This window comes from Halalkalibacter oceani, from assembly GCF_040544555.1.
GTDB classification, from domain to species: domain Bacteria; phylum Bacillota; class Bacilli; order Bacillales; family Bacillaceae_D; genus Halalkalibacter; species Halalkalibacter oceani.
In genome coordinates this window covers 57672-171607 of the sequence record NZ_JBEPKD010000002.1, presented here as the reverse complement: position 1 = coordinate 171607, position 113936 = coordinate 57672, and the positions used below count along the sequence as shown (strand labels likewise).

General features: G+C 48.2%; 117 protein-coding genes, 5 tRNA genes, 1 other RNA gene, 2 pseudogenes and 2 riboswitches (2 of these 127 cut by a window edge). Of the genes and pseudogenes, 89 read left to right on the top strand and 36 right to left on the bottom strand.

The annotated features are described in order from the left end of the window. Together ABMB67_RS04335 and ABMB67_RS04330 are read left to right on the top strand one after the other, a co-directional pair. Positions 1-233, top strand: partial view of a DEAD/DEAH box helicase gene (locus tag ABMB67_RS04335; RefSeq protein ID WP_251221702.1) — the end only. It extends 1123 nt beyond the left edge of the window; the window shows 233 of its 1356 coding nt (coding positions 1124-1356); the start codon falls outside the window, past its left edge; its stop codon occupies positions 231-233. Between the two features lie 24 nt (positions 234-257). Then, complete coding sequence (locus tag ABMB67_RS04330; RefSeq protein WP_251221703.1) at positions 258-1169, top strand: deoxyribonuclease IV; 912 nt, start codon at positions 258-260, stop codon at positions 1167-1169. Between the two features lie 242 nt (positions 1170-1411). Here the strand turns inward: ABMB67_RS04330 and ABMB67_RS04325 are convergent, their stop codons facing one another. After that, positions 1412-1675 (bottom strand): DUF2624 domain-containing protein, encoded by a 264-nt coding sequence (locus ABMB67_RS04325; protein WP_251221704.1) that lies wholly within the window; start codon positions 1673-1675, stop codon positions 1412-1414. A gap of 213 nt (positions 1676-1888) precedes the next feature. Between ABMB67_RS04325 and ABMB67_RS04320 the strand changes: the two genes are divergently transcribed. Beyond that, the gene (locus ABMB67_RS04320) at positions 1889-2944 is read left to right on the top strand and encodes a two-component system sensor histidine kinase NtrB (RefSeq protein ID WP_354571224.1); all 1056 of its coding nucleotides are present in this window, start codon (positions 1889-1891) and stop codon (positions 2942-2944) included. 325 nt (positions 2945-3269) lie between these two features. Then, positions 3270-3971 (top strand): lytic transglycosylase domain-containing protein, encoded by a 702-nt coding sequence (locus ABMB67_RS04315; protein WP_354571223.1) that lies wholly within the window; start codon positions 3270-3272, stop codon positions 3969-3971. A gap of 87 nt (positions 3972-4058) precedes the next feature. Here ABMB67_RS04315 and ABMB67_RS04310 read toward each other — a convergent pair whose 3' ends face one another. Together ABMB67_RS04310 and ppx are read right to left on the bottom strand one after the other, a co-directional pair. Further along, positions 4059-6179 carry an RNA degradosome polyphosphate kinase gene (locus ABMB67_RS04310; protein WP_354571222.1) on the bottom strand — a complete coding sequence of 707 codons (2121 nt, stop codon included), beginning with the start codon at positions 6177-6179 and terminating at the stop codon, positions 4059-4061. Between the two features lie 122 nt (positions 6180-6301). Further along, positions 6302-7861: an exopolyphosphatase gene (gene ppx, locus ABMB67_RS04305; RefSeq protein ID WP_354571221.1), complete on the bottom strand. Its 1560-nt coding sequence runs from the start codon at positions 7859-7861 to the stop codon at positions 6302-6304. 210 nt (positions 7862-8071) lie between these two features. Here ppx and ABMB67_RS04300 point away from each other — a divergent pair, with 210 nt between their 5' ends. The 4 genes from ABMB67_RS04300 (at position 8072) to ABMB67_RS04285 (ending at position 10418) form a co-directional block, all read left to right on the top strand. Further along, complete coding sequence (locus ABMB67_RS04300) at positions 8072-8833, top strand: metal ABC transporter ATP-binding protein (protein WP_251221709.1); 762 nt, start codon at positions 8072-8074, stop codon at positions 8831-8833. A gap of 3 nt (positions 8834-8836) precedes the next feature. Further along, entirely contained in the window at positions 8837-9694 is an 858-nt protein-coding gene (locus tag ABMB67_RS04295; RefSeq protein ID WP_251221710.1) for a metal ABC transporter permease, read from the top strand. A gap of 12 nt (positions 9695-9706) precedes the next feature. Continuing rightward, positions 9707-10120 carry a Fur family transcriptional regulator gene (locus ABMB67_RS04290; RefSeq protein ID WP_354571220.1) on the top strand — a complete coding sequence of 138 codons (414 nt, stop codon included), beginning with the start codon at positions 9707-9709 and terminating at the stop codon, positions 10118-10120. A 73-nt stretch (positions 10121-10193) separates the two neighbouring features. Next, positions 10194-10418: a DUF1540 domain-containing protein gene (locus ABMB67_RS04285; protein ID WP_349775597.1), complete on the top strand. Its 225-nt coding sequence runs from the start codon at positions 10194-10196 to the stop codon at positions 10416-10418. Positions 10419-10558: 140 nt separating this feature from the next. Here ABMB67_RS04285 and ABMB67_RS04280 read toward each other — a convergent pair whose 3' ends face one another. Further along, positions 10559-11131: a hypothetical protein gene (locus ABMB67_RS04280; protein WP_354571219.1), complete on the bottom strand. Its 573-nt coding sequence runs from the start codon at positions 11129-11131 to the stop codon at positions 10559-10561. 248 nt (positions 11132-11379) lie between these two features. Between ABMB67_RS04280 and ABMB67_RS04275 the strand changes: the two genes are divergently transcribed. Beyond that, positions 11380-11886 (top strand): DUF4190 domain-containing protein, encoded by a 507-nt coding sequence (locus tag ABMB67_RS04275; protein WP_251221713.1) that lies wholly within the window; start codon positions 11380-11382, stop codon positions 11884-11886. A gap of 73 nt (positions 11887-11959) precedes the next feature. On the opposite strand, the gene ispG is transcribed toward ABMB67_RS04275, so the two are convergent. Then, a complete protein-coding gene (gene ispG / locus ABMB67_RS04270; RefSeq protein WP_251221714.1) occupies positions 11960-13069 on the bottom strand; it encodes a flavodoxin-dependent (E)-4-hydroxy-3-methylbut-2-enyl-diphosphate synthase in 1110 nt (369 codons plus the stop codon). A 108-nt stretch (positions 13070-13177) separates the two neighbouring features. Further along, the gene (locus tag ABMB67_RS04265) at positions 13178-13537 is read right to left on the bottom strand and encodes a hypothetical protein (RefSeq protein WP_251221715.1); all 360 of its coding nucleotides are present in this window, start codon (positions 13535-13537) and stop codon (positions 13178-13180) included. A gap of 136 nt (positions 13538-13673) precedes the next feature. Here ABMB67_RS04265 and ABMB67_RS04260 point away from each other — a divergent pair, with 136 nt between their 5' ends. The 6 genes from ABMB67_RS04260 (at position 13674) to ABMB67_RS04235 (ending at position 20068) form a co-directional block, all read left to right on the top strand. Continuing rightward, positions 13674-14897 carry an MFS transporter gene (locus ABMB67_RS04260; protein ID WP_354571218.1) on the top strand — a complete coding sequence of 408 codons (1224 nt, stop codon included), beginning with the start codon at positions 13674-13676 and terminating at the stop codon, positions 14895-14897. Between the two features lie 135 nt (positions 14898-15032). Then, positions 15033-15908, top strand: coding sequence for a DUF1002 domain-containing protein (locus ABMB67_RS04255; RefSeq protein WP_354571217.1), 876 nt, complete (start codon positions 15033-15035; stop codon positions 15906-15908). 124 nt (positions 15909-16032) lie between these two features. Continuing rightward, positions 16033-16680 carry an NfeD family protein gene (locus ABMB67_RS04250; RefSeq protein ID WP_251221718.1) on the top strand — a complete coding sequence of 216 codons (648 nt, stop codon included), beginning with the start codon at positions 16033-16035 and terminating at the stop codon, positions 16678-16680. Between the two features lie 364 nt (positions 16681-17044). Further along, complete coding sequence (locus tag ABMB67_RS04245) at positions 17045-18037, top strand: FecCD family ABC transporter permease (RefSeq protein WP_354571216.1); 993 nt, start codon at positions 17045-17047, stop codon at positions 18035-18037. Between the two features lie 3 nt (positions 18038-18040). Next, positions 18041-19075: a FecCD family ABC transporter permease gene (locus ABMB67_RS04240; protein ID WP_354571215.1), complete on the top strand. Its 1035-nt coding sequence runs from the start codon at positions 18041-18043 to the stop codon at positions 19073-19075. Positions 19076-19090: 15 nt separating this feature from the next. Continuing rightward, positions 19091-20068: an ABC transporter substrate-binding protein gene (locus ABMB67_RS04235; RefSeq protein ID WP_354571214.1), complete on the top strand. Its 978-nt coding sequence runs from the start codon at positions 19091-19093 to the stop codon at positions 20066-20068. 21 nt (positions 20069-20089) lie between these two features. Here ABMB67_RS04235 and ABMB67_RS04230 read toward each other — a convergent pair whose 3' ends face one another. Then, complete coding sequence (locus tag ABMB67_RS04230) at positions 20090-20866, bottom strand: DUF1189 domain-containing protein (protein WP_251221721.1); 777 nt, start codon at positions 20864-20866, stop codon at positions 20090-20092. Between the two features lie 235 nt (positions 20867-21101). On the opposite strand from ABMB67_RS04230, the gene ABMB67_RS04225 reads away from it, so the two are divergent. The 7 genes from ABMB67_RS04225 to ABMB67_RS04195 all read left to right on the top strand — a co-directional run bounded on the left by ABMB67_RS04225 (position 21102) and on the right by ABMB67_RS04195 (position 24420). Further along, positions 21102-22727: a Na/Pi cotransporter family protein gene (locus ABMB67_RS04225; RefSeq protein ID WP_354571213.1), complete on the top strand. Its 1626-nt coding sequence runs from the start codon at positions 21102-21104 to the stop codon at positions 22725-22727. A 567-nt stretch (positions 22728-23294) separates the two neighbouring features. Next, positions 23295-23369, top strand: a tRNA-Asn gene (locus ABMB67_RS04220). 4 nt (positions 23370-23373) lie between these two features. After that, positions 23374-23447 (top strand) — tRNA-Met (locus ABMB67_RS04215). A 31-nt stretch (positions 23448-23478) separates the two neighbouring features. Next, positions 23479-23554: transfer RNA gene (locus ABMB67_RS04210), tRNA-His, on the top strand. A 5-nt stretch (positions 23555-23559) separates the two neighbouring features. Next, a tRNA-Ile gene (locus tag ABMB67_RS04205) sits at positions 23560-23636 on the top strand. 13 nt (positions 23637-23649) lie between these two features. Beyond that, a tRNA-Ser gene (locus ABMB67_RS04200) sits at positions 23650-23742 on the top strand. Between the two features lie 105 nt (positions 23743-23847). Continuing rightward, on the top strand, positions 23848-24420 hold the full coding sequence (locus tag ABMB67_RS04195) for a hypothetical protein (protein WP_354571212.1): 573 nt from the start codon (positions 23848-23850) through the stop codon (positions 24418-24420). Positions 24421-24457: 37 nt separating this feature from the next. Here ABMB67_RS04195 and ABMB67_RS04190 read toward each other — a convergent pair whose 3' ends face one another. The 3 genes from ABMB67_RS04190 to ABMB67_RS04180 all read right to left on the bottom strand — a co-directional run bounded on the left by ABMB67_RS04190 (position 24458) and on the right by ABMB67_RS04180 (position 27042). Beyond that, complete coding sequence (locus ABMB67_RS04190) at positions 24458-25210, bottom strand: ABC transporter permease (protein ID WP_354571211.1); 753 nt, start codon at positions 25208-25210, stop codon at positions 24458-24460. After that, positions 25207-25983 (bottom strand): ABC transporter ATP-binding protein, encoded by a 777-nt coding sequence (locus tag ABMB67_RS04185; protein WP_251221725.1) that lies wholly within the window; start codon positions 25981-25983, stop codon positions 25207-25209. The genes ABMB67_RS04190 and ABMB67_RS04185 overlap by 4 nt, the downstream gene beginning before the upstream one ends. Positions 25984-26072: 89 nt before the next feature. Continuing rightward, a riboswitch (TPP riboswitch) is annotated at positions 26073-26174 on the bottom strand. A gap of 58 nt (positions 26175-26232) precedes the next feature. Continuing rightward, entirely contained in the window at positions 26233-27042 is an 810-nt protein-coding gene (locus tag ABMB67_RS04180) for an undecaprenyl-diphosphate phosphatase (protein ID WP_354571210.1), read from the bottom strand. Positions 27043-27278: 236 nt separating this feature from the next. Here ABMB67_RS04180 and ABMB67_RS04175 point away from each other — a divergent pair, with 236 nt between their 5' ends. The 4 genes from ABMB67_RS04175 (at position 27279) to ABMB67_RS04160 (ending at position 31768) form a co-directional block, all read left to right on the top strand. Then, positions 27279-27887 (top strand): superoxide dismutase, encoded by a 609-nt coding sequence (locus ABMB67_RS04175; RefSeq protein ID WP_251221727.1) that lies wholly within the window; start codon positions 27279-27281, stop codon positions 27885-27887. Positions 27888-28051: 164 nt separating this feature from the next. Further along, complete coding sequence (locus ABMB67_RS04170) at positions 28052-29344, top strand: MFS transporter (protein ID WP_354571209.1); 1293 nt, start codon at positions 28052-28054, stop codon at positions 29342-29344. A gap of 63 nt (positions 29345-29407) precedes the next feature. Further along, positions 29408-29589, top strand: a non-coding RNA gene (gene ssrS / locus ABMB67_RS04165) — 6S RNA. 88 nt (positions 29590-29677) lie between these two features. Then, complete coding sequence (locus ABMB67_RS04160; protein WP_251221729.1) at positions 29678-31768, top strand: peptidoglycan D,D-transpeptidase FtsI family protein; 2091 nt, start codon at positions 29678-29680, stop codon at positions 31766-31768. Positions 31769-31920: 152 nt separating this feature from the next. Here the strand turns inward: ABMB67_RS04160 and ABMB67_RS04155 are convergent, their stop codons facing one another. Next, positions 31921-32382: a hypothetical protein gene (locus ABMB67_RS04155; RefSeq protein ID WP_251221730.1), complete on the bottom strand. Its 462-nt coding sequence runs from the start codon at positions 32380-32382 to the stop codon at positions 31921-31923. Continuing rightward, positions 32382-32744 (bottom strand): hypothetical protein, encoded by a 363-nt coding sequence (locus tag ABMB67_RS04150; RefSeq protein ID WP_354571208.1) that lies wholly within the window; start codon positions 32742-32744, stop codon positions 32382-32384. The genes ABMB67_RS04155 and ABMB67_RS04150 overlap by 1 nt, the downstream gene beginning before the upstream one ends. A gap of 284 nt (positions 32745-33028) precedes the next feature. Between ABMB67_RS04150 and ABMB67_RS04145 the strand changes: the two genes are divergently transcribed. The 11 genes from ABMB67_RS04145 (at position 33029) to ABMB67_RS04095 (ending at position 44705) form a co-directional block, all read left to right on the top strand. Further along, entirely contained in the window at positions 33029-33640 is a 612-nt protein-coding gene (locus tag ABMB67_RS04145; protein ID WP_354571207.1) for a DUF4912 domain-containing protein, read from the top strand. Between the two features lie 10 nt (positions 33641-33650). After that, positions 33651-36446 carry a 1,4-alpha-glucan branching protein domain-containing protein gene (locus tag ABMB67_RS04140; protein ID WP_354571206.1) on the top strand — a complete coding sequence of 932 codons (2796 nt, stop codon included), beginning with the start codon at positions 33651-33653 and terminating at the stop codon, positions 36444-36446. Between the two features lie 3 nt (positions 36447-36449). Continuing rightward, entirely contained in the window at positions 36450-38603 is a 2154-nt protein-coding gene (locus ABMB67_RS04135; protein WP_354571205.1) for a sugar phosphate nucleotidyltransferase, read from the top strand. Positions 38604-38645: 42 nt separating this feature from the next. Beyond that, entirely contained in the window at positions 38646-39368 is a 723-nt protein-coding gene (locus tag ABMB67_RS04130) for a hypothetical protein (RefSeq protein WP_354571204.1), read from the top strand. Positions 39369-39425: 57 nt separating this feature from the next. Beyond that, on the top strand, positions 39426-39575 hold the full coding sequence (gene rpmG / locus ABMB67_RS04125; RefSeq protein WP_003323811.1) for a 50S ribosomal protein L33: 150 nt from the start codon (positions 39426-39428) through the stop codon (positions 39573-39575). Between the two features lie 84 nt (positions 39576-39659). Further along, entirely contained in the window at positions 39660-40220 is a 561-nt protein-coding gene (locus ABMB67_RS04120) for a 5-formyltetrahydrofolate cyclo-ligase (protein ID WP_251221736.1), read from the top strand. Beyond that, entirely contained in the window at positions 40217-41011 is a 795-nt protein-coding gene (locus tag ABMB67_RS04115) for a DUF92 domain-containing protein (protein ID WP_354571203.1), read from the top strand. Before ABMB67_RS04120 ends, ABMB67_RS04115 begins: the two co-directional genes overlap by 4 nt. 51 nt (positions 41012-41062) lie before the next feature. Continuing rightward, complete coding sequence (locus ABMB67_RS04110; protein ID WP_251221738.1) at positions 41063-42082, top strand: ThiF family adenylyltransferase; 1020 nt, start codon at positions 41063-41065, stop codon at positions 42080-42082. Positions 42083-42107: 25 nt separating this feature from the next. Then, the gene (locus ABMB67_RS04105; RefSeq protein WP_354571202.1) at positions 42108-42749 is read left to right on the top strand and encodes a hypothetical protein; all 642 of its coding nucleotides are present in this window, start codon (positions 42108-42110) and stop codon (positions 42747-42749) included. A gap of 41 nt (positions 42750-42790) precedes the next feature. Beyond that, entirely contained in the window at positions 42791-42991 is a 201-nt protein-coding gene (gene yqgO, locus ABMB67_RS04100; RefSeq protein ID WP_251221740.1) for a protein YqgO, read from the top strand. A gap of 178 nt (positions 42992-43169) precedes the next feature. Next, positions 43170-44705, top strand: coding sequence for a rhomboid family intramembrane serine protease (locus ABMB67_RS04095; RefSeq protein WP_354571201.1), 1536 nt, complete (start codon positions 43170-43172; stop codon positions 44703-44705). On the opposite strand, the gene ABMB67_RS04090 is transcribed toward ABMB67_RS04095, so the two are convergent. Beyond that, positions 44686-45573 carry a hypothetical protein gene (locus ABMB67_RS04090; protein ID WP_354571200.1) on the bottom strand — a complete coding sequence of 296 codons (888 nt, stop codon included), beginning with the start codon at positions 45571-45573 and terminating at the stop codon, positions 44686-44688. The two genes, ABMB67_RS04095 and ABMB67_RS04090, sit on opposite strands and share 20 nt — an antisense overlap. Positions 45574-45715: 142 nt before the next feature. Here ABMB67_RS04090 and ABMB67_RS04085 point away from each other — a divergent pair, with 142 nt between their 5' ends. Then, positions 45716-47179, top strand: a complete 1464-nt coding sequence (locus ABMB67_RS04085; protein WP_354571199.1) for a spore germination protein — start codon at positions 45716-45718, stop codon at positions 47177-47179. Positions 47180-47288: 109 nt separating this feature from the next. On the opposite strand, the gene ABMB67_RS04080 is transcribed toward ABMB67_RS04085, so the two are convergent. After that, positions 47289-47702, bottom strand: a complete 414-nt coding sequence (locus tag ABMB67_RS04080) for a YueI family protein (protein WP_354571198.1) — start codon at positions 47700-47702, stop codon at positions 47289-47291. A gap of 136 nt (positions 47703-47838) precedes the next feature. Between ABMB67_RS04080 and ABMB67_RS04075 the strand changes: the two genes are divergently transcribed. From ABMB67_RS04075 to ABMB67_RS04005, 15 genes and pseudogenes are all read left to right on the top strand, one after another. Next, the gene (locus tag ABMB67_RS04075; protein ID WP_251221745.1) at positions 47839-48351 is read left to right on the top strand and encodes a hypothetical protein; all 513 of its coding nucleotides are present in this window, start codon (positions 47839-47841) and stop codon (positions 48349-48351) included. 28 nt (positions 48352-48379) lie between these two features. Further along, a complete protein-coding gene (locus tag ABMB67_RS04070; protein WP_285890116.1) occupies positions 48380-48565 on the top strand; it encodes a YqgQ family protein in 186 nt (61 codons plus the stop codon). A 12-nt stretch (positions 48566-48577) separates the two neighbouring features. After that, positions 48578-49546 carry an ROK family glucokinase gene (locus ABMB67_RS04065; protein ID WP_251221747.1) on the top strand — a complete coding sequence of 323 codons (969 nt, stop codon included), beginning with the start codon at positions 48578-48580 and terminating at the stop codon, positions 49544-49546. 58 nt (positions 49547-49604) lie between these two features. Then, positions 49605-51020 carry an aspartate ammonia-lyase gene (aspA, locus tag ABMB67_RS04060; RefSeq protein ID WP_251221748.1) on the top strand — a complete coding sequence of 472 codons (1416 nt, stop codon included), beginning with the start codon at positions 49605-49607 and terminating at the stop codon, positions 51018-51020. Positions 51021-51192: 172 nt separating this feature from the next. Further along, positions 51193-52305: a YqgU-like beta propeller domain-containing protein gene (locus ABMB67_RS04055; protein ID WP_354571197.1), complete on the top strand. Its 1113-nt coding sequence runs from the start codon at positions 51193-51195 to the stop codon at positions 52303-52305. A gap of 245 nt (positions 52306-52550) precedes the next feature. After that, positions 52551-52658: riboswitch (TPP riboswitch) on the top strand. A 79-nt stretch (positions 52659-52737) separates the two neighbouring features. Next, positions 52738-53373, top strand: a complete 636-nt coding sequence (gene thiE, locus ABMB67_RS04050; protein WP_354571196.1) for a thiamine phosphate synthase — start codon at positions 52738-52740, stop codon at positions 53371-53373. Beyond that, positions 53373-53570, top strand: coding sequence for a sulfur carrier protein ThiS (thiS, locus tag ABMB67_RS04045; protein ID WP_251221751.1), 198 nt, complete (start codon positions 53373-53375; stop codon positions 53568-53570). Before thiE ends, thiS begins: the two co-directional genes overlap by 1 nt. Before the next feature lie 4 nt (positions 53571-53574). Then, positions 53575-54354, top strand: coding sequence for a thiazole synthase (locus ABMB67_RS04040; protein ID WP_251194356.1), 780 nt, complete (start codon positions 53575-53577; stop codon positions 54352-54354). A gap of 24 nt (positions 54355-54378) precedes the next feature. Next, positions 54379-55491: a glycine oxidase ThiO gene (thiO, locus tag ABMB67_RS04035; protein ID WP_251221752.1), complete on the top strand. Its 1113-nt coding sequence runs from the start codon at positions 54379-54381 to the stop codon at positions 55489-55491. A gap of 18 nt (positions 55492-55509) precedes the next feature. Continuing rightward, positions 55510-56319, top strand: a complete 810-nt coding sequence (thiD, locus tag ABMB67_RS04030; RefSeq protein ID WP_354571195.1) for a bifunctional hydroxymethylpyrimidine kinase/phosphomethylpyrimidine kinase — start codon at positions 55510-55512, stop codon at positions 56317-56319. 238 nt (positions 56320-56557) lie between these two features. Further along, on the top strand, positions 56558-57268 hold the full coding sequence (locus ABMB67_RS04025; RefSeq protein WP_251221754.1) for an ABC transporter ATP-binding protein: 711 nt from the start codon (positions 56558-56560) through the stop codon (positions 57266-57268). Continuing rightward, positions 57268-58038, top strand: a complete 771-nt coding sequence (locus ABMB67_RS04020) for an ABC transporter permease (protein ID WP_354571194.1) — start codon at positions 57268-57270, stop codon at positions 58036-58038. The genes ABMB67_RS04025 and ABMB67_RS04020 overlap by 1 nt, the downstream gene beginning before the upstream one ends. Positions 58039-58062: 24 nt before the next feature. Next, entirely contained in the window at positions 58063-58647 is a 585-nt protein-coding gene (locus tag ABMB67_RS04015; protein WP_354571193.1) for a hypothetical protein, read from the top strand. Between the two features lie 23 nt (positions 58648-58670). Then, a pseudogene (locus ABMB67_RS04010) lies at positions 58671-59348 on the top strand (DUF1385 domain-containing protein); the annotation flags it as partial. A gap of 78 nt (positions 59349-59426) precedes the next feature. Next, complete coding sequence (locus tag ABMB67_RS04005) at positions 59427-59798, top strand: MTH1187 family thiamine-binding protein (RefSeq protein WP_354571322.1); 372 nt, start codon at positions 59427-59429, stop codon at positions 59796-59798. Positions 59799-59965: 167 nt separating this feature from the next. Here ABMB67_RS04005 and ABMB67_RS04000 read toward each other — a convergent pair whose 3' ends face one another. Then, complete coding sequence (locus tag ABMB67_RS04000) at positions 59966-60811, bottom strand: AraC family transcriptional regulator (RefSeq protein ID WP_354571192.1); 846 nt, start codon at positions 60809-60811, stop codon at positions 59966-59968. 297 nt (positions 60812-61108) lie between these two features. Here ABMB67_RS04000 and ABMB67_RS03995 point away from each other — a divergent pair, with 297 nt between their 5' ends. The 4 genes from ABMB67_RS03995 to ABMB67_RS03980 all read left to right on the top strand — a co-directional run bounded on the left by ABMB67_RS03995 (position 61109) and on the right by ABMB67_RS03980 (position 67580). Beyond that, positions 61109-61492 (top strand): BlaI/MecI/CopY family transcriptional regulator, encoded by a 384-nt coding sequence (locus ABMB67_RS03995; protein ID WP_251221759.1) that lies wholly within the window; start codon positions 61109-61111, stop codon positions 61490-61492. Between the two features lies 1 nt (position 61493). Beyond that, entirely contained in the window at positions 61494-63299 is a 1806-nt protein-coding gene (locus tag ABMB67_RS03990; RefSeq protein ID WP_354571191.1) for a BlaR1 family beta-lactam sensor/signal transducer, read from the top strand. A gap of 246 nt (positions 63300-63545) precedes the next feature. After that, positions 63546-65549 carry a penicillin-binding transpeptidase domain-containing protein gene (locus tag ABMB67_RS03985; RefSeq protein ID WP_354571190.1) on the top strand — a complete coding sequence of 668 codons (2004 nt, stop codon included), beginning with the start codon at positions 63546-63548 and terminating at the stop codon, positions 65547-65549. A 24-nt stretch (positions 65550-65573) separates the two neighbouring features. After that, the gene (locus ABMB67_RS03980) at positions 65574-67580 is read left to right on the top strand and encodes a peptidoglycan D,D-transpeptidase FtsI family protein (RefSeq protein WP_354571189.1); all 2007 of its coding nucleotides are present in this window, start codon (positions 65574-65576) and stop codon (positions 67578-67580) included. 214 nt (positions 67581-67794) lie between these two features. Here ABMB67_RS03980 and ABMB67_RS03975 read toward each other — a convergent pair whose 3' ends face one another. Continuing rightward, complete coding sequence (locus ABMB67_RS03975; RefSeq protein WP_354571188.1) at positions 67795-68616, bottom strand: cupin domain-containing protein; 822 nt, start codon at positions 68614-68616, stop codon at positions 67795-67797. A gap of 242 nt (positions 68617-68858) precedes the next feature. Here ABMB67_RS03975 and urtA point away from each other — a divergent pair. Then, a pseudogene (gene urtA / locus ABMB67_RS03970) lies at positions 68859-69965 on the top strand (urea ABC transporter substrate-binding protein); the annotation flags it as partial. Between the two features lie 36 nt (positions 69966-70001). Next, on the top strand, positions 70002-71588 hold the full coding sequence (locus ABMB67_RS03965) for a methyl-accepting chemotaxis protein (RefSeq protein WP_354571321.1): 1587 nt from the start codon (positions 70002-70004) through the stop codon (positions 71586-71588). Positions 71589-71753: 165 nt separating this feature from the next. Here ABMB67_RS03965 and ABMB67_RS03960 read toward each other — a convergent pair whose 3' ends face one another. Both ABMB67_RS03960 and ABMB67_RS03955 read right to left on the bottom strand, forming a co-directional pair. Further along, entirely contained in the window at positions 71754-72176 is a 423-nt protein-coding gene (locus tag ABMB67_RS03960) for a GNAT family N-acetyltransferase (protein ID WP_354571187.1), read from the bottom strand. Between the two features lie 42 nt (positions 72177-72218). Continuing rightward, positions 72219-72953 (bottom strand): alpha/beta hydrolase, encoded by a 735-nt coding sequence (locus ABMB67_RS03955; protein ID WP_251221765.1) that lies wholly within the window; start codon positions 72951-72953, stop codon positions 72219-72221. A gap of 264 nt (positions 72954-73217) precedes the next feature. Between ABMB67_RS03955 and ABMB67_RS03950 the strand changes: the two genes are divergently transcribed. Both ABMB67_RS03950 and mobB read left to right on the top strand, forming a co-directional pair. Continuing rightward, a complete protein-coding gene (locus tag ABMB67_RS03950) occupies positions 73218-74498 on the top strand; it encodes a molybdopterin molybdotransferase MoeA (RefSeq protein ID WP_354571320.1) in 1281 nt (426 codons plus the stop codon). Further along, on the top strand, positions 74462-74983 hold the full coding sequence (gene mobB, locus ABMB67_RS03945) for a molybdopterin-guanine dinucleotide biosynthesis protein B (RefSeq protein WP_354571186.1): 522 nt from the start codon (positions 74462-74464) through the stop codon (positions 74981-74983). The genes ABMB67_RS03950 and mobB overlap by 37 nt, the downstream gene beginning before the upstream one ends. A 104-nt stretch (positions 74984-75087) precedes the next feature. Here mobB and ABMB67_RS03940 read toward each other — a convergent pair whose 3' ends face one another. After that, on the bottom strand, positions 75088-75315 hold the full coding sequence (locus tag ABMB67_RS03940) for a hypothetical protein (protein ID WP_354571185.1): 228 nt from the start codon (positions 75313-75315) through the stop codon (positions 75088-75090). 227 nt (positions 75316-75542) lie between these two features. Further along, on the bottom strand, positions 75543-76331 hold the full coding sequence (gene fdhD / locus ABMB67_RS03935) for a formate dehydrogenase accessory sulfurtransferase FdhD (RefSeq protein ID WP_390189873.1): 789 nt from the start codon (positions 76329-76331) through the stop codon (positions 75543-75545). 439 nt (positions 76332-76770) lie between these two features. Between fdhD and ABMB67_RS03930 the strand changes: the two genes are divergently transcribed. The 8 genes from ABMB67_RS03930 to ABMB67_RS03895 all read left to right on the top strand — a co-directional run bounded on the left by ABMB67_RS03930 (position 76771) and on the right by ABMB67_RS03895 (position 85445). Next, on the top strand, positions 76771-78030 hold the full coding sequence (locus ABMB67_RS03930) for an L-lactate MFS transporter (protein WP_251194338.1): 1260 nt from the start codon (positions 76771-76773) through the stop codon (positions 78028-78030). Positions 78031-78097: 67 nt separating this feature from the next. After that, positions 78098-78460, top strand: coding sequence for a Na-translocating system protein MpsC family protein (locus tag ABMB67_RS03925; RefSeq protein ID WP_251194337.1), 363 nt, complete (start codon positions 78098-78100; stop codon positions 78458-78460). A 128-nt stretch (positions 78461-78588) separates the two neighbouring features. After that, a complete protein-coding gene (locus ABMB67_RS03920) occupies positions 78589-80949 on the top strand; it encodes an FdhF/YdeP family oxidoreductase (protein WP_354571184.1) in 2361 nt (786 codons plus the stop codon). 232 nt (positions 80950-81181) lie between these two features. Next, positions 81182-81733, top strand: coding sequence for a phosphatidylglycerophosphatase A family protein (locus ABMB67_RS03915; protein ID WP_354571183.1), 552 nt, complete (start codon positions 81182-81184; stop codon positions 81731-81733). 314 nt (positions 81734-82047) lie between these two features. Further along, entirely contained in the window at positions 82048-82233 is a 186-nt protein-coding gene (locus ABMB67_RS03910) for a hypothetical protein (protein ID WP_251194334.1), read from the top strand. A gap of 266 nt (positions 82234-82499) precedes the next feature. After that, complete coding sequence (locus tag ABMB67_RS03905; RefSeq protein ID WP_354571182.1) at positions 82500-83567, top strand: C4-dicarboxylate TRAP transporter substrate-binding protein; 1068 nt, start codon at positions 82500-82502, stop codon at positions 83565-83567. Positions 83568-83680: 113 nt separating this feature from the next. Further along, on the top strand, positions 83681-84160 hold the full coding sequence (locus tag ABMB67_RS03900; protein ID WP_354571181.1) for a TRAP transporter small permease: 480 nt from the start codon (positions 83681-83683) through the stop codon (positions 84158-84160). A gap of 1 nt (position 84161) precedes the next feature. Then, positions 84162-85445, top strand: a complete 1284-nt coding sequence (locus tag ABMB67_RS03895) for a TRAP transporter large permease (RefSeq protein WP_354571180.1) — start codon at positions 84162-84164, stop codon at positions 85443-85445. Positions 85446-85596: 151 nt separating this feature from the next. On the opposite strand, the gene ABMB67_RS03890 is transcribed toward ABMB67_RS03895, so the two are convergent. Continuing rightward, positions 85597-85917, bottom strand: a complete 321-nt coding sequence (locus tag ABMB67_RS03890; RefSeq protein ID WP_354571179.1) for a helix-turn-helix domain-containing protein — start codon at positions 85915-85917, stop codon at positions 85597-85599. A 163-nt stretch (positions 85918-86080) separates the two neighbouring features. Between ABMB67_RS03890 and ABMB67_RS03885 the strand changes: the two genes are divergently transcribed. Then, complete coding sequence (locus ABMB67_RS03885; RefSeq protein ID WP_251221773.1) at positions 86081-86290, top strand: helix-turn-helix domain-containing protein; 210 nt, start codon at positions 86081-86083, stop codon at positions 86288-86290. A gap of 149 nt (positions 86291-86439) precedes the next feature. Here ABMB67_RS03885 and fumC read toward each other — a convergent pair whose 3' ends face one another. Beyond that, positions 86440-87831 carry a class II fumarate hydratase gene (gene fumC, locus ABMB67_RS03880; RefSeq protein ID WP_354571178.1) on the bottom strand — a complete coding sequence of 464 codons (1392 nt, stop codon included), beginning with the start codon at positions 87829-87831 and terminating at the stop codon, positions 86440-86442. Positions 87832-88270: 439 nt separating this feature from the next. Here fumC and ABMB67_RS03875 point away from each other — a divergent pair, with 439 nt between their 5' ends. The 4 genes from ABMB67_RS03875 (at position 88271) to ABMB67_RS03860 (ending at position 91962) form a co-directional block, all read left to right on the top strand. Beyond that, positions 88271-89491, top strand: a complete 1221-nt coding sequence (locus ABMB67_RS03875) for a NupC/NupG family nucleoside CNT transporter (RefSeq protein WP_354571177.1) — start codon at positions 88271-88273, stop codon at positions 89489-89491. Between the two features lie 216 nt (positions 89492-89707). Further along, positions 89708-90103, top strand: coding sequence for a GntR family transcriptional regulator (locus ABMB67_RS03870; protein ID WP_354571176.1), 396 nt, complete (start codon positions 89708-89710; stop codon positions 90101-90103). Beyond that, complete coding sequence (locus tag ABMB67_RS03865) at positions 90093-90968, top strand: ABC transporter ATP-binding protein (RefSeq protein ID WP_354571175.1); 876 nt, start codon at positions 90093-90095, stop codon at positions 90966-90968. Before ABMB67_RS03870 ends, ABMB67_RS03865 begins: the two co-directional genes overlap by 11 nt. After that, the gene (locus ABMB67_RS03860) at positions 90958-91962 is read left to right on the top strand and encodes an ABC transporter permease (RefSeq protein WP_354571174.1); all 1005 of its coding nucleotides are present in this window, start codon (positions 90958-90960) and stop codon (positions 91960-91962) included. The genes ABMB67_RS03865 and ABMB67_RS03860 overlap by 11 nt, the downstream gene beginning before the upstream one ends. Positions 91963-91998: 36 nt before the next feature. Here the strand turns inward: ABMB67_RS03860 and ABMB67_RS03855 are convergent, their stop codons facing one another. After that, positions 91999-92910, bottom strand: coding sequence for a DMT family transporter (locus ABMB67_RS03855; protein WP_354571173.1), 912 nt, complete (start codon positions 92908-92910; stop codon positions 91999-92001). A gap of 110 nt (positions 92911-93020) precedes the next feature. Between ABMB67_RS03855 and ABMB67_RS03850 the strand changes: the two genes are divergently transcribed. After that, positions 93021-93590: a TetR/AcrR family transcriptional regulator gene (locus tag ABMB67_RS03850; RefSeq protein ID WP_251221780.1), complete on the top strand. Its 570-nt coding sequence runs from the start codon at positions 93021-93023 to the stop codon at positions 93588-93590. Positions 93591-93648: 58 nt separating this feature from the next. After that, a complete protein-coding gene (locus ABMB67_RS03845) occupies positions 93649-94593 on the top strand; it encodes an SDR family NAD(P)-dependent oxidoreductase (RefSeq protein ID WP_251221781.1) in 945 nt (314 codons plus the stop codon). Between the two features lie 259 nt (positions 94594-94852). Here ABMB67_RS03845 and msrB read toward each other — a convergent pair whose 3' ends face one another. Both msrB and msrA read right to left on the bottom strand, forming a co-directional pair. Then, positions 94853-95287, bottom strand: a complete 435-nt coding sequence (gene msrB, locus ABMB67_RS03840) for a peptide-methionine (R)-S-oxide reductase MsrB (protein WP_354571172.1) — start codon at positions 95285-95287, stop codon at positions 94853-94855. Beyond that, a complete protein-coding gene (msrA, locus tag ABMB67_RS03835; protein WP_251221783.1) occupies positions 95280-95822 on the bottom strand; it encodes a peptide-methionine (S)-S-oxide reductase MsrA in 543 nt (180 codons plus the stop codon). The genes msrB and msrA overlap by 8 nt, the downstream gene beginning before the upstream one ends. 141 nt (positions 95823-95963) lie before the next feature. Here msrA and ABMB67_RS03830 point away from each other — a divergent pair, with 141 nt between their 5' ends. Continuing rightward, entirely contained in the window at positions 95964-96140 is a 177-nt protein-coding gene (locus ABMB67_RS03830) for a hypothetical protein (protein WP_251221784.1), read from the top strand. A gap of 59 nt (positions 96141-96199) precedes the next feature. Here the strand turns inward: ABMB67_RS03830 and ABMB67_RS03825 are convergent, their stop codons facing one another. From ABMB67_RS03825 to ABMB67_RS03790, 8 genes are all read right to left on the bottom strand, one after another. After that, complete coding sequence (locus ABMB67_RS03825) at positions 96200-97276, bottom strand: Ger(x)C family spore germination protein (RefSeq protein ID WP_251221785.1); 1077 nt, start codon at positions 97274-97276, stop codon at positions 96200-96202. Then, complete coding sequence (locus ABMB67_RS03820) at positions 97273-98358, bottom strand: GerAB/ArcD/ProY family transporter (protein WP_251221786.1); 1086 nt, start codon at positions 98356-98358, stop codon at positions 97273-97275. Before ABMB67_RS03820 ends, ABMB67_RS03825 begins: the two co-directional genes overlap by 4 nt. A gap of 62 nt (positions 98359-98420) precedes the next feature. Continuing rightward, complete coding sequence (locus tag ABMB67_RS03815; protein ID WP_354571171.1) at positions 98421-99935, bottom strand: spore germination protein; 1515 nt, start codon at positions 99933-99935, stop codon at positions 98421-98423. Positions 99936-100027: 92 nt separating this feature from the next. Continuing rightward, positions 100028-100498, bottom strand: a complete 471-nt coding sequence (locus ABMB67_RS03810; protein ID WP_354571170.1) for a hypothetical protein — start codon at positions 100496-100498, stop codon at positions 100028-100030. A 3-nt stretch (positions 100499-100501) separates the two neighbouring features. Next, entirely contained in the window at positions 100502-101497 is a 996-nt protein-coding gene (locus ABMB67_RS03805) for a DUF3231 family protein (protein WP_354571169.1), read from the bottom strand. A 190-nt stretch (positions 101498-101687) separates the two neighbouring features. Next, positions 101688-101840 (bottom strand): YvrJ family protein, encoded by a 153-nt coding sequence (locus tag ABMB67_RS03800; protein ID WP_251221790.1) that lies wholly within the window; start codon positions 101838-101840, stop codon positions 101688-101690. After that, complete coding sequence (locus ABMB67_RS03795; protein WP_251194311.1) at positions 101837-102058, bottom strand: DUF2922 domain-containing protein; 222 nt, start codon at positions 102056-102058, stop codon at positions 101837-101839. Before ABMB67_RS03795 ends, ABMB67_RS03800 begins: the two co-directional genes overlap by 4 nt. 41 nt (positions 102059-102099) lie before the next feature. Continuing rightward, positions 102100-102309 carry a DUF1659 domain-containing protein gene (locus tag ABMB67_RS03790; RefSeq protein WP_251194310.1) on the bottom strand — a complete coding sequence of 70 codons (210 nt, stop codon included), beginning with the start codon at positions 102307-102309 and terminating at the stop codon, positions 102100-102102. Between the two features lie 178 nt (positions 102310-102487). Here ABMB67_RS03790 and ABMB67_RS03785 point away from each other — a divergent pair, with 178 nt between their 5' ends. From ABMB67_RS03785 to ABMB67_RS03775, 3 genes are all read left to right on the top strand, one after another. After that, positions 102488-104215 carry a BCCT family transporter gene (locus tag ABMB67_RS03785; protein ID WP_390189778.1) on the top strand — a complete coding sequence of 576 codons (1728 nt, stop codon included), beginning with the start codon at positions 102488-102490 and terminating at the stop codon, positions 104213-104215. A 221-nt stretch (positions 104216-104436) separates the two neighbouring features. Beyond that, a complete protein-coding gene (locus tag ABMB67_RS03780; RefSeq protein WP_354571168.1) occupies positions 104437-104754 on the top strand; it encodes a hypothetical protein in 318 nt (105 codons plus the stop codon). Positions 104755-104848: 94 nt separating this feature from the next. Then, positions 104849-105322, top strand: coding sequence for a spore coat protein (locus ABMB67_RS03775; protein WP_251221792.1), 474 nt, complete (start codon positions 104849-104851; stop codon positions 105320-105322). A gap of 61 nt (positions 105323-105383) precedes the next feature. On the opposite strand, the gene ABMB67_RS03770 is transcribed toward ABMB67_RS03775, so the two are convergent. Continuing rightward, the gene (locus ABMB67_RS03770) at positions 105384-106250 is read right to left on the bottom strand and encodes a sulfite exporter TauE/SafE family protein (RefSeq protein WP_354571167.1); all 867 of its coding nucleotides are present in this window, start codon (positions 106248-106250) and stop codon (positions 105384-105386) included. A gap of 331 nt (positions 106251-106581) precedes the next feature. Here ABMB67_RS03770 and ABMB67_RS03765 point away from each other — a divergent pair, with 331 nt between their 5' ends. From ABMB67_RS03765 to ABMB67_RS03740, 6 genes are all read left to right on the top strand, one after another. Next, entirely contained in the window at positions 106582-106734 is a 153-nt protein-coding gene (locus ABMB67_RS03765) for a hypothetical protein (protein WP_251223704.1), read from the top strand. Between the two features lie 220 nt (positions 106735-106954). After that, positions 106955-107827 (top strand): transporter substrate-binding domain-containing protein, encoded by an 873-nt coding sequence (locus ABMB67_RS03760; protein ID WP_251223703.1) that lies wholly within the window; start codon positions 106955-106957, stop codon positions 107825-107827. A gap of 106 nt (positions 107828-107933) precedes the next feature. After that, positions 107934-108587: an amino acid ABC transporter permease gene (locus ABMB67_RS03755; protein WP_354571166.1), complete on the top strand. Its 654-nt coding sequence runs from the start codon at positions 107934-107936 to the stop codon at positions 108585-108587. Next, positions 108580-109302, top strand: a complete 723-nt coding sequence (locus ABMB67_RS03750; protein WP_354571165.1) for an amino acid ABC transporter ATP-binding protein — start codon at positions 108580-108582, stop codon at positions 109300-109302. Before ABMB67_RS03755 ends, ABMB67_RS03750 begins: the two co-directional genes overlap by 8 nt. A 148-nt stretch (positions 109303-109450) precedes the next feature. Continuing rightward, positions 109451-110419 carry an aromatic acid exporter family protein gene (locus tag ABMB67_RS03745; protein ID WP_354571164.1) on the top strand — a complete coding sequence of 323 codons (969 nt, stop codon included), beginning with the start codon at positions 109451-109453 and terminating at the stop codon, positions 110417-110419. A 37-nt stretch (positions 110420-110456) separates the two neighbouring features. Further along, complete coding sequence (locus tag ABMB67_RS03740) at positions 110457-110966, top strand: L,D-transpeptidase (protein WP_251223699.1); 510 nt, start codon at positions 110457-110459, stop codon at positions 110964-110966. 81 nt (positions 110967-111047) lie between these two features. On the opposite strand, the gene prli42 is transcribed toward ABMB67_RS03740, so the two are convergent. After that, positions 111048-111137: a stressosome-associated protein Prli42 gene (gene prli42 / locus ABMB67_RS03735; RefSeq protein WP_251194300.1), complete on the bottom strand. Its 90-nt coding sequence runs from the start codon at positions 111135-111137 to the stop codon at positions 111048-111050. Between the two features lie 149 nt (positions 111138-111286). Between prli42 and mce the strand changes: the two genes are divergently transcribed. Further along, positions 111287-111721 carry a methylmalonyl-CoA epimerase gene (gene mce, locus ABMB67_RS03730; protein ID WP_251223698.1) on the top strand — a complete coding sequence of 145 codons (435 nt, stop codon included), beginning with the start codon at positions 111287-111289 and terminating at the stop codon, positions 111719-111721. Positions 111722-111825: 104 nt separating this feature from the next. Next, positions 111826-112950 carry a M20/M25/M40 family metallo-hydrolase gene (locus tag ABMB67_RS03725; protein ID WP_354571163.1) on the top strand — a complete coding sequence of 375 codons (1125 nt, stop codon included), beginning with the start codon at positions 111826-111828 and terminating at the stop codon, positions 112948-112950. Positions 112951-113106: 156 nt separating this feature from the next. Here ABMB67_RS03725 and ABMB67_RS03720 read toward each other — a convergent pair whose 3' ends face one another. Continuing rightward, on the bottom strand, positions 113107-113316 hold the full coding sequence (locus tag ABMB67_RS03720; RefSeq protein WP_251223696.1) for a hypothetical protein: 210 nt from the start codon (positions 113314-113316) through the stop codon (positions 113107-113109). Positions 113317-113608: 292 nt separating this feature from the next. On the opposite strand from ABMB67_RS03720, the gene ABMB67_RS03715 reads away from it, so the two are divergent. Continuing rightward, positions 113609-113936: the start of a DNA polymerase IV gene (locus tag ABMB67_RS03715; protein ID WP_354571162.1), read on the top strand. The gene runs 863 nt beyond the window's last position; the window shows 328 of its 1191 coding nt (coding positions 1-328); its start codon is at positions 113609-113611; its stop codon lies beyond the right edge, outside the window.

Genomic DNA, 113936 nt, shown 5'->3' with positions numbered 1-113936 from the left:
AATGGACGAAGCTTGATAAAGCGCCGCTTGGAGTGCCGGGACAGCGCAAGCCGCGCCGCAATAAAGGAGAAGCACCAGCGGAAAGCGGTGTGAAGCCTGCGCAAAAGCGGACCGGAGGCAAGGCTGTCGCCAAAGCGAAGAAAGTAAAGCCGGCTTATAAAAAGAAAGCTCGTTTCAAGCAGGAGAAGGAAGCGAAAAGGCAACGACGCAGCGCGGCGAAGAATAAGAAGTAACGATAAATAAGGGAGAGAGGAAAAATGGATTTAAAAATAGGTTCTCATGTGTCAATGAATGGGAAAAAAATGCTGCTCGGAGCTAGTGAAGAAGCGGCGTCGTACGGATCGAACACGTTTATGATTTACACCGGTGCGCCGCAAAACACGCGACGTAAGGCGATAGAGGAATTGAATATTGAAGCAGGTCTCGCTCATATGGCCGAAAACGGAATTGCCGATATCGTCGTCCACGCGCCTTATATTATTAACATTGCTAACACGACTAAGCCGGAAACGTTTGAATTAGGCGTTCGTTTCTTACGCTCGGAAATCGAACGGACGGAAGCACTCGGTGCAAAGCAAATCGTTTTGCACCCGGGGGCCCACGTCGGCGCGGGGGCTGAAGCTGGAATTAAGAAGATCATCGAAGGCCTGAACCTCGTTTTTGAAGAAAAACGGGATGTGCAAATCGCCCTTGAAACGATGGCCGGAAAAGGCTCTGAATGCGGGCGGACATTTGAAGAGCTGGCAGCGATCATCGAAGGGGTGACGCATAACGAGCGTCTTTCTGTCTGCTTTGATACGTGCCATACTCATGACGCCGGCTATAATCTGATCGAAGATTTCGACGGGGTGCTCGACAGTTTTGACCGGATAATCGGCCTTGATCGCCTGAAGGTCGTTCACTTGAATGACAGTAAAAATGAACGTGGCGCAGCGAAAGACCGTCACCAGAATATCGGCTTCGGTCATCTTGGCTTTGATACGCTTCATGCGATCGCCCATCATCCGCAGCTAACGAACATTCCAAAGATATTGGAAACGCCGTTCGTCGGTGAAGACAAAAAGAACAAAAAGCCGCCGTATAAGCATGAGATCGCCATGCTTCGCAGCGGACAATTCGACCCGGAATTAGTGGACAAAATAGCATCGCACGAAAGCAGCATCAACTAAAATAGCCGCCTCTGCCCGCCTGTCGGGAGAACATTTCTCGTAACGAGGCGCCGCAGGGGCGTGCCATCAGGTTGCGCCGGCCAGTAGGAAAGTGCGCTTTCCTTACTGGCTTTTTTTTAAAGGTCTGATTTGAGGAAGGCGCCGTCATCCGGCGGAAAGCGGAGTTTCCTCTCAGGAGCCGGCAACTGATTTTTCATTTGTTCGGCTCTTCATGCAGGCAAACATACGTTAGACTCATCCTCTTAAAGATAATGGCTGAATTGCTGGAGCAGCTGTTGAATGACGCCGGAAACATGACTGTCAACTTCTGTCTGCAGGCGGTGAATCATCCGGCTGACCTGGGCTTGATTTGCCACATCAATATCTTCAGAGCGAAGGACGGCAATCACCTTGTCTGCTTGTTCCGATGTTAGAGGGATCTGATATTGCTTAGCGAGTTGGAGAAGCTCTGATGGTGTCAGTGAATTCACCTTATTATTGACTAATTGCTGCATGATGACATTCATGGAAGCACCCCTTTTTCCAAAGTGAGATGCTGACAGTATATGAACGCAGGAAGAAAATGTGCAGAAAAAAAGGAAATCCTTCATTTCTTATCGAAATAAGGTTCACAGGTGAGATAATATGCAGAAAAGGCAGTTTAACAAAAGGAGTGGGGCGCATTGAGAGAGAAGGATATAAATAGACAAACAGCCCCAAGCCCCAAAGGGAGAAATTCGATGGATACAGTTTATCAATCACAAATAAATTATCAAACCTCGAAGCAGGAGGACCTGGCTGAACAGTTTTTTTTAATAGAAGAATTAGGGATACCCTACTTGAAAGTTGATGAGGAGCTACATATACAAAAGTGGAACCATGCCTTTCTTGAAGCAACGAAGATACAGGAGGCTGATTTAACTTATACACTTGATCAGTTGGCGGAGCGGGAACCTTTCTTCGCTTTTTGTCTTGATTTACTTGAAGAGACGATCCAGACGAAAAAGCGGCAGGAAGATGACTACGAGGATGAGGAAGCGAATTATCGAATACGGGTCGCCCCTTATGTCGCAGAGGAAAGCCTTTATATCATCCTCGAAGACCGGTCGCTGCAGAAGCAATTTGAGCATTTATTAACCTTTCATCATCAAATGGAAGCCGTTTCCCATATTGCTGCCGGAGTAGCGCATGAATTACGAAACCCTTTATCTGTTATAAAGGGATTTTTACAACTGGCTAAATTAACGAATGAATTTGAAAAATACTATGATACGATATTATCCGAGCTGAATCGAATGAACGGCATCATCGAGGATTTTCTTTCCGTTTCGCGGAAGAAGATTGACCGGAAAAGGCAATCCCCGGTTCAGATTATGGAATCGCTAATTGAAATTATTAAAGCGGAATGCTTGCTTCATGATGTTGAACTGAATATCGAATTAACGGAAACGACAAGGCTCGTTCATGTCAATGAATCAATGGTGAAGCAGGTGATGCTCAATCTTTTGCGCAATTCGATTGAAGCTTACGGGGAAGCCAATAAGAACCGCACGCTCTGGATCGGTACGAGAATGGAAAATGATCATTATGTTGTCTACGTCAAAGATAATGGAAAAGGAATGCCAGAGTCGGTATTGAAGCAAATCGGCAAGCCCTTTTTCACGACGAAAGAGAGCGGGACAGGTATTGGCATTCCGCTCTGTAAGAAGATTATTGAAGATCATGGAGGAAGTTTTAAAATTGAAAGTACATATAATGTCGGAACAACCGTGACGGTCACGCTTCCCCTTCATTGAAAAGCAGCTTCTCAATCCTTTGAGAGGGTGCTTTTTTTCTTGTGACGTATCCATTTAGGGCGGAGATCAAAATGGTGATAAGTGGCAGAGAAAGGGATAATCTTACCTATGCTTGAAATTTGCTTCCATTTCATTTTTCGTAATTGAGAGGAAAAGGGAGAAAAGCAGGCGGAATGGTAAGAAGAATCAGGGGTCAGTTCTTTCAAAATCCGCTAAACACGGTAAATGTCGAAATTTATCGATTGGTCCCGGTTGTGTTCGACTTTTGATTTCGGTACGATAGTTCTCGTTGAAATTGCAAGGGTAACAAAAGGAGGAATGAGAGATGAAACGCATCTTTCTGACTAGTCTTATTGTGATACTAACGATCACGGCTGGCTTTTTTTATGTCGAAAACCGCCAGCTTCATCATACAATATCAGAAAACGAGCTTGCTTACGAAGAGCTTCGTACCGTTCAGGAAATGGAACAGATCCAGCTCTATTATTTGCAGCAGCCTAGAACAGAAGTGCCGCCGGCCAATTATGACACATGGCTTCGGTCAAAAGAGGTTGCCGATCAGCTTTATCAGGACAGTGAAGGGAAATTCAAAAAAGAATGGGGCGTCTTTCTTGGAGAGATCGCCCAACAGCGTGATATCGATCCATTTCTTGTCTATGAGCTGTTGCGAACCGAAACAGGCGGGACATTTGATCCGACGCTTGTCGGACCGGAAACGCGTTACGGACATGCCTACGGAATGGCGCAGTTTATGAAAAATACAGCACCGTGGATTGCGGAAATGGCGGGGCTGCCGTATGAGGATGAGCTATTATTTGATCCTTTGTATTCAATTGAATTATCAGTTGAATATTTGAGCTTTCTTTATCATGAATACGAGGATTGGGACCACGCTTTAACGGCCTATCATCGCGGGATGTACGGCCTGGAAAAGTATTTGAGCGAAAACGGCCATGCCGAAAGCTGGTATGCGGTTGAAATTCAGGAAAAGGCCGATAAGTTCAATTGGGTCGCGTATGTGAATTAAGGAAGGCAACGGCTTTTATAAAATCAGGCGCGCACTTCGCACACTGCTTAGAGAGGGTGACCTAAAAGATCTTAGGTCACCCTCTTTTCAGTCGTCTTCTCCTTCGCTGAAGCGGGCGGCCTGTTCGTAGAAGTAAAGCTGGCTCTGGATCGGCTGTTCATGTGGGAGCCGCTTGATGTATTGATAGGTGCCATCCTTCATTTGTTCGCGCGCTTTCGTATTATCCTGCAAGGTGACTTTAAAGATTTCTTTGATGCGCTTTTTGCTTTGTTCATTGAGGACCGGAAACAAAATTTCAATCCGCTTTTCCATATTGCGCGTCATCCAGTCGGCCGATGAGAGGAAAATCCGTTCCTCTCCACCGTGGTGGAAATAAAAGATCCGGCTATGCTCAAGAAAGCGGTCAACGATGCTGCGGACGCGGATGTTTTCACTGACACCGGGGATTCCCGGACGGAGGCAGCATATACCGCGGACAATCAAGTCAATTTGGACACCGGCCTGGGAGGCTTCATAGAGCTTCAAAATAATCGGCTTATCGGTCAGTGAATTCATTTTCGCCATAATCCTTCCCTGGCCACGCTCCTGATGCACTTCAATTTCCCGGTCAATCAATTCGAGAAATTTTTCCCTGATTTCAAAAGGAGCGGTCGATAAATGGTACCAGGCGGGTTTTTCACTATATCCGCTTAAATAATTAAAAAAGTTTGTCGCATCAATGCCGAACTGCTCATCAGCGGTAAAAATCCCCATGTCGGTATAGAGCTTGGCTGTTGAATCATTGTAATTACCTGTGCCAAGATGGACAAAGCGCTGAATCCGGTCGTTCTCATGGCGGACGACAAGCGTGATCTTGCTGTGGGTCTTGAGCGAGGTGATGCCGTAGATGACATGAACGCCTGATTTTTCAAGCTTCTTCGCCCATTGAATATTATTTTCCTCATCGAAGCGCGCCTTCAGCTCGACGAGCACCGTCACCTGCTTGCCATTTTCGGCGGCAAGCGCCAGGGCATGAATGATTGGCGAGTCGCCGCTGACACGGTAAAGCGTCTGCTTAATCGCCAGCACCTGCGGATCTTTAGCCGCAAGGGAGATAAAGTCAACGACAGGCTGGAACGATTCATATGGATGATGTAAAAAAATATCCTTCTTCAAAATAGCCTGGAAAATATTTTCTTCCCCAATTAAATCCTCCGGTGTTTGCGGAATCAGGTTTTCATTGGCGAGATGCTCATGCCAGGCGGCGAGCTTTTGGTAAAGCTTAAACAAGAACGTCAAATCGATCGGCCCTTTAAAGGAATAGACGTCGTCCTTATGAATTTCAAGCACATCAAGCAGCAGGTTAAGGACATTGGGGTCCATCATCCCTTCCTGCATTTCAAGGCGGACGGCCGCTCCCCATTTCCGCTTCTTCAATTCCTTTTCTATTTCCAGCAGCAAGTCCCGTGAGCTTTCCTCATGAATCGTTAAGTCGGCATTTCTTGTGATCCGGAATGAAGAAACGGATTTTACATGAAAGCCGGTAAAAAGCTCACCGATAAAATGGCTGATCACATTTTCCAGTAAAATAAGCTGTTCAACACCTTCCGCTGACGGCAGTTGAATAAAACGGTTTAAGACAGCAGGGACTTGGACAATCGCCAGCTGGTTCTTTTCCTGACGTTTGCTATCCTCTGATTTACTAAGGACAACGGCGAGATTGAGACTTTTATTTAACAGCATTGGGAAAGGGCGGTACGCGTCAATCGCCATCGGCGTAAGCACGGGAAAGATATAATGATGAAAACGATCGCGCAGGAATTCAATCTGTTCCGGCGTGCATTCGTCAATCGAGAGGAACTGAAAGCCGGCATGATACAGCATCGGCACAATCGTTTCCGTATAGACAGAATCCTGCAGACGGACAAGCTCATGATTCTTTTCAGAGATCTTCTTCAGCTGCTGCTTCGGTGTGAGGCCTGCTTTATTTTCAGGGCGGTTGAAGCCGGCTTTAACCTGATCCTTCAGGCCGGCGACCCGTACCATAAAAAATTCATCGAGATTTGAACTGAAAATGGCCAGAAATTTCAGCCGTTCCAAGAGAGGATTACGTTCATCAATCGCTTCTTCAAGCACGCGCTCATTAAAGGCGAGCCAGCTTAATTCACGATTGTTGTAATAATTGGGGTTGTTGAGGTCAATCGGGTTTTGGTTTGTTTGCTCTGTCATTCGCATTCAACCTCTCTACTCTCTAAATTCATCTTTGCCAGTAAGGGAAGACAAGTCCAGTGATTGACGTACGGGACTATTGTCTTACCCTTTCATTTTAACAGTTGATTGTAAATTTTATGTTAAGATTCGGCTTTCAATGCATCACTAGAGAGATACGTTAACGTTAATGGTCGGCGAATTGCTTTTTCGAGATGTTTTTTATGTTTCTGCGCTTGAAGCTGTTCAAAATGGGCATCCTCCTGGTAGAAGAGGGGAAGGGCCAGCTGCCCGTCTTCATCGGCGCGCCGGCCGACTTCGACAATCGTTTTTCTTCTTGTACGATCGAGGCAAAAAGCGAGCTTCATAATCGCTCCTAAAAACTCATACAGCTTCAGCCGCTTTTTATCGAGCAGATTTTTGAACGGCTTGGCGTATTTCAACAGCTGCGACTTTGATTTGAAGGACGAAATAAAGGCAATCGCCAGCCGCTCCTGATGGGACAGACCTTCAATTGTCATATTTGTTAATAAGTAAAACGTATTTTGACTGCTTGCTTCGCTGTTGATAAATTCTCCAATATACAGCACGCGCGCGCTTTGACGCAGGAGCTGCAGCGCTTCGTTGCGCTGGTGACTCACCTGACATTGATCCGCAAGCTCGGCGTACAGCCTTGTTGCCAAATAAGAAATATGGTTGGCATGGTCAAGATTAACCTCATAGCTATGGGACAATTGATAAAAGCTTTCCTCGGCGACGTTCGGAAAACAGGCCGTATCCATCGTCCGCAGCAGTTCTTCATAAAAGATTCCGTCACGCAGCCCTTTCCGGCTCATGACAAATGTTTTTGCCTGAACGAGCTCGACGAGCGAAGCAATGACTTCAGCCGCCGGGACGATAATATCAGCGCGGTCTTTCGAGAGGCCATCGATCGTCAGCCTTTCCTGATACGAAAGGGTAGCGAGTGCGTCCGTTAGTTGGCGCAGTTCCTTCGTCGGCAGCTCATATTGGTGCAGGCCGGCTAGCGGGTACTCTTTTTGCCGTTGATGGATCAACGACAAGTTCCGGGCGCTGCCGCCAATCCCGATCACTGGATAGTCGGGGTATTCGTGCAGCCAGGAGAGGCTGGAAAGCTGGGAGCGGATATACGCCTTGATCGTTTGCAGCTCTTCTTCCGTCGCTTCACAGCCGGAAATGAACTGCTGCTTTAACGTGACCGCCCCGAACGGGAAGCTGTGATAGTGGCGCAGTTCACGGTCTTGAAACAAGGTGATTTCTGTACTTCCGCCGCCGATGTCAATCGTGATGCCGTCGGTAATGTTTGTGGAGTTGACGACGGCTAAGTAGCCGTAAAAGGCTTCCTCATATTCTGACAGAATGCGGATTTCGAAGCCGAGCCGTTCGTAGACAAGCTCGGTGATTTCTTTCCGGTTGGTCGCTTTTCTCATGGCGGCCGTCGCGACTGCCGTGACTTTCTGGACCTGGTGAAAGAGCAGAACTTCCTTGAAGCGGGTTAAGGTTTCAAGCAGAATCCCGGTTCCTTCCGTCGTAAATGCTCCTTTTTCATCCATATGGGCACTTAGACGGGCAACGGTTTTGTAGTTATGTAATTCCTTATAGCAGCCGTTATGATCGATTTGGTTAATTACGAGCCGAATCGAGTTCGAGCCGATATCAATAACGGCAAAATCATTTTCAATCACACCATTTCATCTCCTAACTGAGATCACGTTACAAAGAGCAATGTGTTCCATTAATAAAAGAGGTAACTTCTTCTCTCATTATAACAAAAACAGCAATTCATGTGCGGCTGACTGGACAGAACGAGAAATTCGATTATAATGAGAAAAGATATTCGTTTAAATCGTAATGATTCTTATGAGAATCAGAATGGAAATAAAGAGGGTGGTACTATGGAGGAAGTCGTAGCGATTCACGATGTTTCCTTTCATTATGGAAATCGGAATGTGCTGGAAAACATTTCGTTAACGGTTGAGAAAGGGGCTTTTTTAGGCCTTGTCGGACCGAATGGATCGGGAAAGTCGACGCTGATCAAACTGATGCTTGGTTTGCTTGAGCCGCAACAAGGTGAACTGCGCCTGTTTGGCAAGCGTGTCGATAAATTTAAGCATTGGGATAAGATCGGCTTTGTCTCACAAAAAGCGAACAGCTTCAATTCCGGTTTTCCGGCAACCGTTTATGAGGTTGTTTCGATGGGGTTATATGGAAAGGTCGGCTTGTTTCGTTTTTTGAATAAGCATCATAAGGAAAAAGTGTACGAAGCCGTCGAGCAGGTCGGCATGACAGAGTACCTTCATCAAAATATTGGCGAGCTTTCAGGCGGGCAGCAGCAGCGTGTGTTTATCGCGCGTGCTTTGGTGAGCGATCCGGAGCTGCTTATTTTAGACGAGCCCACTGTCGGTGTCGATGTGTCGAATGTCCGCCAGTTTTACGGGTTGCTTGAGGAATTAAACAGGGCTAGAGGCATGACGCTGATTATGGTTACCCATGATATTGGCGCGATGACTGATCATGTGACGGATGTAGCCTGCTTGAACAAGCATTTGCATTTTCACGGGAATACAGCTGAATTCACTGCAAACCAGGATTTGTCCTCCTTTTACGGCCATGATGTCCATCTGCTCTCCCACAATCATAGTCATGGAGGTCATTAACAAATGCTTGATGCGTTTTTACGATATGAATTTCTTCAGAATGCGCTATTTACAGGAATGATGATCGGCCTTCTTGCGCCGATGCTCGGTGTTTTTCTGATGGTCAGACGGCTGGCTCTGATCGCTGATGCATTGTCGCATATTACGCTTTCGGGCATCGCTGCAAGCCTTTTGCTCGGCAAGCATGTTGCTTTTTTTCAAGGGATGAATCCATTGTATATGGGGATGGTTTTTTCAGTCGGCGGTTCTCTCTTGATTGAGCAGCTGCGGAGCGTGTACAAGTACTACAAGGAAATCGCGATCCCGATTATTTTGTCGGCGGGTATCGGACTTGGCGTCGTGTTCATTTCTCTGGCCGACGGCTTTAATAATGATTTATTCAATTATTTATTTGGCAGCGTGATTGCTGTCAGCCGTTCAGACCTTTGGACGATCAGTGTTATTACAGTTATCGTTCTGATTGTGCTACTATTGTTTTATAAAGAGCTGTTCTTTCTGTCATTCGATGAGGAGCAGGCGGTGGTCGCCGGCTTGAACCGAAGACTGATTCATTTTATTTTTATTGTGATGGTCGCGCTTGTGATCGCGGCTTCGATGAGAATTGTCGGCATCTTACTTGTTTCGTCATTAATTACGTTACCTGTGGCCGCGGCGATGCGCCTCGCGAAAGGGTTTAAGCAAATGTTTATCTATTCGGTCATTTTTGGCGAGATCGCAGTCATTGGTGGTCTGATTTCGGCTTTTCAGCTGGACGTTGCTCCCGGAGGAATGATCGTCATGATCGCGGTGATCATTCTGCTGGTGACCATTTATGCGCAAAAGGCCTGGAGAAAGCTCAGCAGCCATTTGTACAGCTCGTAGGGAGGTTTGGACATGAATGTGAATGAAGCAATGGAACGTTTGAAGGAAAAAGGATACAAGCATACAGGGAAGCGCGAGGATATGCTGAAGCTGTTTGCTGATGAGAAGCGGTATTTATCGGCAAAAGAAGTGCTGGAGTCGATGCAGGGAGATTACCCGGGGATGAGCTTTGATACGATTTATCGTAATTTATCGCTGTTTACAGAAATGGAAATTCTCGAAGCGACTGAACTCGAAGGGGAGAAACGGTTCCGGTTCAGTTGTTCGACCGACGAGCATCATCATCATTTAATCTGCCTCGATTGTGGTGCGACGAAGCATATTCACAATTGTCCGATGGATATGCTAAAGGCGACATTTCCTGATTTCGAGGTGACGGGCCATAAGTTTGAAATCTATGGAAGATGTGAACAGTGTCAAGAATAGCTTCTTAAAATCCCAAGTGTTGGCTCGGGTAGGCGGTGGCGAATTCATCCATCCTAACAGTAGGAGGGGATGAATGATGGCAAAACCACTTGTGAAATGTAATGTGGCAAACTGTACCTTTTGGGGAGAAGGAAACAAATGTCAAGCCGAAGCGATCCTTGTTGAGATTGACGCCAATTCAACGGCTGATTTCAACATGGAGGCGGGAGCTGAACCTTACGGCGAGGCGGAATACCATCATGAAGCAACACAGAAAAAAGAAACATGCTGCCATACCTTCCGGCCAAAGGATGAATAAGCTTGAGACAAAACTAGCTTTTAACCTATTGGCAATGGCTTTACACGCCACAAGCCCGTTGTGAGAAATCCACTCACAACGGGCTTTAAAAAGATCGTGGAGGCTGGCAAAAGGTAAAAAAACAACCTTTTGTCCCAGCCTCATTCCGCAAGCCATTTGTCGACCCATGCTTTTGCTTCAAGCCAGTTTGTAGCGCGAATCACATTGCCAGGTACGGGCAGGCGATTATATGGTGTGTCCATCAGAATAACCGGAATTTTAAATTCTTCGGCAATCGCCACGGCGTTGTCATGCTTGTCCTCAAAAAAGATATCAAGCCGGTGGCTGCGAATCGCCTCGATTTTGTCGTGTTTTCCGACTAATTCAATATGGTCAAACGGCAACGACCTGCTCGTGAACCACTTTTTCGTAACGGAAGCCAAGTGTTCCCTTCTGGCCGTAATGTAAATCAGATCATGCTTCTCCGTCCATTCATGTAACGTCTGTTCGGCATATTCGGCCAGGCGCGCCTGTTCGTAAATGATACCTTCATGCTTCCCCATCCATTCCCAAAACTGCTGCTCACTTATCTCCAAAATATTGGTCAGGTCATATTCAACAATATCATCTAAAGTCAGTGATTTATTGAAATGCTTGTTTAAGTAAGGAATAAAAGTATCCGGAGCGGTAATCGTACCATCGATATCCAGTCCGATTCTTTTTTTTGTTGTCATTCAAATCACCTCAAAATTAAAACAAAACTTATCTTATTACCATACACGAAATTAGAATATCGGTCTAGTCAAGACATTGAAAAAAGTTCTTCCGATAACGTGAGGCTGCTGCAAAAGGGAACGCCATCTTTTTTCAGCAGTCTGGTCAACGTCAGTTTTCCTGATGAAGAAATGATTGTCACCTATAATTCAAAGCGGAAGCGTCATACTAGTACTGTTCCCCGAAATAAAGAAAGTGAGGGATTCATATGGCAGATGAACAAAAACCAAAAGATGAACCCATCAGGTTATTGGATGAAGACGATCGTTCTTTGACGCTTGTCAATAACCACGTTGAGGGGCGAGATGATGATCGCAACCTCGGATTAAGAGGAGAAGCAGAAGCTGAGGGAATGCCGTCGAACCAGCCAACCGTTGATACACCTCCATCAAATTTCCAAGAGGAAAGCGCAGCAGAATATGCACCTGTTCAAGGAATGGCAGGAGTCCGCGGTCTTGGTGGAGCGCGCGATGCTGAAAGCGAAGAGACGGCGGAGATGAACGAAGATGACGTGACAGCAGGTCGCGGCGTCGGCACATTCGCCATCGTTCTTTCCATACTCTCACTGTTTTTCCTCCCGGTATTGCTTGGAGCAGCCGGGATCGTAGTTGGCTTTGTATCACGTCGTAACGGCGCCACTTCGCTCGGGAACTGGGCGATTGGGATCGGGGCCGTTTCGATTCTCATGACCGTCTTCTTCTCGCCGTTTTTTTAACGGGGAGGGCGGGGAACAAAAAAGGGCTGGGCAAAAGTTTACCTTTTGTCCAGCCCCTTCCTCTTTTAAAAAATCAAGCCTTTGATGCAAGCTCAGCCTGTTGCTTGGCGAAATATTCTTCGGCGATCTGGTCAATTTCTTTTTTGAGTTCTTCGACCATGATCTCTTCCGGAACTTTGCGGACAATTTCTCCTTTGCGGAACAGCAGTCCTTCACCGCGGGCGCCGGCAATGCCGATATCGGCTTCACGCGCTTCGCCTGGTCCGTTGACGGCACAGCCGAGGACGGCCACCTTGATCGGTGCTTTGATCTTGGCGATGTAATCCTCGACTTCATTGGCGATGCTGATCAAATCAATTTCAATCCGGCCGCATGTCGGGCAGGAAATAAGCGTCGCCGCATTGGCTGCCAGGCCGAAAGACTTCAGCAGCTCGCGCGCAACCTTTACTTCCTCAACCGGGTCGGCGCTCAAAGAAATCCGCAACGTGTTGCCGATGCCCATATTTAAAATGGCTCCAAGTCCGGCCGCACTTTTGATCGTTCCGGCGAACAGTGTGCCTGATTCGGTAATCCCGAGGTGAAGCGGATAATCAAAGGCACGAGATGCTTTGTCATAAGCTTCGATCGCCAAATTGACATCGGACGCCTTCATCGAAACGATAATATCGTGAAAGTCCAGTTCCTCAAGTATGCTGATATGATGGAGGGCGCTTTCGACCATCCCGTCAGCGGTCGGATAGCCATATTTTTCTAATATCCGCTTTTCAAGCGAGCCGGCATTAACACCGATCCGGATCGGAATGCCTTTTTCTTTCGCCGCTTTGACGACAGCCTCCACTTTATGACGCTTGCCGATATTCCCCGGGTTGATCCGGATTTTATCAGCGCCGCCTTCGATCGCTTTTAAAGCCAGCTTATAATCAAAATGGATATCAACAACAAGCGGAATCGAGATTTGCGCTTTAATATCCGCAATTGCTTCCGCGGCGCGCATATCGGGACATGCCACCCGCACGATTTGACATCCTGCCTCTTCTAATCGTTTTATTTCTGCAACGGTAGCTTCAACATCATGTGTTTTCGTTGTTGTCATACTTTGCACGACAACCTCATTGTTTCCCCCAATCGTCAAATTACCTACCTTAACCGGCCGGGTTTTTGTACGATGTGTTCGTTCGGTCATTGACCTCGCTCCTTTATATCGAAGAGACAGTCTCTTCTTCTAATCTCAGATTAGACAATCGTCTTCATTCTATCAATGACCTTTACGGTTTGGCAAGGATAAACTCACTTAATGCGAATGATAAAGCGGGAATCGGTAAACCTTGCCAATTTGCATATCCTCCGGCTCAAGTCCTTGATTCAGCTCTTTGAAATCATAGACAATTTCCTGGATCGAAGCCGGGATTGGACCTTCATGAAGATGTTCAACAATCGACAAAACGGTATGGCCCGGTTCAACGATGACCTCCTGATAAGGCGCTTGCGCTAAAGGAGGGGGCAAAGGTTGTTCGGCTTCTCGCTGGATCTGTGCCTCCTGCTCGGCTTCAGCCGCCTTCGTTAACCCATTGGGTAAAGTTCCAATCGAAAGATCATAATAAGTGCAGTATAAAATCATCAACACTATCGCGATCGTCACGAGTCGTTTCATTAGCTTGTCCTCCTTTTAGCGCCTGCCTGTAATGGAAGACGCCATCTGCCGTTTTACCGTTTCTACTATTATCCAGTATATGTGGACAAGGAATAATTATGACAACTTTGCTTGAACGTTGAGGAGGTTTTTTCGGATGAATGAGCGCCAGCCTGTCTATTTGATTGTTTTTATCGGGTTGCTCCCTTTTATTATGGTGATTGGGAATTCGATGTTTATTCCCCTTCTGCCGATGATGCAGACAGACTTAATGATTACCACGTTCCAGGGCGGGATGCTGCTGACAAGCTTTTCGATTCCCGCTGCTTTGTTTGTCCCTTTAGGCGGTGTTCTTTCCGACCGCTATGGCCGGAAGCAGGTCGCATTGACCGCACTTCCCTTTATTATGGGAGGAGCGCTGCTTGCGTCATTGGCGACGAGCAGTGCGCTAACTTCCTTTGCTTTACTGCTTGTCGCCAGAGTGCTGCAAGGAATCGGAGCGGGAAGCATCACGCCGCTGGCAATGGCTCTCGTCAGTGACTTGTATCAGGGGCCGCAGCGCAACCAGGCGTTTGGGTTAATTGAAGTATTTAATGGCGCGGGGAAGGTCGTCAGCCCGATTATCGGGGCGTTGCTTTTGCTCTATTCATGGTCGCTCAGCTTCGTTGTGCTGTTTGCATTTGCCCTGCTGGCGTTTGTCGGGATCGCCTTCTTTTTACCGGGTAAGAAAAATCAGGCCCGCGGCCAAGAGGCGATTTGGGTTAAATTTCGGCGTTTACGGTCTTTGTTCCAAAGGGAGTGGCGCTGGCTTCTGCCAATTTTTACGGCTGGTGCATTCGGGATGTTCATGCTGTTTGGTTTTTTGTTTTATTTGTCCTTTCGGTTAGAAGAACAGCAATGGGTATCGCCGATCTGGGCCGGGCTTTTTCTGGCGATCCCGCTGCTTGCTTTGACGCTGTCTTCCTATACGACCGGAAAGAAGCTGCACGGCAGGGAGGACAGCTATAAAAGAGGGATGCTGTCTGGCGCGGCCTTGATGATTCTCAGCATTTTCGGTATGATTTTTTCAACAGAGCTATCCGTTGTACTCGCCGGTCTTCTCCTATTTGGAGCGGGCTTTGGGATTGTTCTTCCTTCCGCTAATGCAGCGCTCGCTTCCATTGTCTCGGAGCAGGAAAGGGGGACGGTCTTTGCTTTTTATGCGATGCTGCGCTTTTTAGGTGTGGCTTTTGGCCCGGTGTTATATGCTCAATGGGTTGCCGATGTTGAGCAAATGATGTATACTTCATTTTTTTGTGTAACATTGGTCGGTCTTCTGTTTATGAGCAGCTGGTCTTGTTTGCCAATTGGGAAAAGCTGTCGCCCATTTCCTTTAAGCTGATCGGTAAATGAGACAAAAGGCCCTTTTCTTTTATTCAATAAATGTGTTTCCTTGTGTATAGAACACTCGTTACATAGAGTGTTGACAGAGCGCTTAGAGAAATCAAAGAAAGCTCGTCAAAAAAAGGAGTCGATTATGATGAAAAATGTAAAAAGAAGCTGGGTGCTTTTACTTGTTTTTAGTTTGTTCATGCCGATGCTTGTTTTCGCTGACGCAGCTCCAGGTGACGTGATCGTGACCCTTGGAGATTCTCTTTCCGCGGAACAGCGGCAGGCACTGCTAAATGAAATGGGAGCAACGGAGAATGATCCGATTGTATATGTGACAAATGAAGAAGAGCATCAATATTTAGGAGACTATATTAGTGCGAGTCAAATTGGGACACGCGCTCTTTCCTCCTCGAAAATTACGTTGCAGGAAAGTGGAGCGGGAATTAATGTAGAAACGCATAATATAAAATGGGTGTCGGAAGCGATGTATGCCAATGCGCTGATTACAGCCGGCGTGGAGGATGCCGATATTTATGTGACGGCGCCGGTCGAAGTATCGGGAACGGCGGCATTAACCGGTCTGATCAAGGCGTATGAAATTGCAACAGAGATTGAAATTCCTGAAGAACAGAAGCAAATCGCCAATGAAGAAATGGTGACGACTGCCGAACTGAGTGAGTCAATTGGTATAGAGCAGGCGACGGAATTAATGAACCGGGTCAAGGAAGAAATTGCGAACAACCCTGTGGAGACAGAGGATGATCTGCGTGAATTGATTCGTCGGATTGCAGAGGAGCTTGGCATTACGTTGACTGATGAAGAACTGAATGGACTTGTCTCATTGTTTATGCGAATGAAGGACTTAAACATTGACTGGAATCAGGTGCAGGAACAAATTACAAATGTGCGCGACAATCTTGGCGAATTTTTAAATCGGGAAGAGACGCAAGGCTTTATTCGCAGCTTCCTTGAGTTTATTAACAGCCTGATTGATTCACTGCGCGGTGTTTTCAGTTCATAACCGGACCTGATTCGTGCACGCTGGCGCCGGCAAAACGGATAAAAGTGAATTTTATGCTTTTTTCCGTTTTGCTGAAACCAAGTGATGGGGGTTAGCCGTATGTATAGGAAAGGGGGACGGGGTTATGGAATGGTTAGATTCAGCTAGTATCGGATTTTTAGTTGTGTTTCTCGGAACGTTATTTTTAATTGGCGAACTGCTCGTACGGGCGAAGGGCCTTTTTGCACTATTAGGGATCGCGATTATGGCGATGTATTTCTCCTATCATTTGTCAGGGGAAGTCGGTTTTTGGGTTGTCATTCTTTATGTAGTAGGGCTTGCTTTGATTATCATTGATGGCAAGGTGATTACGGATGGTACCGTCGCTTTACTCGGAATTATCCTGATGATTATTGGCTTGGCCGTACCTGCACCAACGTTTCTTTACGGAGTGTTTGTCTCAATGGGCTTCCTCTTGGGAGGGTTTGGTTCCGCCCTTTTCCTGAAGGTGTTTCCATCGCGTAATTTGTGGGCGAAAATGACCTTGAAGGATCGTTTAACGGGAGATCTCGGCTATAATTCGATCAATGAGAGCTACACATCATTAGTCGGCAAGGAAGGCAAAACGTTAACGCCATTCCGCCCGACTGGCTCGATTGAGATTGACGGGGCCCAGTACAGCGCGACAAGCGGTGGTCAATGGATTGAAGCGGGCGCGCCGATTGAAGTTGTTTCCGTTGACGGAACGCGGATTGTCGTTAAGAAGCGCGAAGAAAACAAGGAAAGCGAGTAATGTATGAGGGCTGGGAAGAAGGTTGTTTTTTTACCTTTTGCCCAGCCCTTAAGCATGAGCGGAATCGCTACAATCTGCGATCGCCAATAGCTCAAAGCTAGTTTTATCTGACCTTTTCATTCTTGTCGGGATTGCTCGGTCCAGTCCGAGGTATGAAAATTGACAGGCGTACATAGTTTTGTTAATATTGATAATCATTATCAGTGGTTGTTTGGATAATGAGCAATTTCCACTGGAAAAAGGAGGAGGTTTTGGCCTCTTGTTTGCTAGGGGGCAAAGGGGAAGCGGTCATGCAGCTTTTTTTTCGATTTTTAGTGAGAATGATGATCATTATTAATGGGTTGGGAAGGAAGTAGACATCGTCATGGCTGGATCGAAGCGGTTGATTACAATAGTATGGTTTGTTGCGGCCCTGACTGGATTGGCGCTAACCCTTTTTATCAGCGTCTCCTATGGAGCTAAGGATGTCACACTGGAGACGGTGTGGGCTGCAGTCTTCCACTATGATGAACAATGGACGACCCACCAGGTCGTCCATGATATCCGCCTTCCGCGAGTACTTGGAGCGGCTGTTACGGGGATGGCCTTTGCCATTGCGGGAGCGATTATGCAAGGGATAACGCGTAATCCGATGGCGGACACCGGGATATTGGGGGTGAACGCGGGAGCGGCCTTTGTTGTTGCGCTCAGCTTTGCATTTATCCCATCGGTCTCATACAGCACGTTAATTGTACTTGCTTTTTTCGGAGCGGGGCTGACGACTATCTTTATTATGCTGCTCGGTTCCGTTCACTCGCCATTGAGGCTGACGATCGCCGGGGCCGTTGTGGCGGCGATTTTGCAGTCGTTGAGCACAGGAATCGCCATCTATTTTCAACTGAGTCAGGATCTGGCGTTTTGGTATGCGGGGGGAGTAGGCGGAATTGGCTGGGAGCATTTGCGGCTCCTCGCGCCGATTGTCTTCATCGTCGCGGTTTGGGCGGTCATGCTGGGGCGCCCGATTACCTTTTTGTCTCTTGGTGATGATTCAGCGGTAAGCTTGGGCGTTTCCCTTAATGCCGTCAGGCTGCAAGGGATGACGGCCGCCGTTCTATTGGCAGGCTCAGCGGTCGCAGTCGCCGGCTCGATCGGGTTTGTCGGTCTTGTTGCCCCCCATATTGCCCGCTGGCTTGTCGGGATCGATTACCGGAAGCGAATTTTGATGTCGGCCCTACTTGGGGCGATTTTACTCGTCTGGGCTGATTTTGCTTCGAGGATGGTCAATCCGCCAAGGGAATTTGCGATCGGGGCGATGGTTGCTCTCGTCGGTGTTCCTTTCTTTCTTTACATCGCGCGCAAGGAAAGGAGGGAGCTGTAGCAGATGAAGCTGGAGGAAATCATCAGGAGCAGGAGAAAACGTCTCCTTGGCGTTTCGCTTGTTTTTGTCTTGATTGTTCTGCTTATCATTCTCGTTGGCTTACATACTGGCTCGATGCCGATTTCTCCACTCGGGGTTTGGAAAACGCTGTTCGGTTATGGCACCCCGTACGAGACGATGGCCCTGTACGAATTTCGGCTGCCGCGCATACTCGTTACGATGCTTGCAGGAGCAGGTCTTGGGGTGACAGGGATGGTTTTTCAGGGCGTTTCGCGCAACTCGCTTGCCGACCCCGGCATCCTTGGTGTGAATACTGGAGCGGCGTTTGGCTTAATCGTCTACATTAGCTTTTTTTTAGAAATGAACGGACCGATGTCACTAATGATTCCACTGTTTGCCTTTGCCGGTGGCTTGCTTGTGGCCTTTATTGTTTTCCTGCTTTCCTATGATCGCTATCGCGGTCTTCTGCCAATCCGGCTAATTCTCGTCGGCATTGCGGTGGCGGCTGGATTCAGCGCTTTAACGCTGCTGCTGTCGCTCAGGCTCGATGACACGACCTATGCGTTTGCCGCACGCTGGCTGGCCGGTAATGTCTGGGGAAGAGAGTGGGTGCATGTTTGGGCGCTTTTGCCGTGGGTAGTGCTCTGCTTTCCGCTAATCTATATGCAATCGCGAAAGCTTGATTTATTCAGTCTCGGCGACGAGATCGCCACAGGGCTCGGCAATTCACCGACAAAAAACAGATTTCTGTTGCTGCTGCTCGCGGTCGCCTTGTCCTGCGCAAGCGTTTCAGTCGCCGGAGGGATTAGCTTTATCGGTCTGGCTGCTCCCCATATTGCGCGTCGCCTTGTCGGACCAAAGCATAGCGGCTCTTTGCTCATAACGGCATTGATCGGCATGGCGGTTCTCGTGATGGCCGATACAGCCGGCCGTTCGCTTTTTCGCCCTAATGAAATTCCTGCCGGTGTCATTGTCGCTGCTTTAGGTGGTCCTTATTTTCTTTATTTGCTGCTGCGAAAAAATAAATTTGAATCATGAAAGGATAATGAACCAATGAAATTTATTATCAAACCTTTATTGCTGCTTCTTTTCATCATGCTGCTTGTCGCTTGCGGACAAACAGGGGAAACGACAGCTGACGTCGAGACATCGTCTGCCGGCGAGGACGCAGCTGTGACGGAAAATGGCAACGAAACGGAGGCGGACGGAGGTGAGCCGATGGTTGATCCGGATTCGGTCATCGCCTCGATGTCGATTCATATGACGAATAATCTGCTGGCGCTCGGGATTAAGCCGGCAGGTTCGGCAATTGGTGGGGGCGTAGGTGATTTTCTACCGCATGTCGCGGATTTGCTTGAGGGCAGCGCAAAGCTGGGCGTTGTGACAAGTCCTGATATGGAAGCCATCTTGGCGCTGGAGCCGGATTACATTTTTACGGATGCGCATTTCGGCGCGGAGTCGCTCGACACATTGGAAAAAATCGCCCCGGTCATCAGCACGGATATCGATGAAGGGACATGGCGCGATCATTTGCTGGAGACGGCTTCTTATGTCGGACGCGAGCAGGTCGCAGAACAGTTTATCGAAGCATACGAAGAAAAGGCAGAGCGGGTGAAGTCGTTCATCCACGATGAACTTGGTGAAGAGGCGAAAGTGATGGCGATCCGCGTCTCGGCCAAGGAAATGAGGGTAATGAGCATGAACCGTCCGATGGGGCCGATTATGTTCGATGACCTCGGGTTAACGCCGATTGATGGATTGGAAGAGATGACGGGGGACGAGCCATTTGCCGTTATTTCAAAAGAAGTGCTGCCTGATTTGGGGGCAGATGCGATCTTTTTGATCGTCAACAATGATGATGATGCGAAGAGAAGTTTTGACGAGCTGGCGAAAAATCCAGTCTGGAATAATCTCGAAGCGGTAAAGAACAATCATGTCTACACGCTCGACGGCCAAACATGGCTTGATTATTCCGCACTCGGACAGGACATGGCATTGGATGATGCGGAGAAGCTCTTTACGGAGCAATAACATTATCTTGGGAAGCGAGCGCTAAGGAGCGACTCGCTTCTTTTGTTTTGGCAGCGGAATTGATTTCATTGCCAGCAATAAATAGACAAAAGTCGCTAGTACAAAAGCAGTGAATGGAACTTTCCATAAAAATGTGTCGATCCAAAATAGCACAATTGCCGGATACGTGAAAGCATGAGCGGTCATCAGCCATAAGTGACGGTAAGTAAGAAAACGCTGCTTTTGACGAAAGGCCAGGCCGATGAAAGCGAGGGCCGTAATGCCGAGAAAGGCTGTTCCTGCTAATGCCGCATACATCAGGATGCTCACGACTCCGAGCAAAATTGGCAAAAAGCCGGCCAGGTCATCAATCCGAGCTTTGAGCTGATCACCAGAGAGCTGCTGGCCGCCAAGAAGAAGATAAGGGACTGTTTGGAGATGACCTTCGTCGATCATAATCAGTTCCTGTTTTTGCAGGACGACCCCATTGTGAAGTGCCGGCAATTCCTCCTTTGGATAGGTGAGATTTGGATCAATCACAAAAAGATAATCATTTGTATGTTCAGCGATATAGACTTCTTCATGTTCCATGCTTAATTCCCCGTTAACAAGCTGGAAATCGGGAAGATCGGCTTGTAACGTCTCTTGCAGATGTTCAACATTAGCGACTGCGCTTATCATTGTCGAAAGGACAAATGGAAAGCTGGCCAAAAGCATGACAAAAAGAACATGCCAAATTGTCGAAGTAATAGGGCGGAGCCGGCTATAGGCGACTACCTTCCGATCATAACATTTTGTAAACCATTTCCAGAAACTCATGACTGCCTCCTTTTTCCCTTCCCTATTTTAACGAATGTCGCTAGAAAATACTATGAGTATGATCCATGTATTTCAGGGAAGAATCACTAAAAGAAAGAGCGTATATGAAAAAATACGAAATACATATTTACAAACCGTTCATAAATGAATAATAATAGACAGGGTGTCGATGTTGAGCTTTGTCGAATTTGACAAAAGTTTACGATGACTTATGAAAATGAAGGGATGAGGATTTGTGGATTTACAATCACTCTTGTTCATGTTTTTTGGGGGTCTGGGGATTTTCCTGTTCGGAATTAAATTCATGGGGGATGGATTACAGAAGGTTGCCGGGGAGCGCCTGCGGGATCTTCTCGATAAATTTACGACCAACCCGTTAATGGGGGTGATAGCTGGTCTGTTTGTAACGGTGCTTTTGCAAACGAGTTCCGGCACAACCGTATTAACAATTGGATTAGTAAATGCCGGCTTTATGACATTAAAGCAGGCGATCGGTGTCATTATGGGAGCGAATATCGGAACGACGGTAACAGCGTTTATTATCGGGATCGATATATCTGCCTATTCTTTACCGATTATTGCCCTCGGAGCTGCCTTGATTTTCTTTTTGAAAAATAAGAAATTCAACAATTATGGACAAGTTATTTTTGGCTTCGGTGCTCTTTTTTATGGACTAGAGCTAATGGGAGAAGGAATGAAACCATTACGTGAACTTGAAGCCTTTACAGAATTAACACTTAGCATGAGTGAAACGCCTTTGCTTGGGGTGCTGATTGGTACGGTATTTACCGTGCTCGTGCAAAGTTCCAGTGCGGCGATTGCGCTTTTACAGCAGCTTTATGAGCAAGGGGCTATGGGACTTGACTCAGCACTGCCGGTGTTGTTCGGTGACAACATCGGGACGACGATCACAGCGGTGCTGGCGGCGATTGGAGCCTCAATTGCGGCAAAGCGTGCAGCGTTGACCCATGTCATTTTCAACTTGATTGGGACCGTGCTCGTTCTGATTGTTTTTCCACTCTTTTTGAATTTGATCGAGTTTTTGGCGGTACAGATAAACTTGAATCGGCCAATGACGATTGCGTTTGCTCACGGGATCTTCAACGTTTCGAATACGCTGATTCAGCTGCCGTTCATTGCGGTGCTGGCGGCCATTGTAACCAAACTCGTCCCTGGTGAGGAATACAGCATTGAATATAAGACAAAGCATTTAGATCCACGATTTATCGGCAGTTCGCCGGCAATCGCGCTTGGACAGGCGAAGCAGGAAGTATTACGAATGGCTGATTTCTCGGAAAAAGGGCTTTTTGAGGTCAGTCAATATCTTCGTAACGGCACGAAGCGCCATGCTGAAATGGCCGTGCAGTTTGAAGAGGCGATTAATAATTTAGATCGCAAAATTACAGACTATTTGATTTTAATTTCGTCGCGTTCGTTGTCAGGGCCGGATTCAAAAATGCACTCGATGCTGATGGATACGGTTCGAGATATTGAAAGAATCGGCGACCATATCGAAAACATTGTTGAATTGAAGGATTATCAAAAAGCGAACAAGGTTAATTTATCGGAGACCGCGATGTCCGATTTGCAAGAGATGTTTGATTTAACGATTTCCACTTTAAAAGAAGCTGTTCTCTCCCTGGATAAAGTCGATGGCGACATGGCGCGTTCCGTGATCGAGAAAGAAGAAATGATTGACCGGATGGAACGAAAGCTGAGAAAGCAGCATATTCAGCGCGTCAACGAAGGCCAATGCTCCGGTTCTGCCGGCATCGTCTTTGTCGACATTGTCAGCAATTTGGAAAGAATTGGTGACCATGCTGTTAATATTGCGGAAGCGGTCATTAGCGAAGACCATTGATTTTATAAAAGAAAGTTAAGATTAGAGAAAAGCCCATGCCGAATTCATTTCGGCATGGGCTTTTAAAACGAGGAACAGGCTTGCTGCCCCCCTAGTCCTAAGCCCCCGCTATTAACAGAAAATGGCTTGTCTAATAGAGCTAAATATGATAAGTTGGGAAAGCAGTGCTTGCTTAGTGGCTGAGGGAAAGTATATATTGACACGAAGGTGAAGAAATGTTATTATCATTCTTGTCTTTAGCGATTTATGGGGTTGCTGCAAGTGAACGAATAAAGAATTTCATTGAATATTCCATAGTAGCTCAGTGACGAGGACAGTCATCGTCGAACAAGCAACGAGTTGACTCGACGCAGCCGGCAACGGAGCGAAGCTAGTAAGAGGAAGAGCCAGGTACCACAAGCGTACGAATGAACAACTTCAATGATATTCCACAGTAGCTCAGTGACGAGGCCAGTCATCGTCGAACAAGCAACGAGTTGACTCGACGCAGCCGGCAACGGAGCGAAGCTAGTAAGAGGAAGAGCCAGGTACCACAAGCGTACGAATGAAACAAACAACAATGAATATTCCACAGTAGCTCAGTGGTAGAGCAATCGGCTGTTAACCGATCGGTCGTAGGTTCGAGTCCTACCTGTGGAGCCAATATGGCGGTGTAGCTCAGCTGGCTAGAGCGTACGGTTCATACCCGTGAGGTCGTGGGTTCGATTCCCTCCGCCGCTATCTTTTTTTACATATTCGTGGCAATCTTGTGGCGGTTGTGGCGAAGTGGTTAACGCATCGGATTGTGGTTCCGACATTCGTGGGTTCGATTCCCATCAGCCGCCCCATGTAAGGACCCTTAGCTCAGTTGGTCAGAGCAGTCGGCTCATAACCGATCGGTCGTAGGTTCGAGTCCTACAGGGTCCACCAACTGTCATTTGATGGAGGAATACCCAAGTCCGGCTGAAGGGATCGGTCTTGAAAACCGACAGGCGGGTTAAACCGCGCGGGGGTTCGAATCCCTCTTCCTCCGCCATATAACGAAATTCACACTACCAGGCATGGTAGTGTTTTTTGTGTTACAGTGGTATTAGGAAAATAAAGGGACTGATCCGGAGAAAACGAATCAGGGGGAAGACGCATGGAAAAAGGGGTTATCAGTGTTGTGATGGCATGTAGTCTGGTGCTATTAGCTGGATGCATGTATGGTGAGGGCGAGAGGGAAACTCTAGAGGAGGGTGATAGCGGCTATCAGATTGACAGCTACCAAACGGATGTAAAAACAGCGGTAACACTCGCCTTGGATCAATTTGCTGAGCTTTCTTCATCCAAAAGTATTGAGGTGTTATATGAGTATAAGCCAATTCATGAAGAAAAAATGCTATTCCGATCGCTGATTAATAATCACTTATTCGGTACGAACCGTCCAACGGCTGAAATAATCAAAGCAAGAAATGAACGGAAGCGGGAGTTTGAAAAACTGCTAGCGGAAGCACAGGATGAATACGACATAACTGTTACGGAAGAAGAGGTCACGGCTTATATTGAAGAGATGGTTGACCCTCATTATTTTGAAGAGCAGGAGGAATATGCGGCAGCATTAGGGATTACCGTTACTGAATTAAATCATCAATTTGACCGTGATTTATATTATTTTGATGTCTTAGCAGATAAGCTGTTATTTGCCCGGGCAGCGGCAGGCCAATTCGAGTGAAAACGAAAAATGAGTTAGCCAAAAGTATTCGGCTAACTCATTTCGTCCGCCGCCATTTTAGCAGCGAAGCTTCCAGCAGGCGGATCAGCAGAAAGAGCGCGATGCCGATCAGCGACAGCCAGACAATCGGGGCAAACACACCGGCACCGTCAAATTGCGTCATCATTCTCCGGCTGAAATAGCCTAAGCCAGCTTGGGCGCCGAGCCATTCACCGATCGCCGCGCCAATCACGCTCAGCGTCACGGCGACCTTCATGCCTGAGAGGAAAGAAGGGAGAGCGGATGGCACCTCGACCTTGCAAAATAGCTGCCATTTGCTCGCTCCCATCGTTTTCATCAACTCAAGATAGTCTTTCTTCGTCGTACGAAAGCCATCGAACGTGCTGACGGTAATTGGAAAGAAGGTAATCAACACGGTGACGACGACCTTGCTCGTTAGCCCGTAGCCGAACCAAAGGACGAACAATGGAGCCAGGGCGATAATCGGAATTGTTTGAGAAGCGATTAAAACCGGATAAAAAGCCCGTTCGACGAGCGGCAGCTTGTACATCGCAATCGCAAGCACGACGCCGAGCACGAAGGAAATGGAAAGCCCTGTTACAATAATCGCGAGCGTGGCCGGCAAATGAGTAAAAAGCAGCGCTTCATTCAGCTCAACCATTTTCGCCAGTACTTGTGTCGGTGCCGGAAAAAGAAACGGCTGCCCGACTGCGATGGCGCTTATTTGCCAGACAAGCAGCAGCACACAAAGCAAAAGCCATGGATAGAGCCAATTGGTGATCCGTTTCATGACGGCGTCACCTCCTTCGTAAGATGACGAAGAATCTCTCTTTTTAAGGAAGCCCCCTCGGCTTCTAGAAGCTGCTCATGTGAACGCGGCCGGGAAAAAGGGACGGTGAAAAGGGTATAGTTCGATAATGGAGAGCCTGAAAAGACAGCGATCCGATCCGATAAATAGAGCGCTTCATCGACATCATGACTAATAAAGAGCAGCGTCGGCCGCTCTGTCGCCTCTTCCCATTGTCTGAGCAGCCAGGACTGCATCGACAGACGGGTCATCGCATCAAGCGAGCTGAATGGCTCATCAAGTAAGAGCAGTCTTTCACCGGAAAGCGTTGCCCGCAGGAAATTGGCCCGTTGCCGCATCCCGCCCGAGAGCTGATGAGGGTAGGACTGCTCTGTTCCGGCAAGGCCAAACGTCTTCATTCGTTCCCTTGCCCGCTCATAGCGCTCTTTCCGCCCGATTCCTTGTAGTTCGAGCGGGAGAGCCACATTATCCAAAATGGTACGCCATTCAAATAAAAGATCCTGCTGCGGCATGTAGCCAATCTCACGCCGGGCTGAGCCTTCCTGCAACAGCTCAATCGAGCCGGAAGTTGGCTCGGCCAGTCCGGTAATCAATTTGAACAGCGTGCTTTTCCCCGTTCCGCTTGGGGCCATAACAGTGAGGATTTCCCCGCTGTCAATCGATAAAGTTAACTGTTTGATGACAGGAGCCAAATCGTCGGAATAGTGAAAGGTCAGCTCCTTCAAACGCAATAGTTCCTGTGAAACCTTGGTCATGGAATGTGTCTCCGAATTTACGCCGCAAAAGAAAAAACGCCACCATTCGGCAGAAAGGTGGCGCCATGACAGGTTACGATCCTCATCATTTGTCAGAACAGCCACTTTCCTCCGCTAGCATTACCTAGGTCAGGTCAAGTAAGGGTTGAGGTGGAACCTCTCTCAGCTACAAAGCGCCCCTAGTGGTGTTTTCGATTCAATTGCTTTTGGTTTACGATAGCATACTCTCCAAGTAAGATCAATGATTTCCTATGCGAGAAAAATCCATGAAAACAGGCCGAGACCGATACAATAGCAGGCGAAGTATGTTAATTTGCTGTTCTGTACCATCGCAATCAGCCATTTAATGCTGAGTAAGGCAAAGAAAAATGCTGAAAGAAAGGCAAGCATCAAGGAAGGCCATTGATCGCTGTACGATCCTTGAGCGAGCTCCGGCAGCTTAATGATACTGATTCCGAGAATAATCGGAATCGAGAGAAGAAAAGAATAGCGGAGGGCGACCTCCTTGCTGAGTCCGCACCAAAGAGCGGCAATTAATGTGCTGCCGGAACGGGAGATGCCGGGGATGACGGCGAGGGCTTGCCCGAGACCGATCAGAACGCCATCCCGCCAGGTCAGCTCCTTTCGCATGCCTCTGTCGACACCATGCTCAATCAGTACGAGAAAAATCCCGGTAATAATCAAAGAGGCGCCAATCAAGGCAATTGTCGTCAGCTGCTCACCAAGAACATACTCAAGCCCTTTTCCTGCGCCCATCGTGACAAAGGTCGACAGGAGCAACAAGCAGCCGAAACGGTAATGGTTGTAATGTTTCTGCTGTTTATTTGTGAGATAGAGGATAAAGTCCTTTACAATCCGCAGCAGGTCACGCGAAAAATAAAGAATGACCGCCAGCAGGGAGGCGGCATGTAAAAAAACTTCAAGCACAAGCTCGGTGTCAGCCTGCGTCTCAAAAGCGAAAATCTGCCTGGCAAGCAGCAGATGAGCAGTACTGGAAATCGGCAAAAATTCAGAAATTCCCTGGATAAAGCCAATAAGCAATGCTTCCCACCAGTTCATTTTGTCCCTCCTTTGATGGTTTGTACATATGTATGGAAAAAAAGGAATCAATATGCCGAAGAAGAGGTTTGAATAGCGGGTAGGAAGGGTACATTAAATTTTGGAGCCCGACGTAAAAAAGAACAAGCTTCTTTATTGCAACCTCGAGTAAATTTTGGTAATGTAGGTATTGGCGGACTTACTAAACATTTCTGTTGGTAAAGTCGCTGGCAATTCAAATTAGGAGGAGATTGAAGATGGCATACGAATTACCGCAATTACCTTACGCAGCAAACGCACTAGAACCTCATATTGACGAGCAAACAATGAATATTCACCATGGTAAACATCACAACACGTATGTGACAAAGCTGAATGCAGCTCTTGAAGGCCATGATGAGCTAGCAAGTAAGAGCATTGAAGATCTTGTTTCTAATTTAGACGCTGTTCCTGAGAACATTCGTGGCGCGGTTCGCAACAATGGTGGTGGACATGCTAACCATACTTTGTTCTGGCAAATTCTTAGCCCGAACGGCGGCGGAACGCCAACAGGAGAATTAGCGGACAAGATTAACGAAGCATTCGGCAGCTTCGACAAGTTCAAGGAAGAATTTGCAAATGCCGCAGCTAACCGCTTTGGTTCAGGCTGGGCTTGGCTTATCGTTGATGGCGGCAAGCTGGCGATCACAAGCACTCCAAATCAAGATACTCCTTTAATGGAAGGCAAGACGCCAATTCTTGGCCTTGACGTTTGGGAGCATGCTTATTACTTAAATTACCAAAACCGTCGTCCTGATTACATCAACGCATTCTGGAATGTAGTCAATTGGGATGAAGTGACAAAGCGTTACGATGCAGCAAAATAAGAACTGAGGAAAAGAGTGGCAAAAGGAGCGAGTTTTCTTTGCCGCTCTTTTTTATTTTGCCTTCGGACAGCAAGCGGAGCTGTTCCGTTCTGCAAGCATGATGCGAATTAATTTGAATAACGATATTTTCAAGAGACACACTACTGATGAGGGTGGTGGAGTCGGTGAAAAAATCGCTTATTTCAAAAGTCATTGGAGATGTGGAATTAACAAGAGATTTGACAATCTTATTATTGATCGGCGGTCTCTATGCGTTGAGTGTCGCCTTATCAAATACATTTGTAAATGTTTACCTTTGGAAGCAATCGGGTCAATTTATTGATCTGGCTCTCTACAATTTGGCTGCGGTTATTTTGCAGCCAATTACTTTTATTCTTGCCGGAAGATGGGCGAAACGGATTGATCGCGTGATCGTGCTAAGGCTCGGTGTCATTTCTCTATCCAGCTTTTACTGTACGGTGCTGCTTTTGGGAGATAATGCAAACCGCTTTCTGCTCGTGCTGGGCGCCATTTTGGGCATCGGCTTTGGCTGTTACTGGCTGGCGTTTAATGTGCTGACCTTTGAAATTACAGAGCCGGACACGAGAGATTTCTTTAACGGTTTCCTCGGATTGCTAACGTCCTTTGCCGGGATGATCGGGCCGATTGTATCCGGACTCGTGATCACCAGAATGGAAAAGTTCGCCGGTTACACGGTGATGTTCTCGATTTCACTTTCGCTCTTTGTCGTCGCCGTGCTGCTCAGCTTCATGCTACAGCGAAGATCGGCGGAGGGGAGGTTCTATTTTCGCCGCATTCTCGAGGAACGAAAAAGCAATATTAACTGGCGGCGCGTTCTTCATGCCCACTTTTTTCAGGGGCTGCGTGAAGGGACGTTTGTTTTTGTGATCGTTGTCTGGGTATACATAGCAACAGGCAGTGAGCTGGCGATTGGAACATACGGGCTCGTCGCCTCTGCTGTCCAGTTTGTCGGCTATTATACGGTGACACGATTGGTGAAATCCCATTTTCGCAAAACCTCGATTCTGATTGGCGGAACGATTTTATATGCCGCTATTTTCTTAATTGTGTTCGACCTTTCGTTTGCCAAGTTAATCATGTATGGGATTGTCATTTCCATTGCCTATCCGATGCTGCTCGTGCCGTATGTTTCTTTAACTTATGATGTCATCGGCAAAAGCTGGCGGGCGGCGGAGATGCGAATTGAATATATCGTCGTCCGTGAATTGTTTTTAAATAGCGGGCGTATTCTTTCGGTGCTGACGTTTATTTTCACGATTACGTTCTTTCCCGAAGATAAAGCGATTCCAATTCTTCTGATGCTGCTTGGAGGCGGCCACTTTCTGATTTATTTTTTCGTCAGGGGAATCCGTTTTCAAGAAGAAAAAGGAGGGGAAAGCTACAGCTTTGCCAGACAGGAAAAAGGGGAAGGCGACACAGGCGAGACATCCGTCTAAGCGAAAAAGGTTCGCTTTGACAAAGAGCGCTGATATGATATAATAAGCTTACAAATAAACGAAGCTTGCCTGCCGTGTTAGTCAGCTTCTCCTTGTTTCGAACCTTGCATTTTTTCAGGGAGTTCTACATTGAGTCTCTGCCAACATGCCAGCATTGTTCTGGACGTTGAACGGGAATCTGCGAACACCCACCTACGAGAGTAGGTTCATGAAACAACTGAAGCAACGGCATACGCGGGTTATGAATGCGAATGTTTCTAGGCACCTCTTGTAGGTGCCTATTCTAATGTATTTTACATAGAAACGTTAGGTGAACAGGGAGGAGGAGAGGCTGTGAGCAAAGCGCGACCAAAGAAGAAGCATCATTTACCGGCGCGGCTGAATGTGCTGTTTTTCGCCGTTTTCATTCTTTTTTCGGCCTTGATTTTAAGGCTTGGGATGGTGCAGATTGTCCAGGGAGAAGAATTCGTGAAGGAGCTTGAGCGGACAAGCAATACGACGGCGCGAATTGACGCCCCGAGAGGGTTGATGTATGACCGTTACGGAAATGTCGTCGTCGATAATGAGCTTGAATTATCCGTTACCTATACGAATCCGTCCAGAGCGACAAGCAGCACCCATATGCTTGAAGTCGCCACTGAGCTTGAAAAGTTAATTGATGTCGAGACGGACAGTGTTACAGATCGTGATAAGCAGGACTATATTCTTCTGACTATGACGGAGGAAGAACGCTATGAGCTTATGTCGAAGGAAGAGCGGGCTCAATTCGATGATCCTTCCGAGGAATACCGGGCCGAGGTGGATCGGGTGCCGGAGTCGGCGATTAACAGCCTTTCTGAGCAGGATTTGCGAATTTTGGCGATTTATCGTGAAATGGCTCGCGGATATGCCAACTCTCCGCAGCGAATTAAGCGCGGTATAACCGAGGAAGAGGCGCACCGCCTCAGTGAAAATCTTGACCGTCTACCCGGAGTCGACATTTTGCGTGACTCACGGCGGTCCTATGTCTACGGTGATTCGTTCCGCAGTCTTTTTGGCTCAACAGGCCCGATCCCGCGGGAGCATTTGGACTATTATTTGTCGCGCGGATACGAGCGCTCGGATTATGTCGGCACGAGCTTTTTAGAAGAGCAATATGAGGATGTACTCCGTGGACAAAAGGCGGTGATGGAAAGCATCACGACCTCGCACGGAAGCCAGACCGTTGAACGTTCGGTTAATGAAAAGCTCGGTCAGCGTGGAAATGACCTTGTGCTCGCACTCGATATGGAGCTCCAGCAAAAGGTCGAGGAAAGCATTGAAGAGGAAATGCGCCTTGCCGGAAATTCCTTTATTCTTGACCGTTCGGCCTACGCCGTTATGATGGATCCACGCACGGGCGATATTCTGGCCATGGCCGGTTTTAATGATCCTGCCGGACAGGACAGCGGCAATTATTCCGACCATATCGGCAATGTCACTAAGGCTTTTGCAATGGGTTCAGCTGTTAAGGCAGCCTCGGTTTTAACCGGGTTTCAAACCGGCGTTACTTGGCCGGGAAATTCGTTCTATGATCGGCCGATCGATCTTCCGGGAACGCCGATCAAGAGATCATACGTCCCGGGCGGCTTCGGCTGGGTCGATGACAGAAAAGCGCTGGAGGTGTCCTCAAACGTTTATATGTTTGAAATCGCGATGCTGATGGCCGGCTGTCATTACCCGAATAATTGTAACTGGAACAGAAATTCGATTAATGCCGCGTATGATGAGGCCCGCTTTAATTTCAGCCAGTTCGGGCTAGGAACAGAGACAGGCATTGATCTGCCTTCGACCGCGCTCGGAGTGGACGGAGGCTATCAGGCGGGGGGAAACCTGCTTGACTTGATGATCGGCCAGTTTGATACGTATACACCATTGCAGCTTGCTCAATATATTTCGACGATTGCCAACGACGGCTACCGGATGAAGCCGAGACTCGTCAGAGAAATTCGCGAGCCTGTCTCCGATAAGGATGAACAGGGGGCGGTCGTCCAAAAATTTGAGCCGACCGTCCTGAACCGGATTGATATGAGCGATGCCCATATTCAGCGTGTCCAGCAAGGCTTGCGTGATGTCGTAACCGGAACACGAGGAACGGCGCGTTCACGCTTTATTGACCGGCCATATCAGCTTGCTGCTAAGACAGGGACAGCTCAGGTAACGGTGAACGAAGTCGAGGGAAATAACCAGACGTTCGTCGGCTATGCTCCATTTGACAATCCGGAGGTGGCATTTGCCGTTGTCGTTCCTAACGTCAAGCTTGAGTCACGAGGGGGAAGACAAGGTATGGCGCAAAATATTGCCCAGCGGATGCTCGATGCATATTTTGATATGAAGGAAGAGCGAAATGGTCCGGAAATGGTCGACAGCCCTGTACTCGAAGATCCGGATACGGAAGAAAACTAAGAATAGTGCGGATTGGTGTTAAAGGTGAGCGCAGAAGGGTGTCTTTCTTCCTGCTTAACGAAATCTGCTCAAGGCAAAAGGCCTGTCTCCAGGAAAACGATCCTTGCGAGACCGGCCTTTTTTATGCGCTGGAAGCAGCCAGGCTTTTTCAATTACGTAATCACTGCGATGATTTCTTCCACCGTCATCTCACTGCTCAGAAGAAATTGCCCGGTGCGAATCGACTGGGTCAGTCCATTGCTCTGGAGGTATTCAAGAAAAGGCTCGACTTCCTCGATAATTTGACCGGCTGCGAGCTGTTCGGCTACTTGATGACTCGTCATTCCGGATGAAATCGTCAGCACCATTTGATAGATGATTTGCTGTTCTTCTTGCCCATCTTCCGGCTGTTCAGTGGCGGAGGCTGCTTCGTCCCGCACAGCCTCAAGTTCAGCCTCTGTCAGCACCGCATAGCCTGCAGCCGTCAGTCGCGTCATCATTTCTTCTGTCGACAGCTCGATCATCTCAGGCGATGATTCTTCAGCCGTATGATGTGAATAGTAATAGGTTCCGCCGAGGATCGCCGTAGCCAAAAATAACCCGCCCGCAAAGCTTTGAAGCCCTTTGTGGCCCATCACTGTCCACCTTCCTTCTCCGCCTGCAAATAAGGGATGAGAAGCCGTTCGACTTCATCAGCGGTCAGTCCGGTCGCTGTGGCGATCTCTTCACTTGACATTTCTTGCTCATAAAGGGCAATGACCTCCTGCATCAGCTGATGAGAGCGGGATTTTTTCTGAAATGGTGAGCGCTGCTGGCTGATCAGCAATTCGTCTTCGAGCACGGCGAGCCGTTTTTTGATCTGATACATGTCCTGCAGGTGGGTAAGCGATAACGTCTCAAGCTCCTGTTCTAGCTTCTTGCTGCTGTCTTTTCGAAAAAACGACAGTAAAAATAAAACAATCGCCAGTGAAAATAAAATGATAATGGCAGTCTCCATAAGCAACCCTCTCTTTCGACAAAACTCATGCTTTTCATTATACCTCCACTTCCGACTTCTTTACTAGACTTTTCAGCAAGGAAGCTTGTGCGATGCCGATCTTCAACGTTCGACAGCATCGTAACGACAAGAAAGCTTAGCGAAAAAAGACGAACGATTTTTTTCAGCGAATAAAAAGAGCAGTGACGCAACTTTGACAAAAAGAGACAAAAACGTCTGCTTGTTCCAAATGTTGGCTGAATGTATGATAAAACCAAAGCGAATCGGCAGGGAGGGAATGGAAGATGAAGTCAGAGATCGTCATGCTGCGCCGCAGAGGTCACTCTTTTCAAAGAATTGCGAGAGAACTGAGTACGACCGTCGGCCAGGTTCGATCGTGTTGGCAAAACGCGCAGGATCAATGTACTGGTTCGGCGGTACCCGCTATCCCGACAGAGGAAGAGAGAGATGAAATCACACTCCTTGCTGAAGGGCCGCATGTCATCTATGCCTACTGGGAAATAAGTGAAATGCTAAGAAATATGAGCGAACAGCATATAAGGCAGCCATGGGCGAAGCAGCAGAAGTATTTACGGATATATGATTGTACCGACGTGCTTTTTGATGGACATAATGCCCATTACGAACAGGATATACCGCTGCCGGAAATGACGAATAACTGGTTTATTCGCGGGATGAAAGAAAACCGTTCCTATATTGTCGATTTCGGCATCTGGACGAGGGAAGGGACATTTTTCACCTTGCTTCGTTCCAATGCGATCGGTACAGCGCGCTGTCAGCCGCCCGATGCCGGCCAATATTCGGAAGCTGTCGAGCAATGGAAGAACGGCAGCGCCGAAGAGCCGAGCTGGCTTGAACAGTTTTGTGCGTATTCTTATTACGAGGTTATTCGATAGGAGGGAGTTTGTGAAAGAAGGGTATTTCTCACTCGTTTTACACGCTCACTTGCCTTATGTGCGCCACCGGGAGCCTGATCGTCTGGAAGAGCGCTGGCTGTTTGAAGCGTTGACAGAATCGTACATTCCCATGCTTTGGGAGCTTGAAGCTGCACAGGTTCAAGAAGCGCTGACGATTTCCATCTCACCTCCCGTGATGGAAATGCTCGCCGATCCGTTGCTGCAAACCCGCTATGAGCAATACCTTGCGCGAACGGAAGAGCTTCTCGTTAAGGAAGCGAAGCGGACGTCCGCCACGAAGGAAGAACACGATCTCACGTCTTTCTATCAGAAGCGATTTCAGAAGATTACGAGTTTTTATCTCCGCTGGGATAAAAACGTTCTGAACGGTTTTCGCGCCCTGCAGGATCAGAACATGATCCGTTGCATCACGAGCGCGGCAACGCATGCGTTCCTGCCATATGTCAAAACAAAAGCCGCCGTCCGCTCGCAAATTGTTGAGGCGCTCTCCTGCTTTGAGCGCCACTTCGGCCATCGGCCAACCGGTTTCTGGCTGCCGGAATGCGCCTTTGCACCGGGGATTGATCGGATCCTTGTCGAGGAAGGTGTGCGCTATACATTCGTTGATGAGCATGCCCTGCTCTATGCTGATCCGCAGCCGGGTAAAGGCAGCGGGGCGCCGGTCTATTCGCCGCACGGCCTTGTGCTTTTTCCGCGACATACGCGACTGTCGGGCAAAGTATGGAGCTCAACGCTCGGTTATCCCGGAGATGCTGATTATCGTGAGTTTTATCGCGATATTGCCTACGAGCGGGACGAAAGCTATATTCTGCCCTACATCCATCCGGAAGGAATTCGCATCGATACAGGCATTAAGCATAGGCGGATTACCGGACAGCAGGAAGAGAAGGCCACCTATGTACGTGAATGGGCCGAAGGAAAGGTTCACCGCCATGCCGCCGACTTTGTCGAAGCGATTCAGTCGGAGGTCGCGCAACATGGCGGCCAGTCCGATCCTCCTTATATGATGGTAACGCCGTTTGATGCCGAATTATTTGGTCATTGGTGGTTTGAAGGGCCGGAATGGCTTGGAGCGGTGCTGCAGGCAGAACAAGCCGGCTACAGATTACTGACAGCTGAAACGTATGTCCATCGCCATTATCGCGATTTGGAAACCGTTCATGTTTCGTTTTCGACATGGGGGAGAGAAGGCTACGGCTCGGTCTGGTTAAATGAAAAAAATGAAATGCTGTATCGCGCTCATCACCGGATGGAACGCGATCTTGCCTCAGTCAGCGCGCTTTACCGAAAGCAGGGCGCCCTTGAAGAAAGAGCGCGTAAACAGCTTGTGCGTGAATGGATGCTGGCGGTGAGCAGTGATTGGGCCTTTATCCTTGACGGTGAAACGGCTTCACAATACGCCGAAGAGCGCTTCCTGACCCATTTGCGGCGCTTCGATGAAATTAAGGAGAGACTTCAGCAGCAGACCGTAGAGGAGACATGGCTGACGAAAATTGAGGAGGACTTTCCATTTCTTGCTGATGTAAATGCTGATTTGTTCTATTCTCCTCATGATGCTTATATCGAAGAGCAGTACGGAAACCAGCAACGACAGGGGAAGCAGACGATTATGATGCTCAGCTGGGAATTTCCGCCGCTGATTGTCGGCGGACTTGCCAGGCATGTGTTTGACCTTTCGAGAATGCTGCAGCAGGCGGGGAATGACGTTCATGTGATTACCGCTGATCTTCCCGGCTATCCTGCTTATGAGGTCAATCAGGGTGTCCATGTCCACCGGGTGAAGGGAGCTCAACCAAGAGCCGAAAGCTTCTACGACTGGGTCGGCAGCTTAAATATCGCCATGTACGAGTACGCGCGAAAGCTCGCCCGCAACCATCCCTTTACGCTGATTCATGCTCATGATTGGCTTGTCGGTCTATGCGCAACTGCGTTAAAAGTCCGTCTCTCTCTTCCGCTGCTGGCGACGATTCATGCGACCGAGCATGGGCGCAACAACGGCATTCATACTGATTTGCAAAAGCGGATTAACGAGCAGGAACAAGAGCTGACCGCGGCCGCCGACCGCGTGATCGTCTGCAGTGAATTTATGAAGCAGGAGCTTCAAACGATTTTCAGTCTGCCGGCGGAAAAATTGACCGTCATCCCAAATGGGGTCGATCAGACGCTGATTCGGACGGAAACCGAAAATGTCCTTGCCGGCGGGCAGCCGTTTACGGTTTTCTCGATCGGGCGGATGGTGAAGGAAAAAGGATTTCACACCCTGCTTGAAGCAGCGGCGCTCGTGAAAGAACGACAGCTCGATATCCGGTTTGTGATCGCCGGGAAAGGGCCACTGCTGCATGAGTATGAACAGCAGGTATTGGCGAATAACCTGGAGGAGTATATCCGCTTTCTCGGTTTCATTTGTGATGAGGAACGGAATGAGTGGTTGCAGCGCTGTGATGCGGCGGTATTCCCAAGCTTGTATGAGCCATTTGGCATCGTCGCACTTGAGGCAATGGCAGCAGGCGTCGCGACAATTGTTGCTGAGACCGGGGGTCTGGCGACAATCATAGCCGATCAGATAAATGGGTTAACGTTTCGTCCAGGAGACGCCGAAGGCCTGTTGACAGAAGTTCTTGATCTATACAGCAATCCCGGAAAAAGAAAGAGGCTGGCTGCGCAAGCAAGACAGGATGTGCAAACGACGTACAGCTGGCCGGCGATCGCCAGGCAAACGGAAGAGGAATATTCACGATGCTATACGGAAAAGGATGACGGACTGAAGATCGAAAAGGAGGCTTGATCGATGAAAGCAGTGATTATCGCAGGCGGAAAAGGGACGAGGCTTCAGCCTTTAACGGCGCAGAGGCCAAAAGCGATGGCCCCACTGGCGGAAAAACCGGTGATGCAATACGGCATTGAACTGCTGAAGAAACATGGCATTACGGAGATAGCGGTGACGGTCGGGTACATGGCGGAAAAAATTGAAGCGTATTTCGGTGACGGGAGCGGCCTCGGTGTCAGTTTGACTTATTTTAAAGAAAGCAATCCGCTTGGCACGGCTGGAAGTGTAAAGGAGGCTGAAGCTTTTTTAGATGAACCTTTTCTCGTGATGAGCGGCGATGTGTTGAGCGATTTTCATTTGCGAGAAGGCATCGCGGCCCATGAAAGGATGGGTGGGCTTGCAACGATCTTTGTGAAAGAGGTCGAGTCTCCGCTTGACTTCGCTGTTGTGCAAATGAATGACGCGGGGCAGATAACGCGCTTTCTCGAAAAACCGAAAGAAGAAGAAATCTTTAGTCAGACGGTGAGCAGCGGGATTTATCTGATGGAACCGGAGATCTTGGCTTCTATCGAGAAAGGCGAGAAGGCGGATTTTGGCCGCGACATTTTCCCGCAGCTGCTCCGGCTCGGTAAGCAGTTGAATGGCTATCCGGCAGAGGGCTATTGGGCCGATATTGGCACGCTGCCACGCTATTATCAGGCACAGCTGGATTTGCTCCACGGCCATGTGAGCGCGGAAATAAGCGGCACCGAGGTTGCGCCTGGCATCTGGGTCGGGGAAGATGTGATGATCGAAGCCGGTGTCAGCTTGAAAGCCCCTGTCGTCATCGGCTCTGGAACAGTGGTACAGCGTGGTGCTTCGATCGGCCCGGGAGCGGTTGTTGGTGCCGCTTCTACCGTAGCCGGACGGGCGTCAGTCGAAGGCACGGTTGCCTGGCCGCGGGCGGTGCTTCAGCAGGGGAGTACATTAAAAGGGGCGGTGCTGGCAGACGGGGTTATCGTCAAAGAACGAATGACGATTCAGGAGCCGCTTGTGATTGGCAGCGGAACTGTTGTGGAAGAAGTGGTTCTTTCTTCGCCTCGGGCGGCTGCAGCCGGCCAAAGGATTGGACAACCAGTTGAGTGGGGTCCTGCCTTGAAAGGACACCGCGCCAGACTTTCGGCTGCCTTTGCGAACGCGGAGGAGCAGACCGCCGCTCTTGCCTCGGCGTATGGAAGCTTACTCCGGCACGGGCAGGTTGTTTATCTGTCCAGTGACCATCAGCCCCGCTCGATCGCGCTGAAGAAAATTGCGCTTCGATGCTTACGGGCGACGGGAGTGAATGTCGTGGAAATCGAGTCAACTTTGCTGCCGGTTTTCCGCTTCAGCCTCGAAAGGAATGAGCCGGCCGGCGGTTTGTACATCCGCCAGTCGGAGCGTAATGGCAAGAAGAAGCTGATAATCGAGCTGTTTGATGAGCGCGGGATGCCGGTAAATAAAGAATGGCAGCAGCGGCTGCAGCAGTATCTGGCCATGCGCTGCCGGCGCTTTGTTCCAGATGGGCAGAGCGGCATGCACCGGACAAGGAGCGATCAAGAATCATCTTATCTCTCTGAGCTTCTTGCCCGGATTGATGTGGCAGCGATTCGTCAGCGGAAATGGAAGATTGCGCTTTATGATGAAACACAGGGACAGTTTCCGGTGATTTCCTTTCTCTTTGATTATTTGCAGTGTGAATGGATGGAGGTTCGCGATCTACAGGATATTGAACAGATGGAGAGCTTTGTCCGCAATCAGCAGGCCGACCTCGGCATCTTAATCGGGGAAAGTGGAGAATTTGTCAGCTGGATGACGGAAGAGGGGTTCCTTCTTTCAGATGAAGAGCAGCTGCTCCAGACAGCACAAGTGCAGCTGGCGTTAAAACAAAATCCGAAGCTCGCCGCTCCTTTATTCGGCGGGGCCCAGCTGGAGATGCTTGCCGCCCGTTTTGGCGGGACGATTGTGCGGACGAAGCCGTCGACAAGGGCGATGATGGAAGCGGAAGGCACGGTGCAGGTTATGGCCTACGATGCGCCGTTTGCCATCCTTTCGACGCTCTATTATTTAAGCACATCCGGTTATTCTCTGACTGATTTAACAGAGACGCTGCAGGCGGAGCTGGTCTATCCGCCGACAGTCGGAAAATCCGTTATGTAACTGAATGCTTCATAAAAACAAGACAATCATGAAGGAGGCGTAATGCCAGTGTATTCAATCACCAATCAACAGCCTGGCAGTAAAAAAGGAGGACAGCGCATGTTTGCTGAACAAGCATCGCAAAAACGTCAAAGTGAGCAGACAAAAGGCTTATTGCTGGGCTTGCCATATCGCTTTGCTATTTGGAAGGAGGGGGAGTGCATCTGGCTTCATGAAGAGGAATGGGAGGTATTTATGTTGCCGTGTGAAGCGCTTAAGTCTCTTCATATTATGGCGTACCACCCAAGATGGGAGCTGCAGATTACTCTGCTCTATTCGGAGGAGTCCGCCGCGCTTTCGACGATTTCACTGAAAAATCAATCGCATGAAATAAGGGAGCTGCGTTTTCTGATTCACTTGCCGGATCAAGCCGGCGCACCACCAGAGCTCAGTTTCGTTTCTCCGTCCCAGCATGTGATTTTGCAATATAGCAAGGAAGCGGTAAGTTTAGTTGGAGCCCGCTTTTTTCAACAGGCGGCGCCGCAGGTTTCCGTCGGAGTCAAGGATGATATTTGGGAAGGGGAAAGCGGGAAGCTGGCGATTTCTCCGCTCTCAAAGACGAGCGGAGAATGTATGATGCTGATGCCGCTTGTCATGACCGGATATGAGGAAGCATGCGGTCAGCTTTGGAACCTGGAAGCGAAGTCGGAAGAGGATGTCTGGGCATCGTACCAGCGCCAAATTCTTGCCAATTCATACTGTAAAGAAAAAACACTTGATCACTGAGGGAAGATTTGCTATCATAATCAAGTATGAAGAAAGCACAGTTTGGAGGGATAACGAATGCGCGTACAAGTCACTCTTGCTTGCACTGAGACAGGCGACCGTAACTATATTACAACAAAAAACAAGCGCACAAATCCTGAGCGTATTGAATTAAAGAAATACAGCCCAAGATTGAAGCGTCACACGCTTCACCGCGAAACAAAGTAAGCAGCTGGATTTTTCCACTGCTTCTTTTTTCTTTGACAGATGGCCATGACACATCCGGGGCGTTCGGGGAAGGGAGAGAGTGTTGTGAATCAGAAGAATTTTATTCGAGCAAAGACGAAAGAAGCGCTGGAAGCGATGTCCGATCAGGACTATATTCGGGATTCCCGGCAAATTGCAGAACATCTTGTCAACTCCTCTTATTGGCAGGCTTCACAACTGATTGCCTTGACGATTTCACGCCATAGAGAGGTCGATACATATCAACTTATTAATCAGGCATGGAAGGAAAAAAAGAGAGTAGCCGTGCCGCGGACGAATGTAAATGAGAAATCAATGCGTTTTTACGAACTGAGCAGTTTCAGCCAGCTTGAAAAGAGATATAGTGATTTAATGGAGCCGTTGCCCGAAGCATGCACGCCGGTTGCGGAGGAACAGCTTGATTTGATCATCGTTCCGGGGCTGGCTTTCGACCAGAGCGGCGCGCGTCTCGGATTTGGCGGCGGCTTTTATGATCGGCTGCTGGCCCGCGTTGGGACGAAAACGGTGGCCCTCGCTTTTTCGTGTCAGCTCTATCCACGGCTGCTGACAGAAGCTCACGATCAGCTAGTTGACCATATTGTGACAACGGATGGGTTTGTTCGATGATCGCCGTGCTGTTAATCGGGGTCGTGCTGATCGCCTTCTTTGCGGTAAAGGCAAGGGCGCTGACTGTTTCTGGAGGGGTGGCGGCTGTCGGCGTCGGCGGCTTTATTGCGCTCGGCTTTGGGCTGCAAGGTCTGCTGCTATTGTCGTTGTTCTTTTTCAGCTCAACATTATTAGGGAAATTCAAGCAAAAGCAGGGACGAGAGGACGATCAGATTGTCGAAAAAGGCGACTGTCGCGACGCGATGCAAGTGATCGCCAATGGCGGCGTTCCGGCGCTATTGGCCGTGACCTACCTTTTCGTTCCTAGTGAATTGCTGCTTTGCGGTTTTGTAGCCAGCATTGCTGCGGCAACTGCAGACACATGGGCGACGGAAATCGGCTCGCTCAGTAAGCAGCATCCGTTTCATGTTGTCAAGTGGAAGCGCGTTGACCCAGGAACCTCCGGCGCGGTGACGCTGCTCGGCTTGGCGGCGGCCTTTGCCGGGAGTTTTCTCATCGTCGTGCTGGCGATTTTCTTATGGTGGGGCAGTTATTATAACAGCCATCTGCTTCTTTTTGCCCTGATTGTCTCAGGGTTTGTCGGCAACTTTTTTGATACGTTAATGGGGGCGAGCTGTCAGGTTGTTTACCATTGTCCGCAATGCGGCAGGGAAACCGAACGGACGATTCATTGCGACAGGCCGACAGAGCATAAATATGGCGTGAAATGGCTCGATAATGATAGTGTTAATATAATCTGTACCTTTACAGGGGCTATCCTCGGTCTTATTTCCGGCTTGCTGCTTCTTTAAGCTGGAAGTGAGCCGCGGATGGATTTAAAATAGGTTTGAAGGTGGATCGAGATGGAGAAACATTCAATAGAACGCTATTCAAGACAGATGCGCTTCGCTCCGATAGGAGAAGAGGGGCAGAGGACGCTGGCCGAAAAAGTCGCGCTCATTGTCGGCGTCGGAGCGCTTGGAACCGTGCTGGCCAACCACTTAGTGCGGGCCGGAGTCGGCAAAGTGAAGATTGTGGATCGCGATTATGTCGAGATGAGCAATTTGCAAAGACAGATGCTTTTTGATGAAAGCGATGTCAATGAAAGTCTTCCGAAGGCGATCGCCGCTGAACGAAAGCTGCGGGCAATTAATTCCGCTGTGCAAATTGAGGCGACGGTTGCCGATGTGACGGCTTCAACCTTGCCGGCCCTCATGGAAGATGTTGATATTGTTCTTGATGGAACCGATAATTTTCGGACCAGGTTTCTATTAAACGATATGTGTTTTCAAAAAGGAATTCCGTTTGCCTACGGCGGAGCGGTGAGTGCGCGGGGGATGTCGGCACTGTTTATCCCGGGGAAAACCCCGTGTCTCCGTTGTTTAATCAACGAGGGGAGCGGCAGTGGAGAAACATGTGATACCGTTGGTGTGATCAGTCCGGTTGTCGATATTGTGGCCTCTTATCAGGTTGTCGAGGTGATGAAATATTTAGTCGGGCAAACTGGGGCGTTACGTGGGACGTTACGCAGCTTTGATCTGTGGGGCAACCATCAATTTGATTTGAAAATGGAAAAAGCGAAGGCCGATTGTCCGACCTGTCAGCAGCGCCGCTTCCCGGCTTTAACGGCCGATGAAACGGAAGTGACGACGCTCTGTGGCCGGGAAACGGTGCAGATCAACAGACAAAAGCCGTTTGATCTGGCGCTTTGGGAGAAGAGGCTGATCGGAAGCGCCCAAGTGAAGGCAACGCCGTTTCTTTTACGAATTGAGCTTGAAGAAGGAGAGCGGATCGTCTTATTCCCTGACGGAAGAGCGCTCGTGCAGGGAACGGAGGATTTGACGAGAGCAAGGACGCTTTACAGCAAATATATTGGAGATTAATCGGTAAAGGGAGGGACAACGATCTTTGTTTAGGGGAAAGAAGCGATTATTTATTGGCTTGTCAGGCATAGTCATAGTAGTAGCGCTAATTGGATTCGCAGAAATTCAACCACCCGAGCAAGGAATACAAGTGGCAGAAGCGGAGAGGGAGGCGAAAGAAGCAGCAACCGAACCGGAAGAAGCTGCTGTGAACGAGAAGCCGCCCGAGCAGGCCGCCGAACGGGAGCTCCCTGATTTTGAAGAACTATTTGCAGAAGAATCGTTACATGAATTAAGAGAAAAAATGAAAGCGAGCATCCGGGAGCAGCGTACATACCTGGAGACAATGGTGGAGCAGGCGGACAGCGATCAATGGATCGAACTATTGGAAACGAAAGAATGGCGCTTGTTTCAAAAGTCTGTTAATGAGCTTTTTTACGGGAAACAGGTGCCGTATGAACTGATGAATGATGTGCAAAAAATGGTTGTGCTCAGCCGTATCACTTATGTGTTTCAGGAAAAAACAGCGCTAACGTATTTGTATCAGCTCGTTCACGATTTGGATGTCCATGTTAACCGGCTGACCGAGCGGCCTTACGGGGTAACGGAAGCCTATGGAAGCAAACGGAAGTACATGGAGATTGATCAATACTTGCAAGTATTGGCAAGATCAGATTCATTCGGATAAATTCTTTTCACTGACGTATAGTAAGAAAAAGGAGGGATACGATGTTACAGCGTTTCGTTACGATGGTATCGTTCGTTTTTTCTTGCTACTTGTTGTATAAGTACCGTTATCGGGTCATTAACGCTTTTTTAGGAAAGCGTTGGCTGAGAAAAGTTGCGATCAGCATGGCGATGCAGATTCCGGCAATCCGTGATAAAGTATTGGGATCTGTCTTATCAAGCCGTCAGCCGCAACATCAATAGGCGCAGTGATAAGAGGCCACTGAGAAACTTCCTTTTTCGTAACTTGAAGAAGTGAAAATCGTACTTTTTCAGCAGCTTCAGTGATAAGAGGAGTCTGGCCAGGCCAAAAACGGGTCTTGTTTTTACTGGTTCAGGCTTCTTCTTATAAGAAAAAGCGCCTGCTGGAGGGAGGGGTATCGTGGAAGCGGAACAGCACGATGCGTATTACTGGAAGGTGATCCACCATTTGATTGTTAATCGAGGCTATCGCCTGCTTCAGCAGCAGGAAAACGAGGCATGGCTGGAGGACGAGGAGTCGAAGCCGAGGCGAATTTTGCGAATTGTTAGAGCGGATGTCGATTGGGCGAACTGGTTAAAACGCGATATTGTAGCGTCTGTAAGCCGGTTCGAGCTGTTGCGGCGTCAGCTCCGCCTTAATGAGCTGATCGGCGAAAATCTCTACATAAGTGTTTACCCGCCGGTTGATTCCTGGGAGGAGCTGCAAAAGCCTTTTGTAGCGAATAAACAAAAGAAAACAACCGTTTATACATCACTTGTCACTAGAGAAGCGGCTGCCGGCGGCGAGGTGGCTGTCCGTGAACTGGTGCTGCCGGCAGCGACGGCTATGAATTCGGTTGAGGAAATCGAATTGACCGTCAAGCAGCTGCGGCAGGAAGTGGTCGAAAGGGCGCAGAGCCGCGAGCGCGAGGAGCGGCAGCTTTTTTTATTTGGAAAGCCGCGGATGATCTATGTGCTGCTCGCTTTGATCGCTGTGATGTACTGGCTGGTGGAACAGAACGGCGGCAGTACGTCCGTCTTAACATTAATTGAATTCGGCGCAAAGTATAATCCGTTAATTATCCAAGGGGAATGGTGGCGTCTCGTCTCGGCGATGTTCCTCCATATCGGCTTTCTGCATCTTTTCATGAATTCACTTGCTTTGTTTTACTTAGGCGGCGCTGTAGAGCGGATGTACGGCACTGGCCGCTTTCTAGTGATCTACTTTATCGCCGGAGTGTTTGGCTCAGCCGCCAGCTTTGCCTTTAATGAACAGGTCGCGGCCGGGGCGTCAGGGGCGATTTTTGGCTGTTTTGGCGCTCTCCTCTATTTTGGCACGATTCACAAAAAATTATTTTTCCGGACTATGGGGAAAAGCGTGCTGTTTGTTCTCGGACTGAATTTGATTTTTGGTCTGACGGTGCCGATGATCGACAATGGCGCCCATGTCGGCGGACTGATCGGCGGCTTTTTCGCTTCTGCCATCGTTCACTTGCCAAAGCACGCGAAGTCGGCCAGACAGCTGGGCGCTTTTGTCCTAACCGTTATTAGTATTGGAGGGCTGCTCTGGTACGGAATGATTAATGAGCAAAAGGCCCCGTCCGCCCTGCTTTCCTTGCAAATCGGGCAGGAATATTTGCAGCAGGAGGAGCTTGTGAAAGCCTATCCTTTCTTGCAGCAGGCGGTCGAAAATGGAGCTGACATGCCGGAGGCCCCATTCCTGCTTGCTTATGCAGAAGCGATGTTCGGCAATTATGAAGAGGCGAAACAGCTTCTGCTTGAGGTGATTCAACAGCGGGCTGATTTTCATCAGGCTCATTACAATCTGGCGCTCATCTACCTGGAGTTGGGAGAGACAGAGGAAGCGAGAGCCTCAGTAGAGCGCGCCATTCAATTAGAGCCGAATGAACCGATGTACGAAGATTTGTACGAGCAAATTACTGATCCTCCAACGTAATCGTTTGCAGAAGCTGAACAGGCTTGCCATCGGCGGTGCGGAATAAAATAAAGAAATGATCACCGGTATGCGGAATCAGAATGAGCGGCACGGTACTACCAATCGGTGACAGGGGCGCTCCGTCCTGGCGGGCGATGCCCAATACATAATGCTTATAAAGTCCTTCCCAGAGACCTCCGAGAAAACGGCTGGTCTCTTCTTCTGTCAGATGGGGCAAAGGTTCATGCTCATATTTGGCGAGGTCTGTCAGCGCGATCAGACTGTAGTTTTCTTTTGCCAGCTGGTAATGCTCAAGCAAGGACTCCCATTCATACAGCTGCTGCTGTGACAAAATATAGTCAAGAATGCGTTTGCTTTCAGCGTCCTCCTCCGTCGCCGGAATCGTAAACGAGTGCAGCGGATGCAAGGGAGAATCAATGACATAAAGCTCATCGACGCTCAATGTTTGCGCACTTTTAATCACATCATCGGGATAATGAAGCTCTGCGTGATGAAAGGTTATCACCTGATAATGCCCGCTATCATCAGAGCGAACCTCTTTTTCCAGCTGCAGCGTGTCAGTGTTTTCCCGCCAGGCTGAAAGCATATCCTTCAAATAACCGTCTTCAAATAATAGCGAAACATCCTGGCGCAAATAAGCCTGTTGATTTAAAAGGGAGCTGACTGACCAGTTGAGTATGTATTCGTCCTCGTCTTCAATTTTTTGAAATTCAATATTCGAGCTTGCTTCAGAAAACGATGCTGTCGGATCAAGTGGAAAAAAGATCAGCGCATCGCGAAATGGTTCAGGCTTAATTTGAAAAACGAGAAAAAGTCCAACACAAAATGAGCCGACAAGCAGGGCGAGCGCTAGCTTCCATGTTCTCATCCGTCCTTCCCTCCTTTCCGTGGACAACCGTTGCTTGATCATATGCAGCCGGCCCTGATCTTATGCTTGGCGAATGCATGGAAATCGAGCGGCAGGCGAATACTTGAAAGGAATCAACGGATTGTGAAATGGAGGTCATTTCATGCAGGAGAAGTCAAGAAAGCACCCTGTCTCGGGCGATTTTGAGAAGAACATCGCTTTTTTAAAAGACGAGCTCGGAGTTGATGCGAGCTTTGACTTAATTCATTTGGAACTAAAGCATGGCGGCCGGCGGATGGGGCTCTTTCTTGTCGATGGCTTCGGCAAGGATGCGGCATTAACGCAAATTCAGCGTGAGCTGAACCGGCTGCCTGAGGACGGATTAAAGGAAAATCCGCTTGATACGTTGATGCAGCATCAAATTCCCTATGTCGAGATCGCGAAAAGTGACGATTTGGATGAGGTGATTGATGAGGTGCTTGCCGGACCGGCGGCTTTGGTCGTTGAAGGGATTGACCAGGTCATCCTCTTAGATACAAGGGAATATCCCGTTCGGGGGCCGGAGGAGCCGGATACGGAACAGGTAATCAGAGGTTCAAAAGATGGCTTCGTCGAGACGCTTGTAATGAATGCGGCGCTGATCCGTCGCCGGGTCCGTGACCGCAGTATGCGCGTCGAATATAACAAAGTCGGACGGCGCTCGAAATCGGATCTGGCGCTTGTTTATCTCGCTGATATTGCCGATCAGGAATATGTCGAGGCAATGAAGGAAGCCCTTGATCAAATTGATACGGACGGCTTGCCAATGGCGGATAAAAGCATTGAAGAGTTCATTTTCGGCCATCATTATCAGCCTTATCCGTTAATTCGTTATACGGAACGGCCCGATGTGGCCGCGACTCATCTGTTTGAAGGGCATATTTTGCTGCTTGTCGACGGTTCGCCGAGTGCGATGATTGTGCCGACTACGTTCTGGCACCATCTTCAGCATGCGGAGGAATACAGGCAAAAGCCGGTCGTCGGGGCAAGCCTGCGGATCGTGCGCTTCGGCGCGGTGTGGGCGTCATTATTTTTACTGCCGCTTTGGTACTTGCTCGCGACGAATGAACAGTTTGTTCCAGAGGTACTGTCCTTTATCGGTGCAGAAAAAGAAGGGGCTGTACCGCTGTTCGCCCAGTTTCTCGTGGCTGAAGCGGGGATCGAAATGCTGCGGATGGCGGCGATCCATACGCCGAACCCGCTTGCGACCGCGCTGGGGCTCGTCTCCGCGCTGTTAATCGGCGAGGTGGCGATTAATGTCGGGCTGTTCTCGGCGGAGGTGGTGTTATACTTGGCGGTGGCCGTCGTCGGGACATTTGCGACGCCGAGCTATGAGTTAAGTCTCGCCAATCGGCTGATCCGTGTCGCCCTCCTGTTGTCGACCGCATTGTTCGGTCTCGCCGGCTTCGTCGGCGGCATTACGGTCTGGCTGTTAATGCTCGTTCGTCTTCAAGTACTTGGCACACCCTATATGTGGCCGTTTTTGCCCTTTAACGGACGCGCGTTGCGGGATGTCATTTTCCGCGCGCCAATGCCACTAAAAAACCGCCGTCCGGTCGCGATTCATCCGAACGATCCGGATCGCTAGCGGGGAAGCAAAGCGGGGCTGGGAGCAAAGGTTGTTTTGTTCTACCTTTTGCCAAGCCCCCAGGCAAAGCTAGTTTTGTCTCAAGCACTTTATGCACAGCACTGTGCTCTTACGATAAGAAATCGGCGCCGCTTTCCTCCATATCAAGCTCAAACAGTTCATCCTTAATGAAAAGCTGCTTCGTTTCAATGGCCTCAGTCTGATTGGCGACGATCAGACCGAATGGGGTCAGCTTTTTCGGCGTGACAAACGTAAAGCTGACGCCATGCGCTCCAGCTTCTTTAATATAGTTGGAAAAATGATTATAGCCGAGGTTGCCGTTTAAATAAAGATGCAGGTTGCGCTTCGTTTTCATCAGCTCAACGGCTTCTTTGTACATTCCTTTATTAATCACCTGCTTTTTTGTAAGGGCGAGGTGGATCCGTTCCAATAAAGTGGAGAGAAAAAGATTCCGCTCCTCCGGTTTGATTTCCGGCGCCCCGTACAACGCCCGGTCAATGACTTCTTTCATTTTTTGTTCCATGCTCAGTCTCCTTTTGTGCCATCGGCTGCTGATCCGGCTCTTCTTAATTTGTCCATTCGTACATATCATACCATAAGAATCTGTTGACAAGGCTGAGACAGAAGAAATTAAAGTATAAAGAGAGGTGGAGATCAGCATGTGGTTTATTCTCACCATTTTGATCTTTATCGTCACAATCGGAGTTACGATTGGCGGATTACTCGTTGCGCCGAAGGAACAGGTGCGGCCGGTTCAACTCGTTTTGCTGACGGTCTGTTTTACTTTTTTATGCTATCTCGGTATGATTACGGGGATGTTTTTAACGGGATGGATTAGCTTATGGCTACTGGATTATCTCGTTGCTGTCGTCGCGCTCCTGTTTATCGTCGCAAGCATGAGGCGCTTTCATCCGACGCTCGGCTTTTTTCATCCGGAGGACCGGATTGTCGTCTCGCTGCTCGCGTTGCTGTTTTTTCTGATGGGGGTCGAGTGGGGATTAATAGAGCTTAGGACGTTTTTTACACTGTTTGTCAGCGCTCTGTTTGCAGCTGCTCTTATTCTCGGAGTTTTCATACAAATTCAAATTCGGCAGATTCTCTGGCGCTATTCGTATATTGCCTTCACTCCTTTAGTTTGGCTCCTTTTCGTAACCGTTATGAAGCTGTTATAATGAGGGTGAGGTGAGGATCGTGAGAACAATGTTTGATGTCATGCAGCTCCTGAAAAAACACGGTACGATCATTTATACAAAAGATCGCGGCCTCGATCTTTCGTTGATGGAAGACGAGCTTCGGGAGCTTTATGAATGGAAAATGATTGATCAGACAGTATTTCAACAAGCGTTGCTCATCTTGCGGCAGGAAGCGTCAGGACGAAAGGAATAGAAGGTGACGACAATGGAAGAGTGGTATGTAGGTATCGACGTTGGTGGTACAACGATTAAAATGGCTTTTATCACAGCAACGGGTCAAATTGTGACGAAATGGGAGATACCTACAAACAAACAGGAGGAAGGCAAGTATATTACGACGGACATTGCGAATGAGATCGCGCAAAAATGGCAAAAACACAAACAACAGGATGTCAGGCTCACAAGCCTTGGCCTCGGTGCTCCGTGTTTTTTTGAAATGGAGACGGGATTTGTTTATCAGGCGGTGAACATCGGCTGGCGTAATTTTCCCTTGAAAGATGAGCTCGAACAAAAGACAGGCTTACCTGTCACAGTAGACAATGATGCGAATATGGCGGCGCTCGGTGAAATGTGGCGCGGTGCTGGCGAAGGGGCGGCAAATCTGCTTTGTGTGACCCTCGGTACTGGTGTTGGCGGCGGAATTATCGCGAATGGCCGCATTCTTCACGGTGTCAATGGCATGGCCGGTGAAATTGGTCATATTACCGCTGTACCTGAAGGGGGAGCGCCTTGCAACTGCGGGAAAACAGGCTGCCTCGAGACGATTGCTTCAGCGACCGGTATTGCCAGACTGGCTATTGAACAAGTCGCTTCAGCACCTGATAGCGTGCTCCATCGTCATTTGCAAGAAACGGGTAAGCTTACGGCAAAGCAAGTATTTAAGGCGTATGCCGAAGCGGATGAAGCCGCGGAGAAAGTTGTGAAAGAGGTCGGCTTTCATCTCGGATTGGCGCTTGCCAACCTGGCCAACGCGCTCAATCCTGAAATCATCGTGATCGGCGGTGGTGTTTCCCGAGCGGGAGAGCCTTTGCTTGCAGTGATCGAACATTATTTTTCATGTTACGCGTTAAAGCGGGTAAAGGAAGGCGTTCGTTTTAAAATAGCGACGCTTGGAAACGATGCCGGAGTGATTGGCGGGGCTTGGCTGGCACGAGAGAGCCGTCAACAGATATAATGGATTCACATATGATAATGCAAGGACAATCATTGATATAGATGAAGGAGCTAAGATGATGTCAACATATCGAACGGAACGAGATTTGATTGGTGAGAAGGAAGTACCAAAGGATGCCTATTACGGCATTCAGACGATGCGGGCGCGAGAGAATTTTCCGATTACGGGATATCCACCCCATCCCGAACTGATTCGGGCATTTGGCTATGTCAAGAAGGCGGCGGCGATGGCCAACCGTGATGTTGGGGTGCTGCCGACTAATATTGCCGACGCGATTATGGCCGCGGCGGATGAGATCATTGACGGAAAGCTGCAGGATCAATTCATTGTCGACGCGATTCAAGGAGGCGCCGGAACGTCTTTCAATATGAACGCCAACGAGGTCATTGCCAATCGCGCGATCGAGATTCTCGGCGGGGAAAAAGGAGAGTATATGCGCGTCAGCCCAAATACGCATGTCAATATGGCGCAATCAACGAATGATGCCTTCCCGACAGCGATTCATATTGCCTGCCTTTCACTGGCTAAAGGGCTTCGTGAAGAACTGGAGCGTTTAATTCAGGCGATGAAGGATAAGGAAATCGAATTTGATGATGTGCTAAAAATGGGGCGGACGCATTTGCAGGACGCCGTGCCGATTCGGATGGGCCAGGAGTTTGGCGCCTATCGCCGCGTGCTGACCCGCGATCTGCGCCGGATCAGCCGCTCTGTCGATCATCTCTATGAAATCAACATGGGAGCGACGGCGGTTGGAACCGGACTGAATGCGAAGCCGGAATACATTGAAAAAGTAGCGACGTATTTAGCCGACCTGACAGGGTATCCGTTTAAGACGGCGGAGGATTTGGTCGATGCGACGCAAAATACCGATGCCTATACAGAGGTTTCAAGCGCATTGAAGATCATGGCGATCAATCTTTCGAAAATGGCGAATGACTTGCGTCTGATGAGTTCGGGACCGCGAACCGGTTTAAATGAAATTAATTTGCCGGCGCGCCAGCCGGGTTCGTCAATCATGCCGGGAAAAGTCAACCCGGTTATGTGCGAAGTGGTCAACCAGATTTCCTTCCAGGTCATCGGCAACGACCATACGATCAGCATTGCTTCAGAGGCGGGCCAGCTTGAGCTGAATGTGATGGAGCCTGTCCTCGTGTTTAATCTGCTTCAGTCTTTATCGATTCTCAAAAACGGGATCGATGTTTTCCGGAAATACGCGATTGAAGGAATTACGGCTAATATTGAGCATTGCCGCCATGTTGTCGAGCACAGCGTCGGGATCATTACGGCGATTAATCCGCATGTTGGCTACGAGGTCGCCACTAGAATTGCCAAAGAAGCAATTCAAACGGGGCGCCCGGTTCGGGAAATTTGCCTGGAAAGAGGAATTTTATCAGAAGAGGAGCTTAATGAAATTCTCGACCCTAAGGAGATGACGAATCCAGGGATAGCGGGAGCCCGTTTTATTTACGGATAATGTTTTGCTTATCAGGGGTGGGTCAAAAGAAGGGAATCCTTTTGGCTCACCCCCTCTCCCTTAGTGAATCGCTTCACTAAAATTTTTCTTGAGAAAGGTGAAACATTTTTCCAGTTGGAACGTCTTATAGAGAGAGCGTTTTATGATGATGAGTGGAAAGGGGGAGAGCCGCTTGAAAAGAATATGCTTGTGTCTTATGATGCTCTTGATGATGTCAGCCTGTACGTCCGGGCAGCTGGAAAGTCATCCTTCACCGGAGCGCTTGACAGAGCTGCCCGAAAAACGCGACGTTCCTAATTCTTTTTTCACCGGCTCCCCTGTTGTACCCCTTTCAGAGACGGAAATAACAGAGGTGACAGGCTGGTATAGGGAAGACGCGGTTTTTTACTTGCAGGAAGATGGCGAGCATTCCAGCGTACATACGTATAATCTGCTTACCGGGGAGTCTGCTGATTTTTTTCAACGTGACGGCTGGGTTGTCAATATCGCCCCCAACGTTGATTACACGCTCTTTGCTGTTCAGCTGGTCACACCGGAGCATGAGGCGGAAGTAGTGATTGTCGACGCAGCAGGCGAGCCGCAGATGACGATCGAGGGGCTTGGCGATGATTATTCGGTTTTCTGGAATCCATACGTGCAGAACCGTTTGCTTGCTGTCGCGTTTTTACCTGATTGGGAGTATGCCGGCTACCTTGTCGATGTAGGGACGAATGAGGTGAAGCCGGTGGAACTGGAGCAGCCTTACGTTCAATGGCTGTCGGAAACAGAGGTTGCTTATCTGTTATGGGATGAATTGGAACCGAATTATCAGGCGCCTTTATACATTGCCAATCTTGAGGACGGCAAAAAGAAGCTTTGGCGGGAGAACGTGATTTCTTTCATGAGCTTTCCCGGACGGCTGTCGCTGATGGTTACGGTTGACAGCGTCTATGATCTGTATTCGAAGTACAGTTTTTTTCGGGAACGCGAGCTGGAGCAGCAGATTGAAATGCCGATTTTGAACACATATTCGGAGCAGTGGTGGATTCCGTTTTACAGCTATGATGCAGCAGGGGAGATTTTTTATTATGCCCGGCCCAAATACAGCGGAGACTTCTTAAGCTATACTGACGGCTTTGAATTAATCGCATATGATGTCGGGACGAATGCCGAGAATAAGCTGGCTGAATTAGAAAGCCACGAGCCAATGCAAATTGCGCCGGATGGCAACTATTTGTTACTTGGCAGCCGCTATGAATCGGTTTTTGACATAGAGCAGGAAGTGCTTGTCCAGCTTTTTGAATAAGTAGCTATGCCATAAGGTCGATTTTTACCTTTTGGCATAGCTACTAAGCACAAAAGTCACGGGGGAGTTCAAGGGGGCAGCGGCTTCGCACGTTACGCGGCTGTCTGAATGAACCCCGTTTTCAGACAGCCTTAAATGATTGTAACGGCTCCGCACGCTGCTTCTAAAAAAACCACACAGCGGTTTTTTTAATTGATTTTTTAAGTGGATCTGTCATAATGAAAGTAGTGAAAAGAGAATCAGCATGTTTAGACTAGGGGTGTCTGCGTAAAGCGGGCTGAGAAAAAGGTGTTCCTTTTACCCTTGTACCTGATCTGGCTCATACCAGCGTAGGGAAGTCGATGCAATTCATCATCTATATTGCAGCCGTATTCCACGTTCGTTGGGATACGGCTTTTCTGCAGACTAAGCAAGGAAGAAAGGTGAGGTTGAATGAAAGACTTTCAGCTATATGCGATTACAGGAGAAGCGTTTCACCCGGGCCGTGATCTTATTGAGGTCATGGAGGAAGCGATTCGCGGCGGAGTTGATATTGTCCAGCTTCGCGATAAAACGAGCAGCAAGCGCGACGTTTTGCAGAAAGCGAAAGCACTGCGCGAACTGACGAAGAAATATGGTGTCCCGTTTATCGTCAATGATCATATCGATGTGGCGCTGGCGGTAGATGCTGATGGGATTCATCTCGGACAGGATGATCTTCCACTCGCTGAGGCGCGTAAGATTGTCGGACCGGATAAAATCATCGGTATTTCCACTCATCAGATCGAGGAGGCGCGTGCTGCGCAAGCGGAAGGGGCCGATTATATCGGCGTCGGGCCGATTTTTGAAACGAAAAGCAAGGTTGATGTCGTTGATCCGGTGACCACTGCCTATATTCAGCAGGTGGCCGCTGAAATTACGATTCCGTTTGTCGCGATCGGCGGGATCAAGCTCCATAACGTCGAGCAGGTGCTGGCGGCCGGGGCGAGCCGGATTTGCATGATTAGTGAAATTGTCGGCGCCGCGGATGTAAAAGCTGTCTGCGAGCAGTTTACGGCGATTCTTGAACGGCATAAGGAGGAAGTCTGATGAAGCTGATCATTAATGGAGAACAACATGAGCTGGCGGCAACGACGCTTGCCGATGTCGTTCAGCATTTTCAATTAGAGCCGCAGCTTGTCGTGACAGAGCTGGACGGTCAGATCATTGACCGGGCTGATTGGGAGACGACCACGCTTGAAGCCGGGATGAAAATTGAGCTTGTACAATTTGTCGGAGGGGGATGAGAAGATGAAGGAGAGTCGATTAACGATTGCCGGCAAGGAGCTGTCCTCGCGCTTTTTTCTTGGGACGGGCCGCTACCCGAACCCGTTTGTCCAAAATGAAGCGATTCGCGCTTCGGAGGCGGAAGTGCTGACTTTCGCGATTCGCCGCGTTAATTTGGAGGCGCCAAATGAGGATGCGATTTTGCAGCATCTTGACGGGATGAGCTTTACGTACCTGCCGAACACGTCGGGGGCGAAAACGGCAGAGGAGGCGATCAGGATTGCCCGTCTGGCCCGGGCGTCAGGCTTAAGCGACTGGATTAAGGTCGAAATCAGCGTTGACGAAAAAACATTGCTGCCTGATCCGATTGAAACGTTAAAAGCAACGGAAGTGCTGGCCGCTGAAGGCTTTGTCGTTCTCCCTTATACGTCGGACGATCCGGTGCTTTGCAAAAAGCTTGAGAATGCCGGAGCGGCGGCCGTGATGCCGGGCGGGGCGCCGATCGGAACGGGGCTCGGCATTTTGAATCCGTACAATTTACAGCTGATTGTCGAGCAGGCGACCGTGCCGATTATCGTCGATGCCGGGCTCGGCTCGGCGATGGATGTCACCCAGGCGATGGAGCTCGGTGCTGATGGAGTGCTGATGAATACTCCTGTCGCCAAGGCGAAGGATCCGGTGAAAATGGCACTGGCGATGAAGCATGCGATCACTGCCGGAAGACTTTCCTATGAAGCCGGGCGCATTCCGAAAAAGAAATATGCGACGGCAAGCAGCGGTTTGACATCCTTGATTTCAAACTAGCAAAGACAACGAGGGGGAATCAATGTGAAGGAGCAAATCCTCATTCTTGGGGGAGGGGTAATCGGGCTTGCGACGGCCTTTGAGCTGAGCCGCCGCGAGTATGACGTAACCGTAGTTGAGAAAGCGTCATGCGGTGGGCAAGCATCTGGAGCAGCAGCCGGGATGCTTGCTCCTTTTTCCGAAATTGGCGAGGACCCGGATGACTTTTTTCAGCTTTGTCTTGACAGCCTGCGCCTTTATCCACGCTGGCAGAGAGACGTGAAGGAAGCAAGCGGGCTGGATTTCGAGTATTCGGAAAGTGGAAGTCTGCACGCGGTCTATCACGAGGCTGAGCTGCTCGGCCTGGAGACACGGCAGGCGTGGCAGCGCCAGTTCGGAGTAGAGGCGGAGATCATTACGGGAGATCGTCTGCGTCAGCTTGAGCCGGATTTATCGGAGCAGATGATCGCCGCGATGCATTACCCGGAGGAAAGCCATTTGTTTGCCCCCGATTATGTCAAAGCGCTTGAGTCAGCCTGTTTGCGCCAGGGCGTGACGATTGCCGAGCAGCTTGAAGAAGTCACGGTCGAACGGTGGCGGGAAGAGATCGTTCTCCGCTCAAAGGCAGGCCGGACCTTTCAGGGGGACAGGCTGATCGTCTGTTCGGGGGCGTGGGCGCAGGAGCTTGAGAATGTTTTTGATCTCCGGATTCCTGTTTATCCGATTCGCGGCCAAATCTGCGCCTATGATCTGCCGGTTGGCCGGATTAACCATATTGTGTACACGAGCCAGGGCTACGTCGTGCCTAAGGCGAATGGAACGCTCGTCAACGGTGCTTCAGAGGATATTGCCGGCTTTCAAACAGAGGTGACGAAAAAAGGAATTGACCGCCTGACAAATTGGAATAAAAACATCTTCCCTTTTTTGCAGGAGATGACGCCATTTCATACATGGGCGGGGTTGCGGCCGGCAACGCAGGACGGCTTTCCTTTACTGGGAGCGCTGCTTGAAGCACCGCATGTCATCTTTGCGACAGGTCATTACCGCAACGGTATTTTGCTCAGCCCGGTGACAGCTAAAGCTGTCGCTGATATTCTTGATGGCAAGCAGAATTATGCGCCGCTCGTTTCATGCAGACCGGAACGCTTTAGTTACTAGGAATTGGAGGAATGGAAGATGACGCTTGCAAAAGCATTGACGATTGCCGGCTCGGACAGCGGGGGCGGAGCCGGCATTCAGGCCGATTTAAAAACATTTCAAGAACTTGATACATTCGGGACGAGCGTCATTACGGCGCTAACGGCCCAAAATACACTCGGTGTTCACGGCGTTTTTCCGCAAACGCTCGAAGCGGTCGAAGCGCAGCTCGATGCCGTCCTGTCTGATATTGGCACAGACGCCGCGAAGACGGGGATGCTGTTTTCAGCGGAGATTATTACCCTTGTCGCCCGAAAGCTGCGGCAGTATGAAGTAAAGCGCCTCGTCGTTGATCCGGTAATGATTGCCAAAGGCGGCGCTTCCCTTCTGCAGGAGGAAGCGGTACAAGCGCTGATTAAAGAGCTGCTGCCGCAGGCGATGGTTATCACCCCGAATTTGCCGGAGGCGGCCAAGATTCTCGGCTGCGAGGAACCGCAGACGCTCGCCGAGATGAAGGAGGCGGCTGTTAAGCTCCATCAGCTCGGGCCGGCCTACATTGTGCTGAAAGGCGGTCATTTGCCGTCCGGCCCGGCGATCGATCTCGTCTATGATGGTCATGAGCTTCACGAGCTGGAGACAGAACGGATTGCGACAAAGCATACGCACGGTACCGGTTGTACATTTGCCGCGGCGATTGCTGCCGAGCTTGCGAAAGAAGCTGCCCCGCTTGAAGCGATTCAAACGGCGAAGGCTTTTATTACAGCGGCGATTACTCATTCACTTGCTATCGGCGGCGGCATCGGCCCGACGAATCACGCGGCCTACCGCCGACTGGCGGGAGAAGCGTAACACAGTGGACTTGGGACGAAGCCGGCTTTGACATTTTTGCAATGGCTTCACGCGCCATAATCTCATTATGAGAAACCCCACTCGTAGCAAGCCTTTCAAAATCAGGCAACGGCTACGCTTATTACTTAGAGGCGGGGATAAAGGGAAAAACAGCCTTTTATCCCCGCCTCTTCATTTCGTTCACGGGGCGAATCCTGTATAATAAAAAAACAGGAGCAAGAGCTAAAGGGGTGGCAATTTGGACATACGGTGGGAGAACGTCGGAAGCGACCGGGTGACGGATATGACCTTTTCAATTGAAGGGGGCCAGCTTGTTACGATCATCGGTCCTTCCGGGGCGGGGAAAAGCAGCCTGCTAAAGCTGATGAACCGTCTGGAAGAACGAAAGAGCGGAATGATTTATTATCGGGACAAGCCAATCACCGACTATGCGATCAAGGATTTGCGCAAACGGATCGGCATGGCGTTTCAAAGCCCGGCTTTGTTTGAAGGAACGGTCGAGGACAATATTTTATACGGACCGCGCTTACATAATCTCAACTGGTCTAAAGCCAGGCTGCTTGATTTGCTTGAAGCGGTTCACCTGACGGAGGATTTTTTGGCGAAGCCGGTCGAGGAGCTGTCAGGCGGTGAACAGCAGCGGGTTTCATTGGCGCGAACGCTCGCCAATGAGCCCGAAGTTCTCTTGCTGGACGAGGTGACAAGCGCCTTGGACCTGCGCAATGCCGCTGTTGTAGAGGAGCTGATCAAGCATTTGCAAAAGCAGGGGAAGACGATTCTGATGGTGACGCATGATCTCGAGCAGGCCGAGCGGCTTGGCGACCTGACGTTTTTCATCGACAATGGACGCCTCGTTGAGCAAAAGGAGTCGGTTGCTTTTTTCGCCAATCCGGAGACGCTGGAAGCACGGCGGTTTCTCTATCGGGATGAAGAAGGAGGGAGCGCCTGATGGCACCGGAGATTTCGAATACGTCGATGCTATTTTTGATTGTTTTTGTTCTTATTCCTCTCTCGCTCTCCTATCTCTATTCGCTGGGATTAGAAAAAAGCATCACCTGGTCGAGCGTGCGCGGCGTGATCCAGCTGTTTTTGATCGGATATTTGCTGACCTTTCTCTTCGGTTTGCAGCCGATCGTCGGCATTCCGCTTATGCTGCTTGTCATGATTACGGTGGCCGGCATACATGCGGCAAAAAAAGGGAGCGGTATTCCGTCGGTCCAGGCGGTTGTGCTGCTGATTCTCTGTGCGGTGGAAGCCGTCGTCCTGACGATGTGGCTCGGCTTCGATATGATTTCCTTCACCGCGGAGCAGGTTATTCCAATGAGCGGGATGATCATCGGCAACAGCATGGTCGCAATCGGGCTGGCGCTTGAGCGGATGAAGCAGGAGTTTCGGCAAAACCACGACCGGCTGCAGGCGGCGCTTGCCCTCGGAGCGACACCGAAGGAGGCTTCGCAGCTTCTGATCCGCAAAATCGTCAAAGCAGCGATGATTCCGAATGTGGACGGATTAAAAACGATCGGTCTCGTTCAGCTGCCGGGGATGATGACGGGGCTCATTTTAGCCGGGGTATCGCCGCATGTGGCGATTCGCTATCAGATTGTGATTTCGCTTAGTATTTTTGTGGCGGTCTCGATCAGCGCGATGCTTGTGACCGTTTTTACATACCGGGCTTTTTATACAAAGCAAATGCAATTGATCCGGATGGAAACAGATTGATCGACAATAAAGGAGTGGCTATATATGTTTCGAGGAAATAAACCGGTTTTAATATTGCCAGGAATTTTGATGGTTGTCATGATACTCGGCGGCTATCATTTCTTGCAGCAGGAAGAGATGATTACGAATGAACAGCTTCCGGAAGTGATGGAGATGGAGGTTGACAAGACCTCGACAGACGATGGCGTGCGGGTTGAAGCGAACTGGGATTGGACGACCATGCCGGAGGAAGGGATGTATGGCGAGGACTATATCGGAATAACCGTCACCGATCCGGCTACCGGCGAACCGCGGTATGATCTCAGCTTCGCAGAGGGACTGCTTGAATTGCGCTATGGCGATCAAGTGATTGAAGAAGCGGAGGGCGTTGCAGTCGATAACGGCATCATTTTTGCTTTTCCGAACAAGGTTGAGGAAAATATGAGCTATGGCAATCTCGGCTCTGTTTCAGTTGAAGTTCTGGGGGCGGGGATTGAGCCGGAGCATATTGAGCTTCACTTTTTGCATACATGGGTGGAGCACAGCCCGCTCGTAAAAGAGGATGCCGCTTTTACAGAACCCGCCTTTGATGGAGCGGCGAATGTGCCGTATTGGGTAACGAGCTACTAGTATAGAAAAGGAAGGATGTCGCGATGAAGGTAAGAGGGCTGTCCTATCAAAAGGGAATCTTCTATATTGGCAAGCAGCACGTGGCCTGCGCCTATCATGAAAAGTCACGGCTGAAAAGCTGGCTGAAGCCTTTAAGCGCCAAAACACTGCTCCTTATGGGGAAGCAGATTTTCTTTTCAATGCCGCTCTGGTTTAAGCTGCTCAGCCTGGTCGTGCTCGGCAGTGTCTTTATTCCAAAGCTGCTTGCGGCTTCTTTTGCCGGATGGGAAGGGTTGCCCTATTATGTGCTGCTTTATTTTATGTTTGGCACCCACTTTATCTTCCCCGCGCAATTGCGCCGCTACCATGGCGCCGAGCATAAAGTGTTCAGCACGAAAGGCGTCATTCGCCGGGCGGGGATGCCGCGAATCAAACGGGCGGCGATCACGAACCGTTATTGCTCGACCAATACGGTGGTCATCTATTTTAGCAGCGTGCTCGTTTTGACGATTGTGATTTCATGCTTTAATGGAATCGGAGTACGATCATTGGCGCTTGCTTCGTATATGGCGGTCGCTGCGATTCCGGTCGTCGCGACATTGATGACGAAGAAAGGATTCCGCTGGCTTGAAAACCTGATTTTGCGGATTTCCTACTGGCTCCAGATTCATATCACGACCGCCGAGCCTGAGCATCAACACCTGCTTGCTTCGATCGAGTCGTATCGCAAGCTGGCGGCGAAAGAGTTTCCGGAAAGGCTCGTCGTCAAGCGGCCAATCCGCATAAAGGAGGAGAAGCATATGGCGATTGTCGATGTAACGATTATTCCAATTGGCACAGAGGGCACGAGCGTCAGCGCGCATGTCGCCGAGGTACACCAGGTGCTGAAGCAATACGAAGGAAAAATTACTTATCAGCTGACGCCGATGAGCACGCTGATCGAAGGGGAGCTGCCTGTTTTGTTCGAGGTGATTCAGGCGATTCATGAAGTGCCGTTCCAGCATGGAGTGAAGCGTGTCGCGACAAATATCCGGATTGACGACAGACGGGACAAAGTAGCAACGATGGACGGCAAGCTCGCCGCCGTGCAAGGCAAACTGGCGGAGAAAACCGACCCGGCTGCCACTGGAGAGAAGCAGACAGAAGAAAGCGGCGCTTCAATTCAAAAATGAGAACAGAAGCCCGGTACACAGGATTCAAAACGTGAAGAGGATGTATACGACAAGGCAAAGGCTGGGACAAAGGTAAAAACAACCTTCTGTCCCAGCCCTAAAAATGGCTGCCGACATCCACTTTAAATGAAACCTTCATGGAAAGCATGAATATAATCCACGTTTATTTACTTCTCCTGAATAGAGATCCAGATCTGACTTTTTTGATCTTTACTGGCTAGTATTTCTGGACCTTCTGCCAATTCATAGGATGATGAAGGAAGCCACTCTGAATAGATCCGTTGCCAATGTCCTTCAACCTGCTCCCAGTCTCCATCTATTTCAAAAATTGCCCATAGTAAGGCAGGTACTTTTAAAGTGGAATACTTTTCTAACGGCTCTTGTGACGTGGCTGCCCCGATATATTGGTCAAAGCTTGCCTTCCCTTCATCATTTTCTGAGTAATTTACTGAAACATGAATGATACCGTGAGGCTCTTTATTTGCGATGGACTCCAGCTGTTTCATCTCGGTATCACTGATTGCAGCTATCATACTTTCGTAAGTCGGTGTTAGTAACTCATTCACCATCTCAACTTCATATTTAACCCCCACCACGGTAAATGGGTCTTTTTCAACAATACGATAATTCATTTCGGTTCCTCCTTGGATCGTTAATTGAAAGCTCATTCTTGGAAATGCTTTTACGTTCTGTTCTGTATTTCTGACAGCTGAAGGAGTAACGCCATGGTAGTTTTGAAATACGCGTGAAAAGGCATCCGGTGATTGATACCTATATTTGAGTGCTACATCAATCACTTTTACCCTTGGATCCTTCAATTCCAATGCTGCCAATGTCAAACGTCTTCTCCGAATATATTCTGAGATGGTAATACCTGATAAAAGAGCAAAAAGGCGTTTGAATTGATATTCAGAGCACAAGGCAACTTTAGCTACCTCCTTTACATCAATGTGGTTACTCAAATTTTCTTCAATATAATTTAATGCCTCGTTCATTCCTTTTAACATCTCCATGAATGTACCTCCCTTTCTCCTGTCATATCATAACAGGTGAATCGGCAGCCAACCCGACTTTTTATGCTTTTATCAGTCGGTGACAGTGTAAGTATCTCTTATAAATAACCATTTATTTTAAAAATGAGTGCTTCGGCAGTCTGTTCGGATTGCTGAAAATGTTATTATCTTTATCCTCTCCGGACAAAATTTTTACAATCGGACAAGGGCTTCGCCTGCTTTCTCCTCTGTTGACTTCCTCAGCGGGCGGTCCTATAATTGAACTATTACATTGGTAAGTTTAAGGGTGGGTAAGAGATGAAAAAGTTACCGCAAATTTCCGAAGCAGAACTAGAGGTTATGAAGATCATCTGGCGGCATCCGCACAGCAATACGAAACAGGTCATTGAAAAGCTGTCAAAAACGAGTACATGGAGTCCGAAGACGATTCAGACGATGCTGCTACGCTTAATTAAAAAAGGGGCGCTGCACCATTATAAAGACGGGCGCGTGTTCGTCTATGTGCCGAATGTGGAAGAGAGCGACTACATTGAAGTCGAGAGCCAAAGCTTTTTAAATCGTTTTTATAACGGGACGCTTAATTCAATGGTGTTGAACTTTTTAGAAAAGGATAAGCTGTCCGAAGACGAGATTAATGAACTATATGATATTTTAGAAGAACGTAAGAGAAAGAAGGAATAACATGGAACATTCTTTCTTTACTCTTTTTCTTATTAGCAATCTTCTTATTTCCCTCCTGCTCGCTGTCGTGATCTGCTTAAAAAAAGTGGTAAAACATCATGTCACGGTCAACACGCTGTACCGGATCAGTGTAGTCTCTTTCCTGCTTCTGCTGGCGCCGTTTTTTCCCGTTCATCTTTTGAAAATCAACTCGTTTGCTGATTGGGTTAGCCGTTACCGTGCGTTTAACCCCGGTTCAGCCGGGGGCCAGGCTGCGACCACGCAAACGGGAGGAGAATGGCAGAACGGAAACTGGCTGCAGGATTTCTCGGTTACGGTGGAGCAGTCGTCCTTCAGTCAAGTCGACTTTGTCTTGTTGCTGATCTGGATTGCCGGTATGACGGTGATGCTGCTGCTGACGTTGTACAGTAACAGGCGTATGTTTAGCATTAAAAAAAGCCTGCAAGCCGTCGACGATCCACAGCTGTCCAATCTGTTGGATCATTGTCAGCAAAAGATCGGCTTTCATAAAAAGGTCGTGCTCGGACATTCGGCATTAATTACATCACCAATCACCTTTGGTCTCATCCGTCCTTACATTGTTCTGCCAAGAGATAGTTCTCTCTTAACAAAGGATGAGCTGAGATACATTTTGCTGCATGAGCTGTTTCATAGTAAACGGAAGGATATGCTCATCAATTATTTGATTTGTCTGTTTCGGACGATGTACTGGTTTAATCCGCTCGTCTCGTATTTTTTAAAGGAAATGAAAACAGAGATGGAAATATCCTGTGATTATGCCGTGTTGAAGCAGGGCGACGAGGAAGCGCATCTTCACTATGCCGAGGTGATTCTGAAATTCGCTTCGCTTTCGCAGCGGACGTCCCCGCTCGCTGTCGCTTCTGAAATAAGCAGTTCCTATAAAGAAGTAAAACGAAGAATTGTAACGATTGTCGATTTCAAACAGGAGTCACGGCAGCTTAAACGGAAAAGCTCGCTTGTTTTTACGGCTATAACAGCGCTTGTGTTACTAAGTACGCCGACACTTTCGGTGTTCGCGGTGAACGCCGATCAATATGATTTCTCCGGTGAACAGGCAGTTTATAAAGATTACAGCCGCTTCTTTGCCAATGTGTCAGGCGGCGCCGTGCTATTTGACGCCGCTACAGGCCAATATACCGTTTATAATCGGGACGTCAGCACGACGAGATACGCGCCAGCCTCGACTTATAAAATTTTCAGTGCCTTATTGGCGCTTGAAGCGGGACTGATTACGAGAAACGATTCAGACATGGCGTGGGACGGGACCCCGTATCAATACGACGAGTGGAATCGCGATCACAACCTGTTCACGGCGATGGCCAGCTCAGCTTCATGGTATTTTCAGCGACTTGACGAGCAGCTGGGCCGAGAGAGCCTCCAGCGTTCCTTTGAGCAGCTTCATTATGGCAATGCGGAATTATCGAGCAGCCTTGAAAACTACTGGGCCGATTCCTCGCTTACGATCTCGCCAGTAGAACAGATTGAGATGCTGAGAAAGCTGTATGAGAATCAGCCCGGCTTCGCGCAGGAACATATTGAAACAGTAAAAGACGCCATCCTGCTGGAGCAGTCAGGGGATGCCCGCTTGTACGGAAAAACCGGGACGCTTTCTTTTGACGGAGAGGATATTAGCGGCTGGTTTATCGGATTTGTCGAAACGAACGAAGCCCCGCAATTCTTTGCCGTTCATATTGAAGGAGAGACCGAGGCCGGTGGAAGGTCGGCCACTGAAATCGCGCTCTCTATTTTGGAGCAGGAAGGGATATACAAATCAGTTGAGCAATAGACCGGTAGTGAAAGGGGCTGGGCCTGAAGGTTATTTTTAACCGTTGCCCAGCCCCTAAGCTATCTGCTAAAGCTTGCGCTGCGTGAAGTCTCATTTTCTTTGAATCCGTCTTGACTTTTTAGATTACACATGTAATATTAATAAATATTACATGTGTAATCTTTTTTGTAGTTGAGAAAGCGTAGAAATTAGTGGGGCGGTCCTCTCGTGCCGCTTTCTTACTGAATGGAAGGGCAGGTTCAAAAAATGGATGCGAAAAAAATCATGCTCGGATGTGTATCAATTCTTCTTTGTCTCTCGCTTTTCGCCTGCAGCAAAGAGGAGCAAACACCAGAGGAAGCTTTTAACGAATTCGCCGCGCATTTGCAGCGAGGAAATTATGAAAAGATGTATGAATTATTGACAGACTCTGCGAAAGAAGTGATTTCGGCGAATGCGTTTGTTGAGCGGTACGAAAAGATTTACCAGGGTATTGAGGCAAAAGAGGTAACAATTACAGTTGAGCAAATAGACGAGGAAACGAAACGATCAAAAGAAGAACGCTACCCGCTTGCCTTTACACAGAGGATGCTGACAAGAGCAGGAGAGGTGACAACTGATGCCGTGGCAGAACTGGTTTTTCATGACGAGACAAAAACATGGAAGGTCGACTGGACTCCCGGGCTCATTTTTCCCGAGCTGGAGGAGGGAGATAAAGTACGGGTCGAAACGCTGTCTGCGAAACGGGGAGAACTGTTTGATCGAAACCGTTCCGGCTTAGCTGTTAACGGTGTGATGTATGAAATCGGGATTGTACCGGAACGGATCGAGTCAGTGGAGGAAACAGTCGAGCGACTGGCAAATATTCTCGGTCTCTCGCAGCAGCAGGTGAAAGAGGCGCTGCAGCAGGATTGGATTAAGCCGGACATGTTTGTACCCATTCTCTCCATTCCGGTGGAGCAGCAGGAAACAGTGACGCAGATTCAGGACATTGCCGGAGCGACTTACCGAGAGGTCGGCGCCAGAGTTTACCCGTTTAAACAGGCGACAGCTCATCTAACCGGCTACATAGGTTCGATTTCAGCTGAAGAACTAGAACAATTGGAGAGTAAGGGCTATCAAGCTCACGATCAAATTGGCAAAGCAGGGCTTGAAAAAATATTGGAGCACCGGCTGCGCGGCGAGGATGGCAGCGTCATTTACATTGTTGATCAACAGGGGAATCCAAAAGCCGAGATTGCCAGAAAGGAAGCGGTCGATGGCGAGAGTATCCAATTAACAATTGACGCCAGTCAGCAACAAAGGATTTACGAGCAATTTTCCAATGAACCGGGAACCGCTGTTTCCTTGAATCCGAAAACAGGAGAAGTATTATCACTTGTCAGCTCTCCTGCCTATGATCCGAACGAATTCATCCGCGGTTTAACGGCAGAAGCATGGCAACAGCTCAATGAAGCTGAAGCTAAACCTTTGCTGAACCGCTTTACCCAAAGATATGCGCCGGGATCAATCATGAAGCCGGTGACAGCGGCGATAGGGCTTGCTCATAACTGGGATGGTAATGAGAAGAAACAGATTAGCGGGAAGCAGTGGCAGAAGGATTCCTCATGGGGAAATTACGCAGTTACGCGCGTCAAAGAAGTCAATCATGTTGATTTAACCGATGCCCTCGTCCACTCTGACAATATTTACTTTGCCCAGATGGCACTGGAGCTCGGAGCTGAAGCATTTCTCAGCGGGCTGGACTCCTTTGGATTTAATGAAGAAATTCCTTTTCCGTACGGGATGGCGATGTCGACCGTGGCGAACAACGGAATCAACTCGGACATTCAATTGGCGGACACCGCTTATGGCCAGGGAGAACTGCTCGTCACTCCTTTGCATCTTGCGCTAATGTATGCTCCGTTTGTAACAGGAGAGATGCCTAAACCGCTCCTTTTCAAGGATGAACGGCCTTCCGTTTGGAAGGATGACGTCATAGAAACAGAGGATGCCGGCAAAATTGTCGCAGACTTGACGGCGGTTGTCGCGGAAGGAACAGGAGCTGCTTCCAGGATGACGGCTATTACGCTTGCCGGAAAAACCGGAACGACGGAATATAAATTATCTCAGGATGAAGCGGGAAAGGAAAATGGCGGATTTATCGCCTTTCATGCGGACAATCCGGAATTGCTCGTGCTAATGATGATTGAAAATGTCGAAAATCGCGGAGGCAGCTCCTATGTCGTGCCGAAGGTGAGAGCGATTTTTGAACAGCAGTTCCAACAATAGCGGTGTGAGGAAGAGGAGACGAAAATGGAAAAAAGAAAAGTGCATTATCAGCAGCGGCTGCAAATTTTGTTTGTAACGGTCTTTCTCTTATTCACGTTGTTGATTGTACGGCTTGGCTACGTTCAGATTTTGCATGGGGAACAATTTGAAGCGCAACTAGCTTCGGCCCAGGAGCGGCCGATTCAAACGGATGCGCCAAGAGGATTGATGCTCGACAGATACGGCAATGTTGTCGTCGATAATGAAGTGGAATTCTCATTAACGTATATGATGCCTTCAACCAATACGAGTTCGGCTGTGCTACTGGACGTCGCGCAAAAGCTGGAATCCTTTCTTGAGATCGACACCTCCAACGTAACTGAACGGGATAAGAAGGACTATCTTTTGCTTACGATGGATGAAAAAGAGCGACGCCAGCTGCTTGACTCTGACAAACGAAATAATGAGCTGAGCAATGCGGATGTCTATCAATTAGAGCTGGACGCCATCACAGAGGAGCAGCTGGAAGCGCTAAGTGAAAAGGATATGGCGGTCATCGCCGTTTATCGTGAAATGAGTCAAGGAACGGCTACCGCACCGCAGCGGATTAAGCGCAATGTGACGGAGGAAGAAGCGCATTTGATTATCGAGCATTTAGCTGAACTGCCAGGGGTTGATATTCAGCTTGATTCACGGCGGTCCTATCCGTATGGCAGCTCGCTGCGTAGTATTTTCGGCAGTGTCAATTTCATACCGGGCGAGAAGGTTGACGGCTATATCGCGCGAGGCTATCAGCGGAATGAGATCGTAGGAGTCAGCTATCTCGAAGCGCAGTATGAGGATATGCTGAAGGGAATAAAAGCGGTTCGTACGCAAAGTGAAGCCGGCAAGCGTCAACAGCACTCCGGCCAGAGAGGCAATGATTTGATTCTGTCCATCGATATGGAGCTTCAGCAAAAGCTTGAGAAGATGATAGAAGATGAAATGAACAATGCGGGCCGTCATTCATTTATCGAGGACCGCTCCGCCTATGCGGTGATCCTCAATCCGAAGTCCGGCGATGTGCTGGCGCTGGCCGGCTTTCTCGATTCAGGAGACGGGACAAACAGCGCCGATCATTTAGGGGTGGTCAACAAAGGATTTGAAATGGGATCCTCGATTAAAGCGGCCTCGGTTTTAACCGGCTTTCATGAAGGGGTTGCCCAGCCTGGGACACAGTTTAACGACCGGACGATTTATTTGCCGTCGACCCCGCCGAAAAGTACGTGGAATAAAACCGGATTCGGCTGGATTGATGATCTTTATGCGCTTGAGCAATCCTCAAACGTGTATATGTTTGAAATCGGGATGAGACTTGCTAATTGCTATTACAGTGCGCCTCATACGCCATGCGGCTGGACGAGCGAGACGATCGCGGAAGCCTATCAAACCGTGCGCAATAGCTTTTCACAATTCGGACTTGGCACCGATACGGGAATCGACCTGCCAACCTATTTTAACGGTATGGAGGGGGAGAATACGAATGGTGGGAAGCTGCTTGATTTAATGATTGGGCAGTATGATACGTATACGACGCTTCAGCTCGCCCAGTATATCGCGACGATTGCCAATGACGGCTACCGGATGAAGCTTACTCTCGTGAAGGAAGTCCGCGAGCCGACAACGAACCCTGAGGAGCCGGGCGCTGTCATCCAGCAATTTGAACCGGCTGTCTTAAATCGAATTGAAATGAGCGACGAGCATCTCGAGCGAGTGAAGGCAGGCCTGCGCCGGGTCGTCACGCACGGAAATGCCGCCGCGAGATTTGCAGAGATACCGCAGTATGAAGTGGCCGGGAAGACAGGCACTGCCCAAGTGAAGATCGCCGTTGGCGAAGAACGAAAGACGGTCATCGATGGTGAGACGCAAACGTTTGTAGGGTTTGCGCCATACAGCGATCCTGAAATTGCCTTTGCCGTTGTCGTTCCGCACGCCAAGCTTGACCGCCACGGCGCCAGACAGGGTATGGCGCAGCATATTGCCAGAGAAATCGTCAAAGCTTATTTTGACTGAGAAAGGAGACGAATGCTGAATGTTTAGTATGACCGTGGCCCTCTCAGAACTGCTGTTGATCAGTCTGCTGACAATCGTCGTAAAAATGGTTTTCAGACTTCTGTCAAAGCCGTCCTGTAAATAAAAATCGAGAGGCTGGAACAAAAGGTTTTTTTCCCTTTTGCTCCAGCCTCTAAGCTAGTTTTGTCTCAAGCTCTTCTTCCGTTCCTTTGCTTTAGTAAGGATGATGGTCCTCAGCAGCGATCGCGATCGCCTTCGTTTCATGGATTGTTCCGTGAGGGTGCTGAGGTGGCGCGTAAATGGAATACAGTTTTAGTGGTTTGTCGCCTGTGTTCGTTAAATTATGCCATATTCCAGCGGGGATTACGGTCGCATAATCTTCGTAAATCGTTTGCTGAAAGGGTAGATGATCCTTGCGCTCCCCCATTTGAATAAGCCCCTGTCCTTCTTCCAACCGGATAAATTGATCATGTGTCGGATGAATTTCTAAACCGATGTCCTCACCTGCTTCAATACTCATCAACGTAATTTGCAAATGTTTCCCCGTCCACAACGCCGTACGGAACGTCTGATTTTGTTTAGTCGCTTCTTCAATTTGAACCGCAAATGGATCCGGTCCAAAGTCGGTGATTCGCTTGAAAGCATCCTCATATAAAAAGCGAATTCGTGCCAAATTTTCTTGTTCATTCGACAAGCCATTGTAGGAAGAATGCCGAAGTGAAGAATGAGTATTATGCTCGTAGGTCGGCACCATAGTTTGATAAGCCTTTTGCAAACCTTCTCGATAACTTTGAAAAGGAATGATCGGCACATCATAGATAGGCTGGCATCCGCTCATGTTGACATACAGGGTCAGCATGTGACGCAGCTGAGCATGATCATCTTCTACCAAACGTAGAATTTCATTTTGATGCTCCTTATTAGGAGCGGAAGCAGCTAATCGCCTGTATAAATCAATGGTTGAAGCCTTTTTGCTTAAGGCGGAAAGCAAAGATAAATGGGATTGATTTTCAGCGCTAACGTCCGAGTAGGTCATCTTACATGTTCATCCTTTCTGAAAGTTGCTCCCCCTATCATATGCCTATACAGGAGAAATGCTGCTATTATCCAAGTGATTTTAAAAAAGACTGTTTTCTTGGCTGCTTACTGCCATATCACGAGATCCCCTCTGTGAAGCGTGAGGTTTCTCATTTCGGTTGTCAACGTATCTAACATGAAACCCATAAAAAGCACTAGGTTATGTTACCTTTATTACAAAAGGAGGGGGTCTTTATGGCTGGTGATACGATAAAAATAGGAATCTTACACTCGCTTAGCGGGACGATGGCAGGTAGTGAGACACCAGTGAAGGATGCTGAAATGCTTGCGATTGAAGAAATTAATGCCGCCGGTGGCTTGCTGAATAAGCGGCTGGAAGTAGTGATAGAAGACGGCGCTTCTGATGCGCCGACCTTTGCCGCAAAAGCACGAAAGCTGTTGGAGCGGGACCAGGTTTCCGTCGTTTTTGGTGGATGGACATCGATCAGCCGCAAAATGATGCTTCCCGTTTTTGAAGAATTGAATGGTCTGCTGTTTTACCCAATTCAATATGAAGGGATGGAAATGTCACCGAACATTTTTTACATCGGAGCGACAACCAATCAACAGATCATTCCTTCGGTTACGTGGTTATTAGAAAACAAAGGAAGGCGTTTTTTTATTGTCGGCTCCGACTACATCTTTCCCCAAACCGCAAGCACGATTATCAAGAAACAGCTTGCGGCCTTTGACGGTGAGCTTGTGCAGGAAGAATATACGCCGCTCGGTCATACGGAATTTCAGCAAATTGTTAAGGACATCAAAGCGAAGCGTCCTGATGTGATTTACAATATGCTGAACGGCGACAGCAATCTTGCTTTTTTTAAACAGCTGAAAGAAGCCGGCATTACTCCGGATGATATTCCTGTTTTATCCGTCAGCGTCGCGGAGGAAGAAATTCGCAGCATCGGACCGCCGTTAGTAGCCGGCCACTTAACGGCGTGGAATTATTTTCAGACGGTGAATACAGCGGAAAACAGAGCATTTGTCAAAAAATATAAAGCCGCGTACGGAAAAGACCGCGTCACTTCCGATCCAATCGAGGCCGGCTATGTCGCCGTTCACTTATGGGCGAAAATGGTAGAGAAAGCTGGAACGACGGAAACAAACGCTTTGCGCAGCATCGCCGGTGAAATCGATTTGGCAGCTCCGGAAGGGACGGTGTCTGTTGACCGAAACACACAGCACATTTATAAAAAAGCACGTGTTGGCGAGATTAATCGTGACGGAATGATCCGCGAGCTGTGGCGGACAGAAGAAGCGATTGCGCCTGACCCCTATTTAAAAAGCTATGCCTGGGCAAACAGTGATCAGGAGGCCGCCACCCGGGAGAAGAAAAGAAAAATGAGCTCAGCATGGCTGACTCTAAGCTTCGCGCTGATTGCCGCGCTGCTCCTTTCTTCGCTCGCTTCGATTGTGGGAATGAATCGGATGAACAGCGCGCATGAAACATCCTATTCGGCGCTGACAGCAGGCTATCAGCTGCAGCAAAGTGCAACGAGGCTTGAAGCGCTTTCGCTTGGTTTGCCGGCAGGAGGGGGAACGGTGATGAACGAGGTGGAAGAATTGCTTGAGCAAATCGCTTTAGTGGAGAAAGCGGCGAGTGAACAGCCAGCATTGCTTCAGGCGATAAAGGACGAGGCAGAAAGCGTTGCGGCTTTACTCGGGCAGGCTACTGTCAACAGTGAGTCGATCAGGCCTGCTGCGGCAGAATTATCCTCAGCGATTGATACGTTGATCCTTGAGCTTCAAGGGCAGCCGGACAGTGGCAAGACGATTCAGTCTGTAACAACTATTTTTCTTTTGCTGCTGTTCCTCCTTACAGCGCTCATCGCCGGCTATCTCGCTGTTACTCACGATAAACGAATGAGCCGTTCCCTTGAAAAGCTGCTCCGCTATATGAACAATGTCTCCAACGGCAATTTAGATGCCAACCCATTATCGGTTTCAGACGCGGCAGAAGTCGGGGAACTGGCAAGTGCAGTGAACAGGATGACCGCTCATCTAAAAGAGATGATCAAACAAATTGCCGAAGCGTCGGAGAAGCTGACAGCCGAATCGCATCGTTTATCAAAGGAAGCCACTTCAACAATGGAGGCAGCACTCGACATTGACATGATCATCAGCAGCACAGCGGAGCAGGCGAAGGAGCAGCAAACTGGCGCGAAGGAAACGGCGATTACGATCAAGGAAATAGCTTCAGGCATTCACCGGAACGCCAATCTGCTCAGTGAGGTGAATCATAGCTCGAATGCAAGTGCCAGTTTGGCAGATTCAGGACATAAAATCATTTCTCGCGCAACCGAGCAGGTCAATGAGGTCAACCGCGCGACAGATGACTTAAATGAGCTTGTGACGACGATGCGAAACAGAGCCGGAGAAATTAGTGAAATTGTCGCTGGAATTAATCAAATTTCGGAGCAGACGAATATTTTAGCGTTAAATGCCGGGATCGAAGCGAGTCGCGCCGGTGAAAAAGGACGGGGGTTTTCCGTCATTGCCAAAGAAATTCGCAACTTGGCCGAAACGTCGAAAACTTCCGCGGAACGGATTGATGATTTAATTATGTTACTACGAACGAATACGGAAAAAGTGGCGGAAGTTCTTAATAAAGGAGTAGAGGAAACGGTCGCTTCGGTAAACGAGGCAGGGGAGATGTTTGATTCGATTTCCTCCTCGATTCGCTCAGTCTCGCAGCAAATCGAAGACGCCTCTGCTACCTTTGAAGAAATGTCGGCAGGAACCGACCAGGTGTTGCTTGTGACTGAGCATCAAGTTACCCATGCTGAACAGGCATCCGCTTCCTTTGTCCAGGTTGCTGAAAATGCCGGGCGGCAACGCGTGACGATCAAAGAAATCGCGACAAGCGCGAACACCTTGTACCGGATCGCCGAGAAGCTGCAACAAACGGTGACGTCTTTCCGCACATAACGCAGGTGAAGCTCGGCAAGTTCGCCCGCGCCGAGCGATCCTTTGGAAGCCGGCTTCGCGCTTGAAACTTAAATACTGACGAAAGGCTTCACTCACAACGGGCATGTAGTGAGTGAAGCCTTTGTCTCAGCGCCTCTTCAACGGAAGGCTGCTATTTCTTTTTCTTTAAAACACCTTCACCATCGTAACATGCGGGATGCCGGCATCAAGAAATTCACCCGAGACCGTTTCATAGCCGAGCTTTTCGTAAAAACGCTCTGCCTGGCGCTGGGCGTTGAGCTTCATTTTCTCGGCTCCTTCACCCCGTGCGGTTGCTTCGATCTTTTCCATCAGGAGGCGGCCGACTCCTTTGCCCCGTACTGATTCGGCGATACAAATTCGTTCCACTTTGCCATACCCGTCCACGAAGCGTAAACGGCCTGCGCCGACGGGCTGCTCGTCGTCATAGACGACGAAATGGGTTGCTTCCTCTTCGTATTGATCAATTTCTTCTTCCATTGGCACCTTTTGTTCTTTGACGAAAACTTCGGTACGAATATGGAATGCATCGTCTAATTGCTGCTTTGTTTCGACTTTAATCACTTGCATTGTTCCAATTCCTTTCTGAGATGAGATGGTTCCAAAACTTTGTTAGTAGGGTAAAAGAGTCATAAGTCCCCGTGGCAAATCTTTTTGCCAATATTTCCACGTATGATCCCCATCAAACTCTTCGTAAAAATAAGAAAATCGTTTTTCCTGCAATGCCTGGTGAAGCCGGCGGTTCGGTTCTAAAAAGTCAAGCGTTTGTCCGTCGGTCGTTTTTACGGCTGTTTCTTCCAGACCGATCACGTGATAAATCGCCAGTTCTGTCGGTTTGTTATAGTTCTCAACCGCCGCAAGCACGCGTTCATCGACATAAGGCGAGTGCATCATCACCTGCCCGAACAGGCTCGGGTACAGTAAGGCGGTCATTAACGAGACGGTTGCCGCAAGAGAATCCCCGGCAAGGGTCCGTGCTGAGGCAAGCTGATGGGTTGGATAGTGCTGATCGAGAAACGGCAATAGCTCATGAGCGAGAAAACGGATATACGCATCTGTTTTCTCTCCTTGTGGATGGTAGCGCCTGCGCCGTTCATCGACAGAAGGATATGGAATCCCGACGACAATCGTTTCGCGGATGTCTGCTTCTTCAATTAAGGACTCAACCTGGCGGGGGATTCGCCCCAATTGGAAATAGTCGTTGCCATCCTGACAGATCAGGACGTCATATGTATTCAAAGGTGTAAACTCGGGAGGGGTGTACACAAGCAGAGGGATGTCTTCCTGCAATTCCCGGCTTTTGATCACATGGTCATGAACGGTTCCCTTCAGGTTACGTCTTGTCATAGCGGTCAAATCCTTTCTATGATAGTGGCTCTGCCAGTTACACAGCCCTGTGAAATAGAGCCGCTTCAGATTGTCTCCAATGAAAAACTTCGACACTTTCTGACAATCGCGAACCGGGTAACAGATCCAATTTCCATTCTACCTAATTCCAGTAAAGATTGCTACAATTGAGAGACTGCCGAGAGATTGTCCTTGCATTGTCTTGTTCATCTATGAAATTATAGAGCTAGCAATTTTCAATACATAAAGGACGGAGTGAGCATGATGGTTGAAAAGAGAACACCGGTCCCGGTAGGGGAGGCTGTGCATCGCCTGAGCACGCAGAATGTGTCTGGAAAAACAGAGTTAATTCCGCTTGAACAGTCCTTCGGCAGAATTCTGGCTGAAGATATTTACGCTTCTCACGATGTGCCTGCCTTTGATCGCTCACCTTATGACGGCTTTGCCGTGCGGGCCGCGGACACGCAAAATGCGAGCCAGGACGAGCCGGTTCGTTTCAAAGTGGTTGGTGAAATTGGCGCCGGTTCGCTTTTTACAGGAGAAGTGAAACCGCTTCAAGCCGTGCGAATTATGACCGGAGCACCGATTCCCGCCGGCTGCGACGCCGTCGTGATGCTCGAGCTGACGAAGGAAATAAGCCGGGACGAAATCGAGATTAAGCGCGCATTCCCGCAAGGCGCCAATATTTCCCGGCAGGGGGAAGACACGAAGAAAGGGACGGTGCTCGTCAGACGAGGGATGACGATCAATCCGGGCGCTGTCGCTTTGCTTGCGACTTTTGGCTACAGGCATGTTAAGGTTGCCGTGAAACCGCTCATCGGCATTTTGGCGACAGGAAGTGAACTGGTCGATGTCGACGAGCCTCTTGCTCCGGGAAAAATCCGTAACTCCAATGCCTATATGCTGATCGCCCAAATCGAACGGGCCGGTGGAAAGGCGGTGTATTTCGGCAAGCTTGATGATGAGTTTGAAGCCTGTTTGAAAGCGGTAAAGCAGGCGCTGACTGAGGTTGATTTCCTCGTCATCTCCGGTGGTGTGTCGGTCGGCGATTACGATTATGTGCCGGCGATTTTGCAGGAAGTTAAAGCATCCGTGCTATTTAACAAGGTCGGGATGAGACCGGGAAGTGTGACAACGGCGGCGACGGTTGGAGAAAAGCTGATTTTCGGACTGTCGGGCAATCCGTCTGCCTGCTATGTCGGCTTTGAGCTCTTTGTCCGGCCGATGATCCGCAAAGCATTATTAGCTGACAAGCTTCATTTACGCAAAGTTCAGGCGGTGCTCGGTACTGATTTTCCAAAGCCGAACCCGTTTATGCGCTTTGTCCGCGCCCGGCTGTCCCATCAGGCGGAAAAACTGTTCGCGGCTCCTTCCGGCAAAGACAAATCAGGGATTGTCAGTTCGTTGGGGGAAACCGATTGCTTCATTGTGCTTCCGAGCGGGACACGCGGATACGAAAAAGGGATGGTTGTCGATGTGCTGTTACTCGAAGACGACGAGGGGAGTGAATGGCCGTGGAACGACATCGTCCGATCTTACAAGTAGTCGGCTTTCAAAATAGCGGCAAGACGACTCTCGCGGAAAAGCTAATCAAAACAGGAATTGAACTTGGGTTGGACGTAGCAACGATTAAGCATCACGGCCACAATACGCCGCAAAAACCAGAAGCCGGCCTGAAGGATAGTGAGCGGCACAGGCAGGCGGGTGCAGCGATTACGGCAGTGGAAGGCGGCGGCTCCCTGCAACTTCATATCCAGAAACAAAGCTGGTCTCTGGACGGGATTCTCGCTCTTTACGAGCAGTTTTCCCCCGATTTGATTGTCGTGGAAGGCTACAAAAAAGCCCCTTATCCAAAACTTGTTCTGCTTCGGGGCGAAGAGGATCTGGAGCTAGTACAGGAGCTGACGAATGTCCAGGCGGTCATTACGTGGCAACGATTGCAGCTTGGGCCAAAGCCATATCCTGTTTTTTCGCTGGAAGAGGCGGATCGACAGCTCGCTTCATTCATTCATTTCGTTCTGCCAACATAAAAGAGCCCGTGTCAAAAGGTTGATTTTCACCTAATGACACGGGCTTTGTGCAGAGGCGCTGCTGGATATGTCATCTTACCTTAAATCCAGCTTCTGTTCAGGCCTTAAGAAACAAGCTTCTCCAGCTTTTCATTCCGCTCCTGCTGCTCCTCAGCCGAAGCGAGGTCGTATTTTTTTAAGAGATGAAACAGTTCATTCAACTCAGGCTGGGTTGGTTCTGCGGCGAGAAAGGCGGCGCTTTGCTGATAAAGCTCGTTTGGCAAAAACGGCTTTTGCGCTTCCAGTTTTTTTCGCACATCTTCTGGCGGGTGATCCAGTTTACATGAACTCATTTGTCGGTTCCTCCTTTAGTTTAAGTGGATTTCATAAAAAGAATATAACGGCTCGCAGGACGCTTACCGAGCTTAGACAAAACTCGGTAGCATACAGTAGCAATGGCTTCGCTCGCCACAAGTCCGTTATGAGAAACCCACTCATAACGGACTTTAAAAGATCGTGGCGGCTCCGCTCATTGCTTAGAGGATGGGCAAAATGGTAAAAACAACCTTTTTGCCCATCCTCATAAAATAATCCGTTCGGGCTTTGAATAAATGTTAAAGGACGTGCCGCGGATAAAGCCGACAGCCGTAATGTTTAAGTCTTCAGCGAGGCGGATTGCCAGGTCGGTCGGCGCTGATTTGGACAGAACGATGCCGACGCCGATTTTGGCGGCTTTTGTCAAAATTTCAGAGGAAATTCGACCGCTGAAAACGAGAATTTTGTCCTTGACGGGGATGCCGTTCAGGAGGGAATACCCGTACAGCTTGTCGAGCGCATTGTGGCGGCCGATGTCGGAGCGGCTGACGAGCAGCTCTTCCGTTGAGCAGAGCGCCGCATTATGAACGCCGCCGGTGTTCTGAAAGACAAGGCTGTCGGCTTGCATGCGTTTCATTAAGCTGAGACACTGTGCGGCGGTGACGGTCGTCGTGACCATCGATGTTTTCGCGGTACGGACATCATTTTGGAAATAAAACTGACGGCTTTTGCCGCAGCAGGAGCCGATAAAGCGCTTTGAAAAGGACTGCTGGTTGATGAAGTCGTCCTTATAAAGCTCGACATACGCAAAGCCTTGATCGCGGTCAATCGTCATATCCTTGATCTCTTTTCTGAAACGTATCACTCCTTCAGAGGCCAGAAAGCCGAGCACCAATTCATCAAGATTCTCCGGGCTGCAGACCATTGTCGCAAATTCCACCTGGTTAATAAAAATCGTTAACGGAAATTCGACCGCGATTTCATCGACACAGGACGTAAATGTATTGTCCTTATACTTCACAATCTCTTCCTTCAAGCTTAATGACTCTGTCAACATGTTCCCTCCTCCTTTTCTCCCATCTGTTGCGTTTATGACTATCATATAACCATACTCTTTGGCAACTGACAAGTGGAAAGAAACTGTTATTTGAGAATAAAAAAAGTTGAACTGACAAATACCGCTTGCAAGAAGCGTCCTTTGTTGTAAGCGATTAAATTGGCTCAGGTTAGCAATTTTTTGAAATTTGTATGAGAAAAGATATTGAAAAGAAGCAAGAAACACGTTATGATTGAATAGAATTCAATAAATTGTAACATTTAATGATCGAGGCAGCGACCCTGTCGTCGGTGTTAAGTGTTGGAATGAAAGCGATTACTATTGGTGCGAAAGTAGCGAATCCTGCTTGAGACTAATCGTCGTGCTTCTTAAAGGAATCTGTCTGTTCCTTTGAGCGAGTCACGGCGATTTTTATTTTGATCAGAAAAAAGGAGAGATGAAGATGGGGGAAGGGAAAAAAGTAAAAAATCGTTGGTTAATCGCGCTCGCTGCTGTGGGGATTCATATTTCAATCGGGTCGGTTTATGCGTGGAGCGTGTTCACGAATCCGATTATCGAGCAGCACGGCTGGGATTTAAGCGCCGTTTCGTTGACATTCAGTATTGCCATTGCTTTTCTCGGCTTGTCAGCAGCTTTTATGGGTCATTTTGTTGAGAAGTACGGGCCGCGCGTTTCCGGCTTAGTGGCGGCGACTTTTTTTGGAATTGGACTTGTCGGGGCCGGTTTTGCCATTTCGATCGATTCCCTGATTCTGCTATACATAACGTATGGAGCACTCGGCGGGATCGGCCTGGGGGTCGGCTATATTACACCTGTTTCGACGCTGGTCAAATGGTTCCCGGACCGACGCGGGCTTGCGACGGGGCTTGCCATTATGGGCTTCGGCTTTGCAGCGATGATTGCCAGTCCGATCATGGCCAGTCTGATTCAGTCAGTCGGAATCGCCAACACGTTTTTCACATTAGGCATTGCCTATTTCGTCATTATGTTTGCCTCGGCATTATACATTGAGCGCCCGCCAGCAGGGTATATGGAAGAGGTGGAAACGGGTGAGAAGCGTGTCAGCACAGATCTTTCCCAGCTGACTGCCAACGAAGCGGTGAAAACGAGACGGTTTTGGTATTTATGGCTGATGCTCTTTATCAATGTTACCTGTGGGATTGCGATTTTGTCCGTTGCCTCGCCGATGGCGCAGGAAATTGCCGGCCTGTCCGCCGCAGCCGCTGCGACGATGGTTGGGATTATGGGCGTCTTCAATGGTTTCGGCCGTATCGGCTGGGCCTCAATTTCCGACTATCTTGGACGCGCCAATGTGTATACGCTGTTCTTTTTGATCCAGATCGTTTCCTTTTTTGCCTTGCCGAGCATTACCCATGCCGTATTGTTCCAAGTCGTATTGTTTTTAATCCTGACTTGCTATGGTGGAGGATTCGCCTCAATTCCGGCCTACATCGGTGATCTGTTTGGCACGAAGCAGCTTGGAGCGATACATGGCTATATTCTCACCGCCTGGGCGGGAGCTGGTCTGGTCGGCCCGATCCTTGCTTCATGGATTCGGGAAACGACAAACAGCTATGCCGGCACATTGTATATTTTCGGCTTTATGTTTATTGTGGCATTGGTTGTCTCCCTTGTCATTCGCATTGATATTAAGCAGCTTAAGAAAAAGAATGCTGTGACGAATTTAGCAAGCTAGTTTATTGACATTTTCATGGCGGCATTCTACTCTTTTAAGAGAGAACATGTAAACGAGGGCCACAGACATGAATAAATACGAAGCGGAATTCAGTAATTTAGTCCGTTCCTTTCGCAAAAAGCATATGGGAAAGGGACCGAGTCAAATTAATACGACATTTTGTAAGAATTGGGCGATTTGCGAAATGCAGGGGAACCTTTCTCCGGTAGAGAAATTCATTGCGACCGCCGACGAAGGCAAGCAAATGCTGCGTGCGGCGCGTACGGAAATGGTGAAAGAGATGTATCGCAAAAACCGTCCTGTTGAAATGGAGGAGTTTTTGCAGGCGAAGTTTGTTGATTTATTTGTCGATATTGATATTGAACGCGATTTTGGCATGTCGATCTTCGTATTTGATGATAATATAGAAGAGAAGTTTTCAAAAAAATAATTGGTTTGGCACTTAGTAGCGCACCTGCAAAAGACTCAACCACCGTCTACCCTTACCTGGATTCTGGCAAGGAGAAGCGGTGGTTTTTTGCGAGAATGACTGAAAATGCAAGAAGGAGTGATCTGTTTATGGGGAAAACAAAGCATTCAGGACCGATCAAACTGCCGCATACGCCGGCACCGAAGCTGTGGGCAAGCAAGGTACCATTCGGCTTAGGAAAGGTTAAGCCGAAGCATATTCGCGATACGATGAAGGTCGTCTGGAATAATCGAGATAATTTGCAATATGCGAAGAACATTATTACAAAAGGGGTCTGTGACGGCTGTGCCCTTGGCGTTGCCGGGCTGTATGATCAGACGCTGGCCGGGCCGCATCTTTGCACGACCCGTTTAAATGTGCTGCGGCTTAATACGATGCCGGCGATGAAGGAAGAGGTTGTCCACGCTGATATTGATGAGTTGCGCAAGTATTCGAGCGCCGAGCTGCGCGAGCTGGGACGAATTCCGTATCCGCTCATCCGTCGCCCGGGCGAGCGTCGCTTTTCGCGAATTGAGTGGGATGAAGCGATGGACCTCATTGCTGATAAAATGAAGAAGCTCGATCCGAAAAACTACGCCTTCTATTTAACGGCTCGAGGCATAACGAATGAATCTTATTATGTTGCCGCCAAGGTAGCGAGATTCCTTGGAACGAACCATATTGACAATGCGTCACGGATTTGTCACTCACCATCGAAAACAGCGCTTAAACGCTCGCTCGGCATCGGGGCCTCAAGCTGTAACTACAAAGACTGGATCGGTTCAGATGTGATCGTCTTCTGGGGTTCGGTCGCAGCGAATAATCAGCCGGTGTCGACGAAATACATGTACGCGGCGAAACGAAAAGGAACGAAAATCATTTGCATTAACCCGTACCGCGAACCATCGATGGAGAAATACTGGATTCCGTCCATTGGCGAGTCGGCTTTATTTGGCACAAAGCTCGCGGATGATTTTTACCAGGTGAATATTGGCGGAGATATTGCCTTTATGCACGGGATTATGAAGCATTGGTTTGAGATGGAAGCAGCAGAACCGGGTTCAGCGATTGACCATGCTTTCGTGGAGGCTCATGTCAATGGCTATGAGGAACTAAAGGCGAAGGTCGCCGAGCAGTCATGGGAAGCGATTGTTGCCTCTTCCGGGGTAACACAGGAAAGAATCGCCGAGCTGGCTGAGCTACTTGCCAAGAGCAAGTCCGGGGTGTTTGTCTGGTCAATGGGACTGACAATGCACACCTTCGCTTCAGATAATATTTCCCAGGTGGCAAACCTTGCTTTGCTGCGCGGATTCTTAGGCAGAGAACATTGCGGTGTCATGCCGATCCGCGGTCATTCCGGCGTTCAGGGAAGCGGTGAGATGGGCGCTGATCCGTTCGTGCTTCCGGGAGGGGACTTTGAACCGGCCAATATCGAGCGAATCGAAAAGCTTTGGAAATTTGAACTGCCGAAATGGCAGGGTGATGTAATCGGCGTATCGCTTGAAAATATTTTACTGCCTGAAGACCATGAGCGGAAAATCAAGCTGTATTATTTATCGGGCGGTAACTTCCTTGAAACGATGCCTGATCCTGTCTTTGTTGAAAAAGCATTATCTGAGCTTGAAATCCGCGTCCATCAGGATATTATTTTTAATACGTCGACGCTCGTCGACGCGAAGGAGGCTGTCATTGTTCTTCCGGCGAAAACGCGCTATGAACAGGATGGCGGGGGTACGTCAACCTCAACGGAACGAATGGTCTACTTTTCTCCGCCGATTGATGGAAACAAACAGATGATTGAAGAAGCACGTTCCGAGTGGAAAATTTATCTTGATCTTGCGAAGCGGGTCAGACCGGAAGATGCCGAGTTGATCGACTTTGCGGACGGTCAGGCGATCCGCGACGAAATTGCTTTGGCGAATCCAAATTATGATGGCATTCAGCATTTAAAGGAGCAGGGTGATGTGTTCCAATGGGGAGGAGCCTGGCTCTGTGAGGACGGCGTTTGTCCGACACCGGACGGCAAAGGAAATTTAATCGCTGTCGACATTCCCGACTTGAACAAAACAGCCGGTGATTTTTATATCACAACAAGACGAGGCAAGCAATTTAACTCAATGGTGTACAGCGAGAATGATCCGAATAATGATGCGGAGCGCTACGACGTGCTCATGAATGCGGAGGACGCGAAGGATTTAAGCATCACAGAACGGGAAAATATCGTCGTCTACAACCAGTACGGTGTCTTCAGCGGCAAGGCGCGTTTTATCGACATTGCCCGAGGCAATATTGAATTGTATTTCCCTGAAGGAAACTTCTTGTTGCCAAAAGGTGTGTACGAGGATCTGGCGAAAATCCCGAGCTACAACATCGCCGTCAAGGTTGAAAAAGCCGAGCGCTTTAACGCCCGCAAAGATGTCAGCTACCTCGAAAGAAGAATAGAAGATTTAGAAGAGACAGCAGAAGGCTGATGAACAGCAGGATGGGGATGCTTGTGGCAGAACCATCCTGACCGTTTCAGGTAGAAGGACAAAAAAGCCAACGATCCATAGGCTGGGACAAAAGGTTGTTTTTTTACCTTTTTCCCAGCCTTGTCGATGTAGTTTATTTTTATCTTAAATAGGCGAGAAGACTTCTTTTTTCCTGTTACCAGACTGGTGAGGGCGGGTATGGTAAAATAAGATAGATAGAGGAGGGAAATCAATGAAGAAACCAGTGCCATGCGAAGCAGTAGAGAAAGCCGCACGAGAGAAGTTAACAGAACGGGGCGTCACCGTCCAGGATATTGCGAATATTGTGTATGATCTGCAAGTGAAATATAATCCCGAATTAACGATCGAGGAATGCTATGAAAGCGTAGATGCCGTTCTTCGCAAACGCGAAATTCAGCATGCGATCCTCGTTGGGGTTGAATTGGATACATTGGCTGAACAAAAGAAGCTGTCCGAGCCGCTGCAATCGCTCGTCGAATCAGATGAAGGCTTGTTCGGTGTAGATGAGACGATCGCGCTCGGTTCGGTATTTGGCTTCGGCAGCATCGCTGTGACGACATTCGGCTATCTTGATAAGCAAAAGGTCGGAATCATTGATGAACTGGACAAGCGGAAACCGAAAATTGATACGTTCCTTGACGATCTTGTCGCAAGTATCGCGGCGAGCGCCGCAGCCAGACTGGCCCACCGCCAGCGCGATCGCGAAGAGAACCGCCGCCTGGAGGATATCAAGCAACGGGAAAACGAAGAATTAATTGGATAAGAGGGAAAAGAGAGAGCCCGGGTCAACAGGTGATTTTTCACCTGGCCCGGGCTTAAAGCATGAGATGTTTTTATCTCAAGCCCGGTTTCTGGCCAAGCCTTATATCTGAACAGCGCGATCCTTTTCTGATCATTAACATTTGCTTAAAAAAGAGAATAATTTGTAAAAAAGCTGAAAATAAATATAATTATAATCAGTGCACCATCATAGCTGTAAGCTGTTAATGAAATTCCAGTATAATACCATTATCTCTACCTGATATATTCACAAATGACAAGCAGAACAACGAAAAAGTGGAAAGGAAAGGGCCGGATATGAAGAAATTGCCGAAGTGGGTCTATTATAAGCAAGTGTTTCAATCGAAGTTTCAGGCAGGCTGCGTCAAAGCGAAAATCGAAGACAACTGGATCAATGGCTACGAAATCGGGCCGGTCGTCGAAATTAAAAAGCTGAAAACAAATCGCTATGTCGTGCGCTATACGTATGATGAAATTATGTAAAAAGCAAGTAAATAACAATATGATAAGACTCCAAAAAAACGGTGGTTTCCCAACATTCCAAGCGGGAAACCACCGTTTTTTTTGGTATGAAGCCTTTTATCCTGTAAAAATATCAAAAAAAGGTATAAAATCGCAAATTTAGGCAATTTTTATTTGTCCGGCTGTTGCTATAATTGGAAATGGGGATGAGAGGCTTTGGCAAGGCCGATAACCTTGTTATGTAAGCGTTATCCTTCCTTAGATATAATAAAAAAGGGGAAATTATGATGAGAAAAGTCGGTAAGCTGTTATTACTTTTATGTACGGTTTTCTTGGTGGCGGCAATGGCTGCTTGTTCTTCCAGCACGAGTGAAGAAGGTTCTACAGGAAATACAGAGACAACTGAGAATGGACCAGAAGAAGCAGAAGCTGCCGATGGGGAGCTTTATTCGATCAATATCGCATATGGAAATCAGCCGGGGGAGCCGGTTGATGAACTGGCGAAAAAGTGGAAGGAATTAGCTGAGGAAGCGAGTGACGGGAGATTGGAATTGATCCTTTATCCAAGCTCGCAATTAGGAGCTGAAAAAGACGTTGTCGAGCAGGCCCAGCTGGGTAACAATGTCATTGTGCTTGCGGGGTACGATTTTTTAATGGACTACGTTCCTGATGCAGGCATATTAACTGCTCCTTATTTAGTAGAAGACATAGATGAATTGCTTTACTTAACGGAGACAGACTGGTTTGAAGGGTTAAAAGGAGATTTAAGGGAGCAGGGAATTGAAGTTGTGACAACGAGAACGGTTTATGGAGAGCGTCATCTTTTAACAAATGAAAAAGTAGAGACTCCTGAAGATTTAAATGGGAAAAAGATTCGTGTGCCAAATAATCAAATGTCAATCCAGGCTTTTGAAGCAATGGGGGCCGCGGCGACGCCGACGCCTCTCGGAGAGCTTTATACGTCGCTTCAGCAAGGGTTGGTAGATGGGGCGGAAAATCCGCTTCCTGTTCTTCAAGGTGTGAAAGCGCACGAGGTGTCAAAGTATCTTGCTTTGACGGGGCATCAGAAATTTATAACGGCCTGGGTTGGCGGCACAAGCTTCATTGAGACATTGCCGGAGGATCTTGTTCAAATTTTGAGAGAAACAGGTGACGAAGCAAGTGAATTTGCAAGAACGGTGCTGGATGAACAGACAGAAGAAGTGTTAGCGGAGTTCGAGGCAGCGGGTGTTGAAATAAACGAAGTTGATACGGAAGCGTTTAAACAATTAGTTCAAGGTGTATATGAAGCGTTTCCTTCCTGGACACCTGGTCTATATGACGAAATTAAAGAATTGCTCGAAAATCGGCCGTAAAAATCGATTCAATTTGGAGAGACTGCAGGCGCAGTTTGAAAAAGTCAGTCATGAAGCGTTTTATTCATGACTGGCTTTGTCCACTGCGATGCAGGTTTCAGGGGGAAATCATAATGGTCAAGTGGTTAAAATGGCTGGATGACGGTATTGCCACATTCGCCCTTTCGGCAATTATTTTGCTGACTGGTACGCATGTGTTCTCGCGTTATGTATTAAATCATCCACTGCCTTGGGTGGAAGAAGTGACAATCGGGCTGTTTGTCTGGTTTGTCTATATCGGGATCAGCTCGGCGATGAAGCGCAACAGCCATGTCGGCGTCGATTATTTTGTTAACAAGATGCCGCGACCGTTACGGATCATTAGTCTTTTCATCCGGGCAGCAGCCATATATTATGTTCTTTTTTACATTTTTATTTACCTCGGCATGGACTTTACGATGCAGGCATCGAGCAAGCTGACACCGATTCTCGGTATCAGCTATCAGGCGATTAACATCGCGGTGCCGATTGCCGGGCTGTTTACATCTATTTACTTTACGAGGTCGTTTATTCGTACCCTCCAGCTAGAATTTAGAAAGGAAGGAGGGGCTTAGGATGTCATTGGCTGTGGTACTATCGGTTTTATTGATCTTATTTTTACTAAATGTCCCGATTGCGTTTGCCTTAATTGTCAGCACAGCAGTTTATTTTTTATTTACCGATGCTTTTGCAAGCACCGTCTTGATTCAACGTTTAGTAGGAGGAGTGGAGTCCGTACCTCTGCTGGCCATTGTTTTTTTTGTAGCTGCCGGTATTTTAATGAATTATACAGGAATCACAAGTAGAATGCTGCGCTTTGCTCAAGTGCTGACAAATCGTCTGCCGGGGTCCTTAGCTCAGGTAAATGTTGTCTTAAGCACGTTAATGGGAGGACTGTCAGGCTCCAATGTCGCCGATGCGGCGATGCAATCAAAAATTTTAGTGCCTGAAATGGAAAAGAAGGGGTACAGCCGTGCTTTTGCGACCGCTTTGACGGCTTCGACCTCGCTCATCACTCCGATCATTCCACCGGGTATCGCGTTGATTATGTACGGTTATGTGGGCAATGTCTCAATTGGAAGCTTATTTCTCGCCGGCGTGCTGCCGGGAATTGTGCTCTGTTTATGTTTTATGGTCTATGTGCATTTTTACGCAAAAAAACATAAAATTGAGACGGAAAATAAGGTGAAGGTGACAAGAAAGGATTTTTTCTTTACGTTTAAAGATGCGATATTAGCCTTACTGTTACCGCTTGTGATTATCGGAGGAATTCGCCTGGGGGTATTCAGTGCTACGGAAGCCGGGGCAATTGCCGTATTTTATGCTTTGTTTTTAGGGCTGGTCATTTACCGCGAAATGAGGATGAGGCAGCTCGTTCATGCCCTTGTCGAAACCGTTCAAACTGCCGCGTCGATTTTAATCATTATTGCGGCGGGCTCCGCGTTTGCCTGGGTGCTGACGCTCGAACAGGTGCCGCAAAAGCTGACCGAGTTTATGGTGGGATATGTGACGTCGCCAACTATGTTTTTTATCATTGCCTTGATTTTTCTGTTGATAATTGGGATGTTTATTGAAGGAAATGTGTCAATTGTTATTCTGACGCCATTATTTATGCCGATGATTCAGCAATATGGAATTGATCCGGTGCATTTTGGGATTTTCTTTATCGTTTGTATCAGTATCGGCACTTTGACGCCGCCGCTTGGAACAATTATGTATACGACCTGCTCGATTACGGGAACGAAGGTCGAACAGTTCATTAAATATAGCTGGCCATTTTTATTGATTCTTATCATGGCCGCTCTATTACTTGCTTTTATCCCAAGTATTTCGCTTTGGCTGCCAACGGTTCTGCAGTAGGGAGGAATCGGTCAGGCGGCTGACAAATGTAGAGAGCTTGAGGCAAACGAGCTTTGACCTATTGGAAATGGTTCCGCTCATTGCTAAGGGGCTGGGTCAAAAGGTTTTTTACCTTTTGATCCAGCCCCTCTTCTTCGATAAAACGTTTCTGTTATTGTTTCGCGCGGTATTTCCTAAAAACAGCCAGTGATTCTTTCAAGTAGTTAATCTCTTCATCGGTGATCGTATCAGAATAGAAAAGCTTAAGCTCTTCTGGCTGCTCTAACGGGGCCGGGTTGTCTGTACGGCCTATTAAATAATCGGTTGAGCTGTGAAAAAAGTCCGCCAGCTTTTGCAATGTTTCCATATCGGGCTTGCGGTTGCCATTTTCATACCCGGAAATCGTGGATGGTGCGACATTTAGTTGTTTTCCTAGCGCCTTCATCGTTAATCCATGCTTCAATCGCAATGCTCGCAGGCGTTGTGAAAACATGCTAACTCCCTCATTTCAGTGCATTCTGATTCTATTATACTTTGCGTAATGCAAGCAGTCAGCACCTAATGAAAATTTACGCGAAATGAATTGACGATTATTCGTTTTGCGTTGTAAAATTATAAAAGAATATGTAGAAATTCTTCATAAGGGTGTGAGTGGGATGAGCTTAGCGAAAAAAGCGAGAATAAAGATGGGATACAGCTTAGATCAGGCAGCCCAGAAGATTGGAATTTCAGCAGGATATCTCTCACAAATTGAAAATGGGCAACGGCATATTAGTGCTGATAGAGCGGAACAAATTGCTCATATTTATAATAGCGAATGTGAAGAAATATTTGTAGCGACTCGCTTTGCTCGCCGGGAAAAGTAAACTTCAAATCATCATGATAAGGGAAGGCGTACGTCCTTGCGAAAAACGAAAAAGAGAAGGCGGCTTCGTTCCACAATCCCGATGTGTTAACGAAGCCGCCGCCAGTTGCGGGCTTTCTTTGAAAATGAGGAAGTCCTTGCGGCAGACCGCTACTCCTTTTCCGGAAACGCCATCGCTTTTGGATCAATGAGCTGTTCAAATTGTTCCTCGGTCAGATGACCGCTCTGAATCGCTGCTTCCTTTAACGTAAGACCTTCTTTAAAGGCGAGCTTAGCAATTTCAGCCGCCCGCTCGTAGCCGATATGCGGATTTAAGGCGGTTACGAGCATCAGTGAGTTGTGAAGATGCTCCTGAATCACGGGTTCATTCGCTTCGAGTCCGAGCAGCGTACGGTCGTGAAAGCTTTTGATCGCATCGGCGAGCAGCCGGATGGACTGAAGTGTATTGTAAATAATGACAGGCTTAAATACGTTTAGTTGAAAATGCCCCTGACTGGCCGCGAAGCCAATCGTCGCATCATTGCCGAAAATTTGGGCCGCCACCATCGTCAGGGCTTCACTCTGGGTCGGATTTACTTTACCCGGCATAATCGAGCTTCCCGGTTCATTTGCCGGGATCGTAATCTCGCCAATGCCGGAGCGCGGTCCGCTGGCGAGCAGCCGGACATCGCTGGCGATTTTAAAGAAATCAGCCGCTGTCGCTTTCAAAGCTCCATGAAAATAGACAAGTTCATCATGACTCGTCAGCGCATGGAAGTAGTTTGGTGAAGCGGCAAACGGTAGCCCGAGCTCTTCGGCAAGCTTTTCCGCGACTTGTTGTCCGAAACGGCGGCGGGCGTTAATTCCGGTACCGACAGCGGTGCCGCCAATCGCTAATTGATAGAGATGCTTCAATCCTTCCTCGATTAATTCTTCACTCTTCTCAACCATTCTCAGCCAGCCGCTTATTTCCTGACCGAGCGTCAGCGGGGTGGCATCCTGCAGATGAGTTCTGCCGATTTTTACGACATCCCAAAATGTCTCTACTTTTTGCACCAGTGTTTTCCGGCATTCCTTAAGGACAGGTACTAATTGTTCGGTCGTCGCCATGACCGCCGCGATATGCATCGCTGTCGGAAACGTATCGTTTGAGCTTTGTGAATAATTAAGATCATCATTCGGATGGACTTTCTCGCTGGAACCCTGCTTTTCCAGCAGTTCGTTTGCTACGCGGGCCAACACTTCATTGACATTCATATTCGTTTGCGTGCCGCTTCCCGTCTGCCAGACAGCGAGGGGGAAGTGATCGGCCAATTCACCGCGCAGCACGCGTTCGGCGGCGGCAATAATCGCGTCTGCCTTCTCCTTCGCCATATCGCCGTTTTGCTGATTGACGAAGGCGGCGGCCTTTTTAATATGAGCGTAGGCCCGAATGACCTCCTGCGGCATTTTTTCTTCGCCGATAGCAAAATTTGTCAAGCTTCGTTGTGTTTGAGCGCCCCATAGACGGTCAGCCGGGACGTGAACCTCGCCTAATGTATCTCGTTCCACTCTCGTTTTCATCGTAGCACCTCTGTTTCATTTGCATTTTTTTAGGGAAGGGAAGAATGATGCAGCGATACCTTTTTTTATCGTTTGTTGCCTCTACGAGTCTCATTCACGAAATGGCAAAAAAATAAACCCTATTTACTTTTAAAATCGAGGTTGTTATAGTTTACGAGGAAGTAAGACGTCTGACATTAAAAATTACAAAGCAGCTTTGAAAATGTTCGGGCTAATGTGAGGAAAGACGTTGGTTTCGCGCGTTACGAAGCTGTCTGAAATAAACCAGTTTACCTCCATCAAACGGCTTACGGGCTGCTTCCAAGAAGAGGTGCTCCGCTCATGACTGAGTGGGTATCTTTTCGCAAAATGGTGCATGCTAGTAGAAAAGTGGACAAATTGGATGACTCGAATGGTTGGTGCTTCGCGTCGATACATAGTGAAATTGAGGTGAATGAAGATGAATATTTTATGGGGCCTGATGGGCGTTGTCGCGGTGTTCGCTGTCGCTTTTGCTCTTTCCGCGAACCGGCGGGTGATCCGCTTGCGCACCGTACTTGGCGGCTTGGCGATCCAAATGCTGTTTGCTTTGCTTATTTTGAAAACATACTGGGGGCAGGAGCTGCTGCAAGGGCTGACGAATATGGTGCAGTGGGTGATCAATTCGGCCAATGAAGGCATTCAGTTTGTCTTTGGCGGTTTTTTTGAAGAAGAAACCGGCATTGAGTATGTATTTGCAATCAATGTACTCTCCGTCGTGATATTTTTCTCGGCTTTGATTTCTGTGTTGTATTATTTAGGTATTATGCAATGGATTATTAAGATCATCGGAGGGGGTCTTTCCTGGCTGCTCGGTACATCGAAAACCGAGTCGATGTCGGCCGCGGCCAATATTTTCGTCGGTCAGACCGAAGCGCCGCTCGTCGTGAAACCATATTTAAGTAAAATGACGGAATCCGAACTGTTCGCGGTCATGACAGGAGGGCTCGCTTCAGTTGCCGGTTCGGTGTTAATCGGCTATTCGCTGCTCGGTGTACCGCTGGAATACTTGCTTGCTGCAAGCTTCATGGCGGCGCCGGCCGGCTTGATTATGGCGAAAATGATCGTGCCGGAAGTGGCGAAAACAACCGATGTTGACAGTGAATTTACATTAACAAAGGACGAAGAGTCGGCCAATGTGATCGATGCGGCGGCGCGCGGGGCGAGCACCGGCTTAACACTTGCCCTCAATATCGGAGCGATGCTGCTCGCCTTCGTCGCTCTCATTGCGTTAATTAATGGAATTCTCGCTTTTGTCGGCGGCTTGTTCCAATTTGAACAGCTCTCGCTTGAACTGATACTGGGCTTTCTTTTCGCACCGCTTGCCTTTGTGATCGGCGTGCCATGGAGTGAGGCTGTCGTCGCCGGCGGATTTATCGGGCAAAAGCTCGTGCTGAATGAATTTGTCGCTTATTTATCGTTCAGTGAAACGATTGATCAATTAAGTGACAAAGCGGTGCTGGTGATCAGCTTTGCCCTGTGTGGCTTCGCCAACCTGTCCTCGCTCGGCATCCTGCTTGGCGGTTTAGGTAAGCTGGCACCGGATCGGCGTCCGGACATTGCCAAGCTCGGCTTGCGCGCGGTGGCGGCCGGAATGCTCGCTTCCTTATTAAGCGCGGCGATTGCCGGAATGATGATGTAATGCTGTCTCAATGAAAGAGGAGGAGACAAAATTGAATTTGACTGATCGGCGATCACGCTCATTGTTTAGCGGCGGGGCCAAAGGTGGAAAAAATCTACCTTAGGCCCCGCCTTTTTTGTCGTGATGATCTATTGCCAAAGGCAGGAAAGTTTGCTACACTTTCTTTGAATCAACTGTACTATTTGTCGTAATACAATTAAGGGAGGTGGTTCAGTCATGTATATTCAAATTAACCAAAGAAGCACCACGCCCCTTTATGAGCAGCTTACCCAGCAAATTAAGGAGCTGGTTGCGAAAGGGATTCTGCAAGAGGGAGAACAATTGCCGTCCGTACGTGAACTGGCATCGCAAGTCGTGATCAATCCTAATACGGTCAGCAAAGCGTATAAAGAGCTGGAGCGGCAGGGCGTGATTGTCACGTTGAGGGGGAAGGGAACATTTGTCGCCGCAAGGGAGGATTATGTCGTCGACCCGAAGCAGCAGGAACGGATTAAGCAGCAAATACAGCAGCTTGTCATTGAAGCGACCTATGCGGGCATTCAGGAAAAGACCTTTGCCGGCTGGGTGAGAGAGGAATATACGAAAGTAGGAGGGACGGAACATGCAGATTGAGCAGTTGAGTAAAACGATTCATCAGAAAAAAACCTTGACGGATGTTAGTTTGACGATTGAGCCGGGGAAGGTAACCGGATTAGTTGGACGGAACGGAGCCGGGAAGACGACGCTGCTGCGCTTGTTGGTCGGCATCCTTCAGCCGACAGCCGGCGATGTGAAGCTCGATGGAAAAAGCATTTACCGGCATCCAGAGCTGAAGCAGGACATTGTTTTTGTCCCGGATTCGACCGAGGCGCTCAAAGGCTACCGCGTCAATGAGATTGAGAAACTGTATGGCGATATTTATCCACGCTTTGACCGGGTATTGTTTTATGAGCTGATTGATAAATTTTCATTGCCGCACAATGGAAGAATCGGTGCTTTTTCAAAGGGAATGAAGGCGCTGTTTGCGCTGATTCTCGCCTTTTCGACGAAAGCGGCTTATATTTTGCTTGATGAACCGACAGACGGCCTTGATGTGATCGTGAAAAAACGCATCCTGCAGTTTATTATCGAGGCGGTTGCTGATTTTCATGTTGCTGTTGTTATTTCCTCGCACCGGCTCGATGAGCTTGAGTTTCTTGCTGATTCGATCATCATGCTGAAGGATGGGGTCGTCACAGAACACTATTCACTGGAGTCCTTAAAAGAATCCTACAAGAAGGTTCAGGTTGTCTTTCCGGAAGGGTTGCCGGCCTCTGTAAAAGAATGCAGCGTCCTGCTTCAGCAAACAGGCAAGGTGTATATCCTGCTTCTTGAAGGAGATCTTGCGTCGCAGACGGCAGCAATCCGCGCGACGGAACCGCTGTATTATGAAGAGCTGCCGCTTGCGCTCGAAGATCTGTTTGTTGCCAAATTGGGAGGTGATGATTTTGTCGGTTAAAGCATTGTTCAGGAAAGAATGGAAGCAGTCGTGGGTTCTGCTGACAATGATTACGTTATTGTTTGTCTTTTTATATCCGATGCGGACTTTTTTAGGATTGAATGATTGGCGGGAACGGATAAACGATGAATATTTCTTTCCGCAGCATGAGGTACCGGCGATCTTCGGAGTGAGTATGACCGGCATCATGATTCTGATTTTTCTTGTATTGCTTGCGGTTCAGTTTCTTGGTACGGAACGGAATACACGCCGGCATGATTTCGCCTTTGCCCTGCCATTCAAGCGACGGACGATGTTCTTTGTTAAATGGCTGCTTGGCGTCGGGACGGTGACGGTGGCGATGCTTGTCACGTTTACGATTGCCTATGCGGTCATTATGGGCTCTGAATTTGCCGGTTATCTTGAAGGCTATCAGTTCTGGAGAATGTTTTTGACACCGTGGCTTGGCTATGCGGCGATGTATTCATTTACGTTGTTTATTGGCACGATTACAGGAGAAATGGTTTCGCAAATTGTGTTAACGTTTATTTTTACGATTTTCCCAATCGGTTTTATCGCGTTGCTGGCCAATTTTATTTCCACTCATACTGGTGTGTATCCCGAGAAGCTCGACATCTTCTTCTTTCAGCAGTTCGTCTGGCCGATTTACAACTTTGCCGGGCTGGCCAGTGTGGATGACGGCGTGAATCTTTGGATTCCGGCAGTTGCGATTGTGCTTTTCCTCGGGCTCGGTGCCTGGATCTATGAGCGAAATCCAAGTGAATATAACGGTGAATTTCTGTTGTTTAAACACTTGGAGACGCTGTTTAGGATTGGCATCGTCACTTGCTTTTCTCTACTTGGCGGAATGATCGTCTCAGGGCTCGTTCCGTTTACCTTAAGTGTCGGGACGAAGATCATCTTTTATTGGCTCGGGTTTTTTCTTTTCCTTGTTTTAAGCTTCTTTTTTACAAAACGATTGTTTAGGATGAATATTACGGTTAAAGGCAAATAAAGAGAGCAGCTTCCAAACGAGCGGGCGTCTGATCGGTTATGTAACGAGATCAGACGCCTCTTCTTTTTTCGGCTGAATCGTCGATAAATAGACGCCGCCTAAGACGATCGTGCCGCCGAACAATTGAAACCAGCCTGCCGATTCGCCGAGCAGGACAATCGCGAAAAGAGTCGTGAAAACAGGAACCAGATTAAAGAAAATAGACGCTTTCGACGGCCCGATGGCAGCTACCCCGCGATACCAACATAATAGAGCGAGAGCGCCGGGGAAAATGCCAACGTACAAAAAGGCGCCTATCGTTGCCAGCTTGAAAGAAAAAGGCAGGCCGGCACGCCATTCATATAAGACAAATGGAAAAAGCATCAGGACGCCAATGATAAACGTCATCACTAAGCCGGCAATTACAGGATACTCATGACCATACAATTTAATTAAAATCGAATAAATGGCCCAGCAGATGATGCCGGCGAGCATAATTAAATCGCCGATATTAAAGGATAATGAGCGGAGCACTGCCAGTGAACCTCCTGACAGAAGCAGCAGGATTCCGCAAAATGACAGGATGACGCCACTGCTTTGGATCAGGGTGAGCCGCTCTTTCAAAAAGAAATAACCGAGAACGGCCGCCACGGCGGGTGTGAGCGCATCGACGATTGAAGCATTGATCGTCGTTGTATAATGAACGGATACATACAAGGCGACATTAAAAAGAAAAACGCCGAAGAAAGCGATTCCGGTGAGCGGCAGCCATTTGTCGAGCCAAAGCTGCCGGTTGCGGATCAACGTTTTATAGCAGAGCGGCAAAAGCACGACGGTGCCGATCAAAAAACGAGCCCACGCCAACGTAAAAGGGGGGACTTCGCCCGCGAAGGCTTTTCCGACGATGAAATTTCCCGAAAAGAAAACCATCGCCAATGTCAGTAAAAGATAAGGATGAGTCAAACGCATAATAACCTCCACGATAGCAAGATAAAATAATCGTAACACATCTTCTTGACTTCGGAAGGAAGAAGCAGTATTCTTTAATTGAACAGTGGTTAATAAAGGAGAGCGAAAAGATGGCACCGAGGCGGAAAGCAGAGGATGAATTAACGAAAGCCCAAATTCTTGATGCGGCGAAAAAGCTTTTTGCTGAAAAAGGCTATCACCAGGTCAGCATGCGCAGTATGGCAAGGGAGTTAGGCTGCAGTCATGGGGCAATCTATTATCATTTTTCTAATAAAGCGGCGGTGTTCACAGCTTTTATTGAGAGCGGCTTTCAGCTTTTGAATGCCCGGCTTACAGCTGTGATGGAAGAGACGTCGCTGACGAAAGAGGAAAAATTGATTGAACTATTTCGGCGTTTTCTCACGTTTGGGATTGAGTACCCCCATCATTATGAAGCGATGTTTCATCTGAAAGATGATGAACTCAGGCATACCGTACATGCTTCGTACGAAAGCTTTCAACTATTTGGGGAAGCGATTCAACACCTTGCCGTCAAGCAAATTTCTCAACGGGATGCCTGGTCTTCTCTCTTTGCCTTACATGGATTTGTGACATTTTTCCAACGGAGAGGGCAGACCGTTCAGGAGCTGAAGGTAATGATCGACCATCATGCGCAATTTCTTGCGGACAGCTTAACATAAAGCAAGCTGTCCGGTTAAAATTGACCAGTGGTTAATTTAAATGAGGAGGAGAATAAGGATGAAAAAAGCAGCGGTAATTGGAGCGACAGGAGCAATGGGGTATGCGTTAGTTAGTGAATTGCAGCGGGAAGGGGTGGAGGTTTTCGCCGTTTGCCGCAACGTACAAAAGGCGGATCAGCTGTTTCAAGGAATGACAAATGTGACGATTGTCAAAGGTGATGTGCGCGATGAGAGGCGGCTGCAGCACATATTTGAAAAGGTCGATGTCGCTTTTATCAGCATTAATATTCCTTATCAAAACTGGAAAGATGAGCTGCTTCCATTGTTTGGCCATGTTTTTTCAGCGGCACAGGCAGCCGGAACAAAGCTGGCGGTTGTCGATAATATTTACAGCTACAGCATGGAAGACCAATGGCTGACTGAAGAGACAGCGCGTGAGCCGGTTACGAAAAAAGGGCAGCTTCGAAAGCAGCTGTTGCAGGAAGCGGAAGCGTGGCAGAACAAAGGAACGGAGATTCTGATCGCTCATTTTTCTGATTTTTACGGTCCCTATGGGGATCATACGATTCTTCAGCAGACGATTACCTCCATGCTGAGCGGGAAGCGGCCGCTGTTTGTCGGACCGCTGAAGAACAAGCGTGAATTTATTTATACACCGGACGGGGCAAAGGCATTGATTACACTGGCCAGGCACCACGATGCTTATCAGCAATGCTGGAACATCCCAGGAGGAGAACTGGCGAGTGGGGAGGAGATCATTCACATTTTACGCGAGCTGACAGGAAATAAGAAAAAGCCATTTGTTATTACCAGTCAAATGATTCGAATTTCAGGGTTGTTTTCAGGCTTCATGCGCGAGGTCGGCGAAATGATGGTCCTGACCGAAAAGCCGGTTTATTTAAATGGCGCGAAATATGAGGAGAAAATCGGGCCATTGCCTAAAACAAAGCTCGCAGCCGGCTTGAAGGCGGTTGTAGAAAGTGAACAGCTTCAGAAGAAGTGAGGAGAGCAGGGAAGAGGGGCGGTCATTCCCCACTTAAAAGGCTGTTAGACATGAGACGGTGGTTCCGTTCTGCACAAAAAGGGATGGGACAAAAGGTTGTTTTTTTACCTTTTTCCCAGTCTCTCTAAGCAATGAGCGGAACCGCCACGATCTTTTAAAGCCCGTTGTGAGTGGGTTTCTCACAACGAGCTTGTGGCGTGTGAAGCCATTGCCAGTAGGTCCAAAGCTAGTTTTGTCTCTCGACCTTTTGGGACAAGTCTTATTCAAATAACTTTTTATAGGCGCTGTAGCCTTTTTCGTCGAGCTGGTCTTTTGGGATGAAGCGGAGGGCGGCTGAGTTGATGCAGTAGCGCAAGCCGTTTGGTCCGGGGCCGTCCGGGAAGACGTGGCCGAGATGGGAGTCCGCTTCCTTGCTTCTCACTTCGATCCGGCGCATGCCGTGGCTCAGGTCCTGTTTTTCCAAAATTTCTTCATCGGCAATCGGCTTGGTGAAGCTTGGCCAGCCGCAGCCGGCATCGTATTTATCGCGGGACGAAAACAAAGGCTTCCCGGAAACGATGTCGACGTAGATTCCTTCTTCTTCAAGGTCGTAGTATTCATTTTGAAACGGCGGCTCGGTCCCGTTTTCCTGTGTCACTTTATATTGCATTGGCGCTAAACGCTGCTGTAATTGTTCTTTGCTTTCTTTACTCATCATCAGACCTCCAATGTGTTTGAATAAATGCTTCGCGTCCTGAACCGATGCGGTACCGGTTGTAATGAAGCGGATTCTTTTTGTAATAATCCTGATGATAATCTTCCGCGGGGTAGAACGGTTTAGCCGGCAGAATCTCCGTTGCAATCGGCTTGGTGAAGCGTCCGCTTGCTGCTAGCTCTTCTTTGGATTGCTCCGCTTGTTTTCGTTGCTCCTCGGAATGATAGAAAATCGCCGTCCGATAAGAAGAGCCGCGATCATAAAATTGTCCGCCCGCATCGGTCGGATCAATTTGCTGCCAAAAAACTTGCAACAGCCTTTGATACGAAAAGATATCAGGGTCAAAGGTGATTTGCACGGCTTCGTAATGGCCGGTCGTTTCCGAGCACACCTCTTTATAGGTCGGGTTTTCCGTATGTCCGCCGGTATAGCCGGAAATGACTGAGACGATTCCGTCATATTGATCAAATGGTTTGACCATGCACCAGAAGCAGCCTCCGGCAAAGGTCGCTTTTTCATAAACAGGCTCTGTCATTTTTCTCACCTCTTTTTCCGCTTCTTATTTGTAGTATACCACGCGTCGCCGGTATCTTTCCTTGATATGCATTCGCTGATTAAGGTTTACACATTTTGACCGAGATTGGTATGATGAATCTAAGAAAAGAGGTGAACGCACATGGATATAACTATAGGGCCGGCCATTTATCAGCTGGTCAATTTGCTTATTTTTGTCCTGATTATCGCCGCCATCATCTCGTTTTTTGGTAACCGCAAAAGACAAGTGGAGCAGCTCGTTGAAATTAATAAAAAACTTGACCGGCTTCTTGCTGAAAAAGAAACCGATCAAAGATAAGGCTAGAAGTAGCCGGGAGAGCGGTAAGACAAACTCCGGACCGGGTCTGACTTGCTTTGTTATTGGCGAATCCCGGTTTCTTTAATTTTGACGTTTACGGTGACATCAACCTTAGCATTTGGATAATACGCTTTCCACTCGTCAAGCTTAAAGCCGTAATTACGCGCTTTCACCCGGCTGCCGATCCCGAGCGGGTCAATGTTTTTTTCTTGAAACAGGCCGATTGTCGCCACAATATCATTTTCCAGTTGCTGCTTTAACGTCTCGACAATTTCAGTGAGTTTTTGTTCATTAAGCTTTTCGCCGGAGTATTCATTTAATTTTCCGGTGAAATTAATGACGATCTTGATTGCGGGCGTATTCGTATTCCGCTCAATATGATAATGGGCCTTTGAATGGATGTTGCGGAGTACGGCATACTCTCCTTCTTCGGGAAGCGAAACTTCATAGGTTCCATTTGCGAACGGTTCGAGCAGAATCTTCATCATAAACGCTTCTTTTAAGTTCAATTTACCTACATAACGGTCGCCTTGAAAGAGCGAGACCCCTTCAATTTGAATCGTGTTTCCCTTTAAGCTTAAATAAGGCAAAAATGGATCCTGCCCGTCCTCATAATACCGCTTTAAAAACAAATGAAAATTAGATTGCGGAATGTTCTGCCGCTCAATATTCTGTTCAATTAATTCCTTAATATAAACAGCAATATCAATCTCCAAGGGGGATGACAGCTCCAGCATTTTTTTCGGAGAATCCCTGGTGATGCAGATGAAGTTCCGCATCCCGACTGCTGAATCGCGGGAAAACGAATCAAGGATCTGCATGATTCCCATTTTTTGTGCCATCTCCTCACTGAACAAAATCGAGGATATCTTCCCGCTGTGCAATGGCTTTGATGATCTTGCATTCAGCTCCAGCCGGATATCACGGCTTGTCGAGGCAACCGCGGAAATCGTCTCACTGCCAACCTGTTCCTCCATCTTATAAATCGGTACACTCGCTGTTCCTTCGACCCTATCTTCATCAATATAGTCGTAGCCGACTGAATGAATAAACTGCAGCTCATCGAGGATCAACGTCTCGACACATCCGGTTAAGAGGAGAGGCGGACAAAATAATAAAATCAATCGGAGTTTCATGTTTTCTTCCTTGTCCTCCATTTCATCAGAATAAACAAGACAGGTATATAGAGATAGGTCACATATCTGCCCGCAAGCGCAACCGCATTGTTTAAGCCGTCGATCCGCACGCGGGTTTCAAAGAGCAGGGAAATCGCAAAGGCAACAATCGTTACAACCGGGAGCGTGAGGCGATGGGCGATATTCAGCTGCTGTTTAAGCATGCGGCTCGCAGCCCAGATGCCAAGCGTGATATTTGGCAGAATGACGAACATCCATGTGGCGATCCCTAAATATTCAAATCGTTCAATAAAGGGAAGCTCGACGACCTTCCATGCACTCAATGTAGGAAATACAGTCGTTTTTAGCTGGTTTTCACTGTAGAAAATGAACGTTAAAATGGCGATTAATAAATAAATAAACGTCGTAAACAGAATCGCAAAATGAGCAAACTTTTGCGACTTTTGACCGTCTTTAATAAAGGGATAAAAGACGAGCAGAATTTCCGGACCGAGATAGCTTAATGTCATCGTCATCGCAGCATCAAGCTGAACTTTTAAGGATGTATCAAATAATGGCAGCAGGTTGCGATAAGTAGCGAACTCAAACGTAGAGAATGCTGTTAAAAATAAGAATAGCGGCACGACGACACCGAGGAAGCAAACGCCGGCAACGACACGGAAGCCATGAGTGACCGCATAATAAACAACGACAAGCAGGCTGAGAGAAAGCGCCCAGGTCGGCAAATCGGGGAAAACCCACGTCTGCACGACCTCAATGTACGTTCGCAGTACAGTAATTGACAGAAACAGCAGGTAAATCATAAAAAGAAAGCTGAGGACATGGCCGAATAGCGTGCCGAATAAAAAGCGGTTAATCTCAATGATTTGCGATTGTCTGCCATTTAGAATGCAATACATCATCCAAATGATGAGATGATAGATCAGGCCGGTCAGAATGACGGCGATCCACGCCCGAAAACCCGCCGCGTCGGCAATGTAGCGGGCGAATCCGAGGATGCCGACCCCGATTTGCATCGAATGAATCAAATAAAACACCAAAAAAGGCGAGATAAGCAAGGATTGTTTGGCGTGTTCAGTCATTTCCTTTCCCCCTTTTTTCTGCAAGTCAGCATGATCGCAGCTCACGGCAGTCCTTTTTTAATTTACAGCCCTTCATCGATATCCTTTTTCTTTTTCGCTTTTTTTGCATTAAAGCGTTTCGACTTTTTCGTTTGTAGTTGTTGCGGCCGTTCTGATTGAAAATTGAACGGCAGGCGATAGAAGGCATCCTTGAAATCAGCGAGCCTTGGTGGATAAAGCGGCGCTAAATAAGGACGGCCGAGCGAAGATAAAGTGAGCAAATGGATTAACAAAAAGCAGAACAGTACCGATAGGGCAATTAATCCCCAAAGCTGGGCGGCGATAATGAACGGGAATCGGAGGAGACGGATCGTATTACCCATCCGGTAGACGGGAGTCGTAAAGGAGGCCAGCGCGGCCAGGGCGACAATAATTAACAGGATGTTACTTGTCAGTCCGGCTTCGACTGCCGCCGTCCCGATCACGATCCCGCCTACGATACCGATTGTTTGCCCGACCTTTGTCGGAAGCCGGGCTCCCGCCTCGCGCAGCAGCTCAATCGTTACTTCAAGAAAGAGTGCCTCTAAAATCGGCGGAAACGGAATCGCGCTTCGAGAGAGAATAATCGTCGCCAGCAAATCCTGTGGAACGATTTCGGCATGATAAGTAAGCACAGATACATAAAGCGGAGTCGCGAAAATTGAGAACCATACGGAAAATAAACGAATCGACCGTAAGACGCTTGCGATATGCCAGGACATAAAGTAATCCTCAAAAGCAGCGAAAAACTCGATCAGTGTCGTTGGACCGGTGATCGCCTGCGGAGAGCCGTCAACGAGGACGATTACTTTTCCTTCCGAAAGAGCAGCGGCCACCCGGTCAGGACGTTCTGTATCAATAAATTGTGGAAAAGGGCTCAATGAGTTATCCTCAATCATCTGATTGATGAAAGAGCTGTCGATCACCTGATCGAACTGAATGTCACTGACCCGCTGAATCATCGTCCTTACATTTTCTTCGTTGGCAATGGATTCAATATAAAGAACGCACACTCTTGATCTTGATAGATTCCCGATGATAAATTCAGTTGTCCGTAATTCCGGCACGGGAATTCGTTTCCGTACTAAAAAAATGTTGACATCAAGTGATTCAACAAAGGATTCCTTCGGCCCGACAACGCTGAATTCAACTTCCGGAATCGAGATGTCCCGCTTTGTATCGGTCGGAATTGGAATGAGCAAACAGAGCGGATCACATTCCTCAAGCTGAAGACAGACATGTCCTCTCATTAACGCGTCGCTGACCTGCTTGGCATCCGATGACAGCTGCAGCGTGCCTAATGTCACAAATGTTTTGATTTCTTCCAATGTGGAAAACGGGTTGCTCTGCAGTTTTTTGATTAATTCTTCGTGTAAGGAATCCTTATCAACTAACGTATGGTAAAATGACAGCCACACGGAACGTGATGGTGTGAGCAATTGGTAATGGGAAAAGTCACTGGAAGAGATAGCTTGTTGAATGATCGTCGTAATCGGCTCTTCTGGGCCTGCCTGCTTTGTTGGGATTGCCAACCGTTTTTTTAATGTGAACCAAGACACGAAATCTCCCTCCCGACACTTAACCTGCTAGTATTATGAGTTCGAAGCTGGAAACTATGTATGAAACGAAAACCACAGCATGCGGCGAACGGTCATGACTGTGGCTTCACGAGTGTCAAGACGATCAAACGTATCCCTAATCCAATGAGGAAACCGGTCAAATGAAAGAGGATCGGCGACCATATGACCCCAAGCAAAAAGCCGACAATTTTAAAATGATGCGAATAAATCACCCCGATGGTTCCACAATAGGCGGACACCGCAAAGGGAATGGCGGCATAGCGCATTCTCTCTCCCGGGGCATCACGGTACGCATCATACATCGAGAATAAATATAAACAGGGGTAAAACATAATCCACTGATAATTAACGGTGTCATTAGCCGTCTGGCCTTGTCCGTAAAAACTGGGAATAATCGCTGCATTTAATCTCGCCTGGACGTTAACGGCAAATTCAAGAGTGACAAAAATGAATCCTTTGACGTATTTCTTATTTAAGAGCTGCCCGAAGCCTGGAAAAGCAATGCTCCATAAAATCGCTTCCACTTTGCGTTCGTTTTCCATAGGCTAACGCTTCGCAAATCGGTTCCGATCAGGACCAACCGGCGGCTGTTCGTACCAATTTCGTTTTATCATCAATTTGGTGCCCTCTTGAGCAAACTTCATGACTTCCGCAGCGAGTCTTGTGTAAGCGGTGATCGTATCTTTCTGTGCCTCACTACTAATGGCAAGACCATAGTTGGAAATGCTGGTCGCACTTAAGTACAAAATATGGGTTATCATCAGCTTATCGGTAAATGGCGGCTTCGTAGAAGAGGTTGCTTCACAATCCCATGTTTCCGGAGTTGGCAAATGATGATCGTCCAAAAAGGCGCGAAAGATTTTTAAATGTTTTTCGGCGATGTCGCGTCCTTTAATAAAATAGTCGCGGACTTCTGTATCATGGGCGACTTGACTGAAGCCGATCAGGAGTGAGCGTCCGAGCACATTGTTTTGAATATTGCTAAAAAAATTAGAAATCTCTAACGCCGTCATAAGGCGTCTATCATTCGTCCAACGATCGACAAGAGTAGCTATTTGCACATAGGAAATCGAGGCTGGTGGCTCGATGGCAGGAGGACGAATCAGCTCACCGGTTTCAGCCATCGCTTTCACCACTTGATCATGCAATACGATACTTTTGTTCAAAGCCTGGTGCATCAGCTGGCGAATGTCATGGCGATAAGCGTTGCTTAAAGCTAAAGAATAGGTTTGCATCGAAAATTTGGCGATGTTGTTCAAATAAAACAAATAAAATTTGTCGGAGTATAATTTGGAAGTATGGTCATGCAGCTCTGCCTGCAAGCTTTCGGAAACGGGTAAGCCTTCTGCTGCATAGAGCTGGTTAAGCTCTGACAGTTGATGATCGCAATTGCTTTTCGCCGCCTGAAGCAACTGTTCGATTTCCGGATTTTCCACATGCTGCAAAAATTGACTGAGCATGGTGCTGGTTAAATCATTACTGTGACGATCATTCCATAGCAGGCTTATTTCTGAAGAATTCAGTTTCACATTCGTCGTCATCACTCTTCCTCCGTCATCGTAATAGAAGTTCCATATCGATAGTGTGCGTGAACATTCCTTTTCTAAAACAGTAAAATACAGGAAGAAATGTTTTCTGTACAATCACACGGGAAGCGTATTCTGATTTTTTGACAAGACAGAGCCGCATCCGGGGTCTGGGTTCCCAAACCGGATGCGGCTCTTCCAACGTTCAGTCTGATAGGTTGAGCTTGCTCGGCAGCTGTTCGACTGCTACTGTGACATTATCGAGCTTCTTCTCTAAACGATGAAGCAAATAAAATGTGACCACAACAGGAAAGCCATATTCAGCGAGCAGTGGAATCCATAGATCGACGGGCGTCATAGCGGAAGCTCAATGTCCTCGACATTGCGTTCCACGAGGCGGGCGCCGCGGATGGCGACGACATCTCCTCCGCTTGAGAATAAGACATTTCCTTCGACAATCGCTGTCATGGCCTCAATAATGGCGTCAGAATCCACCGGTTCAAGCGGATTATCAAGCGAGATGGTCACCTGGCGTCCTGTTTCGTTTTCAAACAAAAGTTCAAGTTGCTTGCTCACTTGTTTCACTCCTTTTTTTGATTAGTCTTTGTCAGTGGGTCTTACATAAGGGAATAATGATTCGTTCGTGTTGCTTCGGCGAGCGGGTATGCCTGCAAAGAGACGAGGGCCTCGGCAAGCGCAATCAACTCTTGATCCGTAGCATCTCCTTTGACATTGGCCAGCGCTTTTCGGCGAATGATGTTCTCGCCATTCTCGTTCACCCCGACAATAAATGTTAACGTGAGACGGGATTCCTGCTCATTGTTCATATGATCACCTCCTTCGTTATATAAATAGAAGCAGTGAAGCATAATAGGTGGGACAAGTCAGCATGGGGAGGAAAAAAGAATCATCCTGCAAGAAAAAGGTTTCAATCCGAGGTAAAAGAGGGTAAACTAAACTGTCTAAAAAGCTGTCAGCTAGGATGGAGAGAAGGGAAGAAAAAGAATGATTGAAATGGAAGAAAAAGACAGAAATCGTCCTGGAAGTGTGCTGATTATTTCCGCCATCATTGTAGGATTATTTGTTCTATGGGGGGCACTTTCACCAGGTTCATTAGAGCGTGCAGCAGAAGTCGGACTAGGCTGGATGATTGAAACATTTGGCTGGTTTTATATGCTGTCCACTGCTTTTTTTGTGTTGTTTGTCCTTGTAATCGCCATTAGCCCATTCGGTAAATTGAGGCTTGGGAAGCAGCATGAGCGGCCGGAGTATACATGGTATTCGTGGATCGGGATGCTGTTTGCGGCCGGAATTGGCGTTGGATTTGTTTTTTGGGGGGTAGCTGAACCGGTATTGTATTACCATGATGCACCTGTAGGCTATACACCGGAAACCCCGGCTGCCGCTGTGGCTGGACTGAGATATGCGGTTTATCATTGGGCGCTTCATCCGTGGGCGATCTTTTCGATTGTCGGTTTAACGCTTGCCTATGTGCAATTTCGCAAGGATCAGCCTGCGTTGATCAGCTCCGCCTTTTATCCGTTAATCGGAGACCGGATTCACGGCTGGGGCGGCCGGGCAATTGACATTCTCGCCGTTATTGCAACATGTACCGGGGTTGCGACAACGTTCGGGTTAAGTGCTCTTCAGATTACCGGAGGGCTCTCTTATATTTCACCGATTCCGAACTCTGTTTTCACCCAGATTACGATCATCATTATTGTCACGTTTCTGTTTATGTTTTCTGCAGCAAAGGGTGTTGATAAAGGAATCAAGGTGTTAAGTAATATTAACCTTGCTGTTGCGGCTGTGTTGCTCGTCTTTGTCATCGCAGTCGGTCCAACACTGTTTATTGCAGAAAGCTTTGTGACGACACTCGGGGGCTATATTACGAATGTGGCGGCGATGAGTTTGACGATGACGCCGTTTACGGAAAGTGCGTGGCTTGGTACGAATACGATTTTCTTTTGGGCATGGCATATTGCCTGGGCGCCGTTTATGGGGCTGTTTATTGCCAGAATTTCGCGAGGGCGGACGATTCGTGAATTTATGGCGGGCGTGCTTCTCGTCCCTTCGTTGCTTGCATTAATTTGGTTTACGACCTTTGGAGGCACCGCGCTTAATCTGGAAATTGCCGGAGCAGCTCCCATTGGCGAGCTGGTGATGGGAAATGTTGAGCTCGCCCTGTTCGCCACGCTCGGGGAATTGCCTTTAAGCTCGATAACGAGTATTATCGCCGTTATTCTCATTTTAATCTTTTTTATTACGTCAGCCGACTCAGCTTCCTACGTCCTTGGAGCGATGACGTCACACGGCAGTCTTCATCCGAGCTTATTTGTTAAGATGTTGTGGGGCTTTTTGATTGCCGGTACGGCAAGCGTCCTGTTGGTTAGCGGAGGCGGGGGACTCAGTGCCCTGCAAACGGCCTCGATCATTGCCGCGTTGCCTTTTGCGGCGATCATGATCGGAATGATCATTTCCATTCTCGTCATGTTTAGCAGCGATTATCAGAAAGAAGGCAAACGAACGCGCAAAAAGCGGATCAGGCAGTTAAAGGAAGAAATACGCGATGAATTTTATGATGATATGAAGGAAGAAGTATACGAAGAAATGAAGGAAGAAGTTTATGAGGAACTGAAGGATGAAATGAAAGAAGAAATGAAGGAAGAAATGTATGAGGAACTGAAGGAAGACCTCTATGACGAATTAAATTCTGATAAGGATAAAAAATAAGCATTGTAGAAATGTGGAGCGTAGCAAGTAGCAAAGACAACAATTAACACAATCCCGCGCCGGTTACGCTCATTGCTTAGAGGCTGGTCAAAAGGTAAAAAAAACCTTTCGACCAGCCTCTTCTATTTTTTTGTCTTGCCTAACACCTTTGTGGTGCTTGTTTCATATTGTAGTAATGCCATTTACGAAAAACGAATCAAAGAAGGAAAGGGTGTTGGAAAGTGGCAGATCAATATCAGAAGCAGTTAATGGAGATCGTCGTCGATAAAGTATTAAAAAAGTATAATGTTACCTCTTCGGTGGAGTTAACGTCAGCCGAGCGTAATAAAGTGAAGGAAATCGTTGAAAAAATGCAAGCGGACGTCGAACACTTTTTGGCTAATCAAAACGTGCAAATCAGCGATAAAGATTTTCACGAAGCACCGTCGCAGGAGCAGCCACAGCCTGGTCAAAGCGGGGGTGCGAAGCCTGGCAGAACGTTTGTCCAAAGTCCAAACAACGTGCACAATGTCAAAACGTTTATTAATAAAAAGAGATAATGAAAAAAATGGATGATAAGCCTTCGGTCGAGTGACCAAGCACTTGCGAACAACTTGCATACAGTGAAGTAGAACGGAAGGGAGGAAAAAAACAATGAATCAAGATGTCTTTTATTCAGCAAGTGCAGGCAGTGAAGAAAGGCCGAAGTGGTCAGCCCTCGATCCTCAGGCCTGTCATCCATTAAGCAATAACACCGAGGGAGAGACACAGGAAGGAAATCAGGTCAATAAAACATTACAGCTGTCCGAGGAATATATTTTTATTAAGGATTCCTGTGATGTGACGGTCAATACAACCGATACGAAAGCGGCATTGTCGCTTCAGGCATCATTACAGGCGGCGATCGCCCTCGTGATCAGCATTTCGATTGCCGATAGTGAAAGAGCGGAGCAGATTACGCAGGAATTGCTGCAAAGTACGAAAATGAAACAAATCACCTATCAAAAAACTGTTGTCGAAAATTCACGAAATGTCGATGTCAGCACAACAGATACCCAAATTGCCGTTAACATTCAACTGTTGCTGCAAATATTGTTAGCTTTGCTTGTGAGGCTCGATATCCTTTAAGCTCAGGCATGTCTCAACGGGTGGCGTTCACCTGTTGAGACATTTTTTTGAACGTCAAACGTTAACTGACTGCTTCTTTCTCTTTTCTACTGAGCCATTTTTGCCGAATAAGCGTCGTAAAGAAAAACAAAGCAAAGGCGCCGATAATAATTAAACCGATAAAGGAAGGGAGGAAGAGATTGACGATAACGCTCAAGATCATACAAATATAAAGGCTTCCGAGCAACAGCCGCATAAACGTCTCTTTCACTAAAAGCGTTGATTTAGCACCGAGCGGAGCACCAAGAAATGTCCCGATAATCAACGAAATGCCGGCAATGTAATCCAACGTGCTCGATACACTATATGAAATAAAGCCAGCCGTGACAATAAAGACGACAGAAGCCAGGCTCGTACCGACGGCATGAGGCGCTTTTAATCCTAATAATGAGATTAATAACGGAACGATGAAAAAGCCGCCACTAACCCCTAAGGCGGAAGAAATAAAACCTGCGCCAAGGCCGATAAGTCCGGCGATCAACAAGGGAAAAGCAGGTTCCGGTCTGCTTGCTTGTTTGTTTTTTTGCTTTTTTAATAACGTAACGGCAAAAAAACCGAGCAGCATTATGTAAAACACAGAGATGGCTGTTTCCGCATAGCCTAGCGATTCCAATTTTGTGATAAGCGGGTGGGCGATCTGCGTCCCGATAATTCCCATTACATTAATAATCGCCACGTATTTCCACTGAATATTCCCCATCCGAAAGTGAGCAATCGCTCCTGAAATAGACGTTCCCAATGAAAGCATGAGGCTTGTTCCGATTACAAAGGTTGGCGAGAAGCCGAGTAAAAGCAAAAGCGGCGTTAAAATGATCCCGCCGCCGATGCCGAAAAAACCGGAAAAGATTCCGATCAGGCCGCCGAGTAGAATAAAAAGAATAATGTCCATAAAAACCTCCTTCCTTCTATTATAACGTGAACGAGAAGTAATTCCAGAGTAGTAACATCAATGTCCCGCTTTCCGTCATTCGGCATTGAGTATGATGGCAAAAGAAAACGACCCTTCTTAGTATACTGCAAGTGGCCTTTTATTTCATATATAAATAAGAAGGAATATCACCAGCGTGTTTTGAATGCAAGTGGAATGAAATGAAAGAATGTCAAAGAAGTTTGTGAAAAATTGTAATTATTGCCAATACTCTTTTGTTTTAAGGAGGCGTTTAGTATGATGAAAATGGTTGGAAACACACCAGCTTTTATTCATTAAGGAGGAATTCATAATGAGCAAAAAATTACTTTACACGATTCTAGCGGGTGCTCTATCTGTAAGTGTTTTAGCAGCTTGTGGAGATACGACGGAGGACCCGGCTGCCCCTACTGATGATTCAGGAGTTGAAGCGCCGGTAGATGAAGCAGAAGAACCTGCTAGCTAAGAAGCGATATATACTGATCTTGGGCGTAAAGTGTTATGTTGCAAGAATAAACGGGTAGAGCAAAAGAGAAGCAAGCAGCCGGGAATAAAGGGAAAATTCTGTCTTTAATCGCGCTGTCAGCTTTTTTTACAAAAAGTATTCCCTTTTTCAAGAGCGTTGTGTTATTATGCAAATGCGAGTATAAATATTATATTACAAGAAAGAAAACGGGGGTAACACGATGAATAAAAAATTATGGATGTTTGGATTATCAGCAGCATTATCGTTCGGTATCTTAGCAGGCTGTGGAACAGGTGGAGAAGAAGCGCCGTCGGGCGATGCGCCAACTGATTCAGAAGAGCCGCAAACGGAAGAGCCGGCAGAAGCAACGGAAGGGGAAGGCGGTACGCTTGTGATGGGAACGTCAGCCGATTATCCTCCTTATGAATCAATTGACACGCAGTCCGGTGAAATTGTCGGCTTTGATGTTGATATTGCGAAATATATTACAGAAGAGCTCGGTTATGAGCTTCAAGTTGAAGATATGGATTTCAACGGTTTGATTCCGGCGATGGAAGCAGGACGTGTTGATTTTGTACTTGCCGGGATGACGCCAACGGAAGAGCGGCTGGAAAACGTTGATTTTTCCGATATTTATTATGATGCGAAGAACTTAATCGTCACAACAGAAGATGCAGGTATCTCCGCAGTTGAAGATTTAGCTGGCTTAAAGGTCGGTGTTCAGCTTGGTTCAATCCAAGAGGGAGACGCAGAGGCGCTGGCTGAAGAGCACGGCTTTGAAGTAGTGAAGCTGAATCGAATTCCTGAGATTATGCAAGAGCTGCTTGCCGGTCGTATCGACGCGATTCTAATGGAGGATACTGTTGCGGCAGGTCACATGGAAGCGCAGGATCAGCTTGTGAGCTTCGAGGTTGAAAGTGAAGAAGAAATGGGTTCAGCGATTGCCTTTCCGAAAGGCAGCGAGCTTGTTGAACCGTTCAATGAGAAGTTGAATGAGCTGATTGAAAGTGGTAAAATGGATGAGCTTATCCTGCAATGGTTTGATGCTGAAGGCGAAGTAGAAGACGCTGACGCCGAAGCTGAACAAGAATAGAACGGTTGAATCCCGCGTGCAGTTGGTGTCCGCGGGATTCAATTCTTTCAAGAAAAGCCATGGGCGGCTTTTCTTAATAAGTATGAAATAGGAAGGACAAACTGACATGCTAGATTTTAATCAAATTGTGCCGCATATCCCTTTTCTGTTGCAAGGGGTCATTGTCACCTTACAATTTGTCTCGGTCGCTCTGATTTTTGGGCTTGTATTGGGAATTGTCCTCGCGATTTTCAAAATAGGGCGCTTTGGAATCCTGCGTTTTATCGCCGACGCTTACACCTCCGTGTTCAGAGGAACCCCGTTAATTTTACAGCTTTCCATTATTTATTTTGGCTTGCCGCAGTTTAATCTTGATATTTCGGCCTATCAGGCCGGGGTGTTAGCGTTTGGACTGAACTCAGCCGCTTATGTGTCGGAAATTATCCGCGCCGGAATTCAGGCGGTGGATAAAGGCCAGAAGGAAGCGGCCGCGGCTCTCGGCATTCCTTATCGTCCGATGATGCTGAGAATTATTTTGCCGCAGGCATTTCGCAATATTTTACCGGCCTTATTTAATGAATTTATTAATCTCACGAAAGAATCAGCGATTGTCTCGGTCATCGGCGTGATGGATTTGATGCGCAGAGCACAGATCGTCAATGCGCAAATTTTTAGTTATTTTGAGGCGCTTTTGTTCGTCGGCTTAATCTATTACCTGCTTGTGATGGTGCTGACGTTGATTGGCCGGATGATCGAAAGGAGGTTACAGCGCGGTGATTAAGGTGGATGATCTTCATAAATCATTTGGAAAGGTTGAGGTGCTGAGAGGCATTTCAACGACGATAAATAAAGGGGATGTTGTGGCGATTATCGGTCCGTCCGGTTCAGGGAAGTCAACCTTGCTGCGATGCATGAATTTATTGGAGAAGCCGACGCAGGGGAAGATTTGGCTTGCCGAGAAAGAGCTGACTGATCCGAAGACGAATGTGATGGCAGCCCGCCAGCAAATTGGCATGGTCTTTCAGCATTTTCATCTTTTTCCCCATATGACCGTTCTCGCTAACTTGACGTATGCGCCAATGACGGTGAAGCGTATGGCACGGGAGGAAGCGGTCGAGAAAGCGGAGGAATTGCTGCGTCGCGTCGGGCTGTATGAGAAGCGGGACGAATATCCGAACCGCCTGTCAGGCGGGCAAAAGCAGCGTGTCGCGATCGCGCGCGCTTTAGCAATGGAGCCGGAAGTGATGCTGTTCGATGAGCCGACATCGGCACTTGATCCAGAAATGGTCAAGGAAGTGCTGGCGGTGATGAAGGATTTGGCCGTGTCCGGGATGACGATGGCGATTGTCACCCATGAAATGGGCTTTGCCCGCGAAGTGGCTGATCGTGTCCTTTTCTTAGACCAGGGAATTCTGATGGAGGATGCCCCGCCAAGTGAATTTTTTACGGCACCGAAGACCGAGCGGGCGAAAGACTTCCTCGAAAAGGTGTTGTAGGGCAGCTAGGCTTGCAGACAGGCTCTGCAGGTCTTTTTTTTGCTGTAGTTGGAGAAGCTCCTTTTTCCCCGGACATGCGGCGAATGGGGACTTTTGAGACAGCCCTTTCCCGTGTTACACTATAGAAAAAAATGAGATGAGGCGAATTATGGCATTTAAGATAGGGTATCGCACACTGAAAACAGCTGTCGGCGCAGGGGGGGCGATTGCGATTGCGCAGGCCTTACAGCTGGAGTTTTATTCTGCGGCTGCGATTATTGCCATTCTCTGCACGTCGATCACACGTCGAAGCTCATTAAAGGCTTCCGGGTCGAGGATTGCGGCTTGTTTAATCGGTATGACCGTCAGTGTCCTTTTCTTTCAGCTGCTTGGCTACTATCCGTGGACGTTAACAGCCATTTTACTCGTGTTTATTCCTTTAAGCGTGATGGCGAAGGTGAAGGAAGGAATCGTCACGAGCTCCGTTATTATTCTTCATTTATATACGGTTCAAGCGTTGTCAGTCGAGATTATCGTCAATGAATTATTGCTGATTGTCATCGGCGTCGGCATGGCGTTGCTGATGAATGTGTATATGCCAAATATTGACCGCGAGCTGCGCCATTATCACCAGGAGATTGAAGACCATTTCAAAACGATTTTGCGCGAGCTGGCGACTTATTTGCGGCATGGGGAAAGTGACTGGGACGGTAAAGAGATTCCAGAGACGGTTCAATTGCTTCAGGAAGGGCAAAATGTCGCCTTCCGTAACATCCAGAACCACATTCTCCGCTATGACGATCAATATTATTATTACTTTAAAATGCGCGAGAAACAGTTCGAAATTCTTGAACGGGTTATGCCGTTTGTGTCTAAAATTACACACTCTGTCCCGCAGGGAGAAACACTTGCTGATTTTCTTTCGGAGCTGAGCGGCGCGGTCAGCCCCGCCAATCGCGTTCCTTATTTTCAGGAAAAGCTGAGGGCGATTAAGCAATCCTTTCAAGAGACCGATCTTCCGGCGACACGGGAGGAATTTGAAGTGCGCTCGGCCTTGCTCTATATCATGTATGAAATGGAACAATATTTGTATATTAAGGACCGTTTGTGGAACAAGGCGGATAAAAAGAAGCTCTAACTGAAATCCTAAGGAAAAAAAGATAGGATTGAAACAGATGAGAGTTCTCATGCTTGCCTTTATCAGTTGTTTAATCTCTTCGCCAATTTGGCCGATCGGCGACAATCCGCTGCTCGGAGATCCTTTTATTATTGTCAACACGAACACGAATCAGCTTGCTTTTATTCATGGGGGAGAGGTCAAAGAGGTAATGCCGGCGGCGACGGGAAAGCCGACTGACCAAACGCCGCTCGGCACCTTTACCGTCACGGTAAAAGCTCACACGCCGTATTATCGCAAAAAAAATATTCCCGGCGGCCATCCGAACAACCCGCTCGGCGCCAGATGGATCGGCTTTGATGCGCTCAATACGAACGGCAGGGTGTATGGCATTCACGGGACAAACCGGCCGGAATTGATTGGCAGACCCGTGTCGGCCGGCTGCATCCGCCTGAGAAATGAAGCGGTGATTCAGCTGTTTGATGCGGTCCCGCTTGGCACAAAGGTCCACATTACGAATGGAAATCAATCATTTGAGGACATTGCCAAAGAGTTTGGCGCGATGTGAAAAAGGGAAGAGCAGAAGGTAAAGTGGCGCCCTTCTGCTCTTCCCCGGAGCAAGTAATGCTTCTATCGCTGCTTTTTCTTTTTAGAAAAAGGAGATGCCCATCAGGACGGAACCAAGCACCATTGTGGCTATCATAATGTAAATAATCGTCTTGCGAAATTTGCGTGGCATTGTGCACCCTCCTCTAAATCATACGTTCTTTTATTTTACTGTGTTCTGCTTTTGAGGACAAGGGGGAGAGAAAAATAAGCGACGAAGAAGGATTTTTTGGTAAAATAGACGAAGTAAGGGAGAAGACAAAAGCGTCTGGGGGGAGCAGCATGAATGAAAAGTCACCAAAAAAAATTGACCATATTGGTATTGCCGTTTCTTCAATTGAGGAAGTGCTTCCATTTTATGTAGGGAGTCTTAAGCTGCGGTTGTTGGGAATAGAAGAAGTACCCGCTCAAGGCGTGAAGGTGGCCTTTTTAGGCGTGGGGGAATCGAAAATTGAACTGCTTGAACCTCTTTCCAAAGAAAGTCCGATTGCCAGGTTTATTGAAAAGCGCGGGGAAGGGCTGCATCATGTCGCCCTTGGTGTCACGGATATAAGAAAACGAATTAAAGACATTCAGGAAAACGGCGTGGAAATGATTAATCAAGAGCCGGTTTCCGGCGCGGGCGGAGCGAAGGTTGCTTTTCTGCACCCGCGCTCTGCACGCGGTGTGCTGTTTGAATTCTGCGAAAAAGAAGAAGGAGCAGCCCGAGGTCACTGAAAAACTTCCTTTTTTCGTAGAAAAAGCGAAAATCGTCCTTTTTTCAGCAGCTTCGGGACTACTTCGAAGCAACGTATCACTTATTTACATACTGGAGGAAAATCATGATAAATGAACAACGATTAGTCGATGAATTTCTGGAGCTTGTCCAAATTGATTCAGAAACGAAGCACGAGCAAAAGATTGCACCAATCTTAAAGGAGAAGTTCGAGAAGCTCGGAGTAAACGTAATTGAAGATGATGCAGCGAAGAAAACCGGTCACGGCGCAGGCAATTTAATTTGCACCTTGCCGGGGACAAAGGGGGTTGATGCGATTTATTTCACCTCGCATATGGATACGGTCGTACCGGGAAACGGGGTTAAGCCATCAATCAAAGACGGCTATGTTGTCACGGATGGCACGACGATTTTAGGAGCGGATGACAAAGCGGGGATCGCCGCGATGTTCGAAGCGATACGCGTCTTAAAAGAGCAGCGGATCGAACATGGCACGATTCAATTTATTATTACGGTCGGAGAAGAATCAGGGCTTGTCGGAGCAAAAGAAATTGATCCGGACTTGATCGAGGCTTCCTACGGCTTTGCTTTGGACAGTGATGGTCCGGTAGGGAATATTATCGTCGCCGCTCCAACGCAGGCCAAAGTCAAGGCGATTATCCACGGCAAAACGGCTCACGCCGGAGTCGCGCCGGAAAAAGGCGTCTCTGCGATAACCGTCGCCGCAAAGGCGATCTCGAAGATGCCGCTCGGACGAATTGACGAGGAAACAACGGCAAATATCGGCCGCTTTGAAGGCGGCACGCAAACGAATATCGTCTGCGATCATGTCGAAATTTTGGCCGAAGCGCGCTCCCTCATTCAGGAAAAGATGGAAGCGCAAGTGGCAAAGATGAAAGAAGCCTTCGAATCAACTGCCGCCGAGATGGGCGCGCGGGCCGAGGTGGAAATCGACATTATGTATCCGGGCTTCAAGCTTGGCGATGGCGACGAGGTCGTGGAAGTCGCGAAAAGAGCGATGGCAACGATCGACCGTCAGCCGGAGTTGCTGCAGAGTGGCGGCGGAAGCGACGCCAATATTATCGCCGGCCACGGCATTCCGACCGTCAACCTTGCCGTCGGCTATGAAGAGATTCACACGAAAAACGAAAAAATGCCGATTGCCGAACTGACAAAGCTTTCCGAAGCGGTTGTGGCGATCATTCAGGAAGTAGCGAAGGGGAAGAAGTAAAGCGGGTAGACAACGAGACTGGGTTAAAGGTGAAAACAACCTTTCATCCCGGCCTCGTTTTTTTTAAAAGGTGAAAGGAGAAAAGGAGCGGGGCTGGTGTAAGCAGGCCTCGGCTTCACAGGCTGCTTCTAAGAAAATCCGCCTGTGGCATTTTTCCTAGTGATAATACGGCTGGATATTCGCAAGGTTAGGCTGACCATATTCCATGCTTTCAAGAATATACTCTTCTGAGTCACCGGTAATCGCGGCAATTTCTGCTATTGTTGGTGATTTTTTGTGTTTTTTACGGGCTAAACGTTGGATAAACTGAATCTGCTTGAACGATGAGGAGTAGAGAGACTCCTGTTTTTGTTTGCTCATGTGCATAAATAGCAGCCTCCAATCTACAGGCAGGAAATACCTCCCCTGTATAGTTACCATAACGAAAACATGTCCATCTTTCAACCAACCTTATTCCTAAATCGAACATTCTTTCGTATAATAGAGGGGGACATATAAGAAGAATTTTGCCAAATGGAAGCAAGATGAGGTGTTGCTGCTTTCTTAGAGGGGCGAGGGAGACGATCTCCATGAAAGCTTTGAACAATGCAACGCCGTGCTACGAATCGAGTTATGGTATCAAAAAAGTCATAAAATAATGGGAAAGGAGGAAAAACAGATGAAGCCGGTTCGATTAATCTTTCACTTGGATATGAACAGCTTTTTTGCATCAGTGGAGATCGCCCATGATAAGACGCTGAAAGGAAAACCTGTCGCGATAGCTGGGAACCCGAAGGAACGGAAAGGAATCATCGTGACAAGCAGCTACGAAGCTCGGGCGAAAGGGGTCAAAACAACGATGCCGATCTGGCAGGCGAAAAAGCTCTGTCCATCCTTAATCATTCTCCCGGCCAACCGTGAGCGGATCCGGCTTGCTTCACAAAGAATGTTCGCGATTTTAGCGAGCTATACGCCACTTGTTCAACAGGTTTCGGTCGATGAAGGGT

Coding starts and splice junctions, on each gene's coding strand:
- ABMB67_RS04330 (WP_251221703.1), top strand. CDS start 258: ATGGATTTAAAAATAGGTTCTCATGTGTCAATGAATGGGAAAAAAATG.
- ABMB67_RS04325 (WP_251221704.1), bottom strand. CDS start 1,675: ATGAATGTCATCATGCAGCAATTAGTCAATAATAAGGTGAATTCACTG.
- ABMB67_RS04320 (WP_354571224.1), top strand. CDS start 1,889: ATGGATACAGTTTATCAATCACAAATAAATTATCAAACCTCGAAGCAG.
- ABMB67_RS04315 (WP_354571223.1), top strand. CDS start 3,270: ATGAAACGCATCTTTCTGACTAGTCTTATTGTGATACTAACGATCACG.
- ABMB67_RS04310 (WP_354571222.1), bottom strand. CDS start 6,179: ATGACAGAGCAAACAAACCAAAACCCGATTGACCTCAACAACCCCAAT.
- ABMB67_RS04300 (WP_251221709.1), top strand. CDS start 8,072: ATGGAGGAAGTCGTAGCGATTCACGATGTTTCCTTTCATTATGGAAAT.
- ABMB67_RS04295 (WP_251221710.1), top strand. CDS start 8,837: ATGCTTGATGCGTTTTTACGATATGAATTTCTTCAGAATGCGCTATTT.
- ABMB67_RS04290 (WP_354571220.1), top strand. CDS start 9,707: ATGAATGTGAATGAAGCAATGGAACGTTTGAAGGAAAAAGGATACAAG.
- ABMB67_RS04285 (WP_349775597.1), top strand. CDS start 10,194: ATGATGGCAAAACCACTTGTGAAATGTAATGTGGCAAACTGTACCTTT.
- ABMB67_RS04280 (WP_354571219.1), bottom strand. CDS start 11,131: ATGACAACAAAAAAAAGAATCGGACTGGATATCGATGGTACGATTACC.
- ABMB67_RS04275 (WP_251221713.1), top strand. CDS start 11,380: ATGGCAGATGAACAAAAACCAAAAGATGAACCCATCAGGTTATTGGAT.
- ispG (WP_251221714.1), bottom strand. CDS start 13,069: ATGACCGAACGAACACATCGTACAAAAACCCGGCCGGTTAAGGTAGGT.
- ABMB67_RS04265 (WP_251221715.1), bottom strand. CDS start 13,537: ATGAAACGACTCGTGACGATCGCGATAGTGTTGATGATTTTATACTGC.
- ABMB67_RS04260 (WP_354571218.1), top strand. CDS start 13,674: ATGAATGAGCGCCAGCCTGTCTATTTGATTGTTTTTATCGGGTTGCTC.
- ABMB67_RS04255 (WP_354571217.1), top strand. CDS start 15,033: ATGATGAAAAATGTAAAAAGAAGCTGGGTGCTTTTACTTGTTTTTAGT.
- ABMB67_RS04250 (WP_251221718.1), top strand. CDS start 16,033: ATGGAATGGTTAGATTCAGCTAGTATCGGATTTTTAGTTGTGTTTCTC.
- ABMB67_RS04245 (WP_354571216.1), top strand. CDS start 17,045: ATGGCTGGATCGAAGCGGTTGATTACAATAGTATGGTTTGTTGCGGCC.
- ABMB67_RS04240 (WP_354571215.1), top strand. CDS start 18,041: ATGAAGCTGGAGGAAATCATCAGGAGCAGGAGAAAACGTCTCCTTGGC.
- ABMB67_RS04235 (WP_354571214.1), top strand. CDS start 19,091: ATGAAATTTATTATCAAACCTTTATTGCTGCTTCTTTTCATCATGCTG.
- ABMB67_RS04230 (WP_251221721.1), bottom strand. CDS start 20,866: ATGAGTTTCTGGAAATGGTTTACAAAATGTTATGATCGGAAGGTAGTC.
- ABMB67_RS04195 (WP_354571212.1), top strand. CDS start 23,848: ATGGAAAAAGGGGTTATCAGTGTTGTGATGGCATGTAGTCTGGTGCTA.
- ABMB67_RS04190 (WP_354571211.1), bottom strand. CDS start 25,210: ATGAAACGGATCACCAATTGGCTCTATCCATGGCTTTTGCTTTGTGTG.
- ABMB67_RS04185 (WP_251221725.1), bottom strand. CDS start 25,983: ATGACCAAGGTTTCACAGGAACTATTGCGTTTGAAGGAGCTGACCTTT.
- ABMB67_RS04180 (WP_354571210.1), bottom strand. CDS start 27,042: ATGAACTGGTGGGAAGCATTGCTTATTGGCTTTATCCAGGGAATTTCT.
- ABMB67_RS04175 (WP_251221727.1), top strand. CDS start 27,279: ATGGCATACGAATTACCGCAATTACCTTACGCAGCAAACGCACTAGAA.
- ABMB67_RS04155 (WP_251221730.1), bottom strand. CDS start 32,382: ATGGGCCACAAAGGGCTTCAAAGCTTTGCGGGCGGGTTATTTTTGGCT.
- ABMB67_RS04150 (WP_354571208.1), bottom strand. CDS start 32,744: ATGGAGACTGCCATTATCATTTTATTTTCACTGGCGATTGTTTTATTT.
- ABMB67_RS04145 (WP_354571207.1), top strand. CDS start 33,029: ATGAAGTCAGAGATCGTCATGCTGCGCCGCAGAGGTCACTCTTTTCAA.
- ABMB67_RS04135 (WP_354571205.1), top strand. CDS start 36,450: ATGAAAGCAGTGATTATCGCAGGCGGAAAAGGGACGAGGCTTCAGCCT.
- ABMB67_RS04130 (WP_354571204.1), top strand. CDS start 38,646: ATGCCAGTGTATTCAATCACCAATCAACAGCCTGGCAGTAAAAAAGGA.
- rpmG (WP_003323811.1), top strand. CDS start 39,426: ATGCGCGTACAAGTCACTCTTGCTTGCACTGAGACAGGCGACCGTAAC.
- ABMB67_RS04115 (WP_354571203.1), top strand. CDS start 40,217: ATGATCGCCGTGCTGTTAATCGGGGTCGTGCTGATCGCCTTCTTTGCG.
- ABMB67_RS04110 (WP_251221738.1), top strand. CDS start 41,063: ATGGAGAAACATTCAATAGAACGCTATTCAAGACAGATGCGCTTCGCT.
- yqgO (WP_251221740.1), top strand. CDS start 42,791: ATGTTACAGCGTTTCGTTACGATGGTATCGTTCGTTTTTTCTTGCTAC.
- ABMB67_RS04090 (WP_354571200.1), bottom strand. CDS start 45,573: ATGAGAACATGGAAGCTAGCGCTCGCCCTGCTTGTCGGCTCATTTTGT.
- ABMB67_RS04085 (WP_354571199.1), top strand. CDS start 45,716: ATGCAGGAGAAGTCAAGAAAGCACCCTGTCTCGGGCGATTTTGAGAAG.
- ABMB67_RS04080 (WP_354571198.1), bottom strand. CDS start 47,702: ATGGAACAAAAAATGAAAGAAGTCATTGACCGGGCGTTGTACGGGGCG.
- ABMB67_RS04075 (WP_251221745.1), top strand. CDS start 47,839: ATGTGGTTTATTCTCACCATTTTGATCTTTATCGTCACAATCGGAGTT.
- ABMB67_RS04070 (WP_285890116.1), top strand. CDS start 48,380: ATGTTTGATGTCATGCAGCTCCTGAAAAAACACGGTACGATCATTTAT.
- ABMB67_RS04065 (WP_251221747.1), top strand. CDS start 48,578: ATGGAAGAGTGGTATGTAGGTATCGACGTTGGTGGTACAACGATTAAA.
- aspA (WP_251221748.1), top strand. CDS start 49,605: ATGTCAACATATCGAACGGAACGAGATTTGATTGGTGAGAAGGAAGTA.
- thiE (WP_354571196.1), top strand. CDS start 52,738: ATGAAAGACTTTCAGCTATATGCGATTACAGGAGAAGCGTTTCACCCG.
- thiS (WP_251221751.1), top strand. CDS start 53,373: ATGAAGCTGATCATTAATGGAGAACAACATGAGCTGGCGGCAACGACG.
- ABMB67_RS04040 (WP_251194356.1), top strand. CDS start 53,575: ATGAAGGAGAGTCGATTAACGATTGCCGGCAAGGAGCTGTCCTCGCGC.
- thiD (WP_354571195.1), top strand. CDS start 55,510: ATGACGCTTGCAAAAGCATTGACGATTGCCGGCTCGGACAGCGGGGGC.
- ABMB67_RS04020 (WP_354571194.1), top strand. CDS start 57,268: ATGGCACCGGAGATTTCGAATACGTCGATGCTATTTTTGATTGTTTTT.
- ABMB67_RS04015 (WP_354571193.1), top strand. CDS start 58,063: ATGTTTCGAGGAAATAAACCGGTTTTAATATTGCCAGGAATTTTGATG.
- ABMB67_RS04005 (WP_354571322.1), top strand. CDS start 59,427: ATGGCGATTGTCGATGTAACGATTATTCCAATTGGCACAGAGGGCACG.
- ABMB67_RS04000 (WP_354571192.1), bottom strand. CDS start 60,811: ATGGAGATGTTAAAAGGAATGAACGAGGCATTAAATTATATTGAAGAA.
- ABMB67_RS03995 (WP_251221759.1), top strand. CDS start 61,109: ATGAAAAAGTTACCGCAAATTTCCGAAGCAGAACTAGAGGTTATGAAG.
- ABMB67_RS03990 (WP_354571191.1), top strand. CDS start 61,494: ATGGAACATTCTTTCTTTACTCTTTTTCTTATTAGCAATCTTCTTATT.
- ABMB67_RS03985 (WP_354571190.1), top strand. CDS start 63,546: ATGGATGCGAAAAAAATCATGCTCGGATGTGTATCAATTCTTCTTTGT.
- ABMB67_RS03980 (WP_354571189.1), top strand. CDS start 65,574: ATGGAAAAAAGAAAAGTGCATTATCAGCAGCGGCTGCAAATTTTGTTT.
- ABMB67_RS03975 (WP_354571188.1), bottom strand. CDS start 68,616: ATGACCTACTCGGACGTTAGCGCTGAAAATCAATCCCATTTATCTTTG.
- ABMB67_RS03965 (WP_354571321.1), top strand. CDS start 70,002: ATGAGCTCAGCATGGCTGACTCTAAGCTTCGCGCTGATTGCCGCGCTG.
- ABMB67_RS03960 (WP_354571187.1), bottom strand. CDS start 72,176: ATGCAAGTGATTAAAGTCGAAACAAAGCAGCAATTAGACGATGCATTC.
- ABMB67_RS03955 (WP_251221765.1), bottom strand. CDS start 72,953: ATGACAAGACGTAACCTGAAGGGAACCGTTCATGACCATGTGATCAAA.
- ABMB67_RS03950 (WP_354571320.1), top strand. CDS start 73,218: ATGGTTGAAAAGAGAACACCGGTCCCGGTAGGGGAGGCTGTGCATCGC.
- mobB (WP_354571186.1), top strand. CDS start 74,462: ATGGCCGTGGAACGACATCGTCCGATCTTACAAGTAGTCGGCTTTCAA.
- ABMB67_RS03940 (WP_354571185.1), bottom strand. CDS start 75,315: ATGAGTTCATGTAAACTGGATCACCCGCCAGAAGATGTGCGAAAAAAA.
- ABMB67_RS03930 (WP_251194338.1), top strand. CDS start 76,771: ATGAAGATGGGGGAAGGGAAAAAAGTAAAAAATCGTTGGTTAATCGCG.
- ABMB67_RS03925 (WP_251194337.1), top strand. CDS start 78,098: ATGAATAAATACGAAGCGGAATTCAGTAATTTAGTCCGTTCCTTTCGC.
- ABMB67_RS03920 (WP_354571184.1), top strand. CDS start 78,589: ATGGGGAAAACAAAGCATTCAGGACCGATCAAACTGCCGCATACGCCG.
- ABMB67_RS03915 (WP_354571183.1), top strand. CDS start 81,182: ATGAAGAAACCAGTGCCATGCGAAGCAGTAGAGAAAGCCGCACGAGAG.
- ABMB67_RS03910 (WP_251194334.1), top strand. CDS start 82,048: ATGAAGAAATTGCCGAAGTGGGTCTATTATAAGCAAGTGTTTCAATCG.
- ABMB67_RS03905 (WP_354571182.1), top strand. CDS start 82,500: ATGAGAAAAGTCGGTAAGCTGTTATTACTTTTATGTACGGTTTTCTTG.
- ABMB67_RS03900 (WP_354571181.1), top strand. CDS start 83,681: ATGGTCAAGTGGTTAAAATGGCTGGATGACGGTATTGCCACATTCGCC.
- ABMB67_RS03895 (WP_354571180.1), top strand. CDS start 84,162: ATGTCATTGGCTGTGGTACTATCGGTTTTATTGATCTTATTTTTACTA.
- ABMB67_RS03890 (WP_354571179.1), bottom strand. CDS start 85,917: ATGTTTTCACAACGCCTGCGAGCATTGCGATTGAAGCATGGATTAACG.
- ABMB67_RS03885 (WP_251221773.1), top strand. CDS start 86,081: ATGAGCTTAGCGAAAAAAGCGAGAATAAAGATGGGATACAGCTTAGAT.
- fumC (WP_354571178.1), bottom strand. CDS start 87,831: ATGAAAACGAGAGTGGAACGAGATACATTAGGCGAGGTTCACGTCCCG.
- ABMB67_RS03875 (WP_354571177.1), top strand. CDS start 88,271: ATGAATATTTTATGGGGCCTGATGGGCGTTGTCGCGGTGTTCGCTGTC.
- ABMB67_RS03870 (WP_354571176.1), top strand. CDS start 89,708: ATGTATATTCAAATTAACCAAAGAAGCACCACGCCCCTTTATGAGCAG.
- ABMB67_RS03865 (WP_354571175.1), top strand. CDS start 90,093: ATGCAGATTGAGCAGTTGAGTAAAACGATTCATCAGAAAAAAACCTTG.
- ABMB67_RS03855 (WP_354571173.1), bottom strand. CDS start 92,910: ATGCGTTTGACTCATCCTTATCTTTTACTGACATTGGCGATGGTTTTC.
- ABMB67_RS03850 (WP_251221780.1), top strand. CDS start 93,021: ATGGCACCGAGGCGGAAAGCAGAGGATGAATTAACGAAAGCCCAAATT.
- ABMB67_RS03845 (WP_251221781.1), top strand. CDS start 93,649: ATGAAAAAAGCAGCGGTAATTGGAGCGACAGGAGCAATGGGGTATGCG.
- msrB (WP_354571172.1), bottom strand. CDS start 95,287: ATGAGTAAAGAAAGCAAAGAACAATTACAGCAGCGTTTAGCGCCAATG.
- msrA (WP_251221783.1), bottom strand. CDS start 95,822: ATGACAGAGCCTGTTTATGAAAAAGCGACCTTTGCCGGAGGCTGCTTC.
- ABMB67_RS03830 (WP_251221784.1), top strand. CDS start 95,964: ATGGATATAACTATAGGGCCGGCCATTTATCAGCTGGTCAATTTGCTT.
- ABMB67_RS03825 (WP_251221785.1), bottom strand. CDS start 97,276: ATGAAACTCCGATTGATTTTATTATTTTGTCCGCCTCTCCTCTTAACC.
- ABMB67_RS03820 (WP_251221786.1), bottom strand. CDS start 98,358: ATGACTGAACACGCCAAACAATCCTTGCTTATCTCGCCTTTTTTGGTG.
- ABMB67_RS03810 (WP_354571170.1), bottom strand. CDS start 100,498: ATGGAAAACGAACGCAAAGTGGAAGCGATTTTATGGAGCATTGCTTTT.
- ABMB67_RS03805 (WP_354571169.1), bottom strand. CDS start 101,497: ATGACGACGAATGTGAAACTGAATTCTTCAGAAATAAGCCTGCTATGG.
- ABMB67_RS03800 (WP_251221790.1), bottom strand. CDS start 101,840: ATGACGCCCGTCGATCTATGGATTCCACTGCTCGCTGAATATGGCTTT.
- ABMB67_RS03790 (WP_251194310.1), bottom strand. CDS start 102,309: ATGAACAATGAGCAGGAATCCCGTCTCACGTTAACATTTATTGTCGGG.
- ABMB67_RS03785 (WP_390189778.1), top strand. CDS start 102,488: ATGATTGAAATGGAAGAAAAAGACAGAAATCGTCCTGGAAGTGTGCTG.
- ABMB67_RS03775 (WP_251221792.1), top strand. CDS start 104,849: ATGAATCAAGATGTCTTTTATTCAGCAAGTGCAGGCAGTGAAGAAAGG.
- ABMB67_RS03770 (WP_354571167.1), bottom strand. CDS start 106,250: ATGGACATTATTCTTTTTATTCTACTCGGCGGCCTGATCGGAATCTTT.
- ABMB67_RS03765 (WP_251223704.1), top strand. CDS start 106,582: ATGAGCAAAAAATTACTTTACACGATTCTAGCGGGTGCTCTATCTGTA.
- ABMB67_RS03760 (WP_251223703.1), top strand. CDS start 106,955: ATGAATAAAAAATTATGGATGTTTGGATTATCAGCAGCATTATCGTTC.
- ABMB67_RS03755 (WP_354571166.1), top strand. CDS start 107,934: ATGCTAGATTTTAATCAAATTGTGCCGCATATCCCTTTTCTGTTGCAA.
- ABMB67_RS03745 (WP_354571164.1), top strand. CDS start 109,451: ATGGCATTTAAGATAGGGTATCGCACACTGAAAACAGCTGTCGGCGCA.
- ABMB67_RS03740 (WP_251223699.1), top strand. CDS start 110,457: ATGAGAGTTCTCATGCTTGCCTTTATCAGTTGTTTAATCTCTTCGCCA.
- prli42 (WP_251194300.1), bottom strand. CDS start 111,137: ATGCCACGCAAATTTCGCAAGACGATTATTTACATTATGATAGCCACA.
- mce (WP_251223698.1), top strand. CDS start 111,287: ATGAATGAAAAGTCACCAAAAAAAATTGACCATATTGGTATTGCCGTT.
- ABMB67_RS03725 (WP_354571163.1), top strand. CDS start 111,826: ATGATAAATGAACAACGATTAGTCGATGAATTTCTGGAGCTTGTCCAA.
- ABMB67_RS03720 (WP_251223696.1), bottom strand. CDS start 113,316: ATGCACATGAGCAAACAAAAACAGGAGTCTCTCTACTCCTCATCGTTC.